Origin of the sequence: Pseudoalteromonas sp. Z9A5 (assembly GCF_011378875.1) — a bacterium.
Classification (GTDB): domain Bacteria; phylum Pseudomonadota; class Gammaproteobacteria; order Enterobacterales; family Alteromonadaceae; genus Pseudoalteromonas.
Window position 1 is genome coordinate 1 of sequence record NZ_WTLC01000014.1, and the last position, 105,083, is coordinate 105,083.

82 protein-coding genes, 1 tRNA gene and 1 pseudogene are annotated in these 105,083 nt (G+C 38.0%); 31 read left to right on the forward strand and 53 right to left on the reverse strand.

The window, feature by feature from the left end:
• Positions 1 to 146 precede the first annotated feature (146 nt).
• The 4 genes from mrcB to GQR56_RS08975 all read right to left on the reverse strand — a co-directional run bounded on the left by mrcB (position 147) and on the right by GQR56_RS08975 (position 5,681).
• Positions 147 to 2,489 carry a penicillin-binding protein 1B gene (mrcB, locus tag GQR56_RS08960; protein WP_166110531.1) on the reverse strand — a complete coding sequence of 781 codons (2,343 nt, stop codon included), beginning with the start codon at positions 2,487 to 2,489 and terminating at the stop codon, positions 147 to 149.
• A gap of 156 nt (positions 2,490 to 2,645) precedes the next feature.
• Positions 2,646 to 3,875, reverse strand: a complete 1,230-nt coding sequence (locus tag GQR56_RS08965) for an ammonium transporter (RefSeq protein WP_166110534.1) — start codon at positions 3,873 to 3,875, stop codon at positions 2,646 to 2,648.
• Between the two features lie 9 nt (positions 3,876 to 3,884).
• On the reverse strand, positions 3,885 to 4,223 hold the full coding sequence (locus GQR56_RS08970) for a P-II family nitrogen regulator (protein ID WP_024611922.1): 339 nt from the start codon (positions 4,221 to 4,223) through the stop codon (positions 3,885 to 3,887).
• A 234-nt stretch (positions 4,224 to 4,457) separates the two neighbouring features.
• Positions 4,458 to 5,681, reverse strand: coding sequence for a response regulator (locus GQR56_RS08975; protein WP_024611921.1), 1,224 nt, complete (start codon positions 5,679 to 5,681; stop codon positions 4,458 to 4,460).
• Positions 5,682 to 6,072: 391 nt separating this feature from the next.
• Here GQR56_RS08975 and GQR56_RS08980 point away from each other — a divergent pair, with 391 nt between their 5' ends.
• Positions 6,073 to 7,590: a carboxypeptidase gene (locus tag GQR56_RS08980; RefSeq protein ID WP_166110536.1), complete on the forward strand. Its 1,518-nt coding sequence runs from the start codon at positions 6,073 to 6,075 to the stop codon at positions 7,588 to 7,590.
• Positions 7,591 to 7,629: 39 nt separating this feature from the next.
• Here GQR56_RS08980 and GQR56_RS08985 read toward each other — a convergent pair whose 3' ends face one another.
• From GQR56_RS08985 to GQR56_RS09000, 4 genes are all read right to left on the reverse strand, one after another.
• Positions 7,630 to 9,861: an ATP-binding protein gene (locus tag GQR56_RS08985; RefSeq protein ID WP_166110539.1), complete on the reverse strand. Its 2,232-nt coding sequence runs from the start codon at positions 9,859 to 9,861 to the stop codon at positions 7,630 to 7,632.
• Entirely contained in the window at positions 9,848 to 10,657 is an 810-nt protein-coding gene (locus tag GQR56_RS08990; RefSeq protein WP_166110542.1) for a phosphate/phosphite/phosphonate ABC transporter substrate-binding protein, read from the reverse strand. The genes GQR56_RS08985 and GQR56_RS08990 overlap by 14 nt, the downstream gene beginning before the upstream one ends.
• 85 nt (positions 10,658 to 10,742) lie before the next feature.
• Positions 10,743 to 11,405: an START domain-containing protein gene (locus GQR56_RS08995; RefSeq protein ID WP_166110545.1), complete on the reverse strand. Its 663-nt coding sequence runs from the start codon at positions 11,403 to 11,405 to the stop codon at positions 10,743 to 10,745.
• Between the two features lie 5 nt (positions 11,406 to 11,410).
• Positions 11,411 to 12,931, reverse strand: a complete 1,521-nt coding sequence (locus GQR56_RS09000; protein ID WP_166110549.1) for a CYTH and CHAD domain-containing protein — start codon at positions 12,929 to 12,931, stop codon at positions 11,411 to 11,413.
• 214 nt (positions 12,932 to 13,145) lie between these two features.
• Here GQR56_RS09000 and GQR56_RS09005 point away from each other — a divergent pair, with 214 nt between their 5' ends.
• Complete coding sequence (locus GQR56_RS09005; protein ID WP_024611915.1) at positions 13,146 to 13,751, forward strand: TIGR04211 family SH3 domain-containing protein; 606 nt, start codon at positions 13,146 to 13,148, stop codon at positions 13,749 to 13,751.
• A 35-nt stretch (positions 13,752 to 13,786) separates the two neighbouring features.
• Here the strand turns inward: GQR56_RS09005 and GQR56_RS09010 are convergent, their stop codons facing one another.
• The 5 genes from GQR56_RS09010 to GQR56_RS09030 all read right to left on the reverse strand — a co-directional run bounded on the left by GQR56_RS09010 (position 13,787) and on the right by GQR56_RS09030 (position 19,864).
• Positions 13,787 to 14,848, reverse strand: a complete 1,062-nt coding sequence (locus GQR56_RS09010) for a CNNM domain-containing protein (protein WP_166110552.1) — start codon at positions 14,846 to 14,848, stop codon at positions 13,787 to 13,789.
• Between the two features lie 185 nt (positions 14,849 to 15,033).
• The gene (locus tag GQR56_RS09015; protein WP_166110555.1) at positions 15,034 to 16,386 is read right to left on the reverse strand and encodes a magnesium transporter; all 1,353 of its coding nucleotides are present in this window, start codon (positions 16,384 to 16,386) and stop codon (positions 15,034 to 15,036) included.
• Positions 16,387 to 16,688: 302 nt separating this feature from the next.
• Positions 16,689 to 17,438, reverse strand: coding sequence for a serine/threonine protein kinase (locus GQR56_RS09020; protein WP_166110558.1), 750 nt, complete (start codon positions 17,436 to 17,438; stop codon positions 16,689 to 16,691).
• Positions 17,439 to 17,591: 153 nt separating this feature from the next.
• Positions 17,592 to 18,056, reverse strand: a complete 465-nt coding sequence (locus tag GQR56_RS09025; protein WP_166110561.1) for a MarR family transcriptional regulator — start codon at positions 18,054 to 18,056, stop codon at positions 17,592 to 17,594.
• 140 nt (positions 18,057 to 18,196) lie between these two features.
• Positions 18,197 to 19,864, reverse strand: coding sequence for a methyl-accepting chemotaxis protein (locus GQR56_RS09030; RefSeq protein ID WP_166110564.1), 1,668 nt, complete (start codon positions 19,862 to 19,864; stop codon positions 18,197 to 18,199).
• Between the two features lie 613 nt (positions 19,865 to 20,477).
• Here GQR56_RS09030 and GQR56_RS09035 point away from each other — a divergent pair.
• From GQR56_RS09035 to pelG, 7 genes are read left to right on the forward strand one after another with little or no spacing between them, the layout of a single operon-like run.
• The gene (locus GQR56_RS09035) at positions 20,478 to 23,189 is read left to right on the forward strand and encodes an endo alpha-1,4 polygalactosaminidase (RefSeq protein WP_166110567.1); all 2,712 of its coding nucleotides are present in this window, start codon (positions 20,478 to 20,480) and stop codon (positions 23,187 to 23,189) included.
• Positions 23,189 to 26,473 carry a tetratricopeptide repeat protein gene (locus GQR56_RS09040; protein ID WP_166110570.1) on the forward strand — a complete coding sequence of 1,095 codons (3,285 nt, stop codon included), beginning with the start codon at positions 23,189 to 23,191 and terminating at the stop codon, positions 26,471 to 26,473. The genes GQR56_RS09035 and GQR56_RS09040 overlap by 1 nt, the downstream gene beginning before the upstream one ends.
• A gap of 14 nt (positions 26,474 to 26,487) precedes the next feature.
• Positions 26,488 to 27,003, forward strand: coding sequence for a hypothetical protein (locus GQR56_RS09045; protein ID WP_024610610.1), 516 nt, complete (start codon positions 26,488 to 26,490; stop codon positions 27,001 to 27,003).
• The gene (locus GQR56_RS21700) at positions 27,000 to 28,298 is read left to right on the forward strand and encodes a PelD GGDEF domain-containing protein (protein ID WP_166110573.1); all 1,299 of its coding nucleotides are present in this window, start codon (positions 27,000 to 27,002) and stop codon (positions 28,296 to 28,298) included. The genes GQR56_RS09045 and GQR56_RS21700 overlap by 4 nt, the downstream gene beginning before the upstream one ends.
• Positions 28,295 to 29,278, forward strand: coding sequence for a hypothetical protein (locus tag GQR56_RS09055; RefSeq protein WP_024610612.1), 984 nt, complete (start codon positions 28,295 to 28,297; stop codon positions 29,276 to 29,278). The genes GQR56_RS21700 and GQR56_RS09055 overlap by 4 nt, the downstream gene beginning before the upstream one ends.
• A complete protein-coding gene (gene pelF / locus GQR56_RS09060) occupies positions 29,271 to 30,788 on the forward strand; it encodes a GT4 family glycosyltransferase PelF (RefSeq protein ID WP_024610613.1) in 1,518 nt (505 codons plus the stop codon). Before GQR56_RS09055 ends, pelF begins: the two co-directional genes overlap by 8 nt.
• Positions 30,776 to 32,140, forward strand: a complete 1,365-nt coding sequence (gene pelG / locus GQR56_RS09065; protein ID WP_024610614.1) for an exopolysaccharide Pel transporter PelG — start codon at positions 30,776 to 30,778, stop codon at positions 32,138 to 32,140. The genes pelF and pelG overlap by 13 nt, the downstream gene beginning before the upstream one ends.
• Before the next feature lie 35 nt (positions 32,141 to 32,175).
• Here pelG and GQR56_RS09070 read toward each other — a convergent pair whose 3' ends face one another.
• Positions 32,176 to 33,150 (reverse strand): DNA topoisomerase IB, encoded by a 975-nt coding sequence (locus GQR56_RS09070; RefSeq protein WP_166110576.1) that lies wholly within the window; start codon positions 33,148 to 33,150, stop codon positions 32,176 to 32,178.
• A gap of 192 nt (positions 33,151 to 33,342) precedes the next feature.
• Between GQR56_RS09070 and GQR56_RS09075 the strand changes: the two genes are divergently transcribed.
• Together GQR56_RS09075 and purU are read left to right on the forward strand one after the other, a co-directional pair.
• Entirely contained in the window at positions 33,343 to 35,229 is a 1,887-nt protein-coding gene (locus GQR56_RS09075) for a hypothetical protein (protein ID WP_024610664.1), read from the forward strand.
• A gap of 200 nt (positions 35,230 to 35,429) precedes the next feature.
• Positions 35,430 to 36,260: a formyltetrahydrofolate deformylase gene (gene purU, locus GQR56_RS09080; protein ID WP_166110579.1), complete on the forward strand. Its 831-nt coding sequence runs from the start codon at positions 35,430 to 35,432 to the stop codon at positions 36,258 to 36,260.
• An 85-nt stretch (positions 36,261 to 36,345) separates the two neighbouring features.
• Here the strand turns inward: purU and GQR56_RS09085 are convergent, their stop codons facing one another.
• Entirely contained in the window at positions 36,346 to 36,996 is a 651-nt protein-coding gene (locus tag GQR56_RS09085; protein ID WP_024610662.1) for a response regulator transcription factor, read from the reverse strand.
• Positions 36,997 to 37,092: 96 nt separating this feature from the next.
• Positions 37,093 to 39,033 carry an acetate--CoA ligase gene (gene acs / locus GQR56_RS09090; protein WP_166110582.1) on the reverse strand — a complete coding sequence of 647 codons (1,941 nt, stop codon included), beginning with the start codon at positions 39,031 to 39,033 and terminating at the stop codon, positions 37,093 to 37,095.
• 446 nt (positions 39,034 to 39,479) lie between these two features.
• Here acs and GQR56_RS09095 point away from each other — a divergent pair, with 446 nt between their 5' ends.
• Positions 39,480 to 40,649, forward strand: a complete 1,170-nt coding sequence (locus tag GQR56_RS09095) for a DcaP family trimeric outer membrane transporter (RefSeq protein WP_024610660.1) — start codon at positions 39,480 to 39,482, stop codon at positions 40,647 to 40,649.
• A gap of 557 nt (positions 40,650 to 41,206) precedes the next feature.
• A complete protein-coding gene (locus GQR56_RS09100) occupies positions 41,207 to 43,315 on the forward strand; it encodes a TonB-dependent siderophore receptor (protein WP_166110585.1) in 2,109 nt (702 codons plus the stop codon).
• Positions 43,316 to 43,928: 613 nt separating this feature from the next.
• On the opposite strand, the gene recA is transcribed toward GQR56_RS09100, so the two are convergent.
• Positions 43,929 to 44,972 carry a recombinase RecA gene (gene recA, locus GQR56_RS09105; protein WP_024591486.1) on the reverse strand — a complete coding sequence of 348 codons (1,044 nt, stop codon included), beginning with the start codon at positions 44,970 to 44,972 and terminating at the stop codon, positions 43,929 to 43,931.
• Between the two features lie 68 nt (positions 44,973 to 45,040).
• A complete protein-coding gene (locus tag GQR56_RS09110) occupies positions 45,041 to 45,529 on the reverse strand; it encodes a nicotinamide-nucleotide amidohydrolase family protein (protein WP_166110588.1) in 489 nt (162 codons plus the stop codon).
• 21 nt (positions 45,530 to 45,550) lie between these two features.
• Between GQR56_RS09110 and mutS the strand changes: the two genes are divergently transcribed.
• On the forward strand, positions 45,551 to 48,136 hold the full coding sequence (gene mutS / locus GQR56_RS09115; RefSeq protein WP_166110591.1) for a DNA mismatch repair protein MutS: 2,586 nt from the start codon (positions 45,551 to 45,553) through the stop codon (positions 48,134 to 48,136).
• A 160-nt stretch (positions 48,137 to 48,296) separates the two neighbouring features.
• Here the strand turns inward: mutS and rpoS are convergent, their stop codons facing one another.
• The 11 genes from rpoS to GQR56_RS09170 all read right to left on the reverse strand — a co-directional run bounded on the left by rpoS (position 48,297) and on the right by GQR56_RS09170 (position 55,882).
• A complete protein-coding gene (rpoS, locus tag GQR56_RS09120) occupies positions 48,297 to 49,268 on the reverse strand; it encodes an RNA polymerase sigma factor RpoS (RefSeq protein WP_024610514.1) in 972 nt (323 codons plus the stop codon).
• Between the two features lie 32 nt (positions 49,269 to 49,300).
• Positions 49,301 to 50,125, reverse strand: a complete 825-nt coding sequence (locus tag GQR56_RS09125) for a peptidoglycan DD-metalloendopeptidase family protein (protein WP_166110594.1) — start codon at positions 50,123 to 50,125, stop codon at positions 49,301 to 49,303.
• 42 nt (positions 50,126 to 50,167) lie between these two features.
• The gene (locus tag GQR56_RS09130; protein WP_166110597.1) at positions 50,168 to 50,746 is read right to left on the reverse strand and encodes a YqaA family protein; all 579 of its coding nucleotides are present in this window, start codon (positions 50,744 to 50,746) and stop codon (positions 50,168 to 50,170) included.
• Positions 50,747 to 50,755: 9 nt separating this feature from the next.
• The gene (locus GQR56_RS09135; protein WP_024610517.1) at positions 50,756 to 51,394 is read right to left on the reverse strand and encodes a protein-L-isoaspartate(D-aspartate) O-methyltransferase; all 639 of its coding nucleotides are present in this window, start codon (positions 51,392 to 51,394) and stop codon (positions 50,756 to 50,758) included.
• Complete coding sequence (gene surE / locus GQR56_RS09140; protein ID WP_024610518.1) at positions 51,384 to 52,148, reverse strand: 5'/3'-nucleotidase SurE; 765 nt, start codon at positions 52,146 to 52,148, stop codon at positions 51,384 to 51,386. The genes GQR56_RS09135 and surE overlap by 11 nt, the downstream gene beginning before the upstream one ends.
• Entirely contained in the window at positions 52,129 to 53,181 is a 1,053-nt protein-coding gene (locus tag GQR56_RS09145; protein WP_024610519.1) for a tRNA pseudouridine(13) synthase TruD, read from the reverse strand. The genes surE and GQR56_RS09145 overlap by 20 nt, the downstream gene beginning before the upstream one ends.
• The gene (ispF, locus tag GQR56_RS09150) at positions 53,178 to 53,675 is read right to left on the reverse strand and encodes a 2-C-methyl-D-erythritol 2,4-cyclodiphosphate synthase (RefSeq protein ID WP_166110600.1); all 498 of its coding nucleotides are present in this window, start codon (positions 53,673 to 53,675) and stop codon (positions 53,178 to 53,180) included. The genes GQR56_RS09145 and ispF overlap by 4 nt, the downstream gene beginning before the upstream one ends.
• Positions 53,672 to 54,373 (reverse strand): 2-C-methyl-D-erythritol 4-phosphate cytidylyltransferase, encoded by a 702-nt coding sequence (gene ispD, locus GQR56_RS09155; protein WP_166110604.1) that lies wholly within the window; start codon positions 54,371 to 54,373, stop codon positions 53,672 to 53,674. Before ispD ends, ispF begins: the two co-directional genes overlap by 4 nt.
• Positions 54,363 to 54,650, reverse strand: coding sequence for a cell division protein FtsB (ftsB, locus tag GQR56_RS09160; RefSeq protein ID WP_166110607.1), 288 nt, complete (start codon positions 54,648 to 54,650; stop codon positions 54,363 to 54,365). The genes ispD and ftsB overlap by 11 nt, the downstream gene beginning before the upstream one ends.
• 44 nt (positions 54,651 to 54,694) lie before the next feature.
• Complete coding sequence (locus GQR56_RS09165) at positions 54,695 to 55,327, reverse strand: hypothetical protein (RefSeq protein WP_166110610.1); 633 nt, start codon at positions 55,325 to 55,327, stop codon at positions 54,695 to 54,697.
• A 75-nt stretch (positions 55,328 to 55,402) separates the two neighbouring features.
• Positions 55,403 to 55,882 (reverse strand): DUF2947 domain-containing protein, encoded by a 480-nt coding sequence (locus GQR56_RS09170; protein WP_024610524.1) that lies wholly within the window; start codon positions 55,880 to 55,882, stop codon positions 55,403 to 55,405.
• Positions 55,883 to 55,942: 60 nt separating this feature from the next.
• On the opposite strand from GQR56_RS09170, the gene GQR56_RS09175 reads away from it, so the two are divergent.
• The 3 genes from GQR56_RS09175 to GQR56_RS09185 all read left to right on the forward strand — a co-directional run bounded on the left by GQR56_RS09175 (position 55,943) and on the right by GQR56_RS09185 (position 58,537).
• A complete protein-coding gene (locus GQR56_RS09175) occupies positions 55,943 to 56,182 on the forward strand; it encodes a DUF1653 domain-containing protein (protein ID WP_024594065.1) in 240 nt (79 codons plus the stop codon).
• Positions 56,183 to 56,234: 52 nt separating this feature from the next.
• Entirely contained in the window at positions 56,235 to 57,083 is an 849-nt protein-coding gene (locus GQR56_RS09180) for a MoxR family ATPase (protein ID WP_166110613.1), read from the forward strand.
• A gap of 266 nt (positions 57,084 to 57,349) precedes the next feature.
• Positions 57,350 to 58,537, forward strand: a complete 1,188-nt coding sequence (locus GQR56_RS09185) for a VWA domain-containing protein (RefSeq protein WP_166110616.1) — start codon at positions 57,350 to 57,352, stop codon at positions 58,535 to 58,537.
• A 39-nt stretch (positions 58,538 to 58,576) separates the two neighbouring features.
• On the opposite strand, the gene GQR56_RS09190 is transcribed toward GQR56_RS09185, so the two are convergent.
• The gene (locus tag GQR56_RS09190; protein ID WP_166110619.1) at positions 58,577 to 60,772 is read right to left on the reverse strand and encodes a putative Ig domain-containing protein; all 2,196 of its coding nucleotides are present in this window, start codon (positions 60,770 to 60,772) and stop codon (positions 58,577 to 58,579) included.
• Positions 60,773 to 60,963: 191 nt separating this feature from the next.
• Here GQR56_RS09190 and GQR56_RS09195 point away from each other — a divergent pair.
• Together GQR56_RS09195 and GQR56_RS09200 are read left to right on the forward strand one after the other, a co-directional pair.
• A pseudogene (locus tag GQR56_RS09195) lies at positions 60,964 to 61,350 on the forward strand (hypothetical protein); the annotation flags it as partial.
• Between the two features lie 166 nt (positions 61,351 to 61,516).
• On the forward strand, positions 61,517 to 62,530 hold the full coding sequence (locus GQR56_RS09200) for a hypothetical protein (RefSeq protein ID WP_166110622.1): 1,014 nt from the start codon (positions 61,517 to 61,519) through the stop codon (positions 62,528 to 62,530).
• A 131-nt stretch (positions 62,531 to 62,661) separates the two neighbouring features.
• On the opposite strand, the gene GQR56_RS09205 is transcribed toward GQR56_RS09200, so the two are convergent.
• The 6 genes from GQR56_RS09205 to tkt form a co-directional block, all read right to left on the reverse strand.
• Positions 62,662 to 62,895 carry a hypothetical protein gene (locus GQR56_RS09205; RefSeq protein ID WP_240920923.1) on the reverse strand — a complete coding sequence of 78 codons (234 nt, stop codon included), beginning with the start codon at positions 62,893 to 62,895 and terminating at the stop codon, positions 62,662 to 62,664.
• A gap of 91 nt (positions 62,896 to 62,986) precedes the next feature.
• Entirely contained in the window at positions 62,987 to 63,442 is a 456-nt protein-coding gene (locus GQR56_RS09210) for a GNAT family N-acetyltransferase (protein WP_166110625.1), read from the reverse strand.
• Positions 63,443 to 63,506: 64 nt separating this feature from the next.
• On the reverse strand, positions 63,507 to 64,682 hold the full coding sequence (locus tag GQR56_RS09215; RefSeq protein ID WP_166110688.1) for a divalent metal cation transporter: 1,176 nt from the start codon (positions 64,680 to 64,682) through the stop codon (positions 63,507 to 63,509).
• A 202-nt stretch (positions 64,683 to 64,884) separates the two neighbouring features.
• Positions 64,885 to 65,241, reverse strand: a complete 357-nt coding sequence (gene raiA, locus GQR56_RS09220) for a ribosome-associated translation inhibitor RaiA (protein ID WP_024611277.1) — start codon at positions 65,239 to 65,241, stop codon at positions 64,885 to 64,887.
• A gap of 176 nt (positions 65,242 to 65,417) precedes the next feature.
• A complete protein-coding gene (locus GQR56_RS09225) occupies positions 65,418 to 65,732 on the reverse strand; it encodes a pyrimidine/purine nucleoside phosphorylase (protein ID WP_002958974.1) in 315 nt (104 codons plus the stop codon).
• A 185-nt stretch (positions 65,733 to 65,917) separates the two neighbouring features.
• A complete protein-coding gene (gene tkt / locus GQR56_RS09230) occupies positions 65,918 to 67,909 on the reverse strand; it encodes a transketolase (RefSeq protein ID WP_166110627.1) in 1,992 nt (663 codons plus the stop codon).
• A gap of 303 nt (positions 67,910 to 68,212) precedes the next feature.
• Here tkt and metK point away from each other — a divergent pair, with 303 nt between their 5' ends.
• The 5 genes from metK to serA all read left to right on the forward strand — a co-directional run bounded on the left by metK (position 68,213) and on the right by serA (position 72,636).
• Entirely contained in the window at positions 68,213 to 69,364 is a 1,152-nt protein-coding gene (gene metK / locus GQR56_RS09235; RefSeq protein WP_024600601.1) for a methionine adenosyltransferase, read from the forward strand.
• A 163-nt stretch (positions 69,365 to 69,527) separates the two neighbouring features.
• Positions 69,528 to 70,073 (forward strand): hypothetical protein, encoded by a 546-nt coding sequence (locus GQR56_RS09240; RefSeq protein ID WP_166110630.1) that lies wholly within the window; start codon positions 69,528 to 69,530, stop codon positions 70,071 to 70,073.
• 20 nt (positions 70,074 to 70,093) lie between these two features.
• Positions 70,094 to 70,690 carry a 5-formyltetrahydrofolate cyclo-ligase gene (locus GQR56_RS09245; RefSeq protein WP_166110632.1) on the forward strand — a complete coding sequence of 199 codons (597 nt, stop codon included), beginning with the start codon at positions 70,094 to 70,096 and terminating at the stop codon, positions 70,688 to 70,690.
• A 53-nt stretch (positions 70,691 to 70,743) separates the two neighbouring features.
• Entirely contained in the window at positions 70,744 to 71,397 is a 654-nt protein-coding gene (rpiA, locus tag GQR56_RS09250) for a ribose-5-phosphate isomerase RpiA (protein WP_166110635.1), read from the forward strand.
• 9 nt (positions 71,398 to 71,406) lie between these two features.
• Positions 71,407 to 72,636 (forward strand): phosphoglycerate dehydrogenase, encoded by a 1,230-nt coding sequence (gene serA / locus GQR56_RS09255; protein WP_166110638.1) that lies wholly within the window; start codon positions 71,407 to 71,409, stop codon positions 72,634 to 72,636.
• Positions 72,637 to 73,410: 774 nt separating this feature from the next.
• On the opposite strand, the gene GQR56_RS09260 is transcribed toward serA, so the two are convergent.
• Together GQR56_RS09260 and radA are read right to left on the reverse strand one after the other, a co-directional pair.
• Positions 73,411 to 74,343, reverse strand: a complete 933-nt coding sequence (locus tag GQR56_RS09260; RefSeq protein ID WP_024612341.1) for a hypothetical protein — start codon at positions 74,341 to 74,343, stop codon at positions 73,411 to 73,413.
• Positions 74,344 to 74,418: 75 nt separating this feature from the next.
• Complete coding sequence (gene radA / locus GQR56_RS09265; protein ID WP_024612340.1) at positions 74,419 to 75,804, reverse strand: DNA repair protein RadA; 1,386 nt, start codon at positions 75,802 to 75,804, stop codon at positions 74,419 to 74,421.
• 365 nt (positions 75,805 to 76,169) lie between these two features.
• On the opposite strand from radA, the gene GQR56_RS09270 reads away from it, so the two are divergent.
• Entirely contained in the window at positions 76,170 to 78,647 is a 2,478-nt protein-coding gene (locus tag GQR56_RS09270) for a PilZ domain-containing protein (protein WP_166110641.1), read from the forward strand.
• Between the two features lie 20 nt (positions 78,648 to 78,667).
• On the opposite strand, the gene serB is transcribed toward GQR56_RS09270, so the two are convergent.
• The gene (serB, locus tag GQR56_RS09275) at positions 78,668 to 79,696 is read right to left on the reverse strand and encodes a phosphoserine phosphatase SerB (protein ID WP_166110644.1); all 1,029 of its coding nucleotides are present in this window, start codon (positions 79,694 to 79,696) and stop codon (positions 78,668 to 78,670) included.
• Positions 79,697 to 79,842: 146 nt separating this feature from the next.
• Between serB and GQR56_RS09280 the strand changes: the two genes are divergently transcribed.
• Positions 79,843 to 80,463 carry an AhpA/YtjB family protein gene (locus tag GQR56_RS09280; RefSeq protein WP_024612337.1) on the forward strand — a complete coding sequence of 207 codons (621 nt, stop codon included), beginning with the start codon at positions 79,843 to 79,845 and terminating at the stop codon, positions 80,461 to 80,463.
• On the opposite strand, the gene GQR56_RS09285 is transcribed toward GQR56_RS09280, so the two are convergent.
• From GQR56_RS09285 to prfC, 4 genes are all read right to left on the reverse strand, one after another.
• Positions 80,430 to 81,197, reverse strand: coding sequence for a TatD family hydrolase (locus GQR56_RS09285; protein WP_166110647.1), 768 nt, complete (start codon positions 81,195 to 81,197; stop codon positions 80,430 to 80,432). The two genes, GQR56_RS09280 and GQR56_RS09285, sit on opposite strands and share 34 nt — an antisense overlap.
• A 21-nt stretch (positions 81,198 to 81,218) precedes the next feature.
• A complete protein-coding gene (gene pdxH / locus GQR56_RS09290) occupies positions 81,219 to 81,857 on the reverse strand; it encodes a pyridoxamine 5'-phosphate oxidase (RefSeq protein ID WP_166110650.1) in 639 nt (212 codons plus the stop codon).
• Between the two features lie 652 nt (positions 81,858 to 82,509).
• On the reverse strand, positions 82,510 to 84,261 hold the full coding sequence (argS, locus tag GQR56_RS09295; protein WP_166110653.1) for an arginine--tRNA ligase: 1,752 nt from the start codon (positions 84,259 to 84,261) through the stop codon (positions 82,510 to 82,512).
• A gap of 59 nt (positions 84,262 to 84,320) precedes the next feature.
• A complete protein-coding gene (prfC, locus tag GQR56_RS09300; protein ID WP_166110656.1) occupies positions 84,321 to 85,910 on the reverse strand; it encodes a peptide chain release factor 3 in 1,590 nt (529 codons plus the stop codon).
• Between the two features lie 547 nt (positions 85,911 to 86,457).
• On the opposite strand from prfC, the gene GQR56_RS09305 reads away from it, so the two are divergent.
• Positions 86,458 to 86,697: a hypothetical protein gene (locus GQR56_RS09305; protein WP_024612333.1), complete on the forward strand. Its 240-nt coding sequence runs from the start codon at positions 86,458 to 86,460 to the stop codon at positions 86,695 to 86,697.
• A gap of 20 nt (positions 86,698 to 86,717) precedes the next feature.
• Here the strand turns inward: GQR56_RS09305 and GQR56_RS09310 are convergent, their stop codons facing one another.
• Entirely contained in the window at positions 86,718 to 87,629 is a 912-nt protein-coding gene (locus GQR56_RS09310; RefSeq protein ID WP_166110659.1) for a LysR family transcriptional regulator, read from the reverse strand.
• Between the two features lie 275 nt (positions 87,630 to 87,904).
• On the opposite strand from GQR56_RS09310, the gene GQR56_RS09315 reads away from it, so the two are divergent.
• Positions 87,905 to 90,577 carry a sensor histidine kinase gene (locus GQR56_RS09315; protein ID WP_166110662.1) on the forward strand — a complete coding sequence of 891 codons (2,673 nt, stop codon included), beginning with the start codon at positions 87,905 to 87,907 and terminating at the stop codon, positions 90,575 to 90,577.
• A gap of 259 nt (positions 90,578 to 90,836) precedes the next feature.
• Here GQR56_RS09315 and rimI read toward each other — a convergent pair whose 3' ends face one another.
• The 5 genes from rimI to guaB all read right to left on the reverse strand — a co-directional run bounded on the left by rimI (position 90,837) and on the right by guaB (position 95,088).
• On the reverse strand, positions 90,837 to 91,304 hold the full coding sequence (gene rimI / locus GQR56_RS09320) for a ribosomal protein S18-alanine N-acetyltransferase (RefSeq protein WP_024612331.1): 468 nt from the start codon (positions 91,302 to 91,304) through the stop codon (positions 90,837 to 90,839).
• The gene (locus GQR56_RS09325) at positions 91,291 to 91,641 is read right to left on the reverse strand and encodes a hypothetical protein (protein ID WP_166110665.1); all 351 of its coding nucleotides are present in this window, start codon (positions 91,639 to 91,641) and stop codon (positions 91,291 to 91,293) included. The genes rimI and GQR56_RS09325 overlap by 14 nt, the downstream gene beginning before the upstream one ends.
• Before the next feature lie 65 nt (positions 91,642 to 91,706).
• Positions 91,707 to 91,783: transfer RNA gene (locus GQR56_RS09330), tRNA-Trp, on the reverse strand.
• A 155-nt stretch (positions 91,784 to 91,938) separates the two neighbouring features.
• On the reverse strand, positions 91,939 to 93,516 hold the full coding sequence (gene guaA, locus GQR56_RS09335; protein ID WP_024612329.1) for a glutamine-hydrolyzing GMP synthase: 1,578 nt from the start codon (positions 93,514 to 93,516) through the stop codon (positions 91,939 to 91,941).
• A gap of 102 nt (positions 93,517 to 93,618) precedes the next feature.
• The gene (gene guaB / locus GQR56_RS09340) at positions 93,619 to 95,088 is read right to left on the reverse strand and encodes an IMP dehydrogenase (protein WP_024612328.1); all 1,470 of its coding nucleotides are present in this window, start codon (positions 95,086 to 95,088) and stop codon (positions 93,619 to 93,621) included.
• Between the two features lie 135 nt (positions 95,089 to 95,223).
• Here guaB and xseA point away from each other — a divergent pair, with 135 nt between their 5' ends.
• The gene (gene xseA / locus GQR56_RS09345; protein WP_166110668.1) at positions 95,224 to 96,558 is read left to right on the forward strand and encodes an exodeoxyribonuclease VII large subunit; all 1,335 of its coding nucleotides are present in this window, start codon (positions 95,224 to 95,226) and stop codon (positions 96,556 to 96,558) included.
• A gap of 22 nt (positions 96,559 to 96,580) precedes the next feature.
• On the opposite strand, the gene GQR56_RS09350 is transcribed toward xseA, so the two are convergent.
• From GQR56_RS09350 to GQR56_RS09365, 4 genes are all read right to left on the reverse strand, one after another.
• The gene (locus GQR56_RS09350) at positions 96,581 to 97,225 is read right to left on the reverse strand and encodes a hypothetical protein (RefSeq protein ID WP_166110671.1); all 645 of its coding nucleotides are present in this window, start codon (positions 97,223 to 97,225) and stop codon (positions 96,581 to 96,583) included.
• 15 nt (positions 97,226 to 97,240) lie between these two features.
• The gene (gene cysE / locus GQR56_RS09355; RefSeq protein WP_166110674.1) at positions 97,241 to 98,059 is read right to left on the reverse strand and encodes a serine O-acetyltransferase; all 819 of its coding nucleotides are present in this window, start codon (positions 98,057 to 98,059) and stop codon (positions 97,241 to 97,243) included.
• A gap of 91 nt (positions 98,060 to 98,150) precedes the next feature.
• A complete protein-coding gene (locus GQR56_RS09360) occupies positions 98,151 to 98,930 on the reverse strand; it encodes a hypothetical protein (RefSeq protein ID WP_166110677.1) in 780 nt (259 codons plus the stop codon).
• 116 nt (positions 98,931 to 99,046) lie between these two features.
• A complete protein-coding gene (locus GQR56_RS09365) occupies positions 99,047 to 101,929 on the reverse strand; it encodes a pitrilysin family protein (RefSeq protein WP_166110679.1) in 2,883 nt (960 codons plus the stop codon).
• Positions 101,930 to 102,178: 249 nt separating this feature from the next.
• On the opposite strand from GQR56_RS09365, the gene GQR56_RS09370 reads away from it, so the two are divergent.
• Positions 102,179 to 103,135 (forward strand): methylenetetrahydrofolate reductase, encoded by a 957-nt coding sequence (locus tag GQR56_RS09370; RefSeq protein WP_166110682.1) that lies wholly within the window; start codon positions 102,179 to 102,181, stop codon positions 103,133 to 103,135.
• Positions 103,136 to 103,364: 229 nt separating this feature from the next.
• A complete protein-coding gene (locus GQR56_RS09375; RefSeq protein WP_166110685.1) occupies positions 103,365 to 105,029 on the forward strand; it encodes a hypothetical protein in 1,665 nt (554 codons plus the stop codon).
• The last annotated feature ends 54 nt before the right edge of the window (positions 105,030 to 105,083 follow it).

A 105,083-nucleotide genomic window follows, 5' to 3' on the forward strand; every position in this document is an offset into this window, starting at 1 on the left:
ATGCACGAAGAGCGAACCCAAAAAGAGATAAAGAAAAAGGACGATTAAAATGCGGCCTGAATCCAATTATCTCTTAATGTCTAACCTATGAGCAACAGTTAAACAAGAAAGCCGCTAAAAAGCAGCTTTCTTGTTTAACTTAGTTATTACCTTATGCACTGTGGTCTTGGCTCGAACTCGCTTGCTCTAAGTGGCAGCTGAATTACCTTACCGCATCCTGGCGGAGCTTGTTTACCCGTTTCTTCATTAACAAAAGCCCAGCGAATAGAAGGTGGTCGAGTATCAGCTATAGATTGCGGGTTAAGTGGCTTTAAATAACGAATATATGCCTCAAGCGCCCCTACACTCCCTGTTAGTCCTGTACTTTTGTTGTCATCTCTGCCTAACCAAGCCACTGTTACCGTATTTTGATCAAACCCTGCAAACCAGCTATCACGTAAATCATTACTAGTACCTGTTTTTCCAGCTAGTTGAATTGACGGAAAGTGTAAATTTAAACGCTTAGCAGTGCCGTCTTTCGTTACACGTTTCATGGCATATTTAGTCATGTAAACAGCACCTTTATCAAAACGTGGTTCTGACTTTACAGTATGTTTATAAAGAACTTTACCCACTGAGTCGGTTAATGCTGAAATAGCTGTAAGCTCTCTGTATTCACCGTCAGCAGCGATAGTGGTATATAACTGTGCAACTTCGTAACTCGACATTTCTAGAGCACCTAAAAGCAGCGAAGGATATTCATTTATCGCGCCTTTAGCACCTAAACCTTTTAATGTATTTGCTACTTGATCTACACCTACATCAAGCCCTAAATTTACTGCGGGAATGTTTATGCTACGGCTAAATGCTTTATAAAGCGGGATAGCACCTCGATACTGATGATCAAAGTTTTCTGGCTCCCATACTTTTCCCTCTTCATTCGTTACTTGTAATGGCGAGTCATCTAGTAACGTCGCTAAGTTATAATGAGGAAGTTGTAAAGCAGTTAAATATACTGAAGGCTTAACTAAAGAACCTATATTACGTTTTGTATCTAAAACGCGATTAAAACCAGAGTAACGAACATCACGCCCTGCGACTAATGCCGATACACCGCCTTTTTCTACATTAACAGAGATCATTGCCGCTTCTAGCTTTTCGGTTTTAGGTCTATTTTCTAAATACGGTAAGCTTTTTTCAATCGACTCTTCCATCGCCGTTTGTTTTTGCAAATCAAAATAAGTAAATACTCTTACACCTGCATCAAGTGTTTGCTGATCAGGTAATAACTTATTTAGCTCACGGTTTACTAACTCTAAATAACCTGGGTACGATTTTTGTAAACTTGCTTTCATTGGTGCAATATCGATAGGTCTATTTAACGATGCTCTATATTCTTTTGTATTTAATAGTTTATTTTCAACCATTAAACGAAGTACCAAGTCACGACGCTCCATAGTACGTTCTTTATAACGACGAGGATTGTAGTAAGACGGTCCTTTAACCATAGCCACCAGCAATGCTATTTGGTCGTATTCAAGCTCATCTATAGGCTTTGAAAAATAAAAATCAGAAGCTAAGCCCATACCATGTACGCCTTGGTTATAAGACTGACCAAGGTAGACTTCATTTAAGTAGGCTTCTAAAATTTGATCTTTTGAATAACGATAATCCAAAATAAGCGCTATAAAAGCCTCATTTACTTTTCGTAAAAGTGATCGCTCGCGCGTTAAATAAATATTTTTAGCTAATTGTTGCGTAAGTGTACTACCACCTTGAACGGTGCGCCCTGCACGTATATTGCTATAAAGTGCACGTAAAATAGAAAATACTGACACCCCGTGATGCTCATAAAAATTACGATCTTCTACAACAAGTAACGTATCTTTTAACATTGCAGGAAACTTATCAAGCGGCACAAACTCTCTATCTTGTTTTGAGTCGTTACCAATTCGCGCTATTTGTACGGGCTCTAATCTGGCGTTATTTAAGCGTCTACCAAATTTATCTTTTATGGTTGCTACTTTTTGTCCTGCAAAACGAAGTTCAATAACATGAGACTCCTCAAGCCCATCATAAAATTCAAAGTCACGACGATAAATTTTGATGCTATCAGCAGATTGAACAAATTGCCCTGTACGGCTTAGCTTATTTACCGACGTGTAATTTAATCGCTCAAGTTCCCATATTACTTCTTGGCTTGATAAAAACTGTCCTGGGTAAAACTCCATAGAACGCGCATAAACTTGTGCAGGTAATTGCCACTTATTGCCTTCAAATTGACGAGTGATTTTTGAGTCTAAATAAATGAAGTACATCGCCATCGCTATAATTACAGCTAAGCTAAACTTCCAAAACACAGACCATGTTTTTCTAACAAACGAGCGTTTAGCAACAACAGCAGTTGTTTTTTTAGCTTTTTTAGAAGCACCTTTTTGTGGCGTACTCGATGATTTACTCGCACGTTTAGTTGGAGACTTACTGGTAGGTGTTTTTTTATTATCAGCCATTTAAGTGTAATTTATTCCAAAGGTTATTTGCAAAGTGGATCTTAGCATATAGCCCATAACCCTAACACCTCAAAAGTTAACCTTCCCTGAAACCAAAAAAAGCCCTACCGAAGTAGAGCTTTGAGTGAACACACTATAAATTTACAAAACTATATTTTAGCCATTACGAACTGATACAAACTCAGGGTATGCTTCAATACCACAGTCATGTTGATCCATACCATTTAGCTCTTCTTCTTCTGTAACGCGTATTCCCACTGTTTTGTTAAGTACAGTCCAAACAATAAACGACGTGATAAAAACAAATCCAGTGATACAAAGAAGACCAATTAACTGAGTAACAAAGCTAGCTTCGCCATTGGTAAGTGGTACTAATATAATACCTAACGCACCACACGAACCATGAACAGAGATAGCGCCAACTGGATCATCAATTTTAATTTTATCGAGCGCTATAATACTAAATATAACAAGCGCACCGCCAAGTAAACCAAGTAAACAAGCCATTAACGGAGATGGTGATAATGGGTCTGCAGTTATAACAACTAAGCCTGCTAATGCACCATTTAAAACCATTGTTAAATCTGATTTACCCCAAAGTACTTTACATACGAACAGTGCTGAAATTGCACCCATTGCAGCAGCTGCATTGGTATTAAGCAGTATTTGACCAACCGCAGTTGCATTTTCTTTATCAGAAAGTAGTAATTGCGAACCACCGTTAAAACCAAACCAACCCATCCACAAAATAAATGTACCTAGCGTGGCAAGTGGTAAGTTAGAACCTGGAATAGGATATATTTCGCCATTTTTTCCGTATTTACCTTTACGAGCACCTAGAATTAGTACGCCAGCTAATGCTGCTGCTGCGCCTGCACCATGCACAATTGCTGAACCAGCAAAATCAACAAAACCCATTGTATGTAAAAACCCTCCACCCCATTTCCAGTAACCTTCAATTGGGTAAATAAATCCCGTAAGCACAACAGCAAAACCTAAGAAAGCCCATAGTTTCATACGTTCAGCAACTGCACCCGATACAATAGACATAGCTGTTGCAACAAACACTACTTGAAAGAAAAAGTCAGACTCTAAAGAGTGACTAGCATCAGCCGCTTGCGTGCCAATTAAAGCGCCTATTGATGGAATAATCCCACCCTCTTCATTGCCTACATACATAATGTTGTAGCCAACAAGTAAAAACATCGTACAAGCGATTGAGTATAATGCGACATTTTTAGTTAAAATTTCTGCTGTGTTTTTAGAGCGAACTAAACCCGCTTCTAACATGGCAAAACCTGCCGCCATCCACATTACTAATATACCTGAGATTAAAAAATAAAAGGTATCGAGTGAAAATTTTAGTTCTATTATTGTATTTTCCATGATGCCTCCTTAAAGTGCTTCTTCGTCAAGCTCGCCAGTACGAATACGAACAATTTGATCTAAGTCGTACACAAAAATTTTACCATCGCCAATCTTACCTGTAGAGGCGATTTTTGTTATAGCTTCTACAACGCGTTGACAGTTTTCTGTGCGAGTAGCTATTTCAAGTTTAATTTTAGGAATAAAATCAACCTGGTATTCTGCACCACGATATAACTCTGTATGACCTCGTTGACGGCCGAAACCTTTAACGTCGACTACAGTCATCCCCTCAATACCTAAATCAGCAAGTGCTTCTCGCACATCGTCTAATTTAAATGGTTTTATTATTGCACTAATCATTTTCATAGTGGCCCCCTTTGGACGCTTATTGTTATCCTGATTAATTGATACAATCCAACCTTTGTGCCACTATTTTATATAAATTAAAAACAATAACTTAAGTTCAAAAGCAAAATAAAAGACAAAAAAAACGCACCATCTAGGTGCGTTAATTTAACAAGTTAGCTACATTGGTGCATTGAGTGTTTTATTCTTCTTTAAAAGCGACTAAAAACCTTAAATCAGACAACGCTTTGTTTTCTATACAATACAGTTACGACCTCTACTTTTAGCTTCATACAAAGCGGTATCGGCAACGCGCATTGCATCAGTAAGACTGGTATTTTGAAAATCTGCGACACCTATACTTGTTGTGATGGTTAATGGCTTATCTGTAATAGAAAAATCATAACTTGCCATTTTCTTTCTAAATGCTTCTAAATATTCACGCCCTCGGGCAAGCTCTATATCAGGTAAGATAATCGCAAACTCTTCACCGCCTACTCGTGCAACCGTAAAGTTTGAAAACGTAGAGCGCATTAATGAACCGACTTGTTTTAAAGCCTGATCACCACCTTCATGCCCAAATGTGTCATTAATTTTTTTGAAAAAATCAATATCAAGCAATGCAAGCGTGTTTTTTTGATTTTTATTTTTTAATAGTTTTTCTGCATATTGATAAAAGTAACGGCGATTATAAAGCCCTGTTAAATGATCTCTAAAGGCACTTTCTTTTATGTCGGCTATTAAAGAAAGCTGCTCCATTGTTTGTAATACTCGACAATGAAACTCTTCATTCATAAATGGTTTTGTTAAAAAATCATTTGCACCATATTTAATAAATCGTGCAGACAAACCATGCTTGCCGGCACCTGATAAACCAATAATGGCCAAATCGTCGCGACCTCTAAAATTTCTCACTGCTTTAACAAGCTCGAAGCCATCCATTGTAGGCATTGCATAATCGGTCATTAATAATTTTATATCTGGATTAGCTTTTAATATATCAAGGGCTTGCTGACCGTCGTGGGCGTCTGTTACATCAAACAGTTGTTTTTGAAGCATTTGCTTCATCAAAGAACGACTCAGCATTGAATCATCTGCTATAAGTGCCTTACAGCCTTGGTTTCTTAATAGCTGAGCAACTAGCTTAACGGCGTAATGATACGAATCACGATTATCTTTAATAACATAATCAACAACACCGAGTTCGAGCATTTGCTGGCGTTTATATTCATCAATTTTAGATGTTAGAACAACTGTTGGTATTTTTTTAGTTAAAGTGTACTGCGCAACTTCACCGTGTGGTGCATCGGGTAAAGTTAAATCAACTAAGGCGAGTGAATAATTATGTTTTTCAACATATGTTTTGCATTCAGCTAAGGACCATGCAAAATCAATTGCAACATCAAGGTACTGCGCAGTTAAGTGGCGTAGAACCTGTTGCACTACTTTACTGTCTTCTACCACTAATACTCTTTGCATAGACCTTCTCTTTACTTCTGATTAATTTTATAGCCGTAACTACAAATAAAAAATAATAAAACTATATTTTTGCAGCTTTAAACTACAAAAAAGAGTAAATAAAACATCCGGTAAGTATTGTTGTAATGTGCTTTAAATATTAAAGCGTATTCCATTAGATTTATTGAATGAGCTTGTATACAAAAAAGATACAAACTAGGACGCAAATATACCGGATTTTTGTAATTAGCTAAATAAATAAACATAAAATAGTGTTAATAAGGTGCATTACACAGCTCTTTAACACTTATTATTTTTACTTAACCAGTATTATCGGCCACTAGTCTCAATACCTTTGTTATTTATCTCATTTTTATCTTTAATAGCGTATCAACAATAATAAGGATACTCCATGAAGCTTAGTCGTATTATCGGTTTACCGGTAACTGTTATTGCATTAATACTCAGCACTGCCTCATTTGCAGATAATCAACGTCGTATAGATGTTGATAGTAAAGTTGTAACTCAGCATAAAGCTAAAATAAATGGTCAGCGCTTTACTTATACTGTAGCGACTGGCACACAGCCTGTTTGGGATGATAAAGGGGATGCCGTAGCCACATTGCAATACACTTACTACACACGCGATAAGGTAGACGATAGAACAACTCGTCCATTATTAATTTCGTTTAATGGCGGACCTGGCTCAGCCTCTGTATGGATGCATCTTGCATATACGGGTCCTCGCGTATTAAAAATTGATGACGAAGGCTACCCTATTCAACCATATGGTGTAAAAGATAACCCTTACTCCGTACTCGATATCGCCGATATTGTGTATGTAAACCCCGTTAATACTGGTTACTCTCGTGTACTTGAAAACGATAAAGGTGAAATTTTATCTAAAGCAGAACAAAAGAAAATGTTTTTTGGTGTAAATGCCGATATTAAATACCTTGCAGAGTGGCTTAATACTTTTGTAAATAGAGCTGAGCGCTGGCGCTCTCCTAAATTCTTAATTGGCGAGAGCTACGGCACAACACGTGTATCTGGTCTTGCTCATGAGCTACAAAACAGTCAATGGATGTATATAAACGGTGTTGTACTTGTATCACCTACCGATATTGGTATTAAACGCGACGGCCCAATTAAAGCAGCTAACCGCCTACCTTACTTTGCAGCAACAGCTTGGTACCACAAAGCGCTTAAAGCCGACTTACAAGCCAAAGACCTAGATGAGTTATTACCTGAAGTAGAGCTGTTTACTGTAAACGAATTAATTCCAGCACTTGCTAAAGGTGGTTTTATTAATGCTGACGAAAAACGTCGAGTTATTACAAAGATGGCGCACTACGCTGGTTTATCAGAAAAGTTTGTTGAGCAAAATAACTTAGATATCCCTACTCAATTCTTTTGGAAAGAGTTGCTACGAGAACGAGGACAAACTGTTGGTCGTCTCGATTCTCGCTATTTAGGAATGGATAAACGCGATGCTGGAGAATCTCCTGACTATTGGGCAGAACTTACGTCTTGGTTACACTCATTCACACCTGCTATTAATCACTATTTACGCGAAGAGTTAAACTATAAAACAGATGTAAAATATAACTTATTTGGCAACGTGCATCCGTGGGATAGAACAGGTAACAATACAGGTGAGAATTTACGCTTGGCAATGGCGCAAAACCCTTACTTAAACGTAATGATTCAGTCTGGCTATTTTGATGGCGCAACCAATTACTTTGACGCTAAATATACATTATGGCAATTAGATCCAAGCGGAAAAATGAAAGATCGTTTGAGTTTCAAAGGTTATAGAAGTGGACACATGATGTACCTTCGTCATGCTGATTTAGAAAGTTCTAATAACGATTTACGTGACTTTATTGAGCAAGCTTTACCAAAAGAAGGGCAAGCTGCAAAATACTAAAAAACACACATAAAAAAATGGCTCTTTATGAGCCATTTTTTATGTGTGCTTTTCATGTCGCAAACAATAGCTTTTAAGTTGAGTTATTACATCGTTAAAACATAACTCTAAATCACTTATTATTTCGCTTTTAACAGCTTTCTTTTCTGCAAGCAATTCAACGTGCTCGCATAATTGGGCAAGTTTTAAAGCAGCGACTGATTTGGATGAAGACTTTAAACCATGCGCCTGAAACGCTAAGTCAGTGTAGTTTTCGCTTATCGCGTAAGCATTTATTAGTTTTATTTGCTCACCCGCTGTTTGTAAAAATGCGTTAAATACCATGCAATGTATTGTTGGATCATCACCTAGCATTGCTTTTAATAAAGTTATATCTAGTTGATCAAAGTTATCTGAGGTTATCTCTGCTGCACTATGCTTTTCTTCATTTGTACTTACTATTGTTTGTGAATGCTCCATTAGTAATGTTTTTAATTTAACAAGCTCAATGGGCTTAGTTAAAAAGCCATTCATTCCGCAGTTATGGCAATTATCTATATTGCTTTTAGTGATGTTGGCAGTAATCGCTATTATAATAAGGTCGTTAAAGGCACTCTGTTTACGTACTTTTTTAGCTAACCCTAACCCATCAAGTAAAGGCATTTGAATATCAGTTAATAAAATATCAAAGCGGCTATTTTGCAGTGCCTGCCAAGCTTGCTCACCATTACTAACAAAAGTAGAGCTGACCCCTAGCATGGTCAATTGTTGTTTTAATACCTGCTGATTTGTTACCTGATCCTCAGCAACTAAAACTTCAAGCGTGGGCAGCATTACCGCATCTAAGTTTTGCTTTGTTACTTCTTGTATTTGTGCTTGTGCAGGTAAATGCGCTTGTTCAAAACCATTAAAAGTTAAGGTAAAGCATGAGCCTTGTTCTTGCTTGCTGTGCACACTAAGCGAGCCTTGCATACGCTCTACTAACTCTTTGGTAATCACTAAGCCTATACCTGTGCCATTCACTTTGCTGGTTTCTGCGCCTAAACGGTCAAAGGGTTTAAATAAACGAGAAATATCATCAGGAGCAAAGCCACAACCTGTATCGATTACATCTATTTCACACTGTTTTGTACTTAAAACTCTGCAGTTAACATTAATGCTGCCATTTGGCTTATTGTATTTTATTGCATTGGACAGCAAGTTAAGCATTACTTGTTTAAATCGGCGTTGATCAATATAAATACTCAACCCTTCAAGTGCTTCAAAGCCTTGGGTTGTAAGTGTGATTGACTGCCCTTTAACTAGCTCAGTTACTAGCTCAACCGATTCTTCTAAGATATTTTTAATTGGAACGTAAGAAAAACTAAATTGCATATTACCCGACTCAATAGCAGTTAAATCAAGTACATCATCTATAAGCAATAATAAATGTTCGCCTGCTTGATAAATGCTTTTAGCGTTTTCCTTATGTACTTCATTTGCTTTTTCATCGTATCCATACAGTTGAGCCAAACCCAAAATTGCGTTTAAGGGTGTTCTTAACTCATGGCTCATACTTGCCATAAAATCAGATTTTGCTTTACTTGCAGACTCAGCTTGAATACGTAATATGTTTAACTTTTGATGGTTGTTAGCAACTTCATTAACCATGTTATTAAATGCATTAATAACACTACCAACCTCATTTTTTTGTTGTTTGTCTATGTGGCAATCAAAATCACCTTTAGCCAAACGTGCAAACCCAAGTTTTAGCGTTCTCAAAGGCGACGTAACTCTATAATCTACCAGCCAAGCCAAGCCTATAAAAACGACAACTAAAATTATAAACTGTATGTATATTAACGTGTAATGGAGTTTTGATGATTCATTTATTTCATTTGTAAAGTTAACAACCAAGCTAATATTAGCAAGTGATTTATCTAAAAATTCAACCTGTTGAAATAACAACAAATCACCATTCTCATTAGCCCCTATCCATGTTTCGAGTGGGTACAACTGATTTCCTGTTTCAGAATCAACAATTTTTATGCTTTTCCAATTAGGACGGGTTTGCAACTGGCTGTCTATTTCTTCATAAAGCTCTGCATATTGCCTAGTTAATAATGGTGTAGTAAGCGAGGTAGATAATTGAACTAAAGAACGCTGAGCTGCTTTTGACAAACCATCATTTACCCAGCGTGCTTGTTCAGGTAATGCGTAAAATATAAAAAGAAAAGCCATTAGTAGCCCACAAAGCAATACCACAATAAAGCTTTGCGCTCTTAAGCTACGAAACCCTTTAATTTTCAACATAAAATGAGCGTAAGCCCCATTGGGTTAACTGTTGGTATTCAGCTAATGTTGCAATACTCGGCTTAATAATTGGGATCTCTTCAAGCAAATATTTAAATTCTGGATCTTGTCCAATACTTAAAATAGCCTGCTGTACTTTTAGCTGTATTGCAGGGTCAACCCTTGGATGAGCAACAATTGGATGACGGCTTATTTCACGTGTTTTATAAAGTATATCAAGCTTATTCTGTAAGTTTTCTGGTTGTTGCTTAAACGTCCCCATTACGCCACCGCCAGCCATAGTTGAGCGCAATGCTACATTTAAATAGACCGATGGATGGGTTTGAACATAAACCGGTTTAATAGTTATTCCATATAATAAAGCTAAGTCGGCTCTCATTAGTAATGAAGCACCTAATGCATTTGGTGCTGGAAATGCAATCTCAGCCCCTTCAAGTTGGCTTAACTTAGTAATACCGCTGTCTTTATTTACAACTAAAATACCTTGAAGTTTACGCCCTGCATCTTTTATTAACGGTAAATATCCTTGTTTTTCATGTGCTATAACACTATGCCAAGGATTCATATAAGCAAAATCGTATTCACCATTAGCAAAAGCTTGTTCAAATACAGGGATCGATTCAACCGTAATTAACTTAATCGTCACTCCGGTCTGTTTACTTACTTGTTTAAGCAAAGGCTGCCAAATTGCATTTAGCTTTTGTGGCTCATACTGTGGTACAACACCAAAGGTATACTCTTGAGCAAATAATAGTAAACTGTGCATTAAACATAATATAGCCACTAAATACTTCATTAAATCTCCAAATAATAGCGCGTAATTATTATTAGCTTAGTTAAATACTGAGAAACCCACCATAAAATTATTATTTATTCGGTATTTAACACTGACCAGCTTTAATAATAGGCGGTTTTGCTTGATATTCTTTGCTAATAAGTATGTTGCGTAAATTTACGAGGGTTTTATGAGTACTTTTAAGTCCCACTTTATTATTAAGCCATGTAGGAATAGAGCCGCCTGGTAAAGCATAAACCTGATAGGCAATATTTAAATCGTCACCTTGTTTGGTCAACAACCAGTGTGCATTTAAAGTAATAACCCTTACAACCCCTTTGGCACGAGGTAGCGAGTCGGCTCTAGCCTTAACTACTAACTGACTTTGAGTTGGTGTTAATTGTGAGTAGCAGGAATAAGTAATTACATCTCTATTAGCAACAGGCCAAGGAGAGTCAAAGTAACTATATACAAGGTTTTCGGATGGGCTTAAATGCTTAATAACATTTACTTTTGAGGCGTTTTCTATCCATTGGGGTGCGGTGTTTGTATCGCTAAGCAATTCTAAAAAATCATTAGCATTTACATTACTTACTGTAACTACCCCTCTTACTTCAAATGTATTATCACTGTGGCTTTGATAATACACACTTACTCCATCTTTGTTATTATACAATTGCCATTTTGGCTCAGAGTGAGCGTTAAAACATTGAACTAAAAATAAAATACTAATGCACCTTTGTAAAAAATTAACGTTACAAAAGTGCATTGTTGTTATTGCCAATAAGGTTTTATATCAAAAGAAGCTAGTCGGCTTTGCTCCATAGCACTTATTAAATATTCAGATTTTTGATCAAGCCAAGATTGAATTTTTGCTAAATGTTCATCCTCTTGACCCGCACATAGTTGCTTTAAATACTCCAAAGTACTCAGCTCATACATACCATGAGAAATATCTAACCAAGGTAACCTAAACTCTAACCGTTCTTCTTTATCAAATAAAGTACCGAGGCAATTACCACTTAGTAGACTATTTTCAAGCTGCGAACGTAAATCAAGATAACCAACAACATCCATTGTTTGTTCTTTTGGTAATAGTTGATGTAAGTTTTTCCAGTCTTTATTAAAAAGTCTATTAGCAATTGACGACACAGGTTTCTCTGCAGCTTGAAGCTCTACTTGTCCCCAATCTTTACGCCATTGCTTATCAATCAACCAAGTTGTTAGTGACAGTAATAAGCGGTTATAACGTGCGCTATGAAACAATGCGTTAATATCATCAATACTCGGTTGTAGTTCTTTTAAATCGCCGATAACTTGCGCCAACGCGGGAGCTGCATTTATTTTTTTATAAAAAGCATGGCGTTTAGATGTATATGTTTTTAACTGAATTGCATTTTCTACCCATGCTAATTCACTTAATAGCCACTTAAGTTCTGTACGTAAATGATCTGTACTCTCTTTAGACACAATATCGTCGTATAACCAAAAAGTATGGCGGATTAAACTAATGCCATCGGTTACTCTTTTTAGTGTTTTTAAGCTCGGCTTGTCAAAATAGCATTGCTCATGTTTTTGCACAAAACGAATACCAAAGTTCATTGCTGCTGTTAACGCACTTTCTTGACTTGCGTTACTTGGCAATTGAACAAAGCCTATAGACTTGCTTGGTTTTAATGGTTTTTCATCTGCAAGGCGATAACCACGAGCAGCTTTAGAATATAATCCTAAACGAATACAGTTTTGGCTAACCAATAGGTCTGCAAAAGCAAACAACTCACTACGGCTTCCCTCAACAAGTTCAATTTCTAACTCGCTAATAATCTCAACTTTGCCCGCAGCTGCAACTTCACCTTTATCTAAAACAACTTCAATTTTGCCACCTGTTTCGGTTTCGATTAACCAAGTACGGCGAATAAAGTTAGTACTAAATATAGGATATAGGTTTTTAGAAACGCTACTCACCTGCATGCCATGCGGCCAAATATTGGCATTAAAAGCCATTAAATTAGGACGATTTGACTCAATAGGTAAATTGTACTCAGGTCGTTGATGCAAACCGCCAACAACTTCACCGGCAAGCTTTATAGTTTGCTCGCATTGGGTATCGGCACAACGTGTCCTAAAGCCAATATCAAGCGCTCTAAGCTCACGGCTTGGCGTATCATAATAAGCATTTTGTAAACTACGCGATGGCTTATTAATAACTGTTTTTGCAAATTGAGTAATTAATGAGGGGATCAGTGGAATAACGGCATCTGACACCAAAAACTTCAGTTCTATCTCAGTATCCATTCGGTTTGCGGATTACCTTTAAAATAAATAAGTGCTCAAAATAAACAAAGCGCATCCACAATGCAAATTTTTTAACCTTATTTATCCATCAAAACCAGAGCTGAGTTACAATATCAGTCTTGCTATTACGTTATTTAATCCATACTATCTAACTACTTATGTGAAATAAAAATCATGTTCATAACGGACGCAGTTAGATCAACAAGGTAGATAAATGCTAAAACATTGTTTATTAGGGCTACTTTTAACAGCCACCACATTTATGAGTTATGCAGAAGAAGCGCAAGTAACCAACTCATCTGATGCAAAAACCGCTTATATTATCGATAATTTATATACATTTATGCGCTCTGGTGCGAGTAAAAATTATCGACTACTCGGCTCTGTAGATGCTGGAACAAAGTTAACCTTGTTATCTGCTGAAGAAAACGGCTTTATTAAAATTAAAGATGATAAAGATCGAGAAGGTTGGATAGAATCTAAGTTTGTTACTAAAACAGCAGGATTACATCAGCAATATAAAACGCTTAGTAGCGAAATGAGCACGATGCAAGAAAACCTTCGCCAAGCTCAAATAGAACTTCCGCAACTGCAAGAACAAAATCAAACTTTAACTGATCAAAACTTACAATTATCTGATCAGATCACTAAATTAAAAACAACGCTTGAACAAGAGCGCACTCAAAAAGAAGCAGCAAGCTCTAAAGAGAAACGCCAATTGCTAACTTACGGTGGTGCTATCGCATTTTTGGGTCTGTTTTTAGGTATTATTTTAACAATAGTGTTGTCGCGTCGTAAACGCTACGAAGGTTGGGCGTAAAACTAAAAACGCTTAACACTAAAAACAAAGCCGCTTTAAAGCGGCTTTGTTTTATCTGTATTTTCATGAAGCTCGAGTTTAGGTGCACTCATTCCCTTCAATAATCGACCAAATATATCTGCGCCAGTAATAATGCGCTTCTCATCACTCCACACTAATACTACATCGTGATCAATTGCTCCATCAAACGATTTATCGAGTGAATGATTAGCACGTATTTTTAAAATAACTTCACTTAAACGCATAGTCTCATCGGCCACTATGATAGGTCGATGGCAGTAATGGTATGGATCAAACGTTTCTGGTTCAAACAATGCAGAACGTAAAAAACCATCAGCATCAACAACCAATAACGGCCAGCCATCTTCGTTAGTAATAATTACCCAGTTGTAACCCGACTTATGTAACTTACGTAAAAATTCATTATCAGCGGTTAAAGTAAGCTCTGGAAAAATAGGCAAATCAAGTTTGGTTGGTAACGATATAATAGAATCTGGGTCAATTACCTCCCCTTCTTTGGTTACGCTTATTTCATCTAAACTAAAAAAGTTAAGCGCACCTATACCCTCTACATGCTGAACATCAGCCTCTTCAGCCTCTATGTGTTTACGAATAATGCCTCTAAGCTCGCTTTCAGCAAAGTAGGTAATACCTTCTTTACCTAGCCATGCATCAAGTATTAAGGCTGTTGGCTTAGCCACTATATAAAACAGTATTTGGTAAAACTTGATAAGTGGTGAGAGCATACTCGCCATTTTTAATGCATTACGCGAAAAATAAGCTTGTGGCGTTATTTCACCAATAATTGTAATTGCTATTGTTGAAAACAAAAACGAACTTGCGCCCATTAATACCGAATCAGAAAGAAGCGTAAGCAGTACGTTAATACCTACATTACCCCATAAAATAGTCGATAGTAAAAAGTTAGAATCGTTTCGAAGCGCCATCACTTTTATAGCTGCTTCGTTGCCTTTTGTGCTTTCCATTTCGAGCTGTAACCGGCTTAGCGAAAAAAACGCTAAGTTTAAGCCCGAAAATATTGCAGATTGTGAAATACACAACGCAATAGCACACCAAATCATGACTTCAAAGGTCATTATATTTTCCTGTAAGTAATACCAATCCACAATAATACTTAATCAATTTGAGGGGTTAAATCTGACGCTAACTACGTTAAAAATTTCTGATATAGAACAACTAAATAACGAAATTTTTGCCTTGTTATCGACACGATTTTCTTCCCTCAAAATAGTTCACTTAATTAAGCTAATTGGTATAAGGCTTATAAAAGCAATAAACTGCCTAAACCTAAAAAGGTAACAAACCCAACAATATCAGTAACGGTCGTTAAAATAACCGAACCCGATAAGGCAGGATCAATTTTCATTTTGTCTAAAATAGACGGAATAACAACGCCAGCAAGTGATGCGGCTACTAAATTTAATAATATTGCAACGGTAATGGTAATACTGAGCATTAAGTCGTTAAACCATAAGAAAGTAAGCAAACCAATTACAAATGCCCACACTAATCCGTTAACAGCACCAACTCGTAACTCTTTTTTAAGCAACGCGCTACGGTTTGAATCTGTAACCTGACCTAACGCTAAACCACGCACAATAACGGTTAGTGTTTGGCTTCCTGCAATACCCCCCATAGAAGCAACTACAGGCATTAATACAGCCAGTGCTACAACTTGTTCTATAGTTGCACCAAACAAACCTATAAACCACGACGCTAAAAATGCCGTTGCCAAATTAATGCCTAACCATATGCCACGGTTTTTAGCACTTTTTCGCACACTTGCGAACAGGTCTTCGTCTTCTCTCAAACCACCCGCTTTAGCAGCAGCTTCATCTGCTATTTCTTGACGTAGTTCGTAAGCCGAGGCAATTGTTAATCGCCCCAATAATTTGTTATCAGCATTAACCACTGGTAGCGCCATTTTTTCACTGTGGATCACCACTTCGGCGGCTTCATATAAATCGTCATCGGCATGCAACGATGAAAAGTCATGATTAGCCAATGTCATTAAGTTATCGCCATCACCCGCTTTAATTAAATCATTAACCGCAACCTCGCCTATTAAGCTGCCTTTACGGCTTACTAAGTAAATGACCTCACTGTATTGCGGTAAACCTTTATGCAGTAACTTTTTAGCACCACCCGCAGTTAATTTTTCTGACACTTTTAAAAAGTCAAAACCTAACCAGTGACCAAGCTGCTCTGGCGGATATTGCTGCGCTAAATCGTATTGCTTAGTTTGTGCTTCATCGAGTTGTTTTTTTGCATATTCAACAAAACGTTCTGGTATAACTTCTTCAAGCTCTAGCAGTTCTTCTACGTTTACTTCGTCAAGAAGTTTAAATGCATCAACGTCTTCTAGTGTTTGCAATAACCATAAACAGCTATCTTCACTTAAATTAACGAAAATTTCGTGTTGCGTGTCTTCGTCAAGCAACTGCCAAATTTCAAGTCGTTGCTCTTTTGGAATTGCTTCAAAAAGTAAAGACAAATGCTCAGTAGAGAGCGTTAACTGTGCATCAGCTAATAATTTGTTTTTGCGCTCTGTTGTATCGCACTGCAGCAAATCATTTATAAGTTGTGGAAGTTGATCAACTGGATACTCAATCATCTTAAAGCCTTAAAAAATCATTATGTTATGTAAAGAGTGTACCTTAGCTATAAATAAATGCTGGTAATATTTACGGTTATAAAACATTAACTACTTATTTTTGCGCATTGTATGTGTAAAAAATAAAGAGCCCTAATGTTTATTTTAAATTTATAAAAAAGCAGAATAATGACCTATATTTTATAGTTCACAGCACTGAGGAATACTACAAATAGCGTACTTTAAAGCTGATATTAAAATAGCAGGCATAAAAAAAGCCCACGATAAAATGAACTCATGGGCTTTAAAAAATATGTTAAAAACTAAAGGCGCTCTGTAATACTGCGTACTATGTCAGAATTTAAAAACTGAGCAAAAATACCAGCCCCCCATGCGTAAGTTCTTTGTATTGGATAACCTTTAAATATCCAACGTTTACGAACATGATTAAAGCGTACTAAGTAGTCTTGCTTAGCTTGTGGTAAAGGTTCTACTGAAAGTTTATTCCATGCCTTATAAACGCCCGACATATCAGTGCCACGCATAAACCGCTGTAACCATCTCGGAAAGCGCGCAAAGCTAATCGTTGACTGAAAATCTATAAAATAGGGTTTTCCATCAGTGCCACATAAAATATTTCCCATATTACGTAAATCTAAATGGACGATACCTTTGCGATGCATTTTTGCGACTTGACGCTCAAGTTCGCTAAAAAAGTTAACTGGTAGGGTTTTATCTTCATGGATTAATGAACGCAGTGGCGTACCTTCAATGTAATCATAAGCGACCGCGATGGGTGATAAACGGCTAAAGTTATTTGCTACAGCATTTAAATCAGCTAAACGACTCAGACCTTTATATTCTTGATTAACCGAAATACGTGCAAACGATTTACGAATAAACCATGGACTTTGACTAAAGTCTTTAACAATCAAATCAAATTTGTCATCTTTATATCGATACACAATTGCATTAGCAAAACGTCCTTTATGAACAACGCTTAAATATTGTTGCTCAAATATATGCTTTGGAAACTTGTGTTGTAATTGTGCTAACAAATCGTTTTTAATCATAACAAACCCAACATAATAATAACTTTAATTGCCTAGGCAACTATATTATCAAAGTTGTATTTCACACACAATAATAGTGAGTAGTTAGCTTGCTAACTTTTTTATGTTAGATAGAACAATTCTGAATAAGAGACTACGATATAAAAGTTTAGGTTAAGCATCCAAGTTATTAATGGCTCTAAATAATAAGCCAGCAATCTGATCTTTTTCGTTATCAGTAAAACCATTCAGCGCTTGCTTATATACATCGTTTATTATTGGTAAAATTTCGGGGTACAACACTTTACCTTTTTCACTTAAGCATAAAATGGTAGAGCGTTTATCAAATTCACATTGTGTTTTGGCTATTAAACCTTTTTCAAATAAACGATTGAGTAACCGACTCATTGCGCCACGGTCATAAACCATGTGTTCGCATAACTCAGCCAAAGTGCTAACGCTGCCTTTAGCAAGCAACACAACAACAATATATTGAGCGGACGTTAAATCCATAGGTGCTAACTTAAGGTCTATGTGTGCAACCAATCTAGAACGTAAAAGCGACACCAGCCGCCCTAAATCTAGCTCAAGGTCTAACTCTTCATTATTACAGCTTTTGATTGAAGGTATTTTTGACATGTTCAACTCACTACTTAACATATTAATTTGCAAGCAATAGACTTTAGCTACAATAAAAAATTCAATAATTTTATAAAAACAAAAATAAAAGCCGTAACAAAAAATGTTACGGCTTAAATAATAAATTTAATTAAAGCTCTTTAAATTTTAAACTGACCCACTAAATTACCTAAACTTTCACCTCGTCCAGCTAAGTGTTCACTAACCGTCGATGTTGTTTTACTTGATATAGTAAGCTCATTTACAATTTCTTGTATAGCAAACACATTGCGGTTTATTTCTTCAGACACACTACTTTGCTCCATAGCCGCTGTCGCAATTTGCGTACTCATATCATTAATTGAAGTAACTGAGCTTGTCACAGCACCTAAACTTTCAGAAATAGCACGTGACGATTCAACCGAACGGTTACAACTATGCTGACTTGCTTGCATTGCATCAACTGCAGCCGTTACTAGGTTATGCAACTCGCTAAGCATTTCGCTTATTTCTAACGTACTTACTTGCGTTCTACTTGCTAAGCTTCTTACTTCGTCAGCAACTACAGCAAAGCCTCGACCTTGCTCACCTGCACGTGCAGCTTCAATTGCAGCATTAAGTGCCAATAAGTTAGTTTGCTCTGCAATCCCGCCAATTACACTCAATACGCTATTAATTTTTTTAGATTGATCGCTCAAAGAGTCAACTTGCTTAGCTGCAATGTTTATTTCACCCATTAGCTTTGAAACTTCGCTTAATGAAATATCAACACACTCTTGTGCTCTAGCAACATCTTGTGTTGCCGCTTGTGTAGATACTGCTACTTGAGTAGTATTTTGTGCGACTTCGTGTGAGGTTGCCGACATTTCGGTTATTGCTGTGGCAACTAAATCTGTTTCATGGTTATGGTTTAATAACTTTTCTTCTATTAACTGCGTTTGCGTATTAATATCGCTAGAGGCTGTTTTAACATCGTGCGTTACATCTACTACATTAGCAATAATGCCATGTAGCTTACTCACAAACATATTAAATGCTTCACCTAACTGACCAATTTCATCCTGAGTATGAATCTCTAAACGTTTAGTTAAATCGCCATCACCTTTAGCTATATCGTCAAGGCTTTGTACCATTCCTTGAATCGGTTTTACCATAGCATTAGCTGCAACAAGTGCACATATAACGGTTAACACAACCCAAAATAAAGCAATTAGCAATAAGGTTGTTACCTTGTCATTCATATGACCTTGCATTGTAGCTTGGTATTTATTCAACTCGACATCTATATCATCCATATAAGCACCCGTACCAATCATCCAATCGGTGCCTGGTATCATATCGGCATAACCCATTTTTTCGACTAAGCCAGTGGCATTTGGTTTTTGAAAGTGATAGTTAAATGCCCCGCCACCCTTACGTGCTTGATCAAGTAGCCCTACTATAATTTTTTTACCATTAGGGTCTGTCATTCCTATTTTATTTTGCCCTTCAATTTCATCACCAAGTAATGCATGAAAAACGCTAACCCCGTTAGTATCGTAAATAAAAAAGTAACCACCTTGCCCAAAAGTTAAATCCCTTAATGCATCTTTGGCATCTTGCTCTGAACCTTGTGCCAATTGATAGCGAACAATTTTAGTAGCAATTTCAACTTCTGTGCCTAGTAAAACTTGTTTGTCATTTATTAATTTAGTTTTGAATGAATTAAAATTTTGCTGTTGATTTTTTGATTCTAAATAGTACGAACTCAGCATCAAACTAATCAAAAGCAACATAAGTGGCAAAATAGCTAATAACAATAATTTGTTTTTTAAGCTTAAATTACTCATTATTTCTCCGAAATATAACAACGGTAAATTTGAACAGCAATGACATAAATATAACAAAAATCAATGAATTTTTGCCACCACTTATAATTGCCATAAAGGATACAATTTATATAACTACATTTTGCTTACATTGCTACATTAAAATATAAACATTGGTAATAAATTAAATATATATTAAAGCCAAATCATTGAATTAGCTAATTTTCACGTATTATAGTCGCGGCTAAAGTGTTTTAATACTTAAAACATTGCGACCTTAGTCTTAATTAAAGCTACACAGGCAACCCATTAATCCGATATAATTTACTAATATTGAATTGAAAACACTTTAATTTTTTTGATCTTTAGCAAGCAAACCTACGTATTGGCTACGTTTTACCTTTGGTAACTAATATACCACTAGGTATATACATTATTATTTGTCAATAAAAAAGCCATTAAAAACACAACAATTTAACAATTATAATGCAATAAAACACTTGAAAAATTATATGGTTTTTTATTTTTATTAACATATAATAGCACTATATTACTAATACGAATTACCTAGAATTAAAAGCGGAACAGACATCATTTTGAATCGTCTCCTTAAACAAAGTGAAATAAATAATTAATGAAGTATATTTTATATCTTGCGCTTTTAGTCTCTGCCCATGTGCTAGCAAAGCCAATAACTAATAATAGTATTGCCTTTTACTACTCTGAACCTATGCCCCTAGCTGAAATGACCTTTTACTCACGCGTTGTAGTACAACCCGAATCAGTAACCAAATATGAGCTAGATTGGTTTAAGCAACGAGATATTTCTGTTTATGCATATTTAAGTGTAGGTGAATCTTTTGATAAAAGGGAATCTTCTCTTAGTGTTAACCCTAACTGGAATAGTCATATTGCCGATCTAACATCAGAGCAATGGCAACAGCAGCTACAAAAAAATGCAGCTAGTTTACGAGACCGTGGTTTTAGCGGTTTATTTTTAGATACTCTCGATAGTTACCAGCTTTTAGATACAAAACATAATAAACAAGATCAAAAAGCCGGTTTAATATCGATTATCAAAAAATTATCAACAACATTTAATAAACATTTAATACTTAATCGCGGCTTTGAGCTACTACCGCAACTTAAGGGAGTCGCTACAGACTTAGTTGCCGAAGGTTTATATAGCCATTACAGTCCTGTAGACAACAGCTATAAATTAACAACTGAAAACGATCAAACATGGTTAAATTCACAATTGCGTACGGCGCAAAATTTAGGCTTTAAAGTACAGGTAATTGATTACGCAAAACCTGATAAACGTTTAGCTATGGCACAAAAAATAATAGCCGCAGGGTATGCACCTTGGGTAACCGATGGACACTTACAAACATGGGGTACATCAAGCATTAACCCTGTTCCTAGGCGCATATTAATACCGTACAACAGTAATATTAAACCTTTAATTTACACGACGGTACATTTAAAACTCGCAACTATGATTGAGTACTTAGGGTATATTCCTGATTATATTGATGTAGCTAAACGAGATTTACCAATAGTTGATCCGAGCCTACATGCTGGGATTATTTCATGGACTAATAGTGATGAGTTTTACACTCCAACTATTACCAATTGGCTGCAAAGCAACTTAGGTGTTGTGCCTGAGCTGATCATGGGTGAATTGCCACAGTCGACAAAATTGTTACTAAACTTAGGTATTGAAGCACTTAATATATTACCTGAAGGTCCCTATGAACTTAATTATTTTGCCCCGTGGTTAAAAGGTGAAGCAACAACACCTCCAGCAATAATAAAACCTTATTTACTTAAATTAGCACCTAATGCTAGCGCACTTATAAATATAAAAGCAGCTGATGATAGTATTATTGTTCAAAGTGCTAAAACAAAATACGGTGCCGTGGTTGTAGCCCCTTGGCTTATAGACACCTTACCAATGGAAGGAAGTAAATGGGTTATTGACCCCCGTACACTTTTAACTAAAGCAATGGAACTTCCTCCTATTTTAGTACCCGACACAACAACGCAAAGCGGTCGACGAATGCTAACACTGCATATTGATGGTGATGGATTTACAAGTGTTGCGCACTATACTGGTAAGCCATATTCTGCAGAAGTAATTCGCGATGAAATAATTAAACGTTACAAGCTTCCATTAACGGCATCCGTGATTCAGGCTGATATTGAAAAAAGTGGTTTGCATTCAAAGCAAAGCCCTAAGCTTGAACGTATTGCACGCAGTATTTTTAACTTACCTTATGTAGAAATTGCTTCACATACATATAGCCATCCTTATTTTTGGACTGCATTATCAGGCCTTCGAAAAGTAGATGAAAACGAAATTGATTATGGCTTTCATCTAGATGTACCGGGGTATGACACTATAAGCTTAAAAAAAGAAATTACAGATTCAATAAAGTACATTGATGAGAAGCTCACGCCAAAAAATAAAAAAACAGTCATGATGCTATGGTCTGGCGATGCAACGCCTGGACCTAAAGCACTTGAGCTAGCTCGTGATGCTGGTGTACTGAACGTTAATGGCGGTAATACTGATGTAAATGCCGATAACCCAAGCCTTACTCATGTATCGCCAATAGGTAGGCCAGAGCGCGATTTGTTATATCAAATCTATACTCCTATATTAAATGAAAATGTATATACAGATTTATGGCATGGACCCTTTTATGGCTTTAAGCGCTTAACTGAAACATTTGAGATCACAGAAAAGCCTTATAGATTAAAACCATATACTATTTATTTTCACTTTTACTCTGGTGAATTACCAGCAGGACTAGATGCTTTAAAACATAATATTGATTACGTGCAAGCAAGACCAAACACACCAGTACATTTAAGTCATTATGCTAAAATAGCAAAAGACTTTTATTTTTCAGCACTGGCCAAAAACAGTGACGGTGAATGGTTATTTAGTTCAAAATATATCCGTACTTTACGAATTCCTACTGATTTTGATATGCCAAATATTTCCCAAAGCCAAGGTGTATTAGGAGTAACTCAAAAAGGTGATTACGTTCATATTATTGATGACATAGCTCGGCTTAATTTTGATCATAGTAAAAGCACTAATAAACCGTATTTAGCTTCTGCAAATGTTGTTATTGATAATTGGCAAGTAAACGGTGCTGTTAGCTTTAAAGCTTGGGTACCTGCTTCGCTTGATTTAATAAATGCACGTTCTTGTCAGTTTATATCTAATCAAGGGACCCGATTTAAGGGCGTTACACGAGGTAAGTTAACTCATTTTGAAATACCAGCTGGCAACTTTTATGGCTATCTTAACTGCAATGGAGTCGCTCGATAATGAACACTAAAAAGCGTCCTCAGTTAATTTCTTTAAAAACAATATTAGCCGTATTGGCAGTAAGCTGTTTTGCACTATATGCGCTATTTCCTCACACTTTATTTATAGAAGATGACACTCTTTCACAAGATTACACTTTTGAAAAGTCGTACCTTAATGCTGCGCTAAACACCGACCCTAATAACGAAAAATTGCGTGCTAAATTAGTGGAGTTACATATAGAGCTGAGTGAATACTCAGAAGCAACAAGGGAGCTTGAAAAGCTTCCTAAGAGTGAAAAAAAGTCAGCACTTGAAATAAAGCTACTTTATTCTTTATGGTTAGCTAGTGGTGCAAAAAAAGATGACCATTTTGAAAACCTATCTCTAAAAATTGGCGCATTTAAACACTGGGATGAGCAAGTACTTACAATAGCTAAAGCAATTGGTTTAAATGCAAAAGTAGCGCAATATTATCAAAAAAATAATAAGCCGCTGCTTGCTGCTAATTACTGGTTAAGCGCGGGCGAACCAGCAAAAGCATTATTAATTTATAAAGCCAACATAAATGCTGATATTGCAGCAAAAGCAATTGAAACAGCACTTGGAGCTAATGACTCAGTGCAAGCATATGCATGGTGGAAAGCATACGGTGACCAAAAGGATGTTAAACGTACACTTTATTTAGCTAACTTAGCTGGTAATACCGAAGATGCGGCAAACGCAATTGAAGACTTATTAAAATTAGAACCAAATAGTACTCAGTACCTTACTCAAGCTATGCATTTGCGTTTAGCTAATGGGGATGCAAAAGGTGCTGAACAATTACTAGCAAAATTACTCGATAAAAATCCAAACGATAAAGAACTTCATTTACTTAATTGGAAAATTAAACGCTGGCAAAACAAACCAAAAGAAGCATTAAATGAGTTTAAATGGTTGATGGCTAATCATGCTGTAACACCTGCAATGCTTACCGATAGCGTAAATGATGCTACCGCTTTGTATTTATATCAAGATGCCAACGATATATACGCGTACAAAGCTCAAAATAGACAATTAAAAGGTAATGGCTTTGCTAAATGGATGCAAACGAATGAGTTTATTGGTAATGCTAAGCAAGAGCTAAATAACATAAACCGCTTTGAACAAATTAATGGTAAAAGTGCTCTGTCGCAATATTGGAAAGCAAAAGTATTACACGATACGGGTAACTTAAAAGATTTAAAAGCACTGTGGCCAAGCTACAAAGGACCTAAAGAAGAAAAAGATTTACTTTGGTTTGCGCGTGCTTTTTGGCTTGAAGATGACTTTAAAACGGCATTATCTATTTTAAAAAATAAACAGCAGAGCACCGACGGCGAGTTTTGGACTGCAAGAGTAGACATGGCACTTCGCGTTCAAGATAAAAAAGAAGAACTTTATGCATTTGAGCAACTAAAAGCGATTAGCACGTTAAGTGTTGGCGATATGCTTCATTATCAGCAATTAAAGTTTGAAGGCAATCCTAAAGGTTTACTTGATTATTTATGGAAACAATCGCCACTTCAATCTAGACAGATCATTAAAATTGCTCTGTTAAGTACACAAATAGATGATGCAGAATCGGTTGCTCGTGTTCATGGCGAGCTTGAAAAGCAACGTTACAATAAAGAACTTTACCCTGCGTGGTTAATTCTTTCAAACTGGTATCAAAATCAGAGTGATTTAAATGCGGCTTACACGACCTTAAATCGGGCTGCAAAATTAAGTGAATACAATCCAGATGTAGTGTTAGCACAAGGTTGGTTGGCATTACAAATGCACGACACGGTAATGATACAGCGTATTTTAGACAACTACTCGCAAGGCGAAACCAGTTATTCATGGTCGCAATTACTGGCCAGCTTATCTATTCATGAAAAATCTTATAACAGCGCCTACTTTTACCTGCGTAAATTGGCGATTGCCGATCCGAGCGATTTAACAACACTTGTAAATTTAGCCGATGTAATGCGATTGCTAGGTTATTATGCAAACGCTACCGAGCTTAATCATTACTTACTACAACATTTACCTAAAGATAAATATGCCTACAGGGGATTAATGATCCGCTGGGCTGGCGCTATGGCTATTCCTCATTTGATGCAGTTCAATTCAATGGATGAGCTTGCCCCTGATGCCATTGGTCAACCCGCTGCAAATTGGTGGCTAGCCAGAAGAGCGGCTCAAAAATTAGAACCGTGGCAAAAACTGCAACTGTATATGACTAATGGTGAATTTAATAAAATTAAGCAACTTATTGCTGAAAACACATTAACAGATGCAGACGAGTTAAACGCCCTACTCTATTTAAGGCAGCCTTACGCCACAATGCAACGTTGGTATGAAGAGCTGACCAAAGAGCCTGATGAATCACAATTAAGCCTAGTGCGTAATGCGCGTGCTTCGTACTTTAGAGCGCTTGAAATTAACTTATCACCAGAGGCTGGTTTAAATAGTAGCCAATACGACATTAATGTTTATTTTCCATATGCGAACGGTCAATGGAAGTTAAGCCTAAGTAACCAACAAAACTTTAATAACAACGGCTTATTGTTTGCCATTGAAGATAAAATAACGTGGGGTCGTTGGTATTTCGATGCAAAAATAGACTCTCATCAAGGCAGTTTAGCAAGTCGCCAAGGGTTTAGTTTAGACTCTCGTTACCAGTGGGATTCTCGTACGCAAGTTGGATTAAAGCTTGAGCACAACGTAGAGAACCGCCAGTCAGAGGCATTACTTAGCTTTGCGCAACTTAATAAAGCAACAGCCTACGTAAACTACAATATTGATGGCAGACAAAGTGTGCAACTATCAGCTGCGGCAATGTCTTTTTCACGACGTGATGATGGAAGTTCACTTATTAATGGACAAGAATATAACGCTCGGTATCAATACAGTATTTTAAAAGACAGACCAATTTGGACTGCTTATTTTAGTGCGCAATGGCAAGATTTTGAACGTATGAATGCGCTTTTAAATACCGGTAATGACATCCCATTAAATATAGATATTCAGCCTTTTAGACGCTTTGCTTTAGGGTCTTCTTTTGCATCAAATGGCTCGTTAGAACCTCCATATTTAGGTGAAAGCCCTTCATGGTTATTTGATATAAGCACCGGATATCAAACAATAAACGATGATATTGATATGTCGGTTTCAAGTGGCGCTGGGTGGTCTATTTTAGGTGATGATTTATTTAAATTACAGCTGGGTTACCAAAGTAGTAATAAAGTAGGTAACTCAGATACACAATTACAATTAGGATATTACGTACATTTTTAATGTTAGGAGAGAATATGTTTCGCTTAGTTATACCATGTTTAGTTTTACTGCTATCGGCTTGTACTACAAGTAGAGTAGCAGATGATGTAGAGCTTAGTTCGTCAACAACAGTGGCTTTATTACCACTTGTAAATCATGCTCAGACACCGCTTGCAGGTGAACGCGCAGAAGATATTTTAGCCAGTATTTGGCAGCAAAATAAGTTACCAACGCTTATTCGTGCACCACGTAATAACAATAAAGAATTACCACCACTTGACGATCAATACCGTTTAGATAACGCAATGCAATGGTTAAGCACTCAACAAGCTGATTATGTACTTAGCGGCAGTATCGAAGAGTGGCGTTATAAAGCAGGTCTTGATGGCGAGCCAGTAGTTGCACTTACTTTATCACTAACCGTAAATGGGCAAACAACTCCAGTATGGACTGGCACTATTGCTAAAAGTGGTTGGGGTCGAGATAGTATTGCAGCAACTGCACAGGATGTAATTGCCGATTTAATTTCTTATATAGAGGTTAGTGAGTGAAAACACATTTCCTTCGTCCAAGAGAAGTTCCTGAGCTACAGATATGGGCTGAGGTATTTATATTTACCGCATTGGCTTTAGGGCTGCCTGTCCTGTTTAATGCTGAGGATCCCTTTTGGACGCAAGGTGGTTTTTCGTGGCCTGTATTAGGACCACTTTTAGTCGCTTTACGTTATGGTTTTTCAAAAGGCTTCATTAGCATATTAGTTTTGCTTGTTGGTCAGCTACTGCTTTTACAAGCGAATGTTTTAGCGCCTCAAAGCGAGTTTAATATTAACGCTATGATTGGCTATATTATTGCAATTATGATTACCGGTGAATTTAGAGATGTATGGGAGCGAACTAATCAGCAACAAAGTATTCAATTAGAATATGTGTCTGATAGGTTAGAAACCTTTACGCGCCAGTATCACTTAATCAGCTCTTCACACGACCGTATAGAACAAATGCTCGCAGGTCATACGCTCAGTTTAAGAGAGTCATTACAAGCAGTAAGAACTTCAATTGGTAAACTAAAAGAAAGACGCCTAGATAGTGCCGCCGACGTAATTATTAATTTATTTGTAGAGTATGGTGCATTAGAAAAAGCGGGATTATACAAAGTTGAAAAAAATAAAATTTTAGAATCCCCTCTTGCTGTTATTGGTAAAATGAATCCGCCGGTAACATCAGACCCTTTAGTAATAGCGATGTTTGAAGAAAAAGAACTTGTGTCAGTTAAAGACTCTAAAGCTTCTTTAGGTATAAGCAATTATCACATAGCAATTCCACTTATTGATGTGAACGATAATATTTACGCTGCTATTTTAGTTGAAAAAATACAGTTTTTTGCACTCAAAGATAACACCCTGACTTTACTTGCTGTTATGGCTGGGCATATTGGTGACTTATTACGCCATGAAATAACCAACCCAGTAATGAATATTGAAGAAACACCTTATTTTACTCAACAAGTAAAACGTGCAAATAAAGAAGCCAAACGTTACAACATTGCTTCTCATTTATTAAAAATTAAAGCAAATAAAATTAGTGAAGAATCTCGTCAACTTATGGACTATTTGACCGAAGCTCGTCGAGGTTTAGATGTTTACTTATACGATAATGAAAAACAAACGTTACTCCTACTCATGCCGATGACTGATGAGTTAGAGAAAAGTGGTTTTATTGCTCGCGTAGATAGCTGGAGCAAGGAACGTACAGGTAAAAACTTAGCCGAGTTAGAGATAATTATAGAACAGCAAATGGCGCTTCCTATTAGTAACGACAATATAAAGAGACTGGTAGCACTTTCATGATAAGAATAATTATTGCGGCTATATGTGGGTGTATATGTGAGTATTTTGCTTTAATAGAAATTCTTGATACACCTGATTGGCTCATTGCTATTTTATTGCATGCATTAGCAAGTCTATTTTTTACTTTTGTTAGTTATATTTTGTTTCCTTTAAAGTATAAAACCACACTCGTTAGCAGTGCCTTATTGTTGTTTTTATTATTATTTACACTCCCTGTTTTTGGTATTATTGGTGTTGTATTTGCTCTTACTTTTGCTTTGTGTAAACCAATTAAAAATGATGAAATTGAAATTGAAGAACATCAAATCCCAGAACTCCCGTTCGAAGCAAGAGTCGTTTCAGCTAATCCAACCTATTCAATTGGTGGTTTAAAAGCGATTTTAAAATATGCCAGCGAACCCAACAAACGCTTGAGTGCTGTAATGGCTGCTCGTCATATGAGTGATATAAAGGCGATTCCTATTTTAAAGCTCGCTCTTAAAGACTTAGAAGATGATATTCGTTTATTGGCCTACTCAACACTTGATGGCAAAGAAACCAAGCTGAATGAAAAAATAGGCTTATACCAACAAGAAATAGCCATAATTACACAACAGCCAAAATTAAGTAATTTACAACAACAACTTGCTGAACTGTATTGGGAATTAAGTTATTTAGGGTTAGCACAAGGTGCTCTACGTACATACGTACTAGAAAAAGCCGAAGCATTATCGCTTGAAAGCATTAAGTATGTAAAAAAGCCAGCTACCTTTGTTTTTTTAGGTCGCCTTTGTTTATCACTAGGTAAATATGAGCAAGCGCTTGAGCATTTAACAAAAGCAACCGAGCTTGGTATGGCACGTCGCCATGTTTTACCATATAAAGCCGAAGTTGCTTTTTGTATGAACAAACTAGATGACTGTAAGCGTTATTTAGAAGAACTTCCTGAGCAAGCTAAAGGGAGCGAATTACGTCATTTACAGGAGTATTGGAATGCCTAAAACAAGCGCCGATATATTACTGGTTTTAGAGGGCACCTACCCTTATGTACGTGGCGGAGTGTCGAGCTGGGTTCATCAAATTATTGAAGGTTTACCTCATTATACTTTTGAGCTTATCTTTTTAGGTGGTGCATCAGAGCATTATGGTGAAATTCAATATACTTTACCTAAAAACGTAACAAAACTACATGTTCATTATTTGGTTGAAAACGATACCTCCGAAATAAAAGCCAAGCATGGTATTAAATATAAAAAAGAACTCTTTGAATTTTGGCAGCAATTACAAAACTATTTTCGTGATTGTAAAGATCCAATTCCAACAGAGCTCCTTAAGTTTGCCTTTGAAAACCTTGCTAAAAAAGAAGGTATAAACGAAGCTGACTTTTTGTATAGTGAGTCATCATGGCAAGTGCTTTCAAAGTATTACTTAACTTATTGTGATGAATCATCGTTTATCGACTTTTTCTGGTCATATCGCAACTTGTATAAACCACTATTTAAAATAGCCGAAATTGCTCGCGGCTTACCAAGTGTTAAACTTATTCACTCAATATCAACTGGCTATGCAGGGCTTTTAGGCGCAGGTGCTAGTGTAATAAGTAATACCCCGTTTTTATTAACCGAACATGGAATTTATACCAAAGAGCGTAAAATAGATCTTATTCAAGCTAGTTGGATTAAAGACTCTGAACAGCGTTTGGGTAAAAATTTAAATACCGAAATGGGCTTTATACGCCGTATGTGGATCAGCTTTTTTGAACAAATTGGTCGAACAACTTATCAAGAAGCCGATAAAATAATTTCTTTATACGACGGAAACCGACAACGACAAATTACAGATGGTGCTACACCAGAGAAAGCATTTGTTGTTCCCAATGGTATTAAAACGTCTCGCTTTACAGATGCACTTGCACAGCGCTCAGACGAAATTCCGCAAACAGTGGGATTAATTGGTCGCGTAGTGCCTATAAAAGATATAAAAACCTTCATACGTGCAATTAAAGAAGTACAGTCTAATATGCCAAACATAGAAGGCTGGATTATAGGTCCTTATGAAGAAGACCCGCAATATTATAAAGAATGCCAATTACTAGTAGGCAGTTTAGATTTAGAAAATAACGTCAAGTTTTTAGGCATGCAAGATATAACTAAAGTACTCCCTAAGTTGGGTCTGGTTGCACTAACGTCTATTTCTGAAGCTCAACCCTTAGTACTGCTAGAAGCAATGGCTGCAGGCGTTCCTGTGCTTGCAAGTGATGTGGGCTCATGTCGAGAAATAATAGAAGGCTCCACCGATGAAGATAAAGCATTGGGTAAAGCCGGTGAAGTTGTATCAATAGCCTCATCTAGCGAAACAGCATTACAAATATCAAATATGCTGATGGACAATGAAAAATGGCGTGAATACCAGGCAAGCGGTCTTAAACGCGTACAAACATTTTATGATGAGAGTCATATGTTTACACGATACGACACTCTTTATAAGGATACAATGTCATGGCCGGAATAGGTTTTGAGATACGTAAAATTCTCAAAAAGAATACCCTGCTTTCAGTATTTGAAGCATATGGTTATGCAGGATTAATAGGTTCTGGTCCTTGGTTATTATCTATAGTCGCTTTAATGCTTATTGGTATTTTAAGTTTAGGCGTAGTGCTGCCAAAAGTACTGATCATTCAATTTTTAACGCTTGTTACCTACATGATGGCAGCATCACTTATTTTAACCGGTGGTTTGCAATTAATGCTCACCCGCTTTATTGCTGATTTATTTTTTAAAAAAGAAGAAGCCAAAGTTCTGCCAAACTTACTTGGCGCTCAACTAATTACCACCATAGGTGCGCTACTTGTTGGCTTAGCTGTTTGGCCATTTTTACCAATACCGGTAGTTACTAAAATAATTATTTTAGGTGCCTTTATTAGCTTATGTAATCAATGGCTTGGTGCAATATTTTTATCTGGAATGAAAGAGTATAGGTTAATTTTAATTACCATGTTAAGCGGATACGCTTTTATGGTATTACTGGCTTACCTACTCAGAGACTGGCAATTGGACGGGTTATTTTTTGCTTTTTTTGCCGGTGAAGCACTACTCTTTTTTAGCTTTTTATTTATGATTATTAGGCGCTACCCAGGCGAAAAACTTATAAGCTTTGATTTTTTACATAATAAAAACGTGTATTACAGCCTATTTTTCTGTGGGTTATTTTATAACATTGGTGTGTGGGCTGATAAAATTATTTTTTGGTACTCACCAAGTACATCTATTCAAATTATTGGCACACTTAGAGCAAGTCCTATTTACGACTTACCAATATTTTTAGCCTATCTGTCTATTATCCCTGGCATGGCTGTATTTTTAGTGAAAATGGAAACCGATTTTGTTGAGCAATACGACCGTTTTTACACAGCAATACGCGGCGGCTCATCACTCGAAGAAATTTACCTTTTAAAAGACAATATGATTCAAACTGCTCGTGGCGGCATATACGATATTTTTAAAATTCAGGGTATTACCGTCGCTTGTTTATTATTGTGGGGAGAGCAAATACTCACCTTTATCGGAATTGACCCAAACTATAAAACGCTTCTATTTATTGACGTTGTTGGTGTAGGCGTGCAAGTAATATTTTTATCTATTTTAAATATTTTATTTTACCTCGATAAACGTTTTACGGTATTAGTATTAGCGGGCATATTTTTAGTCGTTAATGTTGTACTTACCTATATATCGGTTGCTCTTGGACCACAGTTTTATGGATATGGTTTTGCTTTGGCGACCATTGTAAGCTCAGTAATTGGTTTGTTTTGGCTATCGAGACAATTTGAAAGCTTAGAATACGAAACCTTTATGTTGCAATAACATATTGTAAAGGCTGCACTTTGCAGCCTTTATCATTAAGCTAGAAAATCTAGTAACCCACGTTCAAATCGACTGAGGTATTTTGTTTTACGAGGTAATTTAAAATTTTCGCGCCAATGAGTTTGTTCTAATTCATTTTTCTTACAAAGCTCAATAACGTCTGGATGAATATAAGAGTTTCGAGCAATTGTTGGCGTATTACCAAGTCTTGATGACACCTCATCAAGCATTGCTTTTAATGTAATACCGCCTTTAGCTTCATATATCTCTTTAAAAGCAACGACACTTGCGCGCCATGTTCTAAAATGTTTTGCACTAAACTCATTCCCCATTATATTTTGAATGTATTGATTTATCTCAGTAGAAGTAACATTAGAACGTTCACCCTCTTCTATATATTGAAATAAGTGTTGCCCAGGTAAGTCTTGCAGCTCTTTAATAACACTACTCAGTACTTTATCTGTAATATTTACTTCCCTTTCTTTACCTGATTTTGCACGATATTTTAATCTAATATTTTTACCGGTTAACTTTGCGTGCCTTGCTCTTAGAGTTGTGGCTCCAAAAGTTTTATTTTGTTTCACGTTACGTTCATTGCCCACTCGTAGTGCACCTAAATCCATTAACCTAACAACAGCAGCTAAAGTACATTCATAATCAAGCTCATCACCTTGGAGTGCCTCATTTAGTTGAGATCTAAGTAATGGCAGTTTATATCCAAACACACTACACGCTTCATACTTTTTAGCATCTTGTTGCTGTGTAAATAACGGATGATACCGGTATTGCTTTCGCCCTTTACTATCGTAACCGGTTGCTAAAATATGGCCATTTTCTTCAGGGCAGAACCATACACTTTTATAAGCGGGTGGAAATGCGAGCCCATTTAAGCGTTCAATAATCTCCTTATTTTTGAGCTCTTTTCCGATAGGATCGAAGTACTGCCAATGCTTATTTTTTTGTCTTCGGGTAATCCCAGGTAAACTATCATCAACATAAATTAACTCCATCTCTCTCCCCTGTATTAAAAAGTACATTTCACAACGTAGAATGTATCACCTTAAAATAACCTTAAACTGAACGACTTTATTGATATATAATCAAAAGTTGAGCAAAAAAATAAAAATACTTCCGTGTATTGGTTATTATAAATACGCTCATATTCCCCTTAAATGGGCATGCTGTTTAAAAAGGAGCATTCAATGGCTTTTGATTATGGTTCGATTGATCTTGGACTAAAAAACCCCTTCAAACTTGAAGGTAAAGTAACTGCACTAAGAGGGCTTATTGAGTCTATTGTGGGTATTAGCATACTTGTTATTGCTGCTGGCTCTGTGAAAGAAGATACAACCGCTGGTTGGATTTTAATGGTTTTTGGCATGCTTATTTTAGCATTTGGTATTCGCTCTCTATCTGCTGGTATTTATGCAACTCTTAAATATTTTGTAGGCAGGAATCACCCTACTTCTCTCGCTTATAATTTCAGTAAATCACAAATATCGACAGCCAAAGAAGAAGAAAAAGAAGTCGCTTATACAGCACAATCGCTCGAAGAAATGCTGGTTGGTCGCAAAAATAGTACATTTAAAGAACCTAATGGCTTTTTATCACGCTTACTTCATAGCTTAATCCCTAAGTTATTATTTTTACCTTACCCTATTCGTAATGTTGCTCAGCGTTTATTTGGCTCATGGGTAAGTACATTGGTTGCACTTATTGCTTATGGGCTTGTTGCATTTGTATCTTTATCTGGTTTTACCGGTGAAGCTGGCGAATTAGCATTTCCTGTTTACAGCGGTATATTAATGTTTTACGTGCTTTTTTCGTGGCGCTCTACTGGTAAACCTATTTCCCGAAATGCTGAAAAAAACATTGAAGCACTTGGTACAGGCGCACTTGCTAAAATTATTTCTTTGTCTTTTATTTTACCAATTGCGATTGGTCTTTCTATGTCTTGGTTAATGAAAGAGCAACGTATTAGTAAGCAAGAAGTTGATAGTTGGCTTGAGCAGTTGCCTAGTCTTCATGCTGGAATATACTTAATTGCAATTATTGTATTAGCAACTTTAAGCTGCGCTCTTGCTTTTATTATGATTAAAGCGCGTTTAAATTCAGTTACCCCTTCAGCTGAAGTATCAGAGCTACGTGAAAACTGGCAAGAGTCTGTTCATCCTGACGAAATTTTTATAAACCTTGATAACTTAGTAATGGCTAATCGTCGCTACAAAGAAGTGCCAAACAGAGTTTATCGAGAGTTGGACCCTAAATTACAAGAGCAAATTGAAGGTAAAGGTGGTTTTAAAGGTGAAATGATCCAAGAAATTCAACCTAAACTGCACTCTATGGATTTAGGTAAAAACTTCACGTTTGCCAGATTACTTGCTTTAGTAAGTGGTAACTTACTTCATATAATAGTGCTAACTTTTACTGTGCTTTTAGCATATTCGCTTATTAATGTTTATCATTATATGGATGCTGCAAATATTAATAGCTTTAAACAAGCATTTAGTAACCAACATATTGTCCAATTTAGTGACCTATTAATGACAAGCTTTCACTTATTACTAGTAGGCATACTTATCAAAGCATTTGCGCAATTACTTACGAACACTGCCCACTTGTTTTTTGCCGAAATGCAATTTGAATCACTGCTAGTGTACTTTAAATGCGAAGGTACCTTTACTGAGTCTAAAATATCAACCGGTACTGGTATTCACGATAGCACCCGCTCAGAAAACACCTTAGTACGTAGTAGCATAACGCCTTGGATTATCGTTTCTCGTGTTATCTCAACTACTTTTGCCGCTACTGGTATGAAAAACCTTGAGCACCCTCGCCATATAATGGAAATGCATAAAGACGAAGGTCAATTACAAGCAATCAAAAAAGATGTTATCGCATTTTTGAAAGACCGCGAATCTATTGCCTCAATCACCAGTGAGCGTGATTTAGGTAATGCGTCACAAATACATCAATTAAACCAGCAAACGCGCGCTATGCCTTCTCAGCAAGCTATAGCTAAAGATGACGAAGAAGCTGCCGGATATTTAAGACAAGAAGAAAACTTATCTTCTGAGCCTAAGGCTTAATTAACCTTCTTATAAATGCCACCTTGTTAAATTAGGTGGCATTTTTTTATCCTTTATTAACCTCTATTCAATACCTTTTAACTTTATTACCTCTTTTATACTCAACAACATGATTAATATTGAATTAGTCCACAAAGCCCTTGCTTTATGTGCCAAAACACAAATAATGAAGCATTAACCATCGGGTAAGAATGAGGACAATGAGCTATATACTAACCACCCAATGTGCTGATGATGTAGGCTTAATAGCTAAAATCACAGGGCTTTGTCATAAAAACAATTTAAACATTACGCGTAACAATGAGTTTGTAGATAAAGACGCACAGCGATTTTTTATGCGTACAGAGCTTACAGGTAAGCCACAAAGCGACTTTTTAGATCAACTACGCGCATCGTTACCACAAGGCGCTAAACTTGCACTACATTGCGGCGCAAAAACTAAAGTGGTTTTACTTGCAACTAAAGAAGCACATTGTTTAGGTGGTATGCTGTTAAAGCAATTTGAACAAACTCTTAATATTGAAGTGTTAGCTGTAATTGCTAACTATGCTGATTTAGAGCCTTTAGCCAAAGGGTTTGATGTGCCGTTTCATGTTGTATCGCACGAAGGACTCACTCGCAGCGAGCACGATCAAAAAGTAGGTGATTTAATTGCCAGTTATAACCCCGACATTATTGGTTTAGCTAAATACATGCGTATTTTAAGCCCTGAATTTGTGGGTCGCTTTGAAGGTAAAATAATTAATATTCACCACTCATTTTTACCTGCATTCATTGGAGCTAAGCCTTATCATCAAGCATTTGAACGCGGCGTAAAAATTATTGGCGCTACCGCTCACTTTGTTAATAATGAACTTGATCAAGGACCTATTATTTTGCAAGATGTAACCAACGTTACGCATGCAAATACTGCCGAAATGATGGCTAAGATGGGTAAAGACGTAGAAAAAACAGTATTTTGTAAGGCGTTGCAACTTGCTTCAGAACACAAACTGTTTATTAATGGTAATAAAACAGTCGTCTTTAGTTAAATATTTATGTTTAGCTGAGCATTACACATTAAATTTAAGCATTAAAAAAGAGGCTTCTGCCTCTTTTTTAATGCTTAAATTTAGCTTACGTTTGCTCGATAGGTTCTAATTTTAATTTAGCGGCAATAAGTACAGCTTGCGTGCGGTTGTATACACCCAGTTTTCTAAAAATAGCGGTAATATGTGCTTTTATAGTCGCTTCTGAAATGTGTAATTCATACGCTATCTGTTTATTGAGTAAGCCTTCGTGTAAATACTGTAAAACACGATACTGCTGAGGCGTAAGAGAGGCAACTTGCGCTGCAATTTCTCTGTCTTCACTTTCAATTTCAGCTACTTTATTTTTTAATTCTACAGGTAGCCAAGTATCGCCTTCAAGTATTTGGTTAATAGCATTGGCTATATCATCGGATGAAGATGACTTAGGAATAAAACCCATAGCCCCATAACCCATTACTTTAGATACAATATTAGCATCTTCGCTGCCCGAAACGACGGCAATTGGTAAACTTGGATATTCTTCGCGGATACGAATAAGACCATACAAATCACCATTACCGGGCATGTGGAGGTCTAGCAGTAAAATATCAAGATCTTCTTGCTCGCTTAGCACCTGCAATGTGCTGTCAAAATCTGATGATTCAAAAACCTCTAAACCTTCAAACTTTACGCTCAATGCGCCCTTTAGTGCTTCACGAAATAACGGATGGTCGTCCGCTATCAAAAACTGACTCATGGTTTACTCCTAAAAAATTCGGCTGGTACTTATTCCTAAGCAACAGCCGATATACTACGTTTAGAATCAACTTATAATCAAGCTTTTAACGCGAATTTAACGATTTAATCGATTATCAATAAGTTCATCAACGACCGACGGGTCAGCAAGCGTTGACGTATCACCTAACTGTTGGTGCTCATTTGCTGCAATCTTACGTAAAATACGACGCATAATCTTACCTGAACGCGTTTTAGGCAGTCCTGGTGACCATTGAATCATGTCTGGAGATGCGATTGGGCTTAATTGCTTACGTACCCAATTACGTACTTCTTTAGTTAGCTCATCGCTTACTGTTACACCTTCATTTGGCGTAATATAAACATAAATGCCCTGACCTTTAATATCGTGTGGGTAACCCACTACAGCAGCCTCAGCAACAGCTTCATGCGACACGAGTGCACTTTCTATTTCAGCAGTACCTAATCGGTGTCCTGATACGTTTAGTACGTCATCAACGCGCCCTGTGATCCAGTAATAACCATCTTCGTCACGACGACAACCATCACCCGTAAAATACACACCTGGGTACGCACTAAAGTAAGTTTGTTCAAAACGGTCATGATCGTTATAAACCGTACGAGCTTGCGATGGCCAGCTATCTAAAATAACTAAGTTACCATCTACTGCGCCTTCAAGAGTAGTACCTTCTGCGTCATATAATGCTGGAGCAATACCAAAAAATGGATGCGTTGCAGAACCTGGTTTGGTATCAGTTGCACCAGGTAAAGGCGTAATCATTATGCCACCAGTTTCTGTTTGCCACCACGTATCAACAATCGGACAGTTCGATTTACCAATACTTTCGTAATACCACGTCCAAGCTTCTGGATTAATTGGTTCACCTACTGAACCTAAAATACGTAAACTATCGCGATTAGATGATGCAATAGGCTCATCGCCTTTAGCCATCAGTGCGCGTATTGCAGTAGGAGCTGTATATAAAATAGTAACGCCATGTTTATCAACTATTTCACCCATTCGACCTGCGGTTGGATATGTTGGTACACCTTCAAATACAACTTGTGTACAACCATTAACCAGTGGTCCGTATGCAATATAACTATGACCCGTGATCCAACCTACATCGGCACTACACCAATATACGTCATCATCTTTTAAATCAAATACGTATTCATGAGTCATCGAAGCGTAAACTAAATAACCGCCAGTTGTGTGTACAACACCTTTTGGCTGACCTGTAGAGCCTGACGTATATAAAATAAACAGTGGGTCTTCGGCATTCATTGGTTCTGGTTCACATTGCGCTGGTAAATCAGCAACTAAATCATGCCACCAAATATCGTGATCATGCCAATCAACTTCGCCACCCGTTAACTGATGTACAATAACGTGCTCAATAGTTGTTACCGAATCTTGTAATACAGCTTCATCAACATTTGCTTTTAATGGAACGCAATTACCTGCTCTGCGCCCTTCATCTGAAGTAATAACAACCTTAGCACCCGAATCTCTAATCCGATCGGCAATAGCTGAAGGTGAAAAACCACCAAATACAACAGAATGAATAGCACCAATACGTGCACATGCTTGCATTGCATAAATGGCTTGTGGGGTCATTGGCATATAAATAGCGACGCGATCCCCTTTTTTAACACCTAATTTTTTTAAGCCGTTAGCAAACTTAGCTACTTCATCATGCAATTGCTGATAAGTAATGTTTTCACTTTGAGATGGATCATCACCTTCCCAAATAAGCGCTGTTTTATCTGCCTTCGTTTTTAAATGACGGTCAATACAATTGTACGATGCATTAAGATAGCCATCCTCAAACCATTTAATGCTGATGTGACCTTTGTCAAATGACGTGTTTTTAACAATTGAATATGGTGTAGACCAATCTAGACGTTTACCATGCTCACCCCAAAAACTTTCAGGGTCATTAATTGATTGTTGGTACATCGTATTGTATTTATTTTTATCAACGAGTGTTGCGTCTTTAATGTGCGCAGGAACAGGATAGATACTTTGTGACATCTTAGTCTCCATTTAAATTACTTGCCTTAGGCTCCTATCAAGGATTACTCAGCAGTGATTTATTAAGTATTAGACCTTAGTTGTACACCCCTTCAAATTACCATTTTGTAGTTTATAATCCCTCTGCGCTCAATAGTTTTACATAAAAAATACAAGGCGTTAAATATAAGTGAACACTAACTACTCTATACCTAAACCTTAGTCTTATAGACCAATAGGTAATTGAGTAAATATCATACATATTTAACAGTATTCCTACTGCATAAGTTAATTATTTTATATTAGTAAATCTAATTATTTTATTTAACTAATGAAAACAAAATGTATATTGAGCAATAAAAATCAGTAAGCTTCTATTTATTCGTAAATAATGCTCGTAGCAAGCAACACAAATATACGAATAAAAAAGTAACAAACAACAAGTAGCCTAAATAAAGGACACCACAATGAAATTTACCCCGTTAAAAACACTTGCAGCAAGCGCTGTTATTTGTGCTCTTTCAAGCACAGCATATGCAGCCACAGCAGCTAAAATTGGTGATACAGAATTCACTTACGGTGGATATATTAAACTCGACTCTATGTGGAGTGATTATTCAGCAGGTGCTCCTGATGGTTCAAACGTAGGTCGTGATTTTTATGTGCCAAGCACACTAACTGTTGGCGACGATAACAGCTCTGATGCTGTATTTGATATGCATGCACGTGAATCTCGCTTTAACTTTGGTACAGCCACAGTAATGGATAATGGTAAAACCGTTAATACTAAAATTGAGATTGATTTTTTAGCTTCTGCTGCAGGCGGTAACGAACGTGTTTCAAATTCATATGCACCGCGTATTCGCCACGCCTATGTAACATACGATGGCTGGTTATTTGGTCAAACATGGTCAAATTTTCAAAATGTAGGTGCGCTTGCTGAAACACTTGATTTTGTAGGTCCAGCTGAAGGCACTGTATTTATTCGCCAATCTCAAATTAAATATACTACAGGCGCATGGTCTTTCTCATTAGAAAACCCAGAAAGCACAATAACGACTGCTGGCGGAACACGTGTTGCGACTGATGATGCATCACTACCTGATTTTACAGCACGTTACACACATAAAGCTGATTGGGGTAACATTGTTGTTGCAGCACTAGCTCGTCAACTTACTTATAAAGTAGGCGGAATTGATGCTGACGAAACATCGTTCGGTGTGAGTGCATCAGGTAAAGTAAACGTTGGCGAAGACAACATTAAATTTATGCTTACCCAAGGTAAAGGCTTAGGTCGTTACGTAGGTTTAAATGTGGCACATGGTGCGGTACTTAATGGCGATGACTTAGATGCAATCGACTCTACATCTGGTTTTGTCGCTTACCAACATAAATGGACAAGTAAATGGCGCTCAACGTTCCTATACTCGTTCTTCTCTGCTGACAACAACACTGATTTACTTTCAATTTCTGGCGATCCGACTGAATCGAGCCAAAGCTACAGTGCCAACATTTTATATTCTCCAGTTAAACGTTTAACGTTTGGCGCTGAACTAAAACATGCTGAGCGTGAAACTGAAAGTGGCGTTGATGGCGACTTAGACCGTTTACAATTCTCTGTTAAATACTCTTTTTAATTAGCTAAAAATCTAATTACTTCCTTAAGCGACCTCGGTCGCTTTTTTTATAACTCTATTTAAATTTTTCTATTCGCTTAATAAAGATCTTAATTTTATACCTATAAATTTATTGTACGTCGCTAAAATCCTATAAAACAGCATGATTATGAGTAATAGCGATAAAGCTAAATTGCAAATAAATACAATTTAAATTGAGTTATACACTTCATTCAAGTCTATTGAAAAATCTTACCGTACCCTAAAATTTTATACTTATTTAATCTAAGTCTCTAATCTTGTCTAATTGTCTATTTACAGAAAAATTAAAAGAAAATTAAAAATAGTAATGCATCGCCAACACCATAAAAAATTCAAATAAAGCCCAGCAACCCATAGCCCACTTTATAAACAATATCGAATAATACTATTAACAGATTATTCTATCCCCATTAGCTAGATGCAAATACGCTTGTAAATGATAATAGTTTTTGTTTGAGTTTGTTAATTCTAAATAGTAGAATATGGCTATTATTTAAATAAACTCAAATAATATTAAATATTAATTAAGGGAAAACATGAAACTCAATCGCACTTTTGCACTTTCTTCATTAGTTTTAGCCATGGGTTTTTCAGCTCAAGCACAAGAAACATCAACTAAAAATATAGTTGAAAATAACAATGAACAAATGGAAGAAATATTAATAGTAGGTGTACGTCAAGATCGAGTTAGCCAAGGTGCTACCGGTTTAACTATGGAGCTTAACGAAACACCACAATCTATTAGTGTAATTGGCGCAGAGCAACTTCAAAACTTTGCAGCAAATAGTATTAATGACGCATTGAAAATGGCCACGGGTATTACTGTAGAACAAGGTGAAACTAACCGCACACGATACACGTCTCGTGGTTTTGATATTAAAAGTACTCAAGTTGATGGTGTTGGTCTACCTAATAACTGGGGTCTTGTTACTGGTGCTATGGAAAGCTACGGTTATGAAAAAATAGAAGTTATTCGTGGTGCAAATGGGCAATTAACAGGCGTTGGTAATGCAGCTGGTACTATTAATTATGTTCGAAAACGCCCAACAAATGAGAATGAAGGTGAAGTAGGTATTTCTGTAGGTACTTATGGTTTAAAGCGCTTACAAGCTGATTATTCATTTTTGTTAACAGATTCTGGTAGTTGGGCTGCACGTGTTGTTGGTGCTGCAGAAGGTTCTGATTCATACCTTGATGGTTTAGAAAACGATCGTACTTACTTCTCTGCTGTAGTTGATGGACAACTTACTGGTAATTCAACACTTTCATTTGGTGCTTCACATCAAGATGCGAATACAGATGGAACCATGTGGGGAGGATTACCACTTTCATATGCCGATGGCACACAAGCAGAATGGGATGTAAGTACAAGTACAACCCAAGAGTGGACTAAATGGGATACTCTTAATACCACAGCTTTTATTGAATATACTTATGTATTCGATAATAACTGGGAAATTAAAACAACTTATAATTACCAAGACTCAGAAGATCAAAGTAAATTACTTTACCTTTATGACGCTTATGGAATGTTTGATAGTGAAACTAATTTAGGTTTAGTCAGTATTCCTGGACGATATGATACAGAATTCTCAGCTGATTTATTTGATATAACAGCTAAAGGTGAGTACAGCTTGTTTGGCCAAGAGCATGAGTTAATGCTTGGTGGTAGTATTTCACAAAGTACATCTTACTCTTTTACTAACTCTTACGATGCAGCAACAAATGAAGCTTATGGTTTAGCGCCTGCTTTTCCATACGCATTAGATGCGATTGCTGAGCCTATTTGGGGTGAACGAACTAAGTATGCTGATATTGATGTTACTTTGAAGCGTTTTTTTGGTTCTACTAAATTAAACCTAACAAGTGACTTATTTGTTATTGCGGGATTTAACGCTATCGATTATGAGCGCACAGGCTTTAGCCAAGGCGTTGATATAGATAATGATGAAAGTGAGGTAAGCCCTTACCTTGCAACAACGTATGCAATTAATGATGATGTTAATGTATATGTAAGCTATTCCGATATTTATCAGCCACAAGAGCAATACGATTACGATGGTAAATTTTTAGATCCAAGTAAAGGTGTTAATTACGAAGTTGGAGTGAAAACTCAATGGTTTGATGATCAACTACTTGCAACCTTTGCCGTATTTAGTGCAAAACAAGATAATATTGCAACTTATGCAGGGCTAAACGCATCTGGATTTACTTACTATAAAGGAGCTGATCAAGATACCCAAGGCTTTGAATTAGAATTAACCGGACACATAACTGATGATCTAAATGCTGTATTTGCATATACATACTTAGATATAAATGATGACGCAGGCGACAGTTCTCATGAATGGGAACCTGAAAATGTTGTTAATTTTTCATTAGATTATACGCTGCCTCAGCTACCTGAGTTTCAGTTTGGTTTAGCCGGTAAATGGCAATCAAAAACAGAAAATATAGCCAGCAATGTTAAGCAGGATTCTTATTTACTTATGAACGCATTTGCTCGATGGGATGCTAGCGAAGACTTATCAATTCAAGCTAACATTGATAACATTACAGATGAAAAACATATTACTAGCTTAGCCAATGTTGGTTTTTATGGCTCTCCTATTAGCGGTAAAGTTAGCTTAACTTATCGCTTTTAAAGTTCTATTTTAATTAGGTCGCATTCTTTAACTATTAGGGCGTGTTTATCTTTGGTGGTTAAATTTGCAGCAACATGTTTGGTTTTTAGGCAAGGCAGAGCCTATATAGTGTGGTTATTCCTCATAAATAGCCGATAACGCAGCATAAATATCAAACATGCGCTGCCATTTGGGTTCTTTCTAGGGACGATTAACTCTTTGTTGCCTACATGGATGTAGGTAAGGGGCGTGAGCAGGACGCGGAAGCTTTGCTCGATTTTTACTTAGTCCACTAGGTTACAAATCTCACGCCGCGATTTAACCGCCCCTAGATTGAACAAATTTTAATCCACAAAGATCAACACGCCCTAAAGAATGCTTTTATCTGATTAAAACGTATAGCGTATGATCGCTCTGCTCTTCATTTAGTATAGTAATTACTAATACAGTGCCTACTCATGCGCGATGTAACCGTAGATTTTTATAGGTTAAATTAAAAAACGACACATTTTTAATGTGTCGTTTTTATTTTTATCAGCTTTAAGTTTTTAATAACAAAAAAACGCTAATCATTACTGATTAACGCTTTTTAAAGCTCGGGTCAAATCAAGCTTAAAAACTCATTTTGAGGCTGTTAAAGATCAGCGTCATCGCCCAACTTATCTTCACCATCATCTGGTTCAATAGTTGCTTTTAATAAAAGCATTTCGCGTAACTTGCCTTCAATCTCATCTGCAATTTCTGGGTTTTCTTTCAAAAACTTAATTGAGTTAGATTTACCTTGGCCAACCTTGTTGCCACAGTAGCTATACCAAGCACCTGCTTTTTCAACAATTTTATGCTTAACGCCTAGGTCAATTAGCTCGCCTTGCTTAGAAATACCTTCACCATACATGATGATAAATTCAGCTTGTTTAAACGGCGGCGCTACTTTGTTTTTAACAATTTTAACGCGAGTTTCGTTACCAACAACTTCATCGCCTTCTTTAACAGAACCAATACGACGAATATCAATACGTACCGATGCGTAAAACTTAAGTGCATTACCACCCGTTGTTGTTTCTGGGTTACCAAACATAACACCAATTTTCATACGGATTTGGTTAATGAAAATACATAACGTGTTAGAGCGTTTAATGTTACCAGTAAGCTTACGTAATGCTTGCGACATTAAACGTGCTTGTAAGCCCATGTGCGAGTCGCCCATGTCGCCTTCAATTTCAGCTTTTGGTGTTAGTGCAGCAACCGAGTCAATTACAACAACATCTACTGCGCTTGAGCGTACTAACATGTCACAAATTTCTAGTGCTTGCTCACCTGTATCTGGTTGAGATACAAATAATTCATCTATATTTACACCCAATTTTTGGGCATATACTGGATCTAGAGCATGCTCAGCATCAATAAAGGCACATGTTTTGCCTTCTTTTTGTGCTTCTGCGATAACTTGTAAAGTAAGCGTTGTTTTACCAGATGACTCAGGTCCGTATACTTCAACAATACGTCCCATAGGTAAACCACCTATGCCTAAAGCAATATCAATACCTAATGAGCCTGTAGATACAGATTCAATGTTTAACGCTTTGTTATCACCCAATTTCATAATTGAGCCTTTACCAAATTGACGTTCAATTTGTGATAGTGCTGCGTCCAACGCTTTTTGTTTGTTATCGTTCATTTTGTTCTCCAAATCCGGCTAATGCAAACAAGTATACTGTATGAAATTACAGTATCAAGCTAATTTTATTATTTTATCTCATTTATTACACTTTTTAATGCAAATACAATAGCTTGCAGCCTTACTTGAGCCCTGTCGCCGGTAAATATTTGTTTATAGGTCAGTACTTTGTCATTAATTTGTATGCCAAACCACACAAGCCCCACTGGTTTACCTTCAGTTGTCCCGCCAGGTCCTGCAATACCCGATACAGCTATAGATATATTTGCGTTTGTTGCCTTAATTGCACCTAGTGCCATTTCACGTACTGTCTGCTCGCTCACAGCACCAAATTGCGCTAATGTACTGGCACTTACATTTAGTAAGTCTTGCTTTGCTTGGTTACTGTAAGTCACAAATGCGCGGTCAATATAAGCAGAGCTTCCGGGCGTATCTGTAAGTGCATAACTCACTCCGCCACCAGTACATGATTCAGCACTAGTGATCCATAAGCATTTATCCGTTAAAATAGCGCCTAATTGCGCAGCAAGTGTTTTAATCTCTTGATGTAATTCCATATTCAGCCTTTGGGTAAATACATGTCGTTTGATCTTTATGCACCACACACTATAAAACAGCAAACCCCTATGATGCAGCAGTATCTAAAAATAAAATCAGAGCATCGCGATATTTTATTGTTTTATCGTATGGGCGATTTTTACGAACTCTTTTTTGACGACGCAAAACGCGCCGCTCAACTACTCGATATTTCGCAAACTCATCGCGGTAAAGCTGGCGGCGATCCTATCCCTATGGCTGGCGTGCCTTATCATGCGGTAGAAAACTACTTAGCACGCTTAGTTCAAATGGGTGAATCAGTTGCTATTTGTGAACAAGTTGGTGACCCTGCAACTAGTAAAGGTCCTGTCGATCGTAAAGTTGTTCGTATTGTAACGCCAGGTACTATTTCAGATGAAGCCTTGCTACAAGAACGACAAGACAATCTACTTACCAGCGTTTGGCAAAGTAAAAAAGGTCTATACGGTATTGCGTACCTCGATATTAACTCTGGTCGCTTTAACGTTGTAGAGGTTAACACCGACGAAGCCTTTAGCTCAACTATTCAGCGCCTATCACCAGCAGAACTTCTGTATAGCGAAAGCTTTGAAAATTTTCATCTAATTGAACATATAAAAGGCGCTCGCCGCCGCCCTGAGTGGGAGTTCGATTTAGACACCGCGCAACACTTATTATGCGAGCAGTTTGGTACTAAAGATTTAGTTGGCTTTGGTGTTGATAAAGCCCATAGTGCGCTTGTTGCTGCAGGTTGCCTAATGCAGTACGTAAAAGATACACAACGTATTGCATTACCACATATTCGTGCAATTACACTTGAGCACAACGAACACGCTGTTATTTTAGATGCCGCTACTCGTAAAAATTTAGAACTTACCGTTAATCTATCAGGTGGTTTTGAAAACACACTTGCCCAAGTGCTTGATAAAACAGCAACACCTATGGGCTCTCGTTTACTTAAGCGCCGTATTCATACACCTGTACGCAATAAAGACGAGCTAAATTCACGCTTAAATGCAATTAGCGCTATTTTAGATGTACAACTGTGCGGTGAATTACACGAATCATTAAAAGAGATTGGTGATGTAGAGCGAGTTATTGCACGCCTAGCTTTATGCACAGCTCGCCCGCGCGATTTAACTCGCCTTCGCAGCGCATTACAAGCACTTGCGCCACTACACACTTTGTTAGGTGATGCTAACGATCCTCGTATTACGGGTATTATCAAGCACTCGCCTGAGCTCCCTGATTTACAAGAATTATTAGAACGTGCGGTTATAGAAAATCCACCAGTACTAATTCGTGACGGTGGCGTTATTGCCCCAGGTTACAACAGTGAGCTTGATGAATGGCGTAATTTAAGTAAAGGTGCAACCGATGTACTTGATCAACTAGAGTTACGTGAACGCGAACGCACGGGTATTAGTACGCTTAAAATTGGTTATAACCGCGTACATGGCTTTTTTATTGAAGTAAGCCGCGCCAATGCCCACTTAGTGCCAGCCGACTATATTCGTCGCCAAACGCTTAAAAATAACGAACGTTATATTATTCCTGAGCTTAAAGAGCACGAAGATAAAGTACTTGGCAGCCAATCAAAAGCACTTGCACTTGAAAAGCAACTATACGAAGAGTTGTTTAGATTTATTGCTCCACATATTGAACAGCTGCAAATGATGGCAGCAGCATTAGCTGACTTAGACGTGTTAAACAATTTAGCTGAGCGTGCATTTGCATTAAATTATGCAAAACCAGAACTGTGCGATAACGACAATATAAGCATTAAGCAAGGTCGTCACCCCGTTGTTGAACAAGTAATGAAAGAACCGTTTATTGCCAACCCTGTTGAGTTAAACAGCCAGCGTAAAATGCTCATTATTACGGGTCCAAATATGGGTGGTAAATCAACTTATATGCGCCAAACAGCACTTATTGTATTAATGGCTCACATTGGCAGTTACGTACCTGCAGACAGCGCTAAAATAGGTAATATTGATCGCATATTTACACGTATAGGTGCAAGCGATGATTTAGCATCAGGTCGCTCAACCTTCATGGTAGAAATGACCGAAACAGCGACTATTTTAAATAATGCCACAGCGCAGTCTTTGGTATTAATGGATGAAATTGGTCGCGGTACAAGTACCTACGATGGGCTCTCGCTTGCATATGCAACAGCCGATCATTTAGCGTCAAAAATATCAGCTAAAACATTGTTTGCTACACACTACTTTGAGTTAACAGAGCTTGCAGAGCAAACCACTGGTCTTGTAAATGTACATCTTGATGCAATAGAACATAACGATACAATCGCCTTTATGCACACAGTACTTGATGGCGCAGCAAGTAAAAGCTTTGGCTTGCAGGTAGCTGCTCTTGCGGGTGTGCCAAAAGCTGTTATTGCACAAGCGAAACAAAAACTTAAGTTACTCGAAAATCATCAAAGCGTTACTGCACCAAATACAGAACAACAAGCATTTACTTTTAATAACGAAGCTGCACAAAGTACACCTTCAGAAGTAGAAGAGCAGTTAAGCGCTATCGACCCTGATAATTTATCGCCACGCCAAGCGCACGATTTGTTATATAAGTTAAAAGCACTGCTTTAAATTTGCTTTATTTATACCAATCTACTTATATATAGGATTTATTTAATTCGTTAAATTGTTCAAATATTTATGCAGGTTGGTATTTAAGCATAAAAAAAGCCGAAGAATAAATTCTTCGGCTTTTTAACACACATAGTCTATTAAGTAATTTGCACAGTTATTAAAACTGGTTAAATAAGCTATCTGTACTTAAACCTTCTTGCTGCAAAATGTCTTTTAAACGACGTAATGCTTCAACTTGAATTTGTCTTACACGCTCACGAGTTAAACCGATTTCACGTCCTACATCTTCAAGTGTTGATGGCTCATAGCCAAGTAATCCAAATCGGCGTGCTAACACTTCGCGCTGCTTAGGATTTAACTCACCTAACCAATCTACAATGTGTTTGTTGATATCATTGTTTTGCACTTCGCCTTCAGGGCCCGCACTCTTTTCATCTGGGATGATATCAAGCAGTACACTGTCGTTTTCACCACCAATAGGCATGTCAACAGATGCTATTCTTTCGTTAAGACGCAGCATTTTTGTCACATCTTCAACGGGTCTGTCTAGACTAGCTGCAATTTCTTCAGCAGTTGGTTCATGATCGAGTTTTTGAGTCAGCTCACGAGCTGTTCGCAAATAAACGTTAAGCTCTTTAACAACATGAATAGGTAAGCGAATGGTACGAGTTTGATTCATAATGGCACGTTCAATTGTCTGACGTATCCACCATGTGGCGTAAGTAGAAAACCTAAAGCCGCGCTCTGGGTCAAACTTTTCAACCGCACGGATTAAACCAAGGTTACCTTCTTCAATTAAATCAAGTAGAGCGAGTCCACGATTGTTGTAACGTCGTGCAATTTTAACAACTAAACGTAAGTTGCTCTCAATCATTCGTTTGCGTGATGCTTCGCAACCTTTTAGAGATTTACGAGCAAAAAACACTTCTTCTTCTGCACTTAATAATGGAGAAAAACCAATTTCGCCAAGATAAAGTTGGGTCGCATCTAAATTTTTAGTGACTTCGTCTTTGGCAAATATATCTTCGTCATCTACTTTTTCAAGTAACGGTGTAGCTTCTTCAATGGCGGTATCATCGAACTTATCTTCATTCATGATGTTTTTATTAAGTTTTGCTGCGCTAGCCATAGGCCCTCTCCCGAGCAATTATCGATTCCTAGCTAGGGTAGGTATTTAGCAGGATTAACAGCTTTTCCTCGGTAGCGTATTTCAAAACGAAGTGCCGTGACCAAAGATTCAGAGTTACCTATTTCTGCTATTTTTTGTCCTACCTTAACTTCCTGCTTTTCTTTAACAAGTAATTTCGAGTTATGTGCGTAAGCACTTAGGTAATCATCATTATGTTTCAATATTATTAAACTACCATAACCACGAAGAGCATTACCCGCATACACCACCGTTCCTTGTGCTGCGGCTAAGACGGAAGCCCCTTTTTTATTAGTAATCTGCAAGCCTTTGTACCCGTTTTCCTTATTAGAAAAGCGTTTAGTAATTTTACCCTTTGCAGGCCAAAACCACTTTACCTTACTGCTCGACAAATGCTCTGTATTACTAACTTTGTTACTGGCTTGTTTCTGAACATACTCTCGTTTTTTTGGAGGATCAAGCTCTTTCTTTAATTTTATGTTATTTTTTTGTTTATTTTTTATAGACTTTTTACTCGAATTCGTATATTTTTCATCCCTTTTTATTTTTTTAGTCTGGGCTAGTAGAGATATACTCTGTCCTGGAAATATTGTATAAGGTACTGGTATTTCGTTATTTTTTGCAAGAAGTCTAAAATCTTGACCCGCACTAAAGGCAATTGAATATAAAGTATCGCCTTTTTGCACTTTATAATGGCTGCCTGTTATGTTAATTTTATGTTTAAACTCATTAACATTATTATTTAGGCTACTGACAGGTGCAGGAACGTGACGAGACGAGCAAGCAAAGAGAAAAATACTAATAAATAAAGCAACATAACACCTTAATTGTTTATTCATCGTACTTAGCGCCTTTTGTTAATAAAGTTGTTTTTATAAAGCTTAACGCAATAAAAAGTATGCAACGACAATTAATGCAACTAATCCCCAGCCAAGTATTTCAATATACTGACGTAATTTTTTCTCCATTTTTGCTCCACCCCATTTCATTAAGGCTGAAACTAAAAAGAACCGTGCACCACGCCCAATAGCTGATGCTATTAAAAAAGGCAAAAACGCCATTTGTAAAACGCCTGCACCAATCGTGAATACTTTATAAGGGATCGGTGAAAAACCAGCTAAAAACACCACCCAAACACCATAATCTTTAAACCAATTTAATGCGATATCAAACTTTTCCTGCCAATGCATTTGTGCAATAAGCGGCTCTACAACAGGTTCAAATAGCCAAAAGCCGAGTAAATAACCAACTATCCCCCCAACAACAGACGCTACAGTGGCAAAGCTGGCAAAACGCCATGCTTTTTTAGGTTGCGCAAGCGACATAGGCGCCAGCATTACATCGGGCGGTATCGGAAAAAAAACTGACTCAGCAAAGCTCATTGCAGCTAAATAACGCTCCGCATGACGGTGTTTTGCCCATACAAGGGCCATATCGTATAACTTAGTAAACAACTTCAAAATGAATTCCTATTCAATATCACCAGGTACCAATGGTACAAACCTTACTGGTGCAATAATATGCTCTTTATAATTATCGCCTTTGCGAATAACCATTATTAATTTTTGATCAATCTCGCCTATTGGTGCTAATAGCACGCCACCATCAGCAAGCTGAGCAAGTAAATCTTGTGGAAGCTTAGAGGCCGCAGCAGTCACTATTATGCCATCAAATGGAGCTTGTGATTGCCAGCCTTGCCAACCATCACCATGCTTCATGGCTACATTGTATAAATCGAGTTTTTGTAACCTTCGCTTAGCCTGCCATTGGAGTGCTTTAATACGCTCCACCGAATAAACTTTAGAAAAAGTTTTAGCTAATATCGCTGTTTGATATCCAGAGCCAGTACCAATCTCAAGGACTTTATCGCGTACACCAGCAAGGCGTAATAGCTCGGTCATACGGGCGACAATATAAGGTTGAGAAATGGTTTGTCCTTGCCCTATAGGTAGAGCTGTATTTTCATAAGCTTTGTGTTTTAGCACATCGTCTACAAAAACATGACGCGGAATATCAGCAATAGCACCGAGCACTTGAGTATCTTCAACGCCTTCGCGCTTTAGTAAATCAGATAACGCTTTAGCACTGCGGGTATAATTAGCGAGCACGATTTATCTCCAAATCGGCAAGCCAGTCTCCCACCGCTTTTAAACTGTCTTTAGCAGTCATATCAACGCTTAATGGGGTAACCGATGCATAACCATTATTGATTGCATAAAAGTCAGTACCCTCACCTGCATCGCTTTCTGTACCTAGCGATCCATACCAATAAATATCACGACCCCACGGATCGGTTTGCTTAGTCATGGTTTCGGCTTTATGACGAGCGCCTAAACGTGTTACTTGCACCCCTTTTAATTCACTTAATGGAATATCGGGCACATTAATATTTATGATTTGATCTTTAGGAAGCGGATGCGAAGCCAATCCTTTAATAATGTTTACCGTAACAGCTGCAGCTGTTTCAAAGTGCTCACCTTTATGTGAGCAAAGTGATACCGCAATTGCAGGTAAGCCCAAATGGCGTCCTTCAGTCGCAGCGGCAACGGTGCCAGAATAAAGTGTATCATCGCCCAAATTAGCGCCATGATTAATACCCGCAACAACTAGGTCTGGTTTTTCATCAACCAACTGATTTACACCTAAATGTACGCAATCTGTAGGCGTGCCATTAACAGACATAAAACCATTTTCGAGTTTTGTAGCTCGCAGCGGGTTCATTAACGTTAAAGAATTACTTGCGCCACTGCAATTACGATCAGGCGCAACCAAAGTCACTTCTGCAATTTGTATCAATGCTTGGTATAAAACGGCAATACCTTTAGCGTTTACGCCATCATCGTTACTTAACAGTATCTTCATTTATGCCATCATCCTTTTCTTTTCGCTCTCGAGGGCTAGCATCTTTATAATCCACCAGCTCACGTAATAATGCGGTTGCAAAGCACCCTTTAGGCAAACCAAAACTCAGTTTTAAACTAGTTTCATCTATGGTCTCAACCGTTAAGTTTTGAGGAATTAAACGCAGCATTCTACGCTCATTTTTAAGGCCTAGTTCACCTAAGCCATCACACCATGTTTGATAAGGTTCGAGCCATATTTTTTCTTGTTCGGTTAAACCTTTTTCACTTTTACCAACCATAGGTGCCGACATCATAATATCGCCAGACGCTAATCGCTCTATGTTTTCATCGTTAATAGCATCTTCAAAAAATGCATTACTGCCGCTAAGCATAAATACTTCACGGTGCATCGTTTTAGCTAAACCATGTTCGGCTACACGTAAATTTACTATTTGATTAAATACATGCGAGCGCGCCGCTGAAATAATAATACCGCGCAGCTTTTTATCGCGAATACGCTCACCGGCAAACATTTTTTCAGCCATTACTAAGTTATGACCGCCATGTCCAAAACGCTGCTCACCAAAATAATTAGGTACACCTGCGCGTACTGCGTTAATACGGCATAAAATATCAAGCGGCTCGGTCACGTTACGAAGCGTAATAGTAAATTTATTACCTTTGTGGCAACCCGTACGTAATTTACGGTCGTGGCGCTGTTGCGACACAATAAAAATACTCTCACTATTTAAATCGCTAAAATCGATAGGCTTTTTAATCGGTACTTTTACGCTAAACCACTGCGAGCAAACACCGTGGCGATCTTTCATGCCTGCGTAACTTACGTCTCGCGGTGAAACACCTGCACGCTGGGCAATTAGCTTTGCAACATATTGCGTGTTTTCGCCCTTTTTAACTACCTGCAAACACACGTGTTCGCCGCTGCCGGTAAATTCTATACCAAGGTCTTCATCAACCATAAAATCTTCGGCAGTGGTTTTAAAATCTGCTTTAGAAAGCGGTGCACCGTATAAATAATTTAAATTGCTCATGCGTTTTTTGTACTCGCAAGCTCTTTATTCATAATAACCACTGCATGGCTCGAAATACCTTCTTTACGCCCTTCAAAGCCTAGCTTTTCGGTTGTAGTTGCTTTAACGTTAATTTGCGAAAGGTCACAATTTAAATCGCAGGCTAAATTAGCGCGCATAGCTTGAATGTGTGGCAGCATTTTTGGTGCTTGAGCAACAATAGTTACATCGCCATTACCAAGTACATAACCTTGCTCTTTAGCTAAGCTCACAACATGGCGAAGTAAAATACGACTGTCGATGTTTTCATACTCGCTTGCCGTATCTGGAAAGTGCTTACCAATATCGCCCATAGCTAGCGAGCCTAAAATAGCATCACATAATGCATGAATAGCGACATCGCCATCTGAGTGCGCTAAAAAGCCTTGTGGATAATCTATTTTTTCACCACAAATAGTTAACGGACCTTCGCCGCCAAATTTATGTACGTCAAAACCATGGCCAATTCGTATCATAATGCACTCTCGTTTTGTTGTTTATGTAATAAAAACCCAGCCAAGTCTAAATCCTCTGGCGTGGTTATTTTAATATTATCGCTGCGACCTGCTACAAGCTTTACTGGTTTACCTGCCCACTCTATTGCGCTTGCTTCATCAGTAATAGTTGCACCACTTGATAATGCGCTTTGCAGTGCATTTTTAAGCTCGTCATATTTAAATAATTGCGGGGTAAGTGCTTGCCATAAATCATCTCGTGGCACGGTTTGATCTATATGAGTGTCACCACGTTTTATAGTGTCTTTTACTTTGCTAGCTAAAATACCGCCCTCATCAACACTTATACATTCATTAATTAATCGCTCTATATCAGTAATATTAACTAATGGGCGCGCAGCATCATGCACCAATACCCATGTTGGTGGATTAGGTGCTAAAAAAAGTAAACTATTGAGAACTGAATCAGCACGCTCTTTACCGCCACGGGCACGAACAATACGTGTATCAGTAAAAGAAAGCGCTTCAAAATATGGGTCGCTGTCACTAACAGCAACAACAATAGTGTTTAACTGAGGTAATTGAGAAAGTTTAGCTAAGGTATGTTCTAAAATGGTTTTACCGGCTAATTGTATATATTGCTTAGGGGCATTGTGTTGCATTCTACTGCCAACACCCGCTGCGGGTACAATTGCAGCAATGGTCTGTTTATTTGCCATATTGTTTGCCCGGTAAAACACGAATAAATGTTTCGTCCGGTTTAATCATTCCTAGCTCGTTACGTGCACGCTCTTCAATACCTTCTTTGCCAACTTTTAAATCTTCAATATCAGCAGTTAATACTTTATTTCGTTTAATAAGCTTTTCATTAGTTTGTTGATGCGACGCTACAGCACTTTTTAGTCGTGTGTAGTCTTGTACGCCATTGTGACCAAACCATAATCTATACTGCACAAACAGTGCTAAGCAAAGTAGGCCAGCCTGAAAATATCGCATTTAACACTCCTTATTTTAAATTTATAATTACCACAACCAAACAATTAGGCTAAAGGACGTTTTATATTACGCCAGTTTATATTGCCAGCTAATAGCATTTCTCGTAGCGATAAAACTCGCGGTATACAACGCTTTGAAAATTGCCACTGATGCCCACAACACGCAGCTGCTAGGCTGACTTTATTAGGCTTAATTAATTGCACATTTTTTTGATCTAACCCATTGCCAAAAAAGTCAAACCAACCAAGCTCATTGCAATGCAGCTCATTGTCGCTTACTTGATCAATACTGTCTATTCTAAGACGAGTTTGGTCGTGCTCTTTGAGTAAAACCGGCACTATTAGCCCAACTTTGGCATACTTTTGATAAAAAAGTTCATTAGCCTGATCATTAACATCGGGTGGTGTAGGTTTTTGCTTTTCAAGCCATGTGCCGTTTTGCGCATCAAGCGTAAAAGGAGAGCGACTATTAGCAACTAAAGTAGCTGCTCGCTCAACGTAATAAGGTAAACTTTTTAATTGGCGGCGTAGCTTATCAGCATTAGGTTCTGCAACTAATCGCTGAACCTCACGCTGATAAAATGCATTACACAACTGTGCATACAACACTTTTTGTGCATCAGTTTGCCAAATTTCTACTTGCTGCTGAGCACCAAGTGACTGATTTTTAGCGACCAATAGCTGTACTCAAAAATATTCAGGTAAATGTTTTATAACACAACAGCGAACATTTTTTAAGCACCGCGTATTAATTTAAGCGCTAGGTTTTTCACCTAACTTGGCATTACCCGACTCTAAAAATTGCACAACCGTATTTCGTTTTTTACCAATTAACAAACTACCATCAGCTAAAAACATAAAGTTTTGCCAATTGCGTTTAAATACATCAAAGGTTGTTTCAATAATATTATCGCGAGCCATACAAAAATAAACGGTGGTATTAGCTTCCCAGCCTAAAAAAGTTAAAATAGCTTCTGGTGGCAACGCATCACCATTTTCCCACGCATCTTCCCAATTAACTTCTTGGCTAAAGCTTTTATCTTGTCCGCACCAATCGGTATCGTCAAAAAAATCGGGGTGATCAAACTCACGGCTCACCATCGTTGTCCAAAGGACAGCAGCGCGTTCATGGCTCATTGGTTTAATGTTTGCAGCATCTTCGTCTGAAACAGGAATGTCTTTGTGGCGAAAAACCCACGCTTTTTTGTAATCATCTAAAGAAATATAGTTCATAGTGTCGGCAAATTAGTTAGCATTAAAAGTGCAAAGCCAAATTATACAAGAGATCAAAACATGACTACAGCAATAAAACCACTTTCACTCAAACCAGGCATATACCAACACTATAAAGGGCCGCAATACAAAGTTGTTCATGTTGCCACCCATAGCGAAACCGAGGAGCAGCTTGTGATTTATCAAGCACTATATGGTGAATTTGGTATGTGGGCGCGCCCACTTAGTATGTTTTTAGAAACTGTTGAAAAAGAAGGTGAGGTCATACAGCGTTTCGCCTACCTTGGACCTGCCGTTTAACTATGGCATTATAACAAAATAACTTACTGCTCAGACCAGACAAGGGTACACCGTGCAATTTAATTCAACTGACAATTACATAGCGAGTAGCGCGCTTAAACAAGCTGTAAATGCTGCTATTATGCTCGAAAAACCACTTTTAATTAAAGGCGAACCAGGCACAGGTAAAACCATGCTGGCTGAGGAGTTAGCTAAAAGCTTAAATACCACGCTTATTCAGTGGCACATAAAATCGACCACTAAAGCGCAGCAAGGTTTATACGAGTACGACGCGGTTTCGCGCCTACGCGACAGTCAATTAGGTGACGAGCGCGTACACAACATTAGTAACTACATAGTTAAAGGGAAGCTTTGGCAAGCGTTTACATATGCAGAGCTTAACGGCAAACGCCCAGTACTATTAATTGATGAAATAGACAAAGCCGACATAGAGTTCCCAAACGACTTACTACTTGAGCTTGATAAAATGGAGTTTCATGTTTATGAAACTAACGAGCGCATTGTCGCAAAAGAGCGCCCTATTGTGATCATCACTTCCAATAATGAAAAAGAATTGCCGGACGCATTTTTACGCCGCTGCTTTTTTCATTATATTGATTTTCCTAGCAGCGACGAAATGCAGCAAATTATTGACGTGCACTACCCTAACGTTAAACAGGATTTAGTACGCCAAGCACTCGAAGTGTTTTTTAACCTGCGCGAAGCTAACGGCCTTAAAAAGAAACCTTCCACCAGCGAATTACTCGACTGGCTTAAATTGCTAATGGCAGAAGACATAGACGCAAAAGCACTGCACGATAAAGCTAAAAAAGGCGGTTTAATGCCCATGTTTGGCGCATTACTTAAAAATGAGCAAGACATAAGCCTAATCGAAAAGCTCGCGTTTATGAGCCGTCGCTAGGGCCTGTTGACCTTTCAGGATTAAAATTTGTTCTAACTAGGGACGATTTAATCGTGGCGCGAGGTTTGTAGCCTAGTGGGCTAAGTAAAAGCCGAGCAACAAAGAGTTAATCGTCCCTAGGACGAACCTTCAGGCAGCGCGTGTTTGGTATTTATGCTGTGTTATCGCCTATTTATGGGGAATAACCACACTACATAGGCTCTGCCTTGCCTAAATACCAAACACACTGCTGCAAATTTAACCTCGAAAGATAAACAGGCCCTAATATGTTAGTACAGTTTTTTTTCACGCTACGTAAATACCGTTTACCGGTAAGCCTGCGCGAGTTACTCGACTTAATTAACGCCTTAAAAAAAGGTGTTATATTTGCCGACGTAGACGCCTTTTACCATTTAGCACGCACCATAATGGTAAAAGACGAAACGCATTTTGACCGGTTTGATAAAGCCTTTAGCGACTACTTTAGCGGTATTGCCGACCTTGATTTACTCGAGAGCTTAAAGCAACAACACAACTTACCCGAAGACTGGCTACGTAAAGAGTTTGAAAAAAACCTAAGCGATGAAGAAAAAGCCCAACTAAAAGCCATGGGTGGGCTAGATGAGCTCATGAAAACCCTAAAAGAGCGTTTAGAAGAGCAACAAAAACGCCACGCAGGCGGCAGCAAGTGGGTGGGTACTGGCGGCACATCACCTTTTGGTGCGTATGGCTACAACCCAGAAGGCGTGCGTATAGGGCAAGACGGCAACCGTAATCGCCAAGCAGTAAAAGTGTGGGATAAACGAGAATACAAAAACCTCGACACGGATCGAGAAATTGGCTCGCGTACTATTAAACTCGCCCTTAAAAAACTGCGTAAATTTGCCCGCACTGGCGCAAGCGACACCCTGGACTTAAACGAGACTATTCGCGCTACAGCAAAACAAGGTGGCATGCTTGATGTAAAAATGGCACCTGAGCGCCACAATGCCGTAAAAGTACTCATGCTGTTTGATATTGGCGGCTCAATGGATGACTACATTCATACCTGCGAAGAATTATTTAGCGCAGCCCACAGCGAATTTAAACACCTAGAGTTTTACTACTTTCATAACTGTTTATACGAGCACGTTTGGCAAGACAACGCGCGCCGCCATTCAAACGTGATTGACACCATGACACTGATTAATAAATTTACCAGCGACTACAAAGTCATATTTGTTGGCGATGCCACTATGGGACCTTACGAAATAGCTTATGCTGGCGGCTCGGTAGAGCACTACAACGAAGAGCCTGGCAGTGCATGGTTGCAACGTATAACAAACCACTTTGATAAAGTCGCCTGGCTCAACCCACAACCCGTGGAACACTGGCCGTACTATCAATCAATTGATTTTATAAAAGAGCTAATGAACAACCGCATGTATGCGCTGAGTTTAGATGGGATAAGTAAAGCGATAAAAGAGCTGAGTTAAAAAGAAATAAGCCTCCAAATATGGAGGCTTATTTATAGGTTAATGAGAGTAATATTTTCCTTTAACCAAGTCTTTATATATTAGCTCATAAGATTGAGCTTTTGATGACGAATTAACTCTAGGAATATTGTAATTTGAAGGATTAACGTTATTTGAAAAACGATAATCCGGCTCAAATGTATTCACTTCATTAACGTCTACATTTCCAGACTCGCTCACGACTAAATCAAATACATACCACATATCATCAACTCCATCACTTGGTGGAGTAAATATATAACGTCTATCGTTAACTATGAGCTCAACTTTAGCTGTATCAGTATCTATATCAGGAGTTTGAGAATAATTATGTACTTTATAAGTATAAGTGCCAGGTAAAGCAAATTCTGGAATTGAAATGACCTCAGGGCCATAGCTTGTCACATCGTCAACATCCAAAAACATAACGACATCGTTTACAACAATTTCTCTATTTACATAATAAATGTGGAACTGCCCACCATCACTATTTGAAGGTCCCCATAAATGAGAGTCCAAATCTGAAGGAGTTAAACCCCAATTTAACTTTATTCTTGTAAGCGCTTCATTTAAAACGATGCACTCGCCTAAGTTTAAATCTACATCTGTTGTTTCAATAGAAGATGTGCGACTTTGAGCACCAACTGTAGATGAAATTAAAACAGTACTATTCATTTTAGTAGGTATCGAAAACATACCATTTTCGTCTGTTACTGCCGAAGACGAGCCAATGTAGTCACGCCCCTCTGAGTTTACCTGCGCTCCTGCAATTCGGTTTTGTTCTTCATCTACAATACAGCCATTTATAAATACCGTATCGTAGATTCTATCTGCATTCCACGTTGTAAAATGAGACACCATACCGGTGTAGAAGTTACCTTGAGAATTTGATACTAATTCAGCTTCACCTTCTTCAACCCAAAATCCAGTATTTTCATCAAAATAATATAATGGAACCGTTGGCTCAAGCTGCCCTACAGCTGGGATATTAATTTTAGCTTGCGCATTTTCTATTAAATTAAGATCCAATCCACTAGCATCTTTAAACGTAACAGTTATTGCACCAAATGATTCTATAGGTTTAACTTCACCGTTCTCATTTTTAGTGATCATATCACCTGGCATAAGATTAATATCTATCGCAGGATTTATAACAGTTAACTCGGCATTCACAGTCCCTGTGGCCAATGTACCATCAGCTCTGATTAAACTATTAGCAGGTAGTTCAACTAAAACAGTATCCTCAAGCGAAAGCTGCGTCTCTACTGTTGGATCAAATGACAGTTCTGCATGAACAGGTTGCAGTAATATATTGTTGGCTAAATTTATTTGGTTTTCGTTTAAACCAATACCCATCTCAGCAAAGCCTTCAGCATCACTGATAACAGACATACGGGATGTCATATCTATATCTTGTACAGAGAATGAAACTACACCATCTTGGTTAGATACTGCCTCATCAACAATTTCATTACCATTCGTCAAAGAAGCTAGCGCATTAACTATTGCCTCTTCAGTGTAATAATTTTTAATTACCGCAGAAATATCTAGAAAATATTGCTCATCAAGCGTAAAAGATGTTGTTGAAGGTACAGAACCATCTTCGCCACCATCACTTACACTAACCGTTACTACATAAGCCGACGTTTCAGAAGCACTTGCCTGATAAGTCACTAAGCCTGTTTGATCAATACTCATACCTATAGGTGCAGAAGTAAGAGTAAAGTTTAGGTCACCGTTATCAGCAATATCATCAGGGTCAATTACATTAATTTGAAAAGTAAAATTATCACCGCTTTTAACAACTTGATTTACTATTTCAGTTAGTACTGGTGAATCATTTACAGGCGTAACTTCAACCTCAAAAGTCTGCAATACGCTATCATTTACGCCATCGTTTACAGAAACAATAACGTCGCCCGAGCGCAAAACACCTTCCGTTGGAAGCCATTTAATTGAACCAGCATTTGATATAGTCATGCCCTCAGGCGCTGAATTTAGTGAGAAGGTTAGATTACTATCGTCATCTTGCACTACTAAATCGTATGTATACTGATTATCTTCTGTTGCTGTAGTTACAGCTTGCGAGGTAATAACTGGTACGCTATTTACACCTACAACTGCAGTTTCACTATCAGAGTCTGATGAACCACACGCTGTAAGTACACTTATAAGAGGTAAAACAAAAAGAGGTTTAAGTTTAAATTGATGTTTCATTATATTTCCTTATATTTATCAATGAGCAGAATGATAAATATAAAGGACTAAAAACACAACAAAAATATAACACTTGTAATTATAGATATCTAATTTTAGTGATTTTAACTATGACACTAATGAACGCAATGTAAGTTGAATTTGGACTAAATAAGTAGAACGATTAAAAATCAGGCTTTGGCTAGTTTAATAACCTAGAGTTTTACTACTTCCATAACAGTTTATATAAACACCTGTGGCAAGACAACGCGCGTCGCCATTCAAACGTAATAGACACCATGTCGCTGATTAATAAATTTACCAGCGACTACAAAGTAATATTTGTCGGCGATGCCACTATGGGACCTTACGAAATAGCCTACCCTGGCGGCTCCGTAGAACATTACAACGAAGAGCCTGGCAGTGCATGGTTGCAACGAGTCACAAACCACTTTGATAAAGTCGCCTGGCTCAACCCACAACCCGTAGAACACTGGCCGTACTATCAATCAATTGGTTTTATAAAAGAGTTAATGAACAACCGCATGTACGCGCTGAGTTTAGATGGGATAAGTAGAGCGATAAAAGAGCTGAGTTAATTCATCAATTTGAACCGGACTCTCCGTAGCTTGCTGGATACTTAATGAGTTACTTTTTAACCTTCAATAATATATTCTCGAATGTAAAATGGGTGTTTTGCTAGACCTAAACTTAAATAAAGACTAGGACAATGCTTTAACTATACAAATAATAAAGTGATTTAACATGATAGAACCTACTATTTGCGATCTTAAATTTCGAAAGCTCTATAAAGATTTATTAAAGAAGAACTCACTGAATGACTTTAAAAAGACATCTTCGGTAATTAAGTCAATTTACTCTCATGCTAAAGTAGAAAAAATTACAGTAGGACGGTTTTTAGATATTAAAGGATATAAAATTACTATAGGAAAAAGAACTGCTTTTTTTCCAGTTAGTAAGTCAAAAGATCTTAAAAATAATAAACTTAATGGATTATCATTTCTTAGAAATGAATTTTATGAAATTGGTATTGTTCTGCCAACTTTAATCTCTAATGGTGATCAAGAAATGCTTTTAAAGACATTATCTGAAAACCAAGATAAAAATATAAATGAAAAAATAATTACCGATTTTTTCAAAGTTACTTTAGGGTTACCTGAACTTTTAACGAGCACATACTCAACCAACAAACATATTTCTAAGTACATTGAAATATTAGGAGAGTCGCTTAAAGCTTACCACTTAGGATTATTTAAAGTTGCAGTGATTTCATTATTACCATGTATAGAAGGTGTAATTAGGGATCTTGGCGTAAAGGCTTCATCTGTTTCTTCCAAAGAATTAATGGAAAATCTCATCAAGCTCCAGCGATACTATATTAAGCACTATATTTTTAATTCTTGTAATTATATCCCTCAAGATTTCCTAGATATAAAGTTGCATGACACTTATGATGAATGCATCCAAGTAATTGAATCTTTAAGGTGGTTTTTAGAAAAATCTTTATACCAACATACAAATGCATTTAATGAATCTCATAGCCTAAATAGGCATTCAATATTGCACGCCCTGAAACCTGAAAGTAATTACGGTACAGAAAGTAATTTTTTTAGATTGATTAATATATTAAATTCATTATATTTTTGCTCAGTTTTTAGCGGTGAGAATGGAAGCTTATTTCATCCCTCCCACACAGCGCAATCAGAAAAGTTGGAATCAAAATATTTACTCTATTCAAGTTTTAAACATTTAATATGATGGGGTCGCGTCTCTTTCTATGATTAGTAATAAATCAAACTTGTCTAAGTGTCTCATTTACTTGAATGAGCTCCATGATGCCTACAACTTAGCTATATGGTTTAGCGTCTCAGGATGACGTTGCACAAGCTTTAGTAATATAATTGCTTGCCCATTAGGAGCACTGCGCCCTTGCTCCCAATTTTCGAACGTTCTTGCTTATGTATTCTAGATATTTCTGGAATATTCACTATTTCATCGGTTGAAATGGCAAGGTCATTAAGCTCACTTACTGTTTGAACCTGTAACGTAAGTACACTTTGTGAATGCGCTTTAGCGTCAACAAGAGTTGTAGTTAATTCTGAAAATAAATCACGTTTGCTCATTACGTCATCTCCTAAAAACTCTTTTATTGCTTTTTTGTTCTGGTGTTAAATATGTCATTTTTTTTTGCTGTAAATGGTGAACTCATACAACTCAAAGCACTTTACTCATAAATAAACTATACGGGTCTAGCTCATAATCACCAAACGGCTCGCATTCTTTAAAACCAAACTGAGTATAAAGCTTTTGTGCGGGTAAAAATGCCTCAGCGGTACCGGTTTCTAAGCTTACTGTTTTGTAACCTCGCGAGCTTGATTGCTCAATAATATGCGTGAGTAACTTAGCAGCTATGCCTTGGCGTAAATAGCTGCTTGATGTGCGCATTGATTTAATTTCGCCTTCGGTAGCATTTAGTGCTTTTAAAGCGCCAACACCCGCTAAATTATTATCAATCCATAAGCTATAAAAAGTTATATCGGGCTGAGTGAGCTTGCTCACATCAAGTGCATGTACGCTTTCAACGGGTGAGTGTTTTAGCATATCGTTATGGTGCGCTTGTAGTAGTTTTATAACGTGTGGGTTTGAAAGCTCGCCTGTTCTAATATCCATTTATACCTCATTTAAATTTTAAGTTTTAGGGCTTTAATTAAAACCCTAAAGTAAGTGGCTATATTTAGAATGCTAGTTTCCACACTACAAATGCTACTGCAAAGCCTATTAAATACACTAAGCCTAGCCACGTTAAGCTGCGCAGTAACACGCTGTGCTTAATGGCGGGCTCTGAGCGTACAAGGCTAAAGTTAAGCCATGCGAAAACAGGTGTTGTAACAAATGAAAGTGTCATTGCAAACGTAAGCATTGGACCAAGGGCTGATTTAAAAAATAAAATAACCGCCATACCGGCAAGTGCTTGTAGTATTAACCAAATATTTAGGCTGTGTTTTGATTGCTTAAAGCCAAGTAGTTTATGAGACTCGTTAAGCGTGCGGGCGTAGCCATCAAGCACAGTGAGTGTGGTGCCAAACATACATAAAAAAGCGATTGCTGATACCAGCGGTCTTGCCCACTCGCCTATTGTTAACGCGTACATATCAATAAGCTGCTTGGCAAACGCGACACCGCCGAGTTCTATGCTGCTAGTTTGCCCATACTGTACCAATACACCTAAGCTAAAAAATACCAAGGCTAAGCCAGCTGTAAGCCAGTAACCTACGTTAAAATCGAACAGGCCTTGGCTTTTAGTGACTGTTTGCTGCGCTTGCTTTTCTTTTAGCCATAAAGAACTTAATGCAGATATTTCGATAGGCGCTGGCATCCAGCCCATTAAAGCGACCATAAAGCTAAGCATTGCAAGTTCATACGGTGAAGGACCCACATAATCAGCAGGTGCCATTGGACCGTTACTAAATGCAATGGCAAGGGCAATCAAAGTAGCGAGCGTAAGCAGCCCCATAATACCTTTGGCAACGTTATCGAGCGCTTTAAAGTGCCCAAGTAGCAATATAACTAAACATACACCCAGCAGCATCCAACAAAGCAAGGTTACTTCAATAACAATAGGTAAGGCGTAATGCAGCAGGCTTGCGGTAAGTAGTAATACGCCGGCGGTATTAACTACGGCAGCTACAATATTTAAACCAATAAAGCTATAAAAATAAAACGGTCCTTTGCTTTTATAGCCCTCTACTAAGCTATTTTTAGTGGCAAGTGTGTATTCCATACCAAAACGAAAAAACGGGTATTTTAAAACATTAACAACGAGGATTAACCAAAATAGTTGCCAGCCAAATATTGCTCCAGCCTGTGTAGACGCAACTAGGTGAGATCCGCCAATAGCGGCCGTTGCCATTAGGATCCCAGGCCCAAGCGCACCTAGTCGAGATTTCCATACTGCTTTTGTTTTGTGCATTAATTTCTCAAAATATGTGTGTTGTGTGTTCTTTTTATCAATTTTTATAATTAATAAACCGCAAGAACGCATAACTTACCTAAATTACAGGCAATAAAAAAGAGCCATATGGCTCTTTTTTACAATACTTTGTGACTAAATTTTATTTAAGATCCATCTCTTGGATGATCTCGTGTGCGATTTCAGGTGTTGTACTTACAGGCTTTTCGTGTAGGTTTGCTTTTATCTGCCCTTTTCGATGTTTTAGTGCCGCATCGAGTTTTTTAGCTGCGCTTGCAATGGCTGGGTACATAACTTCGTTTTCCCCTTTTACCGATATGCGCGTGCCTTCGTAATTAGTGCTAATTTCAGCTTGGATTTTATGATGTTCTTTAGACAAAATAATATCGAGTGCAATAAGCGATGGAAAATGGCTCTCGATTTTTGAAAATTTTTCGTTGATGTGCTCTTTAATAGAGTCAGTAACTTCAACATGGTGACCAGAAAGATTAATTTTCATAGGGTATCCTTTTATTTGTTACCTACAATTAGTATTGGGGGCTATTTAGATTAACACAAGGAAAAAATAGAGATATTTGAAGTTTATTTGTGGTTTTTGGTAATTTAAATCATGTGTTGCGCAAAGTTTATGCAAAGCCCATATTACATGGGCTTTCAGACGTCTAGCTATTCTGGTTAATCTGTATACGAACAACAGTAGTCAGCAAAATCAGATACTTTCACTTTAAAGCTTACATTAGCATCTACGTTAAACGACTCACCTGCGTTAAATGTTTTCCACTCGCTCGCACCTGGTAATAAAATATCCCATTGACCAGCTAAAAGCTCCATGCATTCTTTTTGGTTTGTATCAAAAACAAACTCACCTGGTTGCATAAAACCTAATGTTTTCGCTTCGCCATCACCTAAAATAACGGTACGACTCGACACTTTTCCGTCAAAATATACATTGGCTTTTTTTACTACACTTACGTTATCGAACTTTGGCATTTTTAGCTCCTGCTATTAATTTAAGATTTTTATTTATAAATTTTATCGCACTACCTTGCCTGATAGCTTACTTTCTTGCAAGGAAAGCAGCATTGACCAAGGTGAAGTTGCTTCATGTAAGGGCATAAAAAAACCCGCAACATGTGCGAGTTTTTCAATTACTTACTTTGTTTAATCAAAAGCGATTAAAAAAGCTCGTTTGCTTTGCTTACAATGTTTGCCACTGTAAAACCAAAGTGTTCAAACAACTCATTAGCTGGTGCTGACTCACCAAAGGTGGTCATACCTACTACTGCGCCGTTTAAACCAACGTACTTGTACCAGTAGTCAGCAATACCTGCTTCTACTGCTACGCGGCGTGAAACAGATGCCGGTAATACGCTTTCTTTGTATGCTGCGCTTTGATCTTCAAAAGCATCAGTACATGGCATAGACACAACACGTACCTTTTTACCTTGGCTGCGTAGCTCTTTAGCTGAATCTTGTGCTAGTTGTACTTCAGAACCCGTTGCAATGAAAATAATCTCTGGGTTGCCGTCACAGCTAAGGATGTAACCACCCTTTTTAACGTCACTTAATTGCTGTGCGTCACGCGCTTGTTGCTCAAGACCTTGGCGAGTAAAGATTAACGATGTAGGACCATCTTTACGCTCAATAGCTTGTTGCCATGCAATTGCCGACTCAACTTGGTCACATGGACGCCAGTTGTATAAGTTAGGCGTTAAACGCATGCTTGCAATTTGCTCTACTGGTTGGTGAGTTGGACCATCTTCACCTAAACCAATTGAATCGTGCGTGTATACAAAAATGCTTGGTTGCTTCATTAATGCAGCCATACGAACGGCATTTTTTGCATATTCAACAAACATTAAGAACGTAGCGCCGTAAGGAATAAAGCCTTTATGAAGGGCAATACCATTCATAATTGCCGACATACCAAACTCACGTACACCGTAGTAAATGTAGTTACCGCTTGCATCATCGCGTGTTAAACCTTTAGAGCCATCCCAAATTGTTAAGTTTGAGCCAGCTAAATCGGCTGAGCCACCCATAAATTCTGGTAATAACGGACCAAATGCATTTAATGCATTTTGTGACGCTTTACGAGAAGCAGGATTTGCAGGGTTTGCTTGCAATTGCTCAATATACGCTTGAGATTTTTCAGCCCAATCACCAGGAAGCTCGTTATTAATACGACGCTTGTATTCAGCTGCAAGCTCTGGGTATGCTTTTGCGTATGCTGCAAACTTTTCGTCCCAGCTTGATTCAAGCTGTTGACCTTTTTCTTTGCTATCCCATTGTGCGTAAATATCATCAGGAATTTCGAAAGCATCGCCAGTCCAACCTAAAAATTCGCGAGATGCTTTAATTTCGTCATCACCTAGTGGTGCGCCATGACAATCGTGGCTACCTGACTTATTAGGTGAACCGTAACCAATAATTGTTTTACAACAAATAAGTGATGGCTTATCGGTAACGCTTTTAGCCTCTGCAATTGCAGCACTTACAGCGTCGCTGTCGTGGCCATCAACACCACTAACTACATGCCAACCGTACGCTTTAAAGCGAGCTGGCGTATCATCGGTAAACCAACCTTCTACTTCACCATCGATAGAGATACCGTTGTCATCCCAAAATGCAACAAGTTTACCCAGACCTAATGTGCCTGCAAGTGAACCTGCTTCATGAGAAATACCTTCCATAAGGCAGCCATCGCCCATAAATGCATAGGTAAAGTGATCAACAATATCGTGACCTTCACGGTTAAACTGTGCAGCAAGTGCTTTTTCGGCAATTGCCATACCTACGGCATTTGTGATCCCTTGACCTAATGGACCCGTAGTAGTTTCGATTCCTGGAGCGTAACCATATTCTGGATGACCTGGTGTTTTAGAGTGCATTTGACGGAAGTTTTTAATTTCGTCTAGTGGTAAATCATAACCACTTAGGTGCAATAGAGAATATATAAGCATTGAACCGTGGCCGTTCGATAATATAAATCGATCTCGGTCAGCCCACTCTGGATTTGTTGGGTTATGCTTTAGATAATCGCGCCATAATACTTCTGCGATATCAGCCATGCCCATAGGGGCTCCAGGGTGACCAGATTTGGCCTTTTGTACTGCGTCCATTGACAAGACGCGAATAGCATTTGCAAGTTCTTTGCGAGATGGCATGAATTCTCCTACCTTATATGTGTATTTGCGCGGGTATTTATGTAATCGTTTATGTAACCAAATATCTTGGATACTGCTATACATCCATTCTTACTTAATGTGGGGGCGGTGTGCAATTAAAAACCCCAGAAAAGGGAGCATTATGAATTTTTTTTGAGACCAGAACGACATTAGTAATTTTATTTAGACGTCTAGGCGTAAAAACACTATGCAATTAGTTTTGTTTTCGATAAAATACGCCCCTTAATTTTTTAGCGCTAATACCGACATTTGTGAAGCGCAATATTTGTGAGCAGAAATACAATGGCAAAACATTTATTTACTTCTGAATCAGTTTCTGAAGGTCATCCGGATAAAATCGCCGATCAAATCTCTGATGCGGTACTTGATGCAATCCTAGAGCAAGACTCTCAGGCTCGCGTAGCGTGTGAAACTTACGTGAAAACCGGTATGGTTATGGTTGGTGGTGAAATCACTACTAGCGCATGGGTTGATATCGAAGAAATTACACGTAAAACAATTCGTGACATTGGCTACACAAATTCAGACATGGGCTTTGATGCCGATTCATGTGCAATTTTAAACACTATTGGTAAACAGTCTCCAGACATTAACCAAGGTGTTGACCGTACTAGCCCAGAAGAACAAGGCGCTGGCGACCAAGGCTTAATGTTTGGTTACGCATGTAACGAAACAGAAGTACTAATGCCTGCCCCAATTACTTACTCACACCGTTTAGTACAGCGCCAAGCGCAAGTACGTAAAAGCGGCGAGCTTAACTGGTTACGTCCAGATGCAAAATCTCAAGTTACTTTTGCATACGAAAACGGCAAGCCAGTAGGTATTGATGCTGTTGTACTTTCTACTCAGCACAGCGAAGACATTTCGCAAAAAGATTTAGTAGAAGCTGTGATGGAAACAATCATCAAGCCGGTACTTCCTGCAGAACTTATTACAAGTGCAACTAAGTTTTTCATTAACCCAACAGGTCGCTTTGTTATTGGCGGACCAATGGGTGACTGTGGCTTAACTGGTCGTAAAATCATTGTAGATACATACGGTGGTATGGCTCGTCACGGTGGTGGTGCTTTCTCTGGTAAAGATCCATCAAAAGTTGACCGTTCTGCGGCATACGCTGCACGTTACGTTGCTAAAAACATTGTTGCTGCTGGTCTTGCTGACAAGTGTGAGCTACAAGTTTCTTACGCAATTGGTGTTGCAGAGCCTACTTCTATCAGCGTTGAAACGTTTGGTACAAGCAAGCTAGAAGAAAGCCGTTTAATTGAGCTTATTCGTGAACATTTTGACTTACGCCCTTACGGCTTAATTCAAATGCTTGATTTAGAGCGCCCTATCTACCTTCCTACAGCGGCTTACGGTCACTTTGGTCGCGACGAGTTCCCTTGGGAACGTACAGATAAAGCAGACGCACTTCGCGCAGCTGCTGGCCTTTAAGCCAATAATGTAATAATATAAAACGGCCCTTTTTAGGGCCGTTTTTACATCTGGAGTTTATTTGTAGTATTGTTCGTAAATAAAATAACTATAAAATCGACCTCGAATTCTTTTGTACTTTAGGTATATACTCATTTCATTATAAAGCTTGAGAGATAGTTAAATGACCGACAATTTTCGCGTTATATTTGCAGGGCTTGCAGATGACGTTGATGCAAAAACAGCATGCACAACTTTAGCGCAACGGCTAAAAACCTCAGAGGAAAAAGTAACGCTTTTTTTTAAAGGTAAACCCTTATTTGCACCAAGCAATAAAGACAAAGCATTAAAACAAGCAAAATTACTTGTTGGTCTTGGCATAAAAAGTAAGCTTCAAGCTATCTCTAGTGCATCAAGCACAAATACCGAGCAAGCAAATAATCAACGCGATGAACGCATTTTTGATGCACTCGATTATATTACCAGCAGCTTAATTCGCCTTGAAGAAAAGCTAGAAGAATTAGAACAACGGCTTCCTGAAGCAGAGTCAAAAGCGCAAATAGAAAACAACGATGAATGGCAAGATGACGACCTGATGCTTGATGAAGAGCTTATTAGTGCACCTAAAAAGCGCAGTAATGTTCTTTTATATTCACTTATAGCCACGGTAGTAACACTGCTAATAGTATTGGCGGCATATTTAGCTTTTCCTAACTTATTTTCTTTTTAATTACCTAGCGAAGCACTAACATGAGCAATAAACGCGCACAGATCAGAAAGTCAGTCCGTGAAATGCGTAATAATTTATCAAAAAAACAGCAATTATTTGCCGCTCAATCGCTTAAAATGAATTTTATTCAACAGTTAAAAAGCAAAAAAACAGATAAAAAAGAGCATATAGCAATTTATTTAGTTAACGATGGTGAACTAGATACATCATTGTTAATTAATGAGTTATGGAACTTAAACCATGAAGTTTACCTCCCTATAATACACCCCTTTAACGGGGCTAATTTACTCTTTCAACGTTATGAAAAAAACTCACCCATGAAGGCAAATCGCTATGGTATCTTGGAGCCTAAGCTGAATTGCTCTGAGATATGCCCATTACCAGCGCTTGATTACCTTCTTATGCCGTTAGTTGCATTTGATAAACAAGGTAATCGCCTCGGAATGGGGGGTGGGTTTTACGACCGAACATTGGCACGTTTGCACGAACAAGATTGGCAAAAACCACAACTTATTGGCTTAGCACATGAATGCCAAAAAGTTGAAACATTACCAATTGAATCGTGGGATGTACCACTTAAAACAATTATCACTCCAGATAAAATATACAGTTGGTAACAATTAAATTTGGTTACTAGCCGCATATCTCTGACATACATGAGCACATAGCAATGACACAAGACGAATTAAAAAAAGCAGCTGCTTGGGCAGCACTCGAGTTTGTAAAAGAAAACACTATTGTAGGTGTAGGTACAGGCTCTACAGTTAATCACTTTATTGACGCTCTTGGCTCAGTAAAAGATACCATTGTAGGTGCAGTATCGAGTTCAGAAGCTTCAACAGCGCGCTTAGAGGCGTTAGGTATTGAAGTGTTTGAACTTAATAACATAGATGCTTTAGATGTTTACGTTGACGGCGCTGACGAAATAAACGCTCAAAACGAAATGATTAAAGGCGGCGGTGCAGCCCTTACTCGCGAAAAAATAGTCGCTGCTGTAGCGAAGCAATTTGTGTGTATTGTTGATGACACCAAATTAGTAAAAACATTAGGCGACTTCCCGCTTCCGGTAGAAGTTATTCCAATGGCGCGCAGTTACGTAGCACGAGAATTATTAAAGCTTGGCGGCGACCCAGTCTATCGCCAAGGTGTAGTTACCGACAACGGTAACGTTATATTAGATGTATTTAACTTAAAAATTACCAATGCCAAACAATTAGAAGCACAAATTAATTCAATTGTTGGCGTAGTTACCAACGGCCTATTTGCGATGCGTGGCGCTGATAAAGTAATTATCGGCACTAAAAATGGGCCTCAAATTAAATAGGATGAGGTTATGAGTAAGGTATCGTTAGCAAAAGACAAAATTAAAATTCTCTTGCTTGAAGGTGTTCACCAAAGCGCTGTTGAAACGCTAAAGCGTAATGGTTACAGCAACATCGACTACGTTAAAACATCCTTACCTGAGGACGAACTAAAAGAACGTATTAAAGACGTGCACTTTGTAGGGCTTCGTTCTCGTACTCATATAAGTGAAGCTGTATTAGATGCCGCTGAAAAGCTAGTTGCAGTTGGTTGTTTTTGTATTGGTACAAACCAAGTTGACCTGGACAGCGCGCGCGAACGCGGCATTGCTGTCTTTAATGCACCATTTTCTAACACTCGCTCAGTTGCTGAACTTGTACTTGGTGAAATACTGCTTTTATTACGCGGTATTCCAGAGCGCAATGCAGCGGCGCATCGTGGTGGCTGGTTAAAAACAGCAAATGGCTCATTTGAAGCGCGTGGTAAAACGTTAGGTATTATTGGTTACGGTCACATTGGTACTCAGCTAGGCATTATGGCTGAAAACATTGGTATGAACGTAGAATATTACGATATCGAAGATAAGCTGTCTCTTGGTAATGCAAAACAAGTGCATAACCTAACTCAGTTATTACAACGCTCTGATATTATTAGCTTACACGTACCAGAAACACCACAAACTAAAAACCTAATTGGCACAGCAGAACTTGCTGTTATGAAGCAGGGATCTATTTTGATCAACGCTTCACGCGGTACCGTAGTTGATATTGATGCACTTGCAGAAGCACTTACAGAGAAAAAACTAAGTGGTGCCGCAATTGATGTATTTCCTACTGAGCCAAAGTCTAACGATGAAGAATTTGTATCACCACTGCGCCAATTCGACAATGTTATTTTAACACCACACATTGGTGGCTCAACACAAGAAGCACAAGAAAACATTGGTATTGAAGTAGCTGGTAAATTGGCTAAATATTCAGATAACGGCTCAACTATTACCGCAGTTAACTTCCCTGAGGTATCGCTGCCAGAGCTTGCTAATCGTAGTCGTTTATTACACGTACACCACAACCGTCCTGGCGTACTAACGCAAATTAACCAAGCGTTTGCACAGCACGGTATTAATATTGCCGCGCAATACCTGCAAACAGACGCAGCTATTGGTTATGTTGTTATTGATGTAGATACTGATCACTCTGAAGTCGCACTTAAAGAATTAAGCGCTGTTGAGGGTACAATTAGAGCACGTATTCTTCATTAATAAATATTGGCTATTTGAGCAATAATTACACTTTAAAAAAACACCGCACTTAAAATTTAAGTGCGGTGTTTTTTTAGCTTTGCATTTTACATAAGTTACATGAGCGCGATGTAAAATCGCACCTACATTGGGTGCATGTTGTTTTGTAGGTGAGGTTTTATACCTCGCTTTTACACATTAAAAGCACGTTACATGAGCGCGATGTAAAATCGCACCTACAATTTGAGTGTATGTCGCTTTGTAGGTGAGGCTTTATACCTCGCTTTACTTTAAAGTAGTGGAGGCACGTTACATAAGCGCGATGTAAAATCGCACCTACATTTGGGTGTATGTTGTTCTTTAGGTGATGTTTTGTAGGTGAGGTTTTATACCTCGCTTTTACACATTAAAAACACGTTACATGTGCGCGATGTAAAATCGTACCTACATTGGGTGTATGTTGTTTTGTAGGTGAGGTTTTATACCTCGCTTTACTTTAAAGTATTGGGGTCACCTGACATGAGCGCGATGCAAAATCGCACCTACATTTGGGTGTATGTCGTTTTGTAGGTGAGGTTTTGTAGGTGAGGTTTTGTAGGTGAGGTTTTGTAGGTGAGGTTTTGTAGGTGAGGTTTTATACCTCGCTTTTTAAATATTAGAGTAGTTTAAATAACACCATTTAAAATAAAAACATCAAGGCACAAAAAAGCGCGAGTAATACTCACGCTTGAATTATTTGAATTGAGCTATCAATACCTTTTTAGGTTCATTGACAGCAAACAACTAAAACAATTATTAATCGCCTTTAACTTCTAAGTTAATAAACTTAACTAGCTCATCAGGTTGACCTACAAGCATCATTATTTGTTGATTAACTTCCATCATAGTTTTGCCTTCAGGTAACTTAGCCGACATTGAAAATGAATTTAAGCCTTTAACAAAACCAATAATTGCTTGCGCTATTTCGTCAGTTACTGGAGCTTGTTGTAACTGTTGCTCAACCATCATTTGCATTTGCTCAACGCTCATACCTTGCTTTTTAAGCTCACTTTCTAAAAGTTCTTTAAGCTCGCCTTGGTTATTTAAAACAAGGTTAACGCTACGAGGCTCTAGCTTGCTCATAGCTTGCATTATTAATGTTTGTTGCTGTAACTGTTGCTCATACGAAAGAGGCTCGTTGCCTGCTGCTCGCTGCGCTTTGCTTATCTCAAGTGATGCTTCCATAAGTGCTTTAGAGTTAGCTAAGCCCATATCCATATTAAAACTAATAATATCTTTTGCATCAAGCTTAACAACTACATCACTGTCGCCCGACTGTTCATCGTAATCAAGTGATGAATGCAAATCGTAACTGGCTGTCGCTAGCATTGGATTTGTATCAGCAGGTAATTTTGCTACAAAGTCTTTATTAAACTGAAAGCTTTTTACATCAAACGATGTATGAGGAGAAATTTTATCTGGCTCATAACCGGTTACTTCGATGCTTTGAATATTAGCAACATTGTCACCCTCAGGGCTTATCACTTCCATATTTGTAATTTCTACGCTTTTTGAAATAACACTTGCCGATAAGCCAGCATATTTAAATGTAGCGCCTGTTTGCTCGCTAACTAAAGCCAGTTGCTTGTCTACTTCTGCACGCACTTCTTGCGTTGCCACGTAATTTGCATAGCTAACACCACCAACGCCCGCAGCAATAATCGCTGCAACTATAACTAATTTTTTCATGTTATTTCCTTATTTAATTCTTTATATAAATTGTCTCTACTTAAGAGTAACACTGAAGAACATCACCGATAAGTGTTAATTAATCAAACTAAGTAACTCATGCACCGTTTTTACCGGCGTAATTTTAGCGCCCAGCCCTTCCATTGATTTATGATAATTACGAAATGGAATAAATATTTCGGTAAATCCATGCTGTGCAGCTTCTTTAACGCGCGGTACACCACTGTCGATTGGGCGTACATCGCCGTTTAAGCTAAGCTCTCCCATAATGCAAGTAGTACGAGGCACTACAAATTCATTTAAACTGCTAAGTAGCGCGGTAACTAACGCCAAATCTATACAGGTTTCTGTCTCATCGATTCTTAAGCCACCCACAATATTAAAAAATGTATCGTGGAATATTTTAGTTTTAGTGTGTTTACGCAATATGCCAGTCAGCATTTTTATACGATTCATGTTTAAACCAACACAAACACGCTGCGGGAATTCTGCCTCTGTTTCGGTGGTTAAACACTGAATTTCGAGTAATAAATTACGATTGCCTTTACGTATGCACGTAATTGTAGACCCTGGTGAATCTGTGGTGGAGCCCGATAAAAATATTTCACTTGGGTTATCAACGCTTAGCATTCCGCGTTCGCACATTTTAAAAATACCAACGGTATCAATATCACCAAAGCGGTTTTTATTTGCTCTTAGCGTTCTAATTTGTCCATCGTTGGTATCTATATGTAAAAGTGCATCAACTATATGAACTAGTGTTTGGGGACCTGCTATTTCGTTGTTTTTATTTACATGGGCAATAATGAACATAGTTACATCATTTTGCTTACAGTATTGAGTAAGTGCTTGCGCGGCACTTTTTACTTGCGAAGGCGAACCAGGGCTGCCATTTGCCGTATCGGTTACAACTGCTTGAATAGAGTCGATAACAGCAAACTTAATTTTATTCTTCTCAAGCTCTTCAATAATAACTTCAACACTGGTTTCTGATAATAAATAAAGCTCATCAGCGTTATAGTTTAATTTTAAACGATTTACTCTGTTTTTAAACTGCGATAAAGACTCTTCTGCCGTACAGTAAAGTGATGGCATGCGCTGCGACATTCTTGCCACTAAATCAGACAGCAGCGTTGTTTTACCTGCACCAGGATCGCCTGAGATTATATTAACAGACCCCGTTGTAACACCACCGCTTAAAACACGGTCGAGCTCACCAATCTCAGTTAGCTGTTTTTCAGCTTCTGTTGTAGTGATGTCATTAATTTTTTTAGAGCCACCACCAATGCCACCAGCATAGCCACCTACGCTTGCTCGTGCTGATGCTTTTTGACTTTGCCCTGCCGAAGGTTTAAATTCTGCTAATGTGTTCCACCCACCGCAGCGGCATTGACCCTGCCAACGTGGGTAGTTCATGCCACATTCTGTACACACAAACTCTATTTTTGCCGCTTTAGCCATTAATTATCTTACCTACTTATATCTTTAATTTTTAAAATACTTATTTTTAAGTACTTATTTTGCCATTTCATGCTTTTGTTTAGCAACATACTCTTGCCAACGGGGAAATTCAGCACCACAATCATTAAACACAAATGCTATTTTCTTTTTTACTATAATTTAGGGCATACTTTTTGCTTCGAAAATAGTTTAAAGTAACTTGCCAATAAAATGGCAAATAACACATAATAACAAGAGCTAAACTGTAGTTACTCGAATAATCGTACCTATATTAATAACATAGCACGATTTAACGTTTATTGAATTTCTAATAAATGACTTAACAGTATACCTACTTTTTCAATTAGACGGTGATGGTTTTATAAATGGCTGATGACATAATGCTCAAACACGAAGACCTCGTGAATGAACTAAAACAATATTTAGGCAACGCTAAGTTTGACCTAATTTTCAAATCGAAAACTGCGGGGCTAACTAAACCTGAGCAGTTTTTGATGAAAATGGAAATGTCACGCTTGTCTCAGCCTGTGGCACGCTTTGTTGATTTACGCGGTTTAGTAACAGGACAAGTAAAGCCATACGAGCACAACGGTAAACAACACTTTATGGATGACACAGCCATTGAAGTGTTTGAAAAAGCCCTACAGCAACATGGCGAATATACACTAGCCGTTTACGAAGCTGTAATGAGCACCGAAAACAACCATCGCGTATTGCAAAAGCAAGCCGCCGAGCAGGCTGAAATACAAGAACTAGATGATTCGCTTAGCACCAGCGTAATTAAGTTTGCCTCATACGAAAGCCGCCGTGAAGAGCGTATGAACTACTCAATAAAAGTTACTATTGGGTATAATGATAAAAAAAATCTTGCTGCAAGCACATCTGATATTTCATTAAGCGGTTGTAAAGTAAAGCTTGCAACACGGTACGTAGTAAAAAAAGGTCAACTTATCGCTATGCGTTTAGTAGGCCTTGAGCAAGATTTTGAACTGGGTTTAAAAAATGGCATACAATACGAAGTCGTTGCCGTAGAAAACATTTCCCGTGAATTTAATCATATTCGTTTGAAACGCACTTACATTGAGAAAAACGAGGCTTTTGACGGATTTTTAGAAAGCTTTATTCACGGTAATAAGCGCCGCTATAAAGTTAATCTAGATAACACACTCGATGCTGTAGTTTCAAAAGGCTATGAGCAATATTATATTCCACGGGTAACCTCTTTATACGTGTTTTTAAGCAAAAATAATGAGCAATATTACCCAAGCCTTAGTTTAACCACCGAAAATAATATTTTTATTCAACGCTACTTTACTGATGAAAGAAAAATACCCTGTTTATATAATGTGCTTAACCATCAGCGTGTGTCTCAATTATTAACACAGCCAACTGCCGTTAAAGAAGATTACCTTTATACTTTCACTCATGTTTCTTCTGGTAAAATTTATTATTACTCAGCAACACGAAGTGAGCTTAATAGTAACACCGAACTAAGTAACTTATTTTTAGGTTTTGGCAGTCAAAAAGAAAGCTGGCAGTGTTTTAAAATACAAATAATGCCAAGTCACCCAGACGATTCTTACATACCGCTTTCGTTACCAAATAGTGCTGGCACAAATATAGAAAAACTAAATAAGCCACCTTCACCACGTGTAGAAGGGCTTATAAAAGATGTTAAATACGTAGTTGTACTGACCAGTATTGGAAATAATATTGAACAACAACAATACAAAAAGCTAACTTATGATAAATCCACAGTTAATCAGCTCAAACATTTTGGGCATGCTAAACACAAAACTCCGCCTTATTTAGATATTGTTGCGCTTGAGTATGTAAATTTACGCTCGCATAAACGCTACCTTTATAAAACAGTTGTTGAAGTAAGTATTAATGATGTAATTATAAAAGGTTATACACGCGATTTTTCGGTGATGGGTTTACAAATAGAATGCGAGCAACCGGTTACCTTTAAAAAAGGAGATGTGGTTTTACTTTCATTTCCAGATCTACAAAAAATAACTAAAAAACATAAACTTAGTGAATTAAAATACGAAACAATGGCTGTAAGCAAGTCATTTACTACTATTAATTTAAAAGCGAATAGAATTGCTGATTTACCACATTCAGGTGTCTCTTTTTTCACTCAGTTAATTGAAAGCAATAAAGATAAACTAAAAATATCGGAAGAGTCACCTAAAGTAGAGGGGCTTTCTACTGCACTTAGAAACATGGTTACAAAAAGTGTGTGTCAATTTCCTCTGTACTTGCATAAAGAAGCAGCTCACTTTGCAACCGGAGCTATCGGCTTTGGCTTGTACGCAAGTCCACTGCATGTAATTTTACAAAATTTTGGTTTGTTAAATAACAAAACAGATTTATCGAGCATATTAACTAAAGATCAAATAGTTAATGTGATCACCCCAAGTATTAAAGATCGTAGTCGTCAAGATCCGCCTCTCGCGTTTACTTTAGCTATTAACTTTAACCCTCGTAAAAGTAAAATTGAAGATGCAATTACTAGTCAGTGCGTATTAGGCGAAGATTACAGTGAATTTTTAGAGCAAATAAGCAAAGGTGTTAAATCGGAGCTTATATTTATTATGCGTTTATATATTTCGCGTACAGGGCGTCCAGATACCGATTACTTATCGAACGAATTAAATTATGTTAGCCAATACGCACTGCACAAAGCAAAAGATTTAGAAGATGCATTATGGTCAGTAGCCGGTGTTGGCGATGTAGTTGATATAACCGAAGAAGCTTTAAGCCATTTACAGCTTGACCAACAACAGGTCGATCAGATGGGACGTCGAAAACTAATTTGGTTAAACCGCTTACGTTAAGCGGTTTAACTTAGTTTATTTTAAAGAGCTGGCTCATTTTCTAACGGAATAGCCAACATATACAACAATTGCAATAATGATCCTTCACAAATAGCAGCTTGGGCTTGTTCAACCACTTTAGGTTTACCATGTACTGCTACACCTAAACCTGCTTTTGCCATCATTACTAAATCATTTGCACCATCACCAATAGCAACTGTTTGCGACTTCTCCAGCCCTAGTTTATGTTGTAACGACTCTAGAATAATTGCTTTTTGCTGTGCATCTACAATTGTACCAAGTACTTTACCTGTTAGTTTATCGTCTTTAAATTCGAGTACATTAGCGTGTACTTCATCTAAATTAATAAGCTCTTGAACGCGCTCTGCAAACGGTACAAAACCACCTGATGCGATTGCTAAATACCAGTCATGCTGTTTTAAAATTTGGCACAGCACTTTAATACCAGGCATGAGTGGCAATGCACTTTTTAGCTCTTCAATTAAGCTTTTTTCAATTCCTTCAAGCTTAGCTACACGCTGATTTAAACTCTCACTAAAATCAAGTTTACCCGCCATTGCAAGTGCTGTTACAGAGGCAACTTCGTCATATACATCTGCAAGGCGGGCTATTTCGTCTATGCATTCAATTGTAATTGCGGTTGAATCCATGTCCATAACCAACAAACCAGGTTTATATAAACTAGGCGGCGTAGCAACTTGTACTAGCTGGCAATCTAAAGTGTGTGAAAACTCTTGTAACACTAGCGGGTTTATAGCTTGCTCTGCATTTTTTGCGTAAAAACACAATGCAGGTGCTAATCCTAAATCAGGTTGATACTGGCATATAGCGGTGACGATTTGATTTTGCTTTGCCAAAAAATCAATAATGCTATTAACGCTGCTAACATCAAAGTCGCCAGCAAATGCAATACTAAATAATCCCTGCTGCTTATTTGGAATATTAGTAAGCGGTAAAAAAACACTATCTTGGTAACTAAACCATTTATTTAAAGTTAAGTTTACTAATGATTGTTCAGTAGGTGGCTGTGCCATGTTCGTTTTCGACATGGGATCTCCGTATTTATTTCCTGATAGTTGGCATATTAAAATCAGTAATTATTAACGCTAAATTCGCCATCAGGTAGGGTTTAAGGGTATAGTTACCCTAGTTGTAACATCAAATTAAAATGCTGTCAGCAGCATATACGGTGACTATGAAAAATAACCATCTTAAAAACCCTATTACGGCATCTCAAAGAAAGCGTTTAGTACGCTTGTTTCTTGCGGCTGGTTGTTTTGTGTTACTAAGCTGGGTTGGCGTAAACAGTAGTTTTCAAAGCCATCAATTGCTTTACGATAGCGCTGATAGTACAGCACAAAGCATGACTAAATTTATGGCTTTGAATGTTAAAACTCCTTTAATTGAAAAAAACAAACCGCAACTCAACGAAATATGTAACGACATAAGTAAAGATGAGTTTGTGCTTTCAGCCACTATTTATGATCAACAAGGTATTTTGATAGCAAGTAGCGATAATTGGCAATCTCACCATATATTTGGCCAACTTCCCGACTCTACCCCTGGGATTAGTAAACTAAAAACACCTTTTGTAGAACCTGTAATTAGCGATGACGACCGCCCGCTTGGATTTGTATCTGTTACCTATTTAACTCGTGCGGCAATATCTGACAGCCATAATCATTTTCATGATTTAGGTCGACAGGTACTATTAATGCTAGTAATTGCTTGTATTTTTACGTGGCAATTAGGGCGTGGATTAAAACGTTGGCAAGTAAACCGTTATATACAAAAAACATCTGAGCAAGAATCGTAGAGCTGCTTTGCAAGCGCCTCTCTCTTGCTGTGTGGCTTTAAATCACATAACGCGTTAAATACATTAGGTATATGCAGTGGCGTGTTAACTTCCCCCTGATAGCCGCTTAACGGCATTGAGGGCGAATCGGTTTCAAGCACTAAGTGCTTTGGCTCAATAGCAGCAATAACAGCCCGTGTTTTAACTGCGCGTTCATAAGTAATAACACCGCCTACACCAAGCTTAAAACCTTGCTTTATATAATACTGCGCTTGTTGGATTGATCCCGAAAAGGCATGAATCACTCCCCCATTTTTTGGCTTACACCGTTTAAACGATTGCGCAATTAAATCATGGCTTTGTCTGTGATGTACAATAAGCGGTAAGCTTAGCTCGTTAGAAAGCTTTATTTGCTGTTCAAATAAATAAGTTTGTTTAGAGAGGTTTTCAATACTTCGATCAAGCCCGCATTCTCCAATAGCCACCAACTGATGCTTATTTGCAGTCGCAAAATCAAATAACGCTTCTATGTGCGATTCTTTATGTTGCTCTAAAAAGTAAGGATGTAGCCCTGCGGCTATTTTTATACTTGGGTAAGTTGCTTTGAATTTTATGAGAGCATGCGATTGAGCAAGCGTAATACCCGGTACAACAAACTGATTAACTCCCTTTGCTACACACTCGTTTATGAGCGATTCACGATTCGAATCAAACTCGCTAAAGTCGAGGTGGCAATGAGAGTCAATAAATTGCACGGTTACTTACTCATCTATTTATTAAGGGTTTAAGCGTGTAATTTGCCAGCTATTATCTACTTGGCGCTGATATATAAAGCGGTCATGCAAACGATGTGCCCCACCTTGCCAAAACTCAATTTTAGTGGGTACTACACAATATCCGCCCCAAAAGTCAGGCAATGGAATTTCACCTTTAGCAAACTTACTTTTCATGTTGGCGAAGGTTTCCATGAGTACTTTACGTGATGACACCGGACGGCTTTGCGCTGACGCCCATGCGGCTAATTGGCTTTCTTTAGGGCGAGATAAAAAGTACTTTGCCACAGCAGAGGTAGGTAATGGTTTAGCCTCGCCATACACAATAACTTGACGTTCCATGTGGTGCCACGGAAAATGCAGCGATATTTTGTTATTACCTTTAAGCTCTTGCGCTTTACGCGAGCCCGTATTGGTAAAAAATACAAAACCGTTATCATCCAAATGCTTTAAAAGCACAATACGCTGTGAAGGTTGACCGGTTTCATCAACGGTTGCTACAACCATCGCTGTTGGATCGGGTAGTTTGCTTGCTACCGCATGCTCAAGCCACGTTTCAAACTGCTTAAACGGATCATCTTGCAAATTATCTTCGCTTAACGCGTCTTGCAGGTATTCACGACGGATATCTTCGAGTTTCATAACAAGTCCTTTAAATAAAGCCTTAGAAAAGAGCTTAGAGTAGCGAGCTTAAAACAATAGATGTTGAGTAATAACAAATATTAAGATTCAGGTATATGCGATAGCAATAAACACAGAACCTCAGGTGCATTCGATAGCAGTAAACATAGAGTCCCAGGTGCATTCGATAGCAATAAACACAGAGCCTCAGGTGCATTCGATAGCAGTAAACATAGAGTCTCAGGTGTATCGTTGGGTTTCGTTTCACTCAACCCAACCTACAATGTAAAACATTATATCTGCAAGTGTAGGAGTGCTGACAAGGCGGAGTGCTTTTTTATGCCAAGGAGCATACATTTGGTATGTGACTTAGGCTAAAAAAGCACGACAACGCAGTCAAAGCGAACTACACAACTCAGGTATCTGCAAGTGTAGGAGTGCTAGCAAGGCGGTAGAACTAATTATGCCAAGGAACATACGGTTTGTATGTGACTTAGGCTAAATAGTTTTACCAACGCAGCTAAAGCGAACTACACGCAGCAGACGGTTCACCTAAGTAGTTTAGCCTAAGACAAGGCATCCAACCCTACTTATCCCTATGAGCATACGGTTTGTATGTAATTAGGGTAAGTAGGGGTGGATAACGCAGTATTAGGTTAAAATACGACGGTGATTACATTTGCTCCATAACTTCAATGCCTAGCAAGTCTAATCCTGTCTCTAATGTTTTAGAAACCAAATTACACAACACTAAACGGCTATCACGTACGCTTGGCTCTACGCCTTCTTTGAGCACTGGGCAGGCTTCGTAAAATGTCATGTATAAGCTTGCTAGCTCGTATAAGTAACCACATAATACGTGCGGTGTTGCTTCATTGATCATTAAATCAAGTACTTCTTCAAGCTGTAGTAGCTTAAGTGCAAGTGCTTTTTCTTGAGGCTCAACTATTTTAACATTAACACCAAGAAGAGTTAGCGCTTCGGCACTTAAATCTGACTTACGGAAAATACTGCGTATACGTGTATAAGCATATTGTAAGTAAGGGGCGGTTGCGCCTTCAAAGCTTAGCATGCTGTCCCAGTTAAAAATGTAATCGCTGGTACGGTGCTTAGAAAGGTCGGCGTATTTAACTGCGCCAATACCTACTTTACGGGCAATTTCGCTGCGCTCGCTATCACTTAAGTCAGACTCGCGTTCAGCTAATTTAGTTGCTGCGCGGTTAATTGACTCTTCTAATAAGTCAGCTAGCTTAACTGTGCCGCCGGTACGTGTTTTAAATGGTTTATTATCGGCGCCCATCATGGTGCCAAACGGGCAAAACTCGTAGCTTGTTTCGTCTCTTAATAAACCTGCTTTACGCGCTGTTAGCTCTACCTGAGTAAAATGCAGGTTTTGACGCGCATCAACAAAAATTAAGATACGATCAGCACCTAGTTTATTTGAGCGATAATCACATGCCGCTAAATCGGTTGTTGCATATAAAAAGCCACCGCCAGATTTTTGCACAATAAACGCAGATGGCTCGCCATCTTTGTTAGCAAGTTCATCTAAAAATACAACTTGTGCACCTTGCGACTCTACTGCAATGTTTTTATCTTTAAGCAGGCTAATAATATCGTTAAGCTCTGCGTTGTAGGCGCTTTCAGCCATAATATCAGCTTCAGTAAGCGTTACATTTAAACGTTTGTATACTTCTTCAGAGTGCTTAACTGAGGTTGCTATAAATAGTTTCCAAAGCTTTTCACAGTGCGCGTCGCCACCTTGTAATTTAACAACGTAATTACGGGCTTTATCTGCAAAGCCTTCTTCGTCGTCAAAACGTTTTTTAGCATCGCGGTAAAAGGTTTCTAAATCAGCAAGCGCTACAGAATCTAAATCAACACCTTCGCTAATTTGATCTTCTAAATGCGCGATTAACATACCAAATTGCGTGCCCCAATCACCCATGTGATTTTGACGCACAACCGTATCGCCTCTAAATTCAAGCGCACGTACAATTGAGTCACCAATAATGGTTGAACGTAAATGGCCTACGTGCATTTCTTTAGCAAGGTTTGGTGATGAATAGTCAACAACCACTTTTTGTGGGTTAGCGTGCTCGTTTACAGCAAGCTTTGCATCGCTATTAGCTGCTTTAACGCTTTGCGCTAAAAACTCAGGCTTTAAATGAATATTAATAAAACCAGGACCCGCAATTTCAGTCTTTTGAGCAATATCGCTTACATCAAGGTTATCTATAATTTTTTGCGCAAGCTCACGTGGGTTGCTTTTCATTTTTTTAGCCGCGCCCATAGCTGCATTAATTTGGTAATCACCAAATTGTGGGCGTGTGCTTTGCGTTACGGCTGGATTTGTATCTTCAGGTAAGCCTGCGCCAGCCATAGCGGCAATGGCTTTTTCTATTAAAATAGTACGAATATTCATATTTTTTACCTTTGTAAGCCCGCCAAAGCAGGCTTTCTTTTAATTCTTGTAAATGAGCTCTAGTTTTCGCGTGTATGGTTAAACGTTACTTCTGGGTAGCGCTCTACCGATAAATTAAGATTTACACGGCTTGGCGCAATGTAAGTTAAGTTATCTCCACCATCGAGTGCTAAATTGCTTTCGCACTTACGCTTAAAGTCTTCAAACTTTTTAACATCGTCGCTGCTTACCCAACGCGCTGTATTTACGTTTACACCTTCGTAAATAGCATCTACGTTATATTCAGCTTTTAAACGCGCAACAACTACATCAAACTGAAGTACACCTACCGCGCCCACAATTAAATCGTTGTTTATAAGCGGTCTAAATACTTGCACAGCACCTTCTTCAGAAAGCTGTACTAAGCCTTTTAATAATTGCTTTTGCTTAAGCGGATCGCGAAGACGAATACGACGGAATAATTCAGGCGCAAAGTTAGGAATACCACTAAATTTAAGTTTTTCGCCTTGCGTGAACGTATCACCAATTTGAATGGTACCGTGGTTATGTAAACCAATAATGTCGCCCGCGTAAGCATCAGCTGCACGCTCACGGTCGCCCGCCATAAAAGTTACCGCATCAGAAATACTAACCTGTTTACCCAATCGTACATGATTCATCTTCATGCCTTGATTGTACTTACCCGATACAATACGCATAAATGCAATACGGTCACGGTGTTTTGGGTCCATGTTGGCCTGAATTTTAAATACAAAACCGGTAAAGTTTTCTTCAGTTGCAACAATAAGTCTGTCTTCTGTTTCGCGCGGTAATGGCGTTGGAGCCCATCTAGTCAAACCATCTAAAACGTGGTCAACACCAAAGTTACCTAGTGCAGTACCATAATAAACAGGCGAAAGCTCACCAGCTAAAAACAGCTCTAAATCAAATTCATTTGATGCACCAATAACAAGCTCAAGCTCGTCACGCAATTGCACGGCTAAATCTTCACCAATGGCAATATCTAGCTCAGGGTTATCAAGGCCTTTAATGGTACGAACTTCTTGAATTTTATGTCCTTGACCTGATTTGTATAAAATAGCTTCGTCATTGTGAATATGGTAAACACCTTTAAACTCTTTACCACAGCCAATTGGCCATGTAATAGGTGCACACGCAATTTTCAGTTCTGTTTCAACTTCGTCTAACACTTCCATCGGGTCGCGAATTTCACGGTCACATTTGTTCATAAATGTAACGATTGGTGTTGTACGTAGGCGTGTTACTTCCATTAACTTACGAGTACGGTCTTCTACACCTTTTGCTGCATCAATTACCATTAAACACGAATCTACTGCGGTTAATGTACGGTAAGTATCTTCAGAGAAATCTTCGTGTCCTGGTGTATCTAGTAAGTTAACCAAAGCGTCTTTATACGGAAACTGCATTACAGAGGTAGTAACTGATATACCACGCTCTTTTTCCATTTCCATCCAGTCAGACTTTGCATGTTGGTTAGAACCACGGCCTTTTACAGTACCGGCTCGTTGAATCGCTTGTCCGAATAACAATACTTTTTCGGTAATGGTTGTTTTACCAGCATCCGGGTGAGAGATGATAGCAAAGGTACGTCGTTTATTAATTTCACTAAGGAGATTTTGATCTGCCATTAAAAAAGTTCTTTTAGTTTGTATACGGATATTATCCACTTTAAGTATGCTGAGCTTTCAAGGCTTAAATAATACCAATTACATTAAATTAGTGATCTATTATAGCGATAAGAAAATAGCGCAATAACAAGGCGAAAATTATGACATAGAGTTGTTCTCTATGAATAATTTTGAACGTAGTTAGTGAGTTATTTAATACGCTAGAATAATCATGTTTTTAATAATATTGGTATAAGGCAACCTCGAAAGCTCAACACACCATCAGAAAAGCCCTAAATTGGCCCCTCACATGCGATCCGTTATGTTAATCGTAATTGAAGACTATTTTCGCTGATCTTGGCCTTTTAAACAATCAATGGTTAGTTATTAGCTGATCTTTTTTATTAATGAAGACTTACAACTTACCTTTGGAGTTATAAACTTTAACAACGCTAAATAAATCACAACAAGATTTCAACTATGAAATTTTGAATTTCAATATAAGCTGTTTTTGAAACCTAATACGATTGTTAAAATTGCTCTACTTTAATAATTAAGGGTTTTAACAATGAAAAAGCTTCCTTACAAATACCAAATTCCGATGATCGTTGTCATTTTACTACCAATCATGCTCAGCGTAATGCCCGCTATTATGCTTTACAGTACGCTCCCAGCAGGTACTCCATTGTTTGAACCTTGGCTTGCAACAGTAAAACGAATGGTACCAATAACAATTCCTACCCTATTAATAATTGCAGGCAGCGTACGCTTTTTTGTCACTAAGTGGTTAGTTCAAACAGCTCCCTAATAAGAAGCTAATAAAAGTGACTAACGACTTAATTGAGCTAAAAAATCAGCACCATTTTTTAGCTCTTCAATTATTAAATCTCTAAATTTTGCGACTCGCGCAGGAATAAGTATCCTGTCTGACCATACTAAATAACCTCGCCCTGTTTGGCACTTTGTGTGCTCAAGCACCGGTACTAGTGACCCTTTATCTATAAACGAATTAAGTGCATTTTTAGGTAATAAACAAATGCCAACGCCTTTAGTTGCAGCATGTGTTGCTAGGCGTAAGCTATTTACTGAATATTTAGGATTTAATTCAACACGTTTGTTTTCATTATTTTCTTCTATTTGCCATGCACCTAACGTGTTTGCAGCCAATAAATTATGCTGTTCTAAATCTTCAACACATTGTGGGCGACCAAATTTATTTAAATAATCAGAGTTTGCAGCCAACGTTAATGGCATTTCAAATAACAACTTTTGTATTAAGTGTGGTGTTTTTGTAGGTTTAGTAACAACGGCTAAATCTATTTGATCACCAAAAAAGCGTTGAGTGTCTGATGCAAACTTTATATGAATGTTCACTTTAGGGTGCGCTGTCATAAAATCGATAGCAATTGACTGCACAATAAAGTCGGCAAATGGCTCAGGGCACGATATATGAATATCACCACTTAGCTCACTATGCTGATTATTTATCCCTTGCCAATTGCTAGATAACGTATCAAATAAAGGTGAAAACTGCTTAATACACTGCTCGCCAGCAGCCGTTAATTGAAACTGTTTAGCATTTCTATGTACGAGCTTTTCACATAACGATTGCTCCAGTGAGGTAACCGCACGAGAAAGCGTTGGTGGCGATGCGTCAATATGTAAACTCGCAGCAGCAAACCCACCGTAACGAACAGCTTGGCAAAACAAATAAAGGTGTGTGAGATCTTTTGCGCTCATATTTTTACTCTAAAAAGATGCTTCCCATTTTGACAATAAATTAATGACTTTAAAAGATGTAAATTTATGTAAACTTTTTAAAACAACAAAATGACGGTTATAAACCTGTAACTTATTAAATTAAAATAACTTAATGAAAAAAACAAACCTCAACATAGAGCTAAATACCATACAGCTAATGGCTGTAATTTAGCCACCAAGACCGCCACAAGCTTGTGTAATAAAGTCGTAACGCATATTATTGATAGATTGCATGGAGGATAAGTAGTTTGGTCATGAAAACCAGTAAGTTAAGCATTAGATTATTGTGGTATATAACACCTCTTGTTATTCTTCCTTTGCTATTTTTAGGTGGCTTTACGCTCACCAATGTAACTAATTCCACACAAAAACAAGCCGACCTCATTATGAGTCGATTTGTTGAACAGCAACAACAAAAAGTATTTAACTACATAGATTCTTTTCATTCAACGACCAAGTTACTTTCGACTTCTCCTGTACTTAGCGATTTTTTAGCAAATGATGTTCGCACCAATGGAAACTACACCCATCGATTAGGTGCTTTAATGGATGTATTTGCCAGCTACAGTGAAGCCTATCCTGACATAATTAGTATTAATTTAGTCTCAGCAAGTGGAAAAAGTGACGCCTATTATTCTAATAATCTAACAACGGCTCCAAAAAGCTATCCTTTTATAGATAAAGTAATGCAAAGTAATTTAAGCCAGCAACAGTTTATGAAACAAGAGGCTGATGGCACAACTAATTTGTATTTCATTCAACGAATTTACAGCGTTGATTACTACTTAAAGCGACCGCAACAACTTGGTTTTATTGTATTACATGTTGAGCCCTCAATACTTAACACCAGTATTTTAGAAGCGCCCTATAACAACACTCTCAACTTACTACTCACTAAAGACGGTAAAATATTATTTAGCTCTGACTACAATATGCGTGGGCAATATATAAGTGAATATGAGTTAAATAAAATACACGACTTAGCTGATATTGGCACCCTTTCTACTATTGAACTATCAAGCATTGATAAAATAGAACGGATGATTTTTGCAGTACAAATGAGTGGTGGTTATTACTACGTTTCGACTATTCCAAAAGCGGTACTTTACCAATCAGGCAAAGCAATAAGCCTAATAACGGGCTTAATTGTTATTATTTCGGTGATCACCCTGCCTATTTTGATTTTTGTGGTTGTTCGTAACTTACTACTAAATCCTATTGAGCTTTTAGGAGCAGCAAGTCATCGCGTAGGTGATGGTGATTTATCGGTGCATTTACCTGCACATACTAACGATGAAGTAGGTGTTTTATTTAACGACTTTAATCACATGGTTAATCAAATAAGGCACTATCAACAACAGTTAGAAGAATACAAACATCACTTAGAAGATAAAGTAGAAAGCCGTACAAAAGCACTTGAAGCAATGAACAGCCAACTTGAGCTTGCAATTAAACAAGCAGAGCAAGCTAACCAACTTAAAAGTCGCTTTTTAGCAAATATGAGTCACGAAATTCGTACACCGCTAACTGCTATTATGGGCTTTACAGAGCAACTATTACATAACGATAAAATAACCAACGACAAGCAACACCTTAGTACTATTTTACGTAACTCTAAGCATTTGTTAGAACTTATTAATAATATTTTAGATTTATCTAAAATAGAAGCTGAAAAGCTCGCGGTAGATCAATCACCAATTAACGTTGTGCAGCTAGTACACGATATAGAGTCTATTATTCAACCATTAGCACAAGAAAAACAATTAACACTTAATATTGACTACCAACTACCACTGCCGCGCACTATATTTAGCGACATTACTCGTTTAAAACAAATTCTTATAAATATAGCTAACAACGCAGTGAAGTTTACTGAGCAAGGTAGCGTGTCGATTTGTGTGCATTATCATAAACAAAAGCAAATGATTGAATTTGTAATCATAGATACCGGTATTGGTATGTCGAGTCATCAAATAGAACGTGTTTTTAAACCCTTCGAACAAGCTGATACGACAACAACTCGTCGCTTTGGCGGTACAGGGCTTGGGCTATGTATTTCTAAAAACTTGGCACAATTGCTTGGAGGTGATGTAGCGTTGCAAAGTGAGGTGGGTGTAGGGAGTCGTTTTTCTATTAGTGTGGCGTGTCACTTAGCAGGAAAAACACCTGAACTAGAGCTACTTACAGAGCAAAGCCAACTGACCCCAGAAAAAGATCCACTGCTATCATTTGCAAGCAACCACTTTGATGCAAATATACTCGTTGCCGAAGATAACCCAGATAACCAGCTATTAATTAAACTCTTATTACAAACGTGGGGTCTTGAGCCTGACATTGCTAGTAATGGCGCGCAAGCCGTAGAAATGGCACTCGTTAACGATTACCAATTAATTATTATGGATATGCAAATGCCGGTAATGGGCGGGCTTGAGGCAACTAAAATGCTGCGCCACGCAGCTTATGATGGACCCATCATCGCGTTAACCGCAAATGTGATGAACCACGATATAGGCACTTATTTAGAAGCCGGTTGCGACAAAGCACTTGGTAAACCAATAGATAAAGATGCACTAGAAAGCGTATTAGTAAGTTACTTACATCTTGAAAAAGACAATCAAAATAAATGGGATAGTTTGCTAGAGAGCGATGACTTTTTACGAATTGCAGATAACTATTTAGCTAACTTACCTACTTATTTAGTCGAGATAAAAGCATTGCAACACACTGATGATTACAAAACACTTCAAAGCGTTGCACACAGTATTAAAGGAAGCGCTGGGTGCTTTAACTTTGATGATATTTACCACAGTGCTGGCGCACTTGAAGACAACTTAAAAAGTAGCCAGAAAATGCCTGATAACGCGCTAATTGATACTTTAATCGCAGCTATAGAGCTCTCAATAAGCCAAAGAAATAAACAGGTATAAAGCTTAGATTATTTGGCTCCTAATGCGTTTTATACTTAGTTGTTCTAAATGAAAATATTTAACGACGTTATGGGTGATTTAATTCGTTAAATTACTCAAGTATTTATGGCTATTGGTATCGCTGCACATTAATCTAATTAACACCAAGACGCTTTTTAATACATCAAACCATAATGGTATTTAAATTTAATGCCTTTAGTCAGAATTTTTCGGTGAGTAAAAAGCAAATTCACACACCATATAGCTGAGCTATTGCGTTTTACTGAAAACCCAAACTTAACGCCATACCCATTAAAATAGCATCTTCAAAGCCATTTTTAGCTGGGTTATCACTTGGGTAATAGTTTTTACGAACTGACATTTCAATAAAGCCTGCGCGTTCATACAAGTTAATTGCACGTGAGTTAGATTCACGCACTTCTAAAAATAAGTTTTCAGCATTTTGCTGTTCACCATATTCAATAAACTGAGCTAGCAACTGCTTAGCAATCCCCTTTCCTTGTTGGTTTGGCATTACGCAAATATCCATAAGCGTAAAGTCAGGTCCTGCTTTTTCACCGATATAAAAACCAATCATGTTCGTCTCATCAAACGCGGCTACATTAAAGTAGCGCCCGCCTATGCATGAACTCATTGTATTTAAAGTCCACGGATGGCTATGACACGCTGTTTCTATCGCCATTAGTTGAGATATTGCGGTTTCGTCTACTGATTTAAAGTTTATCAAGGTGTTCACTCATTAAAGCCCATAAAGCGCGCTTATCGGCAGTGCTGAGCTGTGGTGTTGTAAGTACTAGCTGATCGTCATTTAATTGCATCTCAGCGCTTTGTACAACGCTGTTAATAGCAATTGGTACTGCTGCACGTTTAATATCTGCAAATAATTGTTCACAAAGCGCTATAGGCTCAAATACATTATTTTTTGGTGCAGTATCGGATGCATGACTATCTGCTGCAGCACTATCTGCAGAAAGACTATCAGCTGGAAATTTATCGGCTGGCTTAAAGTGTTTATTTAATTCGAGGTTTTCAATACCAAAAACAGCTGCGTACCGTGAATGCATAACGACTCGATGAAATTAGTAAGTAAGGTAATATAAGAATTAATAAATACGATGTAAAGAAGAAATGGCAGGGGCGGAGAGACTCGAACTCCCAACCATCGGTTTTGGAGACCGCTGTTCTACCAATTGGAACTACGCCCCTGCAATGACGACGAATTATAGAGAAGTTTCGCCAAAGGTAAAGAGAAAAATCACACTTTTAGTTCAACTGCCTTTTAAATAAACAAAACGGCGAATTAGCATGCTAATTCGCCGTTTTTTAATCACTTAACTTTAGTTAATAAAAACTAAAGTTAGTTATTCCCATTCAATAGTTGCTGGTGGCTTACCAGAAATATCGTAAACAACACGAGAAATACCATCTATTTCGTTAATGATACGGTTTGAAACCACACCTAAAAACTCATATGGTAAATGTGACCAACGCGCAGTCATAAAGTCGATTGTTTCTACACAACGAAGTGATACAACCCAATCGTACTTACGTGCATCGCCCATAACCCCTACCGATTTAACAGGTAAGAATACAGTAAATGCTTGGCTTACTTTATGGTAAAGCTCAGCTTTGTGAAGCTCTTCGATGAAAATCGCATCGGCGCGGCGTAATAAATCACAGTATTCTTTTTTAATTTCGCCAAGTACACGCACACCTAGACCAGGTCCAGGGAAAGGATGACGGTAAAGCATGTCGTACGGTAAACCGAGCTCTAGACCAATTTTACGTACTTCATCTTTAAATAACTCACGTAATGGCTCAACAAGGCCCATTTTCATGTCATCTGGTAATCCGCCCACATTGTGGTGAGATTTAATAACATGCGCTTTGCCTGTTGCAGATGCCGCAGATTCAATTACGTCAGGGTAAATTGTGCCTTGCGCTAGCCATTGTGCATTTTTAAGCTTTTTAGCTTGCTCATCAAACACATTAATAAACGTGTGGCCAATGGCTTTGCGCTTATCTTCTGGGTCTGACTTACCGGCAAGATCATTTAAAAACTGCTCTTCAGCTTCAACTTTAACAATGTTTAAGCCAAATTTATTACCAAACATGTCCATTACTTGTTGGCCTTCGTTTAAACGAAGTAAACCATTATCAACAAATACACATGTTAGCTTTTCGCCAATTGCACGATGAATAAGCATAGCCACAACTGATGAATCAACACCACCAGAAAGGCCTAAAATAACTTCGTCATCGCCGACTGTTTCTTTAATTCGCTCGATAGCATCATCGATAATTTTTGCAGCAGTCCACAATTTTTCACAGCCACAAATATCAATAGCAAAACGCTCTAATAAGCGCTGACCTTGATGTGTGTGCGTTACTTCTGGGTGAAACTGTACGCCGTAAAAACGTTTTTCTTCGTTAGACATTGCAGCATGTGGACAAGTAGATGTTTTAGCTGTTGTTGTAAAACCAGCTGGAATATTCATTACTTTGTCGCCATGGCTCATCCATACGTCAAGTACGCCGTTGCCGCCATCGGTGATACTGTCTTCAATCGCATCAAACAATGCACAATTACCTGCTTTTTCAACTTGTGCATAACCAAACTCTTTTTTATCAGAGCTGTGTACACTACCACCTAGTTGAGCTGCCATTGTTTGCATACCGTAGCAAATACCTAGTACAGGCACGCCTGCATTAAATACATACTCAGGAGCGCGCGGGCTGTTTTCAAGCGTTGTTGATTCTGGACCACCAGAAAGAATAATACCTTGTGGGTTGAACTCGCGGATTTGCTCTTCAGTCACATCCCATGCCCAAAGCTCACAGTAAACACCAATTTCGCGCACACGACGGGCAATTAATTGAGTGTATTGTGAACCAAAGTCTAAAATGAGAATTCGTGAATCGTGAATATCTTTGCTCATGGAGTATCTCGTAAAGTCAGATGCTAAATGCCGTTTGTTAATGTAAACGACTAAAAATAGGGCTTGCAAAGCAAGCCCAGTATATTAAATTAATTACGCTGCTTAACCTAAGCGGTAATTTGGTGCTTCTTTAGTGATTTGCACATCATGAACGTGCGACTCACCCATACCTGCTGAAGTAACACGTACAAACTGTGGTTTTGTATTTAGCTCTTCAATTGTGGCACAACCTGTTAAGCCCATAGCGCTACGTAAGCCGCCAACTTGCTGATGAATAATCGTTGCAATAGGACCTTTGTAAGCTACGCGACCTTCAATACCTTCTGGTACTAACTTGTCTGCTTCGTTTGACTTTTGGAAGTAACGATCTGATGAACCTTCTTTTTGATCCATCGCGCCTAACGAGCCCATACCACGGTAAGATTTATAGTAACGGCCTTGGTACAATTCAACTTCACCTGGCGCTTCTTCAGTACCAGCAAGCAGTGAACCCACCATTACACACGATGCACCAGCAACAAGTGCTTTAACAATATCGCCAGAAAAACGAATGCCACCATCAGCAATTACAGGAATGTCGCGACCTTTTAAGCCTTCAACAGCATCTGAAATAGCTGTAATTTGTGGAACGCCACAACCGGTAACAATACGTGTAGTACAGATAGAACCTGGACCTATACCTACTTTAACTGCATCGGCACCGGCATCAGCAAGTGCAACCGCGCCTTCAGCTGTTGCTATGTTGCCTGCAATAATTTGTAAGTCTGGGTACTCTCTACGCGTTTTAGTAACACGGTCAATAACACCTTGAGAGTGACCATGCGACGTATCGATAAGTAAAACATCAATACCCGCCTCTACTAATGCAGCAATACGCTCATCAGTACCCGCGCCAACACTTACAGCAGCACCTACACGTAAACGACCTTGGTCGTCTTTACATGCGTCAGGCTTGTCTTGGGCTTTTTGGTAATCTTTTACTGTGATCATGCCTTTAAGTTTAAATTCATCATCAACAACAAGGATTTTTTCAATGCGGTGTTCGTGCATTAAGCCTAAAATTTCTTCGCGTGCTGCGCCTTCTTTAACGGTAACAAGCTTTTCTTTTTTAGTCATAACGGTAGAAACTGGCTGTTCAAGCTTAGTTTCAAAACGCATATCACGGCTAGTAACAATACCTACAAGCACATTATTGCTATCGGTAACCGGAAAGCCTGAAAAACCTTTTTCATGCGAAAGATCAACTGCATCTGCAATTGTTAAATCGGCAGTAACCGTTACAGGGTAAGAAACAATACCTGCTTCGTAGGTTTTAACTTTACGTACGTTTTTCGCTTGTTCTTCAATAGTCATGTTTTTATGAATAAAACCAAGACCACCTTCTTGCGCAAGGGCAATAGCTAAACGAGCTTCTGTAACAGTATCCATAGATGCTGAAATAAGTGGCAAGTTAAGTTTTATTCCACGCGTTAAGCGAGTTGAAATATTTGCCGTATGTGGCAAAACAGTAGAATGACCAGGTACTAAAAGTACGTCATCAAAGGTAAGAGCTTCTTTAGCGATTCTAAGCATTTTGGCAACTTCTCACATGTGGATATAAGATAAGGAATTGCGACCAAATTTTAACAGCGTTGTTGTCACTAGTAAATAATATTTCGCAAATATTTATGATAATATAGCTTTATAAATAGTTTTAGGTTGTTTTTTATGTTTTCGAAGTCTTCAAAAGCAGTTTACACCGTGTCGCGCCTTAATAGAGAAATTCGCACACTCCTTGAGCAAGGCTTTGCCTCATTAATACTAACTGGCGAAATTTCTAACTTTATTACCCCCGCATCTGGTCATTGGTATTTTTCGTTGAAAGACGATAAAGCGCAAATTAAAGCAGCCATGTGGCGAGGAAATAATCGCAACCAAAGCTACCACCCAGCAAATGGCGCACAAGTAACTGTAAAAGCACGCGTATCACTTTATGAACCACGCGGTGACTATCAGCTTATTGTTGAACATATGGAACCCGCCGGCGAAGGTCAGCTAAAGCAAGAATTTGATGCGCTTAAAATGCGCTTAGCCGCCGAGGGATTATTTAGCTCAGTTCACAAACAGCCATTACCGCAAAATATTAACCGTATTGGTGTTATTACCTCAGCAACAGGCGCTGCCATAAAAGATATTTTAACGGTACTTAAACGCCGTGCGCCGCAGCTAGAGGTAATCATTTACCCTGCTATGGTACAAGGCAAAGAAGCGCATCTACATTTAATTAATCAAATTGACTTAGCCAATGCTCGTGATGAAGTAGACGTTCTTATTTTAGGACGCGGCGGTGGTTCACTTGAAGATTTATGGTGTTTTAACCACGAACAACTCGCCCGTGCTATTTATAAAAGTGAATTACCCATAGTAAGTGCGGTAGGCCACGAAATAGATACCACTATTAGTGACTATGTTGCCGATGTTCGCGCAGCGACTCCATCAGCCGCAGCTGAGCTTGTAAGCCCTAATACGCAAGAGTTACACAACAAGGTAACGCAATTAGTTAATCGTTTATCTAACGCATTTAAGCACGACATTGCTGACAAACGCGCACTTGCAATGCAACTACAGCATCGTCTTAATTTGTGTCATCCGCGCAATCAGCTTAATCAAAAATCACAACGCTTGGATGAGCTAAGCATTGCGCTGCAACAAGCTATGCGTAATCGTTTATATCAGCAAGAACGCGCACTTAATAACTTAACGCCGCGCTTAATGCGCCAATCACCCGATAAAAAACTAGCTACAGCAAACCATATGCTCGCGCAGTTACAAGCAAGGCTAAAGCAAGCCATGCAGCACCAGTTGCAACAAGCCAATAATAATTTAGCAATGCAAGCTAGTAGGTTAGACTCGGTAAGCCCGCTCAATGTACTAGCGCGCGGTTATAGCATTACAAAAAACGAAAAAAACAGAGTAGTTAAATCAATTAGTGATGTAAAAAAAGATGACATACTCGTTACTGAACTCGTTGATGGGGCTATACATTCAAGAGTTGTGGGCTAGCAACTTTTTACTATATAAGCACCTACTCTTTGGTGCTCACTGTAAATTCTATTCGCTCATCGGTAGAGCTTGATGAAGTCATTTTAAATTGTTGCCACCAAGGCATAGTTACTAACTTATCATTAAGCTCTCGCCACTGCGCATGACCTTGCTCATTATTTTTATCAGCTAGTAATTCAAATTTACAAATTGTTTGTTTACAGGTTATATAATTTAACTGGGCGTTGTTACTTAAATCACTCACGATTAAAAAGTCAGTAAGTGCGGTTTCTACATCAAAACTCCACAACGTGTTTTCGCTTTCTTCATCAAACTTATCATCAAGTTGTTTTGTAAAATCAGCCCCCTCTAAACGGCCTTGTTTTAACTGTTGTTGAGTAAGTTTTAGCTGCTTTTTTGTTACTGCTAATTCATTACTTAATGCACTAATCGTCTCAACGTGTTCTTGTTCTACTGGTTGTTGGAATGCTTTGCGCTCAGTGTTTACAAAAGGCTTTTGGACTGGCTTATTACTATTTACTTCAATAATAATATTTTGATCAGTATGTGCAGATTGAGCTGTTTTATTATTTGATGGAGTATACAAATGCAAAAAGTAACCACTTGCTAACCCTACTCCCATAAAAAAGCTGAGTACAATTGCAAATAAGTTACTTTTATGTGGCATCTGTTTTACTTAAATTTATAGCATTGCACTAGTATGCGATGCGTTTTGAGGCTCTTGTTGAGTCAAAAAGTTTTGGTTCATACTTTGCGCCGGACACTCACAATCCGGTCGACCAATAATTTTAGCGGGTACGCCAACAGCGGTTGTGTGCGGTGGAACATTGCTAAGTACAACGGAGCCCGCACCAATTCGTGCGCCCTCACCTACTTCAATATTACCAAGTACTTTAGCGCCGGCGCCAATTAATACGCCCGCTCTAATTTTAGGATGACGATCACCCTGCTCATTACCCGTACCGCCAAGCGTTACAGATTGCAAAATTGATACGTTATCTTCAATTACCGCTGTTTCACCAATAACAATACCGGTTGCGTGGTCAAACATAATGCCTTTACCTACTTTACATGCTGGGTGAATATCAACCCCAAACACTTCAGAGTTACGGCTTTGAATAAAGCGCGCTAGCTCTTTGCGGTTTTGTTGCCACAAGCAATTAGCCAAACGGTGCGCCTGAATAGCATGAAAACCTTTTAGATTTAATATAACCGTAAGATAGGTTTCTGATGCCGGATCGCGGTCTTTTACCGCTTTAATATCCTCAGCAACAAAAGATAGCATACGGTCACATTTTACAAATGCTTGGTCGAACAACTCTCGGATAGTGAATGCAGATACCACCGCATCAGCCAACTTATTAGCAACAATAAAGCTCAATGCCGAACCTAAACAATCATGATTCAAAATGCATGAATAAACATGACTTGCTAATAATGGTTCACGTTTTACTACATCGTTAGCTTCGTCGCGAAGCTGTTGCCAAATTGCATGACGCATAATACTGCACTGCCTTAAGTTGATATAAAATAGCCTTTTTCCAAGTCTAACGGATTTAAAGCCTAAGGTGTTAATCCCTTAGTTATTTGTTCTAGTTATTAGATATAACATCTTTAATGTCATTTATTTTATCTTTTAACTTTCGTGGGTTCTCAAATGAAGGGAAATATCTCATATCCTCCCATTGATACCTTTTAAGGCTTTTATAATTTTCACAATATTGTTCAGCATAAACATTTATCCAAAAAGATTGCTCTTTAGTTAGATATCCTCGTAAGCGATAAAAATACTTACCTGTAATTTCTTGAAAGTGTCCGCTTTTTTTTGCAAGCTCTATCACTTCCTCAAATAAAAGAGCAAGTAATTCACTCTCTTTTTCAAATATCCCCTGATACTTCTCGCTCTTAATTATTTTACTTGCTTGCTTCGAATAGAACTCATCAATCTCAGACTCTATTCCTGTAAATGGTATGTTACATAATTCATCTGTAATCTTAGTAAAGTAACTTGAATCACTTTCTAGTTTTTTCTCTACACTTTTCTCTAGATCGCTAGCTAATTGAGCAAAAAGGCTATTAAATAATTGCTGCTCTACTTGTGAAACAACCTGTTGATGATGCCTTGCATTTTGACGAAGAACACTCCTATGTGCTCTTTGGTTTTTTCCATTTGTTTGAATCAAAATTATAACTGTAAAAAACGCGAGAACAGGGCTTAACATTCCACCGAAGTATGTCGCCATTACCCCCCATTCGGATTGTGTATCCCAAAAACCAAAACCAAATTTAATAATATATGGCAAACCAATTATTAGAAAAAAAGCTACTATAAAAAGATAGACATTAAGAGGTTTATTTAAAAATTTACACATACTAATTCCTTTTAACCTTATCAAAAAATACATATTACTAAAAAATTATTCAAAATATAAAAATGCCCCAATGTATGGGGCATTTAAATTATCTTAATTTATAACTATTTAAACCTTCATTGAAATACTTTATCGACTTTCATCACTTCAATATTGTTTGCAGGAATTGCCAGTTTATAATCGGCAATCACTTTATCCTCAGCAACCAACTCAGCAGGTTTATTAGTGTTATAAACCATTGGTGATGTTTGCTGCGACGCTAAACGTTTTTGCATATCAGCGCCGTCTGCGGTTATAAACACATATTGAACATTGTCTGTTTGTAAGTTTTCTTTAATAACGCGATTAACATCAGCAACGCTTAACGTTTTAAGTTTGTTAGTTACGTAACTTACAAAGCTATCTGTGTTGTAAAATTCGCTATCAAGTGCGTAACCTAATTGGCGGTTTTGACTTGCAACCATTTGCGGCACAAAGTTAATTAAAAAGTTACGCGTAGCTTCAAAGTCATCTTCGCTCATACCATTTTTAATTAGCTTATCTAGCTCAAACAAGGCTGTACGAGTTGCAAAGTGCGCATCGTTATTAGAGCGAAGTGGACGTAACCACACTTGAAAAATTTGTTCAGAGCGGCCTAGGTTTGCATCAGGTTTGGTTTGAAACATACCACGTGGAAAGTATTCAATGTATGCGTAATCGCCATAGTTCATGCCGCGAGTTTCACGAATGCGCTCATATAAAAAGCTGTTAGAACTACGGTGCTCACCAAAGTACGAACGCACAAGCCAAAGGGCTGTCCAGTCTTCGCTGCTTCTTATTGTATCTATAGGAAAACCAAACGATACCGCAGTCGATTGCGCCGACTTTTCTACAATAGTTGCATGATGACCTTTAAGCTCTGGCGCATCAGGAATACTTAAACGACTTTGCTCACCTTTTGGTAGTGTTGCAAAGTCGCTCATCATTTTAGCTTTAAGTTTTGCAGGCACAGCCCCAATTAAGCCAACCGTGAGTTTAGATTGCGTAAGCTCGCTGTTATAAAACGCTTTAACGTCATCCAGCGTCAACGCTTCTAAATCAGAAATATCACCGTAGTTGTAGCTTTCGTAAGGATGATTTTTGTAAAGCGCGCTGTATAGCACTTCTTTGCCTAGCTCTTCATCGTTAGATGCTTTTAAGCCTGATTTAATGCCGTCGATCATTTCTTTTTTAAGGCGCTTAAAGTCATCGTCTCTAAAGCCTGGGTTTAGTAATTGATCGCTCACAAGTGCATACCACTGCGCCGCGTTATCTTTATGAATACGCCCTTGAAACGACAGCATTTCTTTATCTATTTGATAACCAAAACTACCCGCAAGCGGATAAAGTGCTTTTTGAATATCTTTGTAGCTTGTCGCCTGCGAACCACCTTGTGCAAGCATAGCCGCAGTTAACGCAGCAACGCCTTTTTTGCCTTGAGGGTCGGCAGCCGCACCGGTATTGAATAAAAAGTTAACATCAATTAATGGCGAGCTATTCGTTTTATCAAGTACTTTAAATACAGGTGCCGCAGGTGCTTGTTCAAGCTTTGCAGTAAGCGCATTTAAATCAACTTCTTGCTCAAACCCTGGGGCTTTATCAAGTGCCGACATCGTTAATGTGGTACGTGCATTATCAGTAAAGTATTTATTAGCAACGGCTTTAATATCTGCGCTAGTAATGTTATCAGCCGATTTATACAACTGGTTTATAACCTCAGGATCGCGCTCAAAGTGCATGTAGCTTGCAAGGGTTGAAGCAATCGCTTGCGATGAATCTAAGCCATTAATAAAGCTGTATTTAAGGTTTGATTTTAAATCATTCAGCTTTTGCTCATCAACAAGCTCTGTACGTGCTTTTGCATAAGTGCGGTTAATAGCATCGCGCGCAGTGGCTAAATCGTCTGCGTTTTCTACTTTAACAAATACGTGTAATAAACCCGGATCTTTAGTCTCTGGGTTATAGGTAAACATTTGGCTGGCAATTTGTTTGTCGACCACGAGCTCTTGATATAAATCAGAGTTATTTGAAAAATAAAGCTGTGAGATTAAATCAAGTGCTGCTCTGTCTTTTTTAGCAGGCTCCCACGCAGCGCCTTTGTACGATACAAGCAACCAATGCCCTGGTAGCGCTTCATCTTGCTGGTGCAAATATTTTGGTGCTTGTTGCACAGGCTCTGCTTTAATGTCAGCAACGTAGTTACCTTTTTTCCAGCTGCCCCAATGATTTTTAACCATTGCCATTGTTGCTTGTGGATCTACATCGCCCACAATTACCAGCGATACATACTCAGGCTTATAAAATTTAGCAAAAAACTCTTTACCGTACGCCATTTGATCAGGCATCGCTTCTATGTCTTTAAAAAAGCCCATAGTGGTGTGTTTATACGTGTGCTTATCAAACGCTTCTTCGCGTACAGCGCTTAATAATTTACGAACTGGGCTCGCATTGTTTTTTAAGTACTCACCTTTTACCGTTTGTGCTTCGGTTCTAAATTGCTCTTCGGTGTAGGTTAAGTTTTGAAATATATCAGCTTCAAGCTCAAGTACTTTATCAAGATGCTGCTTTGAAAAGTTTAAATAGTAGTTGGTGTAATCGTTTGTTGTGTACGCGCGGTTATCAACACCTGAATTTTTTAATATGTCTGAATACACATCTTCAGGGTATTTTTGTGAGCCTTTAAACATCATGTGTTCAAAAAAGTGAGCAAAACCTGTTTTGCCCTCTTCAACTTCGTTACGCGATCCAACCGATACCGGAATTTGCAGCGACACGACATCGGGGTAATCGGTTTTAACAACCATTACGCGTAAGCCGTTTTCTAGTTCTTCAATTAAGTAATCTTGTGAAAAAACACGATCATCAGCTTTATTTACTTGTTCTTGTTGTGCTGTTGTTTGCGTGCTTTGGTTTTGCTGCATGGCGCAACCGGTTAACGCCAGCGATACCGCTAAGCTGGTTGCTAATAATTTAAATTTCATTGTTGTCCCTTTTTAAATTGAGCAAATTTATTGTTAGATTATTAATACGATTATGCCTTAAAGCGAGTAAATGTAAGAGCTTTGGCCCATTTTTTATGTAAACAACTGTGTCAATCAGCCAGTTTATTAAATTATCAGTATGAATATTCTTCATCTAAGTTGAAAAACTTTCATTAAATAAATCTATCTAGACGTCTAAATGGCTGCTATATTAAATCCATCAACACGCACTTGGCTGGAATGAGGATTATGGCTTTATCATTAAAAGAGAAAATAGAGGACACCAAACAAGGTGTTTATCTTATTGGTACTACGCCGCCTAAAATTGGTACCGATAAAGCGCAATTAAAAATCATTGCAGAAAAGCTATTGGGTCGCTTACACGAAATTGAATACGACGGTGTAATAATTTACGACATTCAAGACGAAAGCAGTCGTACAAATCAAGCGCGTCCATTTGCGTTTAAACAAACCGTTGATCCGCGTGAATACAGCCATTTAATTCGTAATTTATCTGCACAAGATGTAATTACTTATAAAAGTGTGGCGCAGCGTGGCGTAGGTGAATTTAAAGATTGGTTAAGTGAAACTAAAAACGACTACGATTTACAAAATGTAGTTTTAGTAGGTAGCCCGTCATCGGTAGGCGATATCAAGTTAAGCCTGCCTGATGCATATAAAGCATTGGCTGAGCAATCAGATGATTTCTTTTTAGGTGGCGTTACTATTGCTGAGCGCCATTCAAGCAAACGAAATGAGCATGAACGATTAATAGAAAAAACGGCACAAGGTTGTCAGTTTTTTATATCGCAAGCTGTTTACGACGCACAAGCGACTATAGAGCTAATTACTAGCTACGCACGTACATGTAAAGCACAAGGTATTACACCTCAACGTATTATATTAACGTTTACCCCGTGCGGCGGCGAAAAAACCTTAGACTTTATGCAATGGTTGGGTATTTCAGTGCCAGAAGCGACAAAATGGCGCATGCTTGATGCAGACAATACTCTAAGCGAATCAGTGCGTATTTGCCGCGAAAACCTCGACTTAATAATTAAAAGCTGTGCGCATTTAGATGTGCCGCTGGGTTTAAATATTGAAAGCTTAACAAACCGTAAAGAAGAAATTGACGCGTCAATTAACTTATATCGTTTATTAAAGGCAACAATGGAATTAAACCTAGCCGAAAAGCTAATAGCTTAAAGCCAAGGCTAAAACAAATTCCCCCCCTTCTTGGCAAGCCTCATGGCTTGCTTTTTTAATTCAGCTTAAATTAAAAACGATCATGAGCTTGTAATTAAGCTCATAATTCAACCTCCCTTAACTTGCTGATTGACCTTGTAATTAATATGGCAGTACTATCACTTAATTGTGAACCATAGAGCGTTAAAGTTTTTTGTAAATGATAATCGTAGGTAGGGAAGTCAGATAAATGGAATCAATTAATTTAACACTCAAAATTATGAGTGAACTATATGCAGGTAGCTGTTTAGAGTTGGCAGCGAACAACGCTCTCTACAACATTTCTAATATTATAACTTATATAGCCACAGTATTAGTTACACTAACGGCTATAGCGCTTCCGCTAACACAACAGTCATTACAATGGATGGAGGACAAGTACGACTCTGAAAATGTAGTTAAATACTTAAATGACAAAGCACCCATCCAAGCTAATTCAATAGTACCAAGAGTACTAATATACTTACTGTTTTCTCTAATCTATTTTTTGGCACACGAACTTTTACCAATACCTTTAAAAGCGTTCTTCTTTATCACTATCATTACCTATTTTGCATATGTCGTAGTAATGTATTCTAGGTATTTTGCTTACATATTTAAGAACCTGAGTAGTACGACGTACATATATGAAAAAATATTAGAAAAAACTGAGAGTCCAGATGAAATCACAGTCACTGAAATCGCAGTTTTAATGGATATTGAAAAAATTAGATTAATCAAAAAACATGAGATTAATGAGTTAAGCATTCAAGCTAGAGATCTTGGATATTTATTAAAAAAATCAGATACTCCTGAGTCTATAGAAAGTATGAATACCTATCTTAATAGCTTATATAAAATTTTATATAGCTTACCTAAAACAGCGTCAGAGGAGAAATATACAAAAACAGCTAACTTCTTATCTTATCTGACATTTCAGCTACTTGGTGATTCAAAACATGATATATCTTTAAGTAGATTAAATGAAATTATAGTGTGGGTTGAGAACAAAAGAGGCGATACATATAAACCGCTTACTTCAGGTAGGTTTTTAATTGAATTCGTATATCTTAAGAACAGAGCTAATATTTGCATTCCTGACTTAATAAAGTATTTGGGAACTTTGATATGGCATTCTAAAAAAGAAAATATACAGATAATAAAAGAGCTTTATAAAAATATTTGTAAATCATTATGGGAGAGAGAGAAAAATGACTCTTATTTTTACTTTTCCTTTCACTTCAAAATAGGTGAGCACTTATACAAAACTGACTTACACAAAGAACTAGAAGAATTATTTAAAAATAATGAATCAAAGATCACTAAATCTCAGATCACGTTAGCCCTAAAAAATGCGGGCGTTCAGGATGACAAAAAAGTCGATGAATTTATGCTAGAAATTTGGGACAACGAATATGTTAAAGCTGCAAAACAGTTAACATATACTTTCCTTCTGTGTTTCTATAATAACGAGAGTCACCTTCTAACAATAAGGAATATAAATAACCCAATAAAAACAAATTTTAACAACCTTACATCAGAGCTATTACCGAGTTCGATAGATAAAATATTTTTGTACCTGTTGAATTCAGAAAAGTTAGATTATTTTGACTTTGAAGATTCACCAAGAGAAAACATAATTCATTCATCAGGTGTGCTCCTAATCTACGAGGTTATTAAATGCCTTTATAATAAAAATGAACCTTTATTTTCTTGTAAGCAACTCCAATATCAGGACTTAAGTATTCTGCTATATTCAGCTAAAAGACTAGAGATTATTGTAAAAAACATTGTATTGATTAACGAAGTATCTCATTTCATATTAAGTCATTACCCAGGGCAAGATCACGAACTTTACCTTGACTTCAAAGTATGATCTTATACTCCTTTTTACAAGGAGCATTCTCATGCTTGATATTCAGCTATTTAA

Excerpts from the sequence above, each read along its gene's own strand:
- acs (WP_166110582.1), bottom strand. The coding sequence starts at position 39,033 with ATGTCACAAAGTATCTATCCTGTTCCTGCGCACATTAAAGACGCAACA.
- GQR56_RS09200 (WP_166110622.1), top strand. The coding sequence starts at position 61,517 with ATGATAGAACCTACTATTTGCGATCTTAAATTTCGAAAGCTCTATAAA.
- GQR56_RS08970 (WP_024611922.1), bottom strand. The coding sequence starts at position 4,223 with ATGAAAATGATTAGTGCAATAATAAAACCATTTAAATTAGACGATGTG.
- raiA (WP_024611277.1), bottom strand. The coding sequence starts at position 65,241 with ATGAAAATTAATCTTTCTGGTCACCATGTTGAAGTTACTGACTCTATT.
- GQR56_RS09310 (WP_166110659.1), bottom strand. The coding sequence starts at position 87,629 with ATGAGCGCAAAAGATCTCACACACCTTTATTTGTTTTGCCAAGCTGTT.
- GQR56_RS09125 (WP_166110594.1), bottom strand. The coding sequence starts at position 50,125 with ATGAATAAACAATTAAGGTGTTATGTTGCTTTATTTATTAGTATTTTT.
- GQR56_RS09035 (WP_166110567.1), top strand. The coding sequence starts at position 20,478 with ATGAAGTATATTTTATATCTTGCGCTTTTAGTCTCTGCCCATGTGCTA.
- GQR56_RS09315 (WP_166110662.1), top strand. The coding sequence starts at position 87,905 with ATGAAAACCAGTAAGTTAAGCATTAGATTATTGTGGTATATAACACCT.
- GQR56_RS09360 (WP_166110677.1), bottom strand. The coding sequence starts at position 98,930 with ATGTGTAAATTTTTAAATAAACCTCTTAATGTCTATCTTTTTATAGTA.
- ispD (WP_166110604.1), bottom strand. The coding sequence starts at position 54,373 with ATGGCAAATAAACAGACCATTGCTGCAATTGTACCCGCAGCGGGTGTT.
- GQR56_RS09010 (WP_166110552.1), bottom strand. The coding sequence starts at position 14,848 with ATGACCTTTGAAGTCATGATTTGGTGTGCTATTGCGTTGTGTATTTCA.
- GQR56_RS09210 (WP_166110625.1), bottom strand. The coding sequence starts at position 63,442 with ATGGATATTAGAACAGGCGAGCTTTCAAACCCACACGTTATAAAACTA.
- GQR56_RS09070 (WP_166110576.1), bottom strand. The coding sequence starts at position 33,150 with ATGGAGTTAATTTATGTTGATGATAGTTTACCTGGGATTACCCGAAGA.
- GQR56_RS09325 (WP_166110665.1), bottom strand. The coding sequence starts at position 91,641 with ATGCATTCACGGTACGCAGCTGTTTTTGGTATTGAAAACCTCGAATTA.
- pdxH (WP_166110650.1), bottom strand. The coding sequence starts at position 81,857 with ATGAAACTCGAAGATATCCGTCGTGAATACCTGCAAGACGCGTTAAGC.
- GQR56_RS09270 (WP_166110641.1), top strand. The coding sequence starts at position 76,170 with ATGGCTGATGACATAATGCTCAAACACGAAGACCTCGTGAATGAACTA.
- GQR56_RS09225 (WP_002958974.1), bottom strand. The coding sequence starts at position 65,732 with ATGCCAAAGTTCGATAACGTAAGTGTAGTAAAAAAAGCCAATGTATAT.
- tkt (WP_166110627.1), bottom strand. The coding sequence starts at position 67,909 with ATGCCATCTCGCAAAGAACTTGCAAATGCTATTCGCGTCTTGTCAATG.
- GQR56_RS09370 (WP_166110682.1), top strand. The coding sequence starts at position 102,179 with ATGGCTTTATCATTAAAAGAGAAAATAGAGGACACCAAACAAGGTGTT.
- GQR56_RS09375 (WP_166110685.1), top strand. The coding sequence starts at position 103,365 with ATGGAATCAATTAATTTAACACTCAAAATTATGAGTGAACTATATGCA.
- GQR56_RS09020 (WP_166110558.1), bottom strand. The coding sequence starts at position 17,438 with ATGATTAAAAACGATTTGTTAGCACAATTACAACACAAGTTTCCAAAG.
- serB (WP_166110644.1), bottom strand. The coding sequence starts at position 79,696 with ATGTCGAAAACGAACATGGCACAGCCACCTACTGAACAATCATTAGTA.
- GQR56_RS09240 (WP_166110630.1), top strand. The coding sequence starts at position 69,528 with ATGACCGACAATTTTCGCGTTATATTTGCAGGGCTTGCAGATGACGTT.
- GQR56_RS09000 (WP_166110549.1), bottom strand. The coding sequence starts at position 12,931 with ATGGATACTGAGATAGAACTGAAGTTTTTGGTGTCAGATGCCGTTATT.
- GQR56_RS09095 (WP_024610660.1), top strand. The coding sequence starts at position 39,480 with ATGAAATTTACCCCGTTAAAAACACTTGCAGCAAGCGCTGTTATTTGT.
- GQR56_RS09350 (WP_166110671.1), bottom strand. The coding sequence starts at position 97,225 with ATGCCACATAAAAGTAACTTATTTGCAATTGTACTCAGCTTTTTTATG.
- GQR56_RS08980 (WP_166110536.1), top strand. The coding sequence starts at position 6,073 with ATGAAGCTTAGTCGTATTATCGGTTTACCGGTAACTGTTATTGCATTA.
- GQR56_RS09185 (WP_166110616.1), top strand. The coding sequence starts at position 57,350 with ATGTTAGTACAGTTTTTTTTCACGCTACGTAAATACCGTTTACCGGTA.
- GQR56_RS09025 (WP_166110561.1), bottom strand. The coding sequence starts at position 18,056 with ATGTCAAAAATACCTTCAATCAAAAGCTGTAATAATGAAGAGTTAGAC.
- GQR56_RS09170 (WP_024610524.1), bottom strand. The coding sequence starts at position 55,882 with ATGAACTATATTTCTTTAGATGATTACAAAAAAGCGTGGGTTTTTCGC.
- rpoS (WP_024610514.1), bottom strand. The coding sequence starts at position 49,268 with ATGGCTAGCGCAGCAAAACTTAATAAAAACATCATGAATGAAGATAAG.
- GQR56_RS09190 (WP_166110619.1), bottom strand. The coding sequence starts at position 60,772 with ATGAAACATCAATTTAAACTTAAACCTCTTTTTGTTTTACCTCTTATA.
- pelG (WP_024610614.1), top strand. The coding sequence starts at position 30,776 with ATGGCCGGAATAGGTTTTGAGATACGTAAAATTCTCAAAAAGAATACC.
- GQR56_RS09110 (WP_166110588.1), bottom strand. The coding sequence starts at position 45,529 with ATGGAATTACATCAAGAGATTAAAACACTTGCTGCGCAATTAGGCGCT.
- guaB (WP_024612328.1), bottom strand. The coding sequence starts at position 95,088 with ATGCTTAGAATCGCTAAAGAAGCTCTTACCTTTGATGACGTACTTTTA.
- surE (WP_024610518.1), bottom strand. The coding sequence starts at position 52,148 with ATGAAGATACTGTTAAGTAACGATGATGGCGTAAACGCTAAAGGTATT.
- GQR56_RS09260 (WP_024612341.1), bottom strand. The coding sequence starts at position 74,343 with ATGAAAAAATTAGTTATAGTTGCAGCGATTATTGCTGCGGGCGTTGGT.
- prfC (WP_166110656.1), bottom strand. The coding sequence starts at position 85,910 with ATGGCAGATCAAAATCTCCTTAGTGAAATTAATAAACGACGTACCTTT.
- ftsB (WP_166110607.1), bottom strand. The coding sequence starts at position 54,650 with ATGCGATATTTTCAGGCTGGCCTACTTTGCTTAGCACTGTTTGTGCAG.
- pelF (WP_024610613.1), top strand. The coding sequence starts at position 29,271 with ATGCCTAAAACAAGCGCCGATATATTACTGGTTTTAGAGGGCACCTAC.
- serA (WP_166110638.1), top strand. The coding sequence starts at position 71,407 with ATGAGTAAGGTATCGTTAGCAAAAGACAAAATTAAAATTCTCTTGCTT.
- purU (WP_166110579.1), top strand. The coding sequence starts at position 35,430 with ATGAGCTATATACTAACCACCCAATGTGCTGATGATGTAGGCTTAATA.
- cysE (WP_166110674.1), bottom strand. The coding sequence starts at position 98,059 with ATGCGTCATGCAATTTGGCAACAGCTTCGCGACGAAGCTAACGATGTA.
- argS (WP_166110653.1), bottom strand. The coding sequence starts at position 84,261 with ATGAATATTCGTACTATTTTAATAGAAAAAGCCATTGCCGCTATGGCT.
- GQR56_RS09045 (WP_024610610.1), top strand. The coding sequence starts at position 26,488 with ATGTTTCGCTTAGTTATACCATGTTTAGTTTTACTGCTATCGGCTTGT.
- recA (WP_024591486.1), bottom strand. The coding sequence starts at position 44,972 with ATGAACGATAACAAACAAAAAGCGTTGGACGCAGCACTATCACAAATT.
- GQR56_RS09245 (WP_166110632.1), top strand. The coding sequence starts at position 70,094 with ATGAGCAATAAACGCGCACAGATCAGAAAGTCAGTCCGTGAAATGCGT.
- guaA (WP_024612329.1), bottom strand. The coding sequence starts at position 93,516 with ATGAGCAAAGATATTCACGATTCACGAATTCTCATTTTAGACTTTGGT.
- GQR56_RS09280 (WP_024612337.1), top strand. The coding sequence starts at position 79,843 with ATGAAAAATAACCATCTTAAAAACCCTATTACGGCATCTCAAAGAAAG.
- GQR56_RS09085 (WP_024610662.1), bottom strand. The coding sequence starts at position 36,996 with ATGAGTCAGTTTTTGATAGCGGACGACCATCCGTTATTTCGTGAAGCA.
- GQR56_RS09175 (WP_024594065.1), top strand. The coding sequence starts at position 55,943 with ATGACTACAGCAATAAAACCACTTTCACTCAAACCAGGCATATACCAA.
- GQR56_RS09215 (WP_166110688.1), bottom strand. The coding sequence starts at position 64,682 with ATGGCAACGGCCGCTATTGGCGGATCTCACCTAGTTGCGTCTACACAG.
- GQR56_RS08965 (WP_166110534.1), bottom strand. The coding sequence starts at position 3,875 with ATGGAAAATACAATAATAGAACTAAAATTTTCACTCGATACCTTTTAT.
- GQR56_RS09205 (WP_240920923.1), bottom strand. The coding sequence starts at position 62,895 with ATGAGCAAACGTGATTTATTTTCAGAATTAACTACAACTCTTGTTGAC.
- ispF (WP_166110600.1), bottom strand. The coding sequence starts at position 53,675 with ATGATACGAATTGGCCATGGTTTTGACGTACATAAATTTGGCGGCGAA.
- GQR56_RS09040 (WP_166110570.1), top strand. The coding sequence starts at position 23,189 with ATGAACACTAAAAAGCGTCCTCAGTTAATTTCTTTAAAAACAATATTA.
- GQR56_RS08985 (WP_166110539.1), bottom strand. The coding sequence starts at position 9,861 with ATGTTGAAAATTAAAGGGTTTCGTAGCTTAAGAGCGCAAAGCTTTATT.
- mutS (WP_166110591.1), top strand. The coding sequence starts at position 45,551 with ATGTCGTTTGATCTTTATGCACCACACACTATAAAACAGCAAACCCCT.
- GQR56_RS09365 (WP_166110679.1), bottom strand. The coding sequence starts at position 101,929 with ATGAAATTTAAATTATTAGCAACCAGCTTAGCGGTATCGCTGGCGTTA.
- GQR56_RS09005 (WP_024611915.1), top strand. The coding sequence starts at position 13,146 with ATGCTAAAACATTGTTTATTAGGGCTACTTTTAACAGCCACCACATTT.
- GQR56_RS09030 (WP_166110564.1), bottom strand. The coding sequence starts at position 19,864 with ATGAGTAATTTAAGCTTAAAAAACAAATTATTGTTATTAGCTATTTTG.
- metK (WP_024600601.1), top strand. The coding sequence starts at position 68,213 with ATGGCAAAACATTTATTTACTTCTGAATCAGTTTCTGAAGGTCATCCG.
- GQR56_RS09100 (WP_166110585.1), top strand. The coding sequence starts at position 41,207 with ATGAAACTCAATCGCACTTTTGCACTTTCTTCATTAGTTTTAGCCATG.
- GQR56_RS08975 (WP_024611921.1), bottom strand. The coding sequence starts at position 5,681 with ATGCAAAGAGTATTAGTGGTAGAAGACAGTAAAGTAGTGCAACAGGTT.
- mrcB (WP_166110531.1), bottom strand. The coding sequence starts at position 2,489 with ATGGCTGATAATAAAAAAACACCTACCAGTAAGTCTCCAACTAAACGT.
- radA (WP_024612340.1), bottom strand. The coding sequence starts at position 75,804 with ATGGCTAAAGCGGCAAAAATAGAGTTTGTGTGTACAGAATGTGGCATG.
- GQR56_RS09305 (WP_024612333.1), top strand. The coding sequence starts at position 86,458 with ATGAAAAAGCTTCCTTACAAATACCAAATTCCGATGATCGTTGTCATT.
- xseA (WP_166110668.1), top strand. The coding sequence starts at position 95,224 with ATGTTTTCGAAGTCTTCAAAAGCAGTTTACACCGTGTCGCGCCTTAAT.
- GQR56_RS09015 (WP_166110555.1), bottom strand. The coding sequence starts at position 16,386 with ATGATTGAGTATCCAGTTGATCAACTTCCACAACTTATAAATGATTTG.
- GQR56_RS09145 (WP_024610519.1), bottom strand. The coding sequence starts at position 53,181 with ATGAGCAATTTAAATTATTTATACGGTGCACCGCTTTCTAAAGCAGAT.
- GQR56_RS08990 (WP_166110542.1), bottom strand. The coding sequence starts at position 10,657 with ATGAAGTATTTAGTGGCTATATTATGTTTAATGCACAGTTTACTATTA.
- GQR56_RS09075 (WP_024610664.1), top strand. The coding sequence starts at position 33,343 with ATGGCTTTTGATTATGGTTCGATTGATCTTGGACTAAAAAACCCCTTC.
- GQR56_RS09055 (WP_024610612.1), top strand. The coding sequence starts at position 28,295 with ATGATAAGAATAATTATTGCGGCTATATGTGGGTGTATATGTGAGTAT.
- GQR56_RS08995 (WP_166110545.1), bottom strand. The coding sequence starts at position 11,405 with ATGCACTTTTGTAACGTTAATTTTTTACAAAGGTGCATTAGTATTTTA.
- rpiA (WP_166110635.1), top strand. The coding sequence starts at position 70,744 with ATGACACAAGACGAATTAAAAAAAGCAGCTGCTTGGGCAGCACTCGAG.